General features: G+C 59.6%; 89 protein-coding genes, 20 pseudogenes and 1 other annotated feature (1 of these 110 running past the window's edge). Of the genes and pseudogenes, 52 read left to right on the forward strand and 57 right to left on the reverse strand.

From position 1 onward, the window contains the following. The 5 genes in view from QCE88_RS38985 to QCE88_RS39005 are tightly spaced (at most 19 nt apart) and all read right to left on the reverse strand, a layout consistent with a single transcriptional unit that may run on beyond the window. Nucleotides 1–95: the start of a hypothetical protein gene (locus QCE88_RS38985; protein WP_309911218.1), read on the reverse strand. The gene continues 1,186 nt to the left of window position 1, outside the view; the window shows 95 of its 1,281 coding nt (coding positions 1–95); it begins with the start codon at nt 93–95; its stop codon lies beyond the left edge, outside the window. A gap of 19 nt (nt 96–114) precedes the next feature. After that, on the reverse strand, nt 115–1,740 hold the full coding sequence (locus QCE88_RS38990) for a type II secretory pathway protein (protein ID WP_309911219.1): 1,626 nt from the start codon (nt 1,738–1,740) through the stop codon (nt 115–117). A 5-nt stretch (nt 1,741–1,745) separates the two neighbouring features. Continuing rightward, nucleotides 1,746–2,402, reverse strand: coding sequence for a toxin co-regulated pilus biosynthesis Q family protein (locus QCE88_RS38995; protein WP_309911220.1), 657 nt, complete (start codon nt 2,400–2,402; stop codon nt 1,746–1,748). Nucleotides 2,403–2,407: 5 nt separating this feature from the next. Then, the gene (locus tag QCE88_RS39000) at nt 2,408–2,830 is read right to left on the reverse strand and encodes a lytic transglycosylase domain-containing protein (RefSeq protein WP_309911221.1); all 423 of its coding nucleotides are present in this window, start codon (nt 2,828–2,830) and stop codon (nt 2,408–2,410) included. Further along, entirely contained in the window at nt 2,827–3,672 is an 846-nt protein-coding gene (locus QCE88_RS39005) for a hypothetical protein (protein WP_309911223.1), read from the reverse strand. Before QCE88_RS39005 ends, QCE88_RS39000 begins: the two co-directional genes overlap by 4 nt. A 204-nt stretch (nt 3,673–3,876) precedes the next feature. Between QCE88_RS39005 and QCE88_RS39010 the strand changes: the two genes are divergently transcribed. Continuing rightward, nucleotides 3,877–4,059, forward strand: a complete 183-nt coding sequence (locus tag QCE88_RS39010) for a hypothetical protein (RefSeq protein ID WP_309911224.1) — start codon at nt 3,877–3,879, stop codon at nt 4,057–4,059. Between the two features lie 14 nt (nt 4,060–4,073). On the opposite strand, the gene QCE88_RS39015 is transcribed toward QCE88_RS39010, so the two are convergent. Genes QCE88_RS39015 through QCE88_RS39030 form a run of 4 tightly spaced genes read right to left on the reverse strand, consistent with a single transcriptional unit; the run spans nt 4,074 to nt 7,711 of the window. Further along, complete coding sequence (locus QCE88_RS39015) at nt 4,074–4,877, reverse strand: transglycosylase SLT domain-containing protein (protein ID WP_309911225.1); 804 nt, start codon at nt 4,875–4,877, stop codon at nt 4,074–4,076. Then, nucleotides 4,870–6,117, reverse strand: a complete 1,248-nt coding sequence (locus QCE88_RS39020; RefSeq protein ID WP_309911226.1) for a TrbI/VirB10 family protein — start codon at nt 6,115–6,117, stop codon at nt 4,870–4,872. The genes QCE88_RS39015 and QCE88_RS39020 overlap by 8 nt, the downstream gene beginning before the upstream one ends. 2 nt (nt 6,118–6,119) lie before the next feature. After that, a complete protein-coding gene (locus tag QCE88_RS39025) occupies nt 6,120–7,004 on the reverse strand; it encodes a TrbG/VirB9 family P-type conjugative transfer protein (protein WP_309911228.1) in 885 nt (294 codons plus the stop codon). A gap of 2 nt (nt 7,005–7,006) precedes the next feature. Beyond that, complete coding sequence (locus QCE88_RS39030) at nt 7,007–7,711, reverse strand: type IV secretion system protein (protein ID WP_309911229.1); 705 nt, start codon at nt 7,709–7,711, stop codon at nt 7,007–7,009. Between the two features lie 1,596 nt (nt 7,712–9,307). Here QCE88_RS39030 and QCE88_RS39035 point away from each other — a divergent pair. Further along, nucleotides 9,308–10,192 carry a hypothetical protein gene (locus tag QCE88_RS39035; protein ID WP_309911231.1) on the forward strand — a complete coding sequence of 295 codons (885 nt, stop codon included), beginning with the start codon at nt 9,308–9,310 and terminating at the stop codon, nt 10,190–10,192. Nucleotides 10,193–10,289: 97 nt separating this feature from the next. Here QCE88_RS39035 and QCE88_RS39040 read toward each other — a convergent pair whose 3' ends face one another. Next, a complete protein-coding gene (locus QCE88_RS39040) occupies nt 10,290–10,427 on the reverse strand; it encodes a hypothetical protein (RefSeq protein ID WP_309911232.1) in 138 nt (45 codons plus the stop codon). Between QCE88_RS39040 and QCE88_RS39045 the strand changes: the two genes are divergently transcribed. Then, nucleotides 10,365–10,556: a hypothetical protein gene (locus QCE88_RS39045; RefSeq protein ID WP_309911337.1), complete on the forward strand. Its 192-nt coding sequence runs from the start codon at nt 10,365–10,367 to the stop codon at nt 10,554–10,556. The genes QCE88_RS39040 and QCE88_RS39045 overlap by 63 nt on opposite strands. On the opposite strand, the gene QCE88_RS39050 is transcribed toward QCE88_RS39045, so the two are convergent. Further along, entirely contained in the window at nt 10,487–10,675 is a 189-nt protein-coding gene (locus QCE88_RS39050) for an ArdC-like ssDNA-binding domain-containing protein (protein ID WP_309911235.1), read from the reverse strand. The two genes, QCE88_RS39045 and QCE88_RS39050, sit on opposite strands and share 70 nt — an antisense overlap. A gap of 916 nt (nt 10,676–11,591) precedes the next feature. On the opposite strand from QCE88_RS39050, the gene QCE88_RS39055 reads away from it, so the two are divergent. From QCE88_RS39055 to QCE88_RS39065, 3 genes are all read left to right on the forward strand, one after another. Continuing rightward, on the forward strand, nt 11,592–12,779 hold the full coding sequence (locus tag QCE88_RS39055; RefSeq protein ID WP_309911237.1) for an AAA family ATPase: 1,188 nt from the start codon (nt 11,592–11,594) through the stop codon (nt 12,777–12,779). Nucleotides 12,780–12,781: 2 nt separating this feature from the next. Next, entirely contained in the window at nt 12,782–13,750 is a 969-nt protein-coding gene (locus QCE88_RS39060) for a ParB/RepB/Spo0J family partition protein (RefSeq protein ID WP_309911238.1), read from the forward strand. A gap of 320 nt (nt 13,751–14,070) precedes the next feature. Next, nucleotides 14,071–15,255: a Replication protein O gene (locus tag QCE88_RS39065; RefSeq protein WP_309911239.1), complete on the forward strand. Its 1,185-nt coding sequence runs from the start codon at nt 14,071–14,073 to the stop codon at nt 15,253–15,255. Nucleotides 15,256–16,926: 1,671 nt separating this feature from the next. On the opposite strand, the pseudogene QCE88_RS39070 reads toward QCE88_RS39065, so the two are convergent. The 3 genes and pseudogenes from QCE88_RS39070 to QCE88_RS39080 all read right to left on the reverse strand — a co-directional run. Further along, nucleotides 16,927–17,235 (reverse strand): annotated as a pseudogene (locus tag QCE88_RS39070) (integrase core domain-containing protein); the annotation flags it as partial. 28 nt (nt 17,236–17,263) lie between these two features. After that, nucleotides 17,264–18,637, reverse strand: coding sequence for an IS30 family transposase (locus tag QCE88_RS39075; protein ID WP_309911240.1), 1,374 nt, complete (start codon nt 18,635–18,637; stop codon nt 17,264–17,266). 48 nt (nt 18,638–18,685) lie between these two features. Then, nucleotides 18,686–18,946 (reverse strand): annotated as a pseudogene (locus QCE88_RS39080) (DDE-type integrase/transposase/recombinase); the annotation flags it as partial. A gap of 195 nt (nt 18,947–19,141) precedes the next feature. On the opposite strand from QCE88_RS39080, the gene istA reads away from it, so the two are divergent. Both istA and istB read left to right on the forward strand, forming a co-directional pair. Next, on the forward strand, nt 19,142–20,599 hold the full coding sequence (istA, locus tag QCE88_RS39085) for an IS21 family transposase (RefSeq protein ID WP_409018321.1): 1,458 nt from the start codon (nt 19,142–19,144) through the stop codon (nt 20,597–20,599). Continuing rightward, nucleotides 20,596–21,411 (forward strand): IS21-like element helper ATPase IstB, encoded by an 816-nt coding sequence (gene istB / locus QCE88_RS39090; protein ID WP_309911243.1) that lies wholly within the window; start codon nt 20,596–20,598, stop codon nt 21,409–21,411. Before istA ends, istB begins: the two co-directional genes overlap by 4 nt. A gap of 69 nt (nt 21,412–21,480) precedes the next feature. On the opposite strand, the pseudogene QCE88_RS39095 reads toward istB, so the two are convergent. Next, nucleotides 21,481–22,169: pseudogene (locus tag QCE88_RS39095) on the reverse strand (IS3 family transposase); the annotation flags it as partial. Continuing rightward, nucleotides 21,772–21,888 (reverse strand) — a sequence feature (AL1L pseudoknot). It overlaps the preceding pseudogene by 117 nt. Nucleotides 22,170–22,834: 665 nt before the next feature. Here QCE88_RS39095 and QCE88_RS39100 point away from each other — a divergent pair. From QCE88_RS39100 to QCE88_RS39120, 5 genes are all read left to right on the forward strand, one after another. Continuing rightward, nucleotides 22,835–23,119, forward strand: coding sequence for a CopG family transcriptional regulator (locus tag QCE88_RS39100; protein ID WP_309911244.1), 285 nt, complete (start codon nt 22,835–22,837; stop codon nt 23,117–23,119). Next, nucleotides 23,107–23,415: a type II toxin-antitoxin system RelE/ParE family toxin gene (locus QCE88_RS39105; protein ID WP_309911246.1), complete on the forward strand. Its 309-nt coding sequence runs from the start codon at nt 23,107–23,109 to the stop codon at nt 23,413–23,415. The genes QCE88_RS39100 and QCE88_RS39105 overlap by 13 nt, the downstream gene beginning before the upstream one ends. 270 nt (nt 23,416–23,685) lie before the next feature. Continuing rightward, complete coding sequence (locus tag QCE88_RS39110; protein ID WP_309911248.1) at nt 23,686–23,922, forward strand: hypothetical protein; 237 nt, start codon at nt 23,686–23,688, stop codon at nt 23,920–23,922. A gap of 653 nt (nt 23,923–24,575) precedes the next feature. Then, nucleotides 24,576–25,109, forward strand: coding sequence for a GNAT family N-acetyltransferase (locus QCE88_RS39115; protein WP_309911249.1), 534 nt, complete (start codon nt 24,576–24,578; stop codon nt 25,107–25,109). 432 nt (nt 25,110–25,541) lie between these two features. Then, on the forward strand, nt 25,542–26,321 hold the full coding sequence (locus QCE88_RS39120; RefSeq protein ID WP_309911250.1) for a hypothetical protein: 780 nt from the start codon (nt 25,542–25,544) through the stop codon (nt 26,319–26,321). Nucleotides 26,322–26,877: 556 nt separating this feature from the next. Here the strand turns inward: QCE88_RS39120 and QCE88_RS39125 are convergent. Then, a pseudogene (locus QCE88_RS39125) lies at nt 26,878–27,102 on the reverse strand (integrase); the annotation flags it as partial. Nucleotides 27,103–27,394: 292 nt separating this feature from the next. Between QCE88_RS39125 and QCE88_RS39130 the strand changes: the two are divergent. Then, a complete protein-coding gene (locus tag QCE88_RS39130; RefSeq protein WP_309911251.1) occupies nt 27,395–29,473 on the forward strand; it encodes a phage integrase family protein in 2,079 nt (692 codons plus the stop codon). A gap of 790 nt (nt 29,474–30,263) precedes the next feature. Next, on the forward strand, nt 30,264–30,638 hold the full coding sequence (locus tag QCE88_RS39135) for a hypothetical protein (protein ID WP_309911252.1): 375 nt from the start codon (nt 30,264–30,266) through the stop codon (nt 30,636–30,638). Here QCE88_RS39135 and QCE88_RS39140 read toward each other — a convergent pair. From QCE88_RS39140 to QCE88_RS39150, 3 genes are all read right to left on the reverse strand, one after another. After that, nucleotides 30,635–30,874 carry a hypothetical protein gene (locus QCE88_RS39140; RefSeq protein WP_309911253.1) on the reverse strand — a complete coding sequence of 80 codons (240 nt, stop codon included), beginning with the start codon at nt 30,872–30,874 and terminating at the stop codon, nt 30,635–30,637. The genes QCE88_RS39135 and QCE88_RS39140 overlap by 4 nt on opposite strands. A gap of 306 nt (nt 30,875–31,180) precedes the next feature. Continuing rightward, nucleotides 31,181–31,384, reverse strand: a complete 204-nt coding sequence (locus tag QCE88_RS39145; protein ID WP_309911340.1) for a hypothetical protein — start codon at nt 31,382–31,384, stop codon at nt 31,181–31,183. 395 nt (nt 31,385–31,779) lie between these two features. Beyond that, nucleotides 31,780–32,025, reverse strand: coding sequence for a hypothetical protein (locus QCE88_RS39150; RefSeq protein ID WP_309911255.1), 246 nt, complete (start codon nt 32,023–32,025; stop codon nt 31,780–31,782). Nucleotides 32,026–32,408: 383 nt separating this feature from the next. Here QCE88_RS39150 and QCE88_RS42150 point away from each other — a divergent pair, with 383 nt between their 5' ends. Then, entirely contained in the window at nt 32,409–32,564 is a 156-nt protein-coding gene (locus QCE88_RS42150; protein WP_409018319.1) for a shikimate kinase, read from the forward strand. Between the two features lie 34 nt (nt 32,565–32,598). Here the strand turns inward: QCE88_RS42150 and tnpC are convergent. Together tnpC and tnpB are read right to left on the reverse strand one after the other, a co-directional pair. Beyond that, nucleotides 32,599–34,157 (reverse strand): annotated as a pseudogene (gene tnpC, locus QCE88_RS39155) (IS66 family transposase). Between the two features lie 33 nt (nt 34,158–34,190). Continuing rightward, entirely contained in the window at nt 34,191–34,541 is a 351-nt protein-coding gene (gene tnpB / locus QCE88_RS39160) for an IS66 family insertion sequence element accessory protein TnpB (RefSeq protein WP_309911256.1), read from the reverse strand. 425 nt (nt 34,542–34,966) lie between these two features. Here tnpB and QCE88_RS39165 point away from each other — a divergent pair, with 425 nt between their 5' ends. The 4 genes from QCE88_RS39165 (at nt 34,967) to QCE88_RS39180 (ending at nt 37,980) form a co-directional block, all read left to right on the forward strand. Beyond that, nucleotides 34,967–35,500 carry a DUF6431 domain-containing protein gene (locus QCE88_RS39165; protein WP_309911257.1) on the forward strand — a complete coding sequence of 178 codons (534 nt, stop codon included), beginning with the start codon at nt 34,967–34,969 and terminating at the stop codon, nt 35,498–35,500. Nucleotides 35,501–35,629: 129 nt separating this feature from the next. After that, complete coding sequence (locus QCE88_RS39170) at nt 35,630–36,949, forward strand: DDE-type integrase/transposase/recombinase (protein WP_309911258.1); 1,320 nt, start codon at nt 35,630–35,632, stop codon at nt 36,947–36,949. A gap of 2 nt (nt 36,950–36,951) precedes the next feature. Next, complete coding sequence (locus QCE88_RS39175) at nt 36,952–37,746, forward strand: ATP-binding protein (RefSeq protein ID WP_309911259.1); 795 nt, start codon at nt 36,952–36,954, stop codon at nt 37,744–37,746. Between the two features lie 42 nt (nt 37,747–37,788). After that, nucleotides 37,789–37,980, forward strand: a complete 192-nt coding sequence (locus QCE88_RS39180) for a hypothetical protein (protein WP_309911260.1) — start codon at nt 37,789–37,791, stop codon at nt 37,978–37,980. A 143-nt stretch (nt 37,981–38,123) separates the two neighbouring features. Here QCE88_RS39180 and QCE88_RS39185 read toward each other — a convergent pair whose 3' ends face one another. Then, nucleotides 38,124–38,300 (reverse strand): transposase, encoded by a 177-nt coding sequence (locus QCE88_RS39185; RefSeq protein ID WP_309911331.1) that lies wholly within the window; start codon nt 38,298–38,300, stop codon nt 38,124–38,126. Between the two features lie 426 nt (nt 38,301–38,726). On the opposite strand from QCE88_RS39185, the pseudogene QCE88_RS39190 reads away from it, so the two are divergent. Next, nucleotides 38,727–39,032 (forward strand): annotated as a pseudogene (locus tag QCE88_RS39190) (SDR family oxidoreductase); the annotation flags it as partial. A 74-nt stretch (nt 39,033–39,106) separates the two neighbouring features. Here QCE88_RS39190 and QCE88_RS39195 read toward each other — a convergent pair. After that, nucleotides 39,107–39,713 (reverse strand): annotated as a pseudogene (locus tag QCE88_RS39195) (SDR family NAD(P)-dependent oxidoreductase); the annotation flags it as partial. A gap of 119 nt (nt 39,714–39,832) precedes the next feature. Beyond that, on the reverse strand, nt 39,833–40,717 hold the full coding sequence (locus tag QCE88_RS39200) for an SMP-30/gluconolactonase/LRE family protein (protein ID WP_309911261.1): 885 nt from the start codon (nt 40,715–40,717) through the stop codon (nt 39,833–39,835). A gap of 129 nt (nt 40,718–40,846) precedes the next feature. Here QCE88_RS39200 and QCE88_RS39205 point away from each other — a divergent pair, with 129 nt between their 5' ends. The 3 genes from QCE88_RS39205 to QCE88_RS39215 are packed head-to-tail and all read left to right on the forward strand — an operon-like array spanning nt 40,847 to nt 42,951. Further along, nucleotides 40,847–42,055 (forward strand): Gfo/Idh/MocA family oxidoreductase, encoded by a 1,209-nt coding sequence (locus QCE88_RS39205; protein ID WP_309911262.1) that lies wholly within the window; start codon nt 40,847–40,849, stop codon nt 42,053–42,055. Next, a complete protein-coding gene (locus QCE88_RS39210; RefSeq protein WP_309911263.1) occupies nt 42,055–42,345 on the forward strand; it encodes a trehalase-like domain-containing protein in 291 nt (96 codons plus the stop codon). The genes QCE88_RS39205 and QCE88_RS39210 overlap by 1 nt, the downstream gene beginning before the upstream one ends. 51 nt (nt 42,346–42,396) lie before the next feature. After that, a complete protein-coding gene (locus QCE88_RS39215) occupies nt 42,397–42,951 on the forward strand; it encodes a hypothetical protein (protein WP_309911341.1) in 555 nt (184 codons plus the stop codon). On the opposite strand, the pseudogene QCE88_RS39220 reads toward QCE88_RS39215, so the two are convergent. The 10 genes and pseudogenes from QCE88_RS39220 to QCE88_RS39265 form a co-directional block, all read right to left on the reverse strand. Next, nucleotides 42,862–43,128: pseudogene (locus QCE88_RS39220) on the reverse strand (hypothetical protein); the annotation flags it as partial. The gene QCE88_RS39215 and the pseudogene QCE88_RS39220 overlap by 90 nt on opposite strands. A gap of 739 nt (nt 43,129–43,867) precedes the next feature. After that, the gene (locus QCE88_RS39225; RefSeq protein ID WP_309911264.1) at nt 43,868–45,118 is read right to left on the reverse strand and encodes a sodium:proton antiporter; all 1,251 of its coding nucleotides are present in this window, start codon (nt 45,116–45,118) and stop codon (nt 43,868–43,870) included. A 73-nt stretch (nt 45,119–45,191) separates the two neighbouring features. Then, nucleotides 45,192–46,334, reverse strand: a complete 1,143-nt coding sequence (locus QCE88_RS39230) for a mechanosensitive ion channel family protein (RefSeq protein WP_309911265.1) — start codon at nt 46,332–46,334, stop codon at nt 45,192–45,194. Between the two features lie 109 nt (nt 46,335–46,443). Then, the gene (locus QCE88_RS39235; protein ID WP_309911266.1) at nt 46,444–48,219 is read right to left on the reverse strand and encodes a glycoside hydrolase family 15 protein; all 1,776 of its coding nucleotides are present in this window, start codon (nt 48,217–48,219) and stop codon (nt 46,444–46,446) included. A gap of 4 nt (nt 48,220–48,223) precedes the next feature. Further along, nucleotides 48,224–49,216, reverse strand: a complete 993-nt coding sequence (locus tag QCE88_RS39240; protein ID WP_309911267.1) for an SDR family oxidoreductase — start codon at nt 49,214–49,216, stop codon at nt 48,224–48,226. A gap of 80 nt (nt 49,217–49,296) precedes the next feature. After that, on the reverse strand, nt 49,297–50,940 hold the full coding sequence (locus tag QCE88_RS39245; protein ID WP_309911268.1) for a GMC family oxidoreductase: 1,644 nt from the start codon (nt 50,938–50,940) through the stop codon (nt 49,297–49,299). Further along, complete coding sequence (locus tag QCE88_RS39250) at nt 50,930–51,562, reverse strand: gluconate 2-dehydrogenase subunit 3 family protein (RefSeq protein ID WP_309911332.1); 633 nt, start codon at nt 51,560–51,562, stop codon at nt 50,930–50,932. Before QCE88_RS39250 ends, QCE88_RS39245 begins: the two co-directional genes overlap by 11 nt. Next, nucleotides 51,559–52,461, reverse strand: coding sequence for a hypothetical protein (locus QCE88_RS39255; protein ID WP_309911269.1), 903 nt, complete (start codon nt 52,459–52,461; stop codon nt 51,559–51,561). Before QCE88_RS39255 ends, QCE88_RS39250 begins: the two co-directional genes overlap by 4 nt. 15 nt (nt 52,462–52,476) lie before the next feature. Next, nucleotides 52,477–53,583, reverse strand: a complete 1,107-nt coding sequence (locus QCE88_RS39260) for an enolase C-terminal domain-like protein (RefSeq protein ID WP_309911270.1) — start codon at nt 53,581–53,583, stop codon at nt 52,477–52,479. Between the two features lie 6 nt (nt 53,584–53,589). After that, nucleotides 53,590–55,386, reverse strand: a complete 1,797-nt coding sequence (locus QCE88_RS39265; RefSeq protein ID WP_309911272.1) for a thiamine pyrophosphate-requiring protein — start codon at nt 55,384–55,386, stop codon at nt 53,590–53,592. A gap of 286 nt (nt 55,387–55,672) precedes the next feature. On the opposite strand from QCE88_RS39265, the gene QCE88_RS39270 reads away from it, so the two are divergent. Beyond that, nucleotides 55,673–56,974: a chloride channel protein gene (locus tag QCE88_RS39270; RefSeq protein ID WP_309911274.1), complete on the forward strand. Its 1,302-nt coding sequence runs from the start codon at nt 55,673–55,675 to the stop codon at nt 56,972–56,974. Nucleotides 56,975–57,018: 44 nt separating this feature from the next. On the opposite strand, the gene QCE88_RS39275 is transcribed toward QCE88_RS39270, so the two are convergent. Further along, nucleotides 57,019–57,435 carry a MarR family winged helix-turn-helix transcriptional regulator gene (locus QCE88_RS39275; protein WP_309911276.1) on the reverse strand — a complete coding sequence of 139 codons (417 nt, stop codon included), beginning with the start codon at nt 57,433–57,435 and terminating at the stop codon, nt 57,019–57,021. 328 nt (nt 57,436–57,763) lie between these two features. On the opposite strand from QCE88_RS39275, the gene QCE88_RS39280 reads away from it, so the two are divergent. From QCE88_RS39280 to QCE88_RS39300, 5 genes are read left to right on the forward strand one after another with little or no spacing between them, the layout of a single operon-like run. After that, complete coding sequence (locus QCE88_RS39280; RefSeq protein WP_309911277.1) at nt 57,764–58,423, forward strand: DUF4396 domain-containing protein; 660 nt, start codon at nt 57,764–57,766, stop codon at nt 58,421–58,423. A gap of 5 nt (nt 58,424–58,428) precedes the next feature. Continuing rightward, nucleotides 58,429–59,484, forward strand: coding sequence for a cytochrome c oxidase subunit II (gene coxB / locus QCE88_RS39285; protein ID WP_309911279.1), 1,056 nt, complete (start codon nt 58,429–58,431; stop codon nt 59,482–59,484). 10 nt (nt 59,485–59,494) lie between these two features. Then, nucleotides 59,495–62,107 carry a cytochrome c oxidase subunit I gene (ctaD, locus tag QCE88_RS39290; protein WP_309911280.1) on the forward strand — a complete coding sequence of 871 codons (2,613 nt, stop codon included), beginning with the start codon at nt 59,495–59,497 and terminating at the stop codon, nt 62,105–62,107. Between the two features lie 32 nt (nt 62,108–62,139). After that, nucleotides 62,140–62,583, forward strand: coding sequence for a hypothetical protein (locus QCE88_RS39295; RefSeq protein WP_309911281.1), 444 nt, complete (start codon nt 62,140–62,142; stop codon nt 62,581–62,583). A 1-nt stretch (nt 62,584) separates the two neighbouring features. Next, on the forward strand, nt 62,585–63,919 hold the full coding sequence (locus QCE88_RS39300; protein WP_309911282.1) for a cytochrome c: 1,335 nt from the start codon (nt 62,585–62,587) through the stop codon (nt 63,917–63,919). Between the two features lie 694 nt (nt 63,920–64,613). Here QCE88_RS39300 and QCE88_RS39310 read toward each other — a convergent pair. Beyond that, a pseudogene (locus tag QCE88_RS39310) lies at nt 64,614–65,213 on the reverse strand (ferritin-like domain-containing protein); the annotation flags it as partial. Nucleotides 65,214–65,337: 124 nt separating this feature from the next. Between QCE88_RS39310 and QCE88_RS39315 the strand changes: the two are divergent. Beyond that, the gene (locus tag QCE88_RS39315; protein WP_309835028.1) at nt 65,338–66,363 is read left to right on the forward strand and encodes an IS110 family transposase; all 1,026 of its coding nucleotides are present in this window, start codon (nt 65,338–65,340) and stop codon (nt 66,361–66,363) included. A 290-nt stretch (nt 66,364–66,653) separates the two neighbouring features. Continuing rightward, a pseudogene (locus tag QCE88_RS39320) lies at nt 66,654–67,471 on the forward strand (IS5 family transposase). A 57-nt stretch (nt 67,472–67,528) separates the two neighbouring features. Here the strand turns inward: QCE88_RS39320 and QCE88_RS39325 are convergent. The 3 genes and pseudogenes from QCE88_RS39325 to QCE88_RS39335 all read right to left on the reverse strand — a co-directional run. Then, nucleotides 67,529–67,864, reverse strand: a pseudogene (locus QCE88_RS39325) (ferritin-like domain-containing protein); the annotation flags it as partial. A 541-nt stretch (nt 67,865–68,405) separates the two neighbouring features. Next, the gene (locus QCE88_RS39330) at nt 68,406–68,903 is read right to left on the reverse strand and encodes a response regulator (RefSeq protein ID WP_309911283.1); all 498 of its coding nucleotides are present in this window, start codon (nt 68,901–68,903) and stop codon (nt 68,406–68,408) included. A 347-nt stretch (nt 68,904–69,250) separates the two neighbouring features. Further along, nucleotides 69,251–69,568, reverse strand: a complete 318-nt coding sequence (locus QCE88_RS39335) for a hypothetical protein (protein ID WP_309911284.1) — start codon at nt 69,566–69,568, stop codon at nt 69,251–69,253. A gap of 56 nt (nt 69,569–69,624) precedes the next feature. Here QCE88_RS39335 and QCE88_RS39340 point away from each other — a divergent pair. The 3 genes and pseudogenes from QCE88_RS39340 to QCE88_RS39350 all read left to right on the forward strand — a co-directional run. Continuing rightward, nucleotides 69,625–70,752 (forward strand): annotated as a pseudogene (locus tag QCE88_RS39340) (SulP family inorganic anion transporter); the annotation flags it as partial. A 100-nt stretch (nt 70,753–70,852) separates the two neighbouring features. Next, on the forward strand, nt 70,853–71,095 hold the full coding sequence (locus QCE88_RS39345) for a hypothetical protein (RefSeq protein WP_309911286.1): 243 nt from the start codon (nt 70,853–70,855) through the stop codon (nt 71,093–71,095). Between the two features lie 140 nt (nt 71,096–71,235). Then, complete coding sequence (locus QCE88_RS39350) at nt 71,236–71,511, forward strand: hypothetical protein (RefSeq protein WP_309911287.1); 276 nt, start codon at nt 71,236–71,238, stop codon at nt 71,509–71,511. 593 nt (nt 71,512–72,104) lie between these two features. Here QCE88_RS39350 and QCE88_RS39355 read toward each other — a convergent pair. After that, nucleotides 72,105–72,200, reverse strand: a complete 96-nt coding sequence (locus tag QCE88_RS39355) for a DUF6496 domain-containing protein (protein WP_309911288.1) — start codon at nt 72,198–72,200, stop codon at nt 72,105–72,107. A gap of 296 nt (nt 72,201–72,496) precedes the next feature. On the opposite strand from QCE88_RS39355, the gene QCE88_RS39360 reads away from it, so the two are divergent. The 5 genes from QCE88_RS39360 to QCE88_RS39380 are packed head-to-tail and all read left to right on the forward strand — an operon-like array spanning nt 72,497 to nt 76,560. Beyond that, nucleotides 72,497–73,135, forward strand: coding sequence for a PfkB family carbohydrate kinase (locus QCE88_RS39360; RefSeq protein ID WP_309911289.1), 639 nt, complete (start codon nt 72,497–72,499; stop codon nt 73,133–73,135). Beyond that, nucleotides 73,050–73,520 carry a PfkB family carbohydrate kinase gene (locus QCE88_RS39365; RefSeq protein WP_309911333.1) on the forward strand — a complete coding sequence of 157 codons (471 nt, stop codon included), beginning with the start codon at nt 73,050–73,052 and terminating at the stop codon, nt 73,518–73,520. The genes QCE88_RS39360 and QCE88_RS39365 overlap by 86 nt, the downstream gene beginning before the upstream one ends. Continuing rightward, nucleotides 73,513–75,387, forward strand: coding sequence for a glycoside hydrolase family 65 protein (locus QCE88_RS39370; RefSeq protein ID WP_309911291.1), 1,875 nt, complete (start codon nt 73,513–73,515; stop codon nt 75,385–75,387). Before QCE88_RS39365 ends, QCE88_RS39370 begins: the two co-directional genes overlap by 8 nt. Continuing rightward, nucleotides 75,384–75,938, forward strand: a complete 555-nt coding sequence (locus QCE88_RS39375) for a hypothetical protein (protein WP_309911293.1) — start codon at nt 75,384–75,386, stop codon at nt 75,936–75,938. The genes QCE88_RS39370 and QCE88_RS39375 overlap by 4 nt, the downstream gene beginning before the upstream one ends. Nucleotides 75,939–75,984: 46 nt before the next feature. Continuing rightward, nucleotides 75,985–76,560 carry a diguanylate cyclase gene (locus QCE88_RS39380; protein ID WP_309911294.1) on the forward strand — a complete coding sequence of 192 codons (576 nt, stop codon included), beginning with the start codon at nt 75,985–75,987 and terminating at the stop codon, nt 76,558–76,560. Nucleotides 76,561–76,717: 157 nt separating this feature from the next. Here QCE88_RS39380 and QCE88_RS39385 read toward each other — a convergent pair whose 3' ends face one another. Further along, nucleotides 76,718–78,160, reverse strand: coding sequence for an ISKra4 family transposase (locus tag QCE88_RS39385; protein WP_309911296.1), 1,443 nt, complete (start codon nt 78,158–78,160; stop codon nt 76,718–76,720). Between the two features lie 115 nt (nt 78,161–78,275). On the opposite strand from QCE88_RS39385, the gene QCE88_RS39390 reads away from it, so the two are divergent. The 3 genes from QCE88_RS39390 (at nt 78,276) to QCE88_RS39400 (ending at nt 80,078) form a co-directional block, all read left to right on the forward strand. Further along, nucleotides 78,276–79,286 (forward strand): hypothetical protein, encoded by a 1,011-nt coding sequence (locus tag QCE88_RS39390; RefSeq protein WP_309911298.1) that lies wholly within the window; start codon nt 78,276–78,278, stop codon nt 79,284–79,286. Nucleotides 79,287–79,324: 38 nt separating this feature from the next. Continuing rightward, nucleotides 79,325–79,774 carry a tyrosine-type recombinase/integrase gene (locus tag QCE88_RS39395; RefSeq protein WP_309911300.1) on the forward strand — a complete coding sequence of 150 codons (450 nt, stop codon included), beginning with the start codon at nt 79,325–79,327 and terminating at the stop codon, nt 79,772–79,774. Nucleotides 79,775–79,952: 178 nt separating this feature from the next. Further along, nucleotides 79,953–80,078 carry a hypothetical protein gene (locus tag QCE88_RS39400; RefSeq protein WP_309911301.1) on the forward strand — a complete coding sequence of 42 codons (126 nt, stop codon included), beginning with the start codon at nt 79,953–79,955 and terminating at the stop codon, nt 80,076–80,078. A 28-nt stretch (nt 80,079–80,106) separates the two neighbouring features. On the opposite strand, the gene QCE88_RS39405 is transcribed toward QCE88_RS39400, so the two are convergent. Further along, nucleotides 80,107–80,490: a response regulator gene (locus QCE88_RS39405; RefSeq protein ID WP_309911302.1), complete on the reverse strand. Its 384-nt coding sequence runs from the start codon at nt 80,488–80,490 to the stop codon at nt 80,107–80,109. A 434-nt stretch (nt 80,491–80,924) separates the two neighbouring features. Here QCE88_RS39405 and QCE88_RS39410 point away from each other — a divergent pair. Then, a pseudogene (locus QCE88_RS39410) lies at nt 80,925–81,098 on the forward strand (CsbD family protein); the annotation flags it as partial. Nucleotides 81,099–81,456: 358 nt separating this feature from the next. Here QCE88_RS39410 and QCE88_RS39415 read toward each other — a convergent pair. Further along, on the reverse strand, nt 81,457–81,732 hold the full coding sequence (locus QCE88_RS39415) for a hypothetical protein (RefSeq protein ID WP_309911303.1): 276 nt from the start codon (nt 81,730–81,732) through the stop codon (nt 81,457–81,459). Nucleotides 81,733–81,755: 23 nt separating this feature from the next. On the opposite strand from QCE88_RS39415, the gene QCE88_RS39420 reads away from it, so the two are divergent. The 3 genes and pseudogenes from QCE88_RS39420 (at nt 81,756) to QCE88_RS39425 (ending at nt 86,464) form a co-directional block, all read left to right on the forward strand. After that, a complete protein-coding gene (locus QCE88_RS39420) occupies nt 81,756–81,917 on the forward strand; it encodes a hypothetical protein (RefSeq protein WP_309911305.1) in 162 nt (53 codons plus the stop codon). Between the two features lie 21 nt (nt 81,918–81,938). Next, a pseudogene (locus QCE88_RS42155) lies at nt 81,939–82,202 on the forward strand (response regulator); the annotation flags it as partial. Between the two features lie 113 nt (nt 82,203–82,315). Then, nucleotides 82,316–86,464 carry a chemotaxis protein CheB gene (locus tag QCE88_RS39425; protein WP_309911306.1) on the forward strand — a complete coding sequence of 1,383 codons (4,149 nt, stop codon included), beginning with the start codon at nt 82,316–82,318 and terminating at the stop codon, nt 86,462–86,464. Between the two features lie 402 nt (nt 86,465–86,866). Here QCE88_RS39425 and QCE88_RS39430 read toward each other — a convergent pair. Then, nucleotides 86,867–87,148, reverse strand: a pseudogene (locus QCE88_RS39430) (integrase core domain-containing protein); the annotation flags it as partial. Between the two features lie 42 nt (nt 87,149–87,190). Here QCE88_RS39430 and QCE88_RS39435 point away from each other — a divergent pair. Beyond that, nucleotides 87,191–88,586, forward strand: a pseudogene (locus QCE88_RS39435) (IS30 family transposase). Between the two features lie 7 nt (nt 88,587–88,593). On the opposite strand, the pseudogene QCE88_RS39440 reads toward QCE88_RS39435, so the two are convergent. The 5 genes and pseudogenes from QCE88_RS39440 to QCE88_RS39460 all read right to left on the reverse strand — a co-directional run. Further along, a pseudogene (locus QCE88_RS39440) lies at nt 88,594–89,184 on the reverse strand (IS3 family transposase); the annotation flags it as partial. Nucleotides 89,185–89,427: 243 nt separating this feature from the next. Continuing rightward, nucleotides 89,428–90,441, reverse strand: a complete 1,014-nt coding sequence (locus QCE88_RS39445) for an IS110 family transposase (RefSeq protein WP_309911307.1) — start codon at nt 90,439–90,441, stop codon at nt 89,428–89,430. Between the two features lie 65 nt (nt 90,442–90,506). Next, nucleotides 90,507–90,835, reverse strand: a pseudogene (locus tag QCE88_RS39450) (transposase); the annotation flags it as partial. Nucleotides 90,836–91,281: 446 nt separating this feature from the next. Further along, the gene (locus tag QCE88_RS39455; RefSeq protein WP_309911308.1) at nt 91,282–95,391 is read right to left on the reverse strand and encodes a chemotaxis protein CheB; all 4,110 of its coding nucleotides are present in this window, start codon (nt 95,389–95,391) and stop codon (nt 91,282–91,284) included. A gap of 109 nt (nt 95,392–95,500) precedes the next feature. Further along, nucleotides 95,501–95,911: a response regulator gene (locus tag QCE88_RS39460; protein WP_309911309.1), complete on the reverse strand. Its 411-nt coding sequence runs from the start codon at nt 95,909–95,911 to the stop codon at nt 95,501–95,503. 181 nt (nt 95,912–96,092) lie between these two features. Here QCE88_RS39460 and QCE88_RS39465 point away from each other — a divergent pair, with 181 nt between their 5' ends. Further along, entirely contained in the window at nt 96,093–97,151 is a 1,059-nt protein-coding gene (locus QCE88_RS39465; RefSeq protein ID WP_309911311.1) for a chemotaxis protein CheB, read from the forward strand. On the opposite strand, the gene QCE88_RS39470 is transcribed toward QCE88_RS39465, so the two are convergent. The 3 genes from QCE88_RS39470 to QCE88_RS39480 form a co-directional block, all read right to left on the reverse strand. Next, nucleotides 97,140–97,478 (reverse strand): hypothetical protein, encoded by a 339-nt coding sequence (locus QCE88_RS39470; RefSeq protein ID WP_309911313.1) that lies wholly within the window; start codon nt 97,476–97,478, stop codon nt 97,140–97,142. The two genes, QCE88_RS39465 and QCE88_RS39470, sit on opposite strands and share 12 nt — an antisense overlap. A gap of 641 nt (nt 97,479–98,119) precedes the next feature. Then, nucleotides 98,120–98,359 (reverse strand): hypothetical protein, encoded by a 240-nt coding sequence (locus QCE88_RS39475; protein ID WP_309911315.1) that lies wholly within the window; start codon nt 98,357–98,359, stop codon nt 98,120–98,122. Between the two features lie 168 nt (nt 98,360–98,527). Then, the gene (locus tag QCE88_RS39480) at nt 98,528–98,701 is read right to left on the reverse strand and encodes a hypothetical protein (RefSeq protein WP_309911316.1); all 174 of its coding nucleotides are present in this window, start codon (nt 98,699–98,701) and stop codon (nt 98,528–98,530) included. Between the two features lie 673 nt (nt 98,702–99,374). On the opposite strand from QCE88_RS39480, the gene QCE88_RS39485 reads away from it, so the two are divergent. Then, entirely contained in the window at nt 99,375–100,583 is a 1,209-nt protein-coding gene (locus tag QCE88_RS39485) for a zinc-dependent alcohol dehydrogenase (RefSeq protein WP_309911317.1), read from the forward strand. A 116-nt stretch (nt 100,584–100,699) separates the two neighbouring features. Continuing rightward, nucleotides 100,700–101,731: a flavodoxin family protein gene (locus tag QCE88_RS39490; protein ID WP_309911335.1), complete on the forward strand. Its 1,032-nt coding sequence runs from the start codon at nt 100,700–100,702 to the stop codon at nt 101,729–101,731. 47 nt (nt 101,732–101,778) lie between these two features. On the opposite strand, the pseudogene QCE88_RS42160 reads toward QCE88_RS39490, so the two are convergent. From QCE88_RS42160 to QCE88_RS39505, 4 genes and pseudogenes are all read right to left on the reverse strand, one after another. Then, a pseudogene (locus QCE88_RS42160) lies at nt 101,779–102,189 on the reverse strand (PQQ-binding-like beta-propeller repeat protein); the annotation flags it as partial. Between the two features lie 105 nt (nt 102,190–102,294). Continuing rightward, nucleotides 102,295–103,413: pseudogene (locus tag QCE88_RS42165) on the reverse strand (hypothetical protein); the annotation flags it as partial. Nucleotides 103,414–103,677: 264 nt separating this feature from the next. Beyond that, entirely contained in the window at nt 103,678–103,761 is an 84-nt protein-coding gene (locus tag QCE88_RS42170; RefSeq protein ID WP_409018322.1) for a hypothetical protein, read from the reverse strand. Nucleotides 103,762–103,874: 113 nt separating this feature from the next. Beyond that, on the reverse strand, nt 103,875–104,456 hold the full coding sequence (locus QCE88_RS39505; protein WP_309911322.1) for a hypothetical protein: 582 nt from the start codon (nt 104,454–104,456) through the stop codon (nt 103,875–103,877). 712 nt (nt 104,457–105,168) lie between these two features. Between QCE88_RS39505 and QCE88_RS39510 the strand changes: the two genes are divergently transcribed. Continuing rightward, the gene (locus QCE88_RS39510; RefSeq protein ID WP_309911323.1) at nt 105,169–105,474 is read left to right on the forward strand and encodes a glycine zipper domain-containing protein; all 306 of its coding nucleotides are present in this window, start codon (nt 105,169–105,171) and stop codon (nt 105,472–105,474) included. Nucleotides 105,475–105,549: 75 nt separating this feature from the next. On the opposite strand, the gene QCE88_RS39515 is transcribed toward QCE88_RS39510, so the two are convergent. Then, the gene (locus QCE88_RS39515) at nt 105,550–105,753 is read right to left on the reverse strand and encodes a CsbD family protein (protein WP_309911324.1); all 204 of its coding nucleotides are present in this window, start codon (nt 105,751–105,753) and stop codon (nt 105,550–105,552) included. Between the last annotated feature and the right edge of the window lie 142 nt (nt 105,754–105,895).

The following is a 105,895-nucleotide window of genomic DNA, read 5'->3' on the forward strand; positions in this document are numbered from 1 at the left end:
CGCTCGGCGCGCGCGCCTTTGGCCGAATACGCTCGCCATTCAAGCCCGAAGACCAGCTTCGCGCCCTTCTCCCCCGGAATCGATTCGAAGTGCATTCTTGTGCTCACCTCGTGCTCACATCGACGGGACGACGGTGGCCGTGAGCATGATCACCTGGAAGGTCCGGCCCTTGTTCCAGTTGCCGGACATACCGGCAATACCGTTGTTGCTGGAGCCGTCATAACGGTTCGTCACCGCGCCGTACAAAACCACGGTCTGCCCGTCCGACAGGGCGATTGTCTGATCATCCTTGCTGCCGAGAATGTCGGGCAACTGGATCTGCTGGAGCGTGGCGCCCGAGCCCGTGCTGATCGTGGTGAACGGCCCATTGAGCTTAGAACTGTCACTCCAGTACGACAGGATGATCTGGTTGTGATCGTTGACCGACGGCAGGATGTTCACGAAGTCACCGACCGTGACCGACCCCGGCTGCAGGCCCGGTACGCCCGCCGTGCCGCCGGTGAGCGACCCGACACTGGGCGTGGTCGCGGCGAGATAGCCCTTGGTCTCGAACGAACCGATCGACACCGGCAAACCATTGAGCGTCAGCTTCGTCTGCGTGTTGTCCTGAACCGTCTTGCCGAAGCTGTTCAAGGCGCTGATGATGGCGTTGGTGCCTTCGAACGGCGAGCCGGGCTTGAGCACCGAAAGACCAACGCTGCCACCCGCTGCGGTCGCAAGCGAGATCGGAGACGTGAACGTGATCGCGTATTTCTTCAGTCCATCGGAGATGCGGTTGAACACAATGTCGGTGCTCACGCCCGCTTGCGAGCCGTTGTTCATGTCGATCTGCAGCGTGCGAACACGCAATGCGACCTGACGGGTCGAGATCGCATTTTCACGGGCGAGCAGCGCGCCCATCCGGTCCACCGCTTCCTTGGTGTCGCGCACCATCACCAGTCGACTCTGCGGATTGACGACCACTTCGCCCAACGGCGATTTCAATTTCTCGAGTTCCGACTGAATGATTGCGATCTGATCGAAGGTGCCGTCACGGCCGGTGGAGGTGACCGACGAGAACGAACCGGTATTGCCCACGGTGCCGCCGGTCGCCCCGCCCGCCTGACCGCCGGTCGAGGTGTCAGTGCCTTTGGACATCGTCGACTTGATCGACACCTTGCCCGGGATCGCTGCGATCGTGAACGTCTTCGTCACCAGACGGCTGATCGAAATGGTCGTTCCATCGAACGACCAGTCGAGGCCGAGATTTTCAGTCACGCCGCGCAGGTACTGGCCGAGCTTGCAGTTGCACGGCTGCGCATAGACCGGCTCAACGTTCGCTTTCGCCAGCGACGAGCTCATCGGACCCGGTTGCGACGGAGCGGCGACATTGGTCCTCGGGATGAACGCGTCACGAGGAATGAACACGTCCGGGCTCAGGTGCACCGGGTAGCCAGCCGCACTGGATACGAGGGTCGCAATCTTCGAGAGCGGCAAATTGCCCGGGAACACCACGGTTTTCTCGCGGAAGATCGCGGGCAGCGTCGCTTCATAGGCGACCGGGACGAGACGATCACCGAGAAAAGCGGTCGGGACATCCTCAACGAGCGCCATCGACTCGGGGCCATTGCCCATCGCCTTTGCGCCCTCCGCGTTCAGCGCATCGTAGGCGTGGTTCACGTCCCATTGCGACACCGCGCAGCCGGTAAGCGAGATCGCCACCAGCACGGCGATTGCAGATTTGATTTTCGTAAGACGCATGGCGATTACTCTTGGCAGTTGGCGGCGCGTGCGACCACGCGGATGACGTTGTTGGTGTGCTTGCACACGCGCGTGGGCGTGCGCATATGATTGGTGGCCTGCATGAGTTGCGTCAGTACCGATTTGAAATCGCCCGAAAAGGTCGCGTTGAATTCAAGCGGCAGATCGTCATCGATCTTCCATGCGAGTTGCCAGCCTTGCTGCTGCAGCCAGCGATCGAGCGCGTTGCGCAAGTTGATGTCCTGCGGCGTGATCGTGAGCGACAGCACCCCGCTCGGCACAACTGATGCACCCGAAGCGTTAGCTGACGGAGCAACGACGGGCGCGACATGGAGCGAGTCGCTCACGGGCGTGGGCGCGCCAGCACCAGGCTGTGTTGTTGGAGCCTGCGTGCCGGGTACGGCACGCGGCGCGGCGGGCCCCGCACCCGTTGCCGCGACCGGCGTTCCTGCCGGAGCCGCCATCGCGACCTGAACCGGTGCAGGTCGCGCCATAGGTGCCGCGAGCATCTGCCATCCGTCGCCCGGTGGCGGTGCGAGGCGTGATTGATCGGGATCGGCTGCAGCCGCGAGCGTCGCCACCGTCGTCAGGGCTAGGCAGGCGAACAACTGGGCGAACAGGCGCGCGGTGCGATGCGTTTGAAGAGAAAGAGTGGGCGTCATGTTGGTCAGTTCGCGCGCTGCAGGCGGCGGTAAATGTTGTTGGCGTAGACGAGTTGCTTGCTCGACGAGACGGCGTTATAGGCACCGACGGCCCGCCACGTCGCGCCGAACTGCTTGATGTTCGATGCAAGAATCCATGTGCCGACGTAGGCATTCACGCAGGCATCAAAAAGGTGCTGGCGCGAGATCCCGAACCGCGAGAGCTTCGGCAGCCAAGACGAGTTGATCTGCATAAGGCCAATGTCCTCGCTGCCATCGCTGTTGCGATTCGTGACGTAGGGGCGCATGCCGGATTCTTGTTGCGCGATCGCGCGTACCAGTTGAACGCTCACGCGGTGATAGCTCGCGGCGTCATCGATGCAATCGGCATGTGCCAACATCGGTCCGGCGGCGGCAAGCAGCATCGAGATCTGGAGCAACCGATTCATGACGCAGGCCGGTCGAAGAACCGCACGTCATGCTTACGAAGCACATTCACGATGTTGCCATCGGCATTGACGATGAATTGATCAGCCGTGCCATTGAACTTATAAAAGCGGCCCTTCTGCTCACCCGAACCCATATGCGCGACATCGGCGACCGTGACCTTGCCGACCGTGTCTGCGAACTTGAAGAAGGTCGAGCCGTTCTGATCGAACACGCTTTGCAGGGCCGCCTTGTTGGCCGAATCGAATTCGTAGACCGTCCCTGCCACCCGCGCGACTTCCACTTTGTCGGCCGCGTTCGAGATGGAGAAGCGTTCGGAGCGATTGAACGTGAGGACATTCGTTGTCTCATCCCATTTGGGACGCAGCGATTTGCCGTCTGCGTCGACGACTTTGAATTCGCTCGAAGGCTTGGTGGAGAACTTGATCTGAATATGGCTGTCGTCGCTGTCGCGGATCGCGACGGCACCCAGTTTCGACGCAAGCACCGAATCGGCGGGCCCAGCGACATTGGCGCCGCTCTGCTTGGCGATCTCGGCGATCGGATCTGCGGCGGGCGAGGCAGACGGTGCTGCTGCCGTCGAGGGTACCGCCGGCGCGACGTAGTTGACAGCGACCGACTGTGGCGCCGAACGACGAAGCGCCACGTGATGCGCGTTGAAGTCGACGTCCGCGTAAAGGTCAGAGGTCGCGACAAGCCGATCGAGCGACTGCATCCAGTTCTCACCGTCTCGCGTGGCGAAGCTCGTCGACGACGTCAGGTCGATATCCTTCTGTGCTGAGCCCGTCCACCCTTGCGGCACGAGCGCCTTCACCAGTTGTGACAGCGGCAGTGTCGCGCTCAACGCGCGCGTGCTTTCGAGGCTCGTGCGCGCGCCAATCAACGCGAGACGCCCCGAGAAACCGGCGAAGGCCGCAGGCGTGTCGGAACGCGCCTTGTCGCCAATAAAGCGATTAGCCTTCTTCCAGTAGGCCGTCGCGGTCGAGCCACCCACTGTGTAATGAATCACCTCCGGCGTGCCCGCGACAACGACGTACGGACCCTGGCTATGACCGCCATCGACGCGCAACACCTGTCCCGCGCGCGGCTGAAAGTAGGTGTCGCTTCCATCGTTAAAAACAAGCGCCGGTCGCTCGAGCACGTTGCCTGCAATCTCATAATCGAAATCGAGCGGGTCCGTGCCTGCAGCGCTCGCATTGAGCGTGAACGCGGCGAGCGCCAGTGTGAGTAGGGAAAGCGTATGCTTCATAGACCGCGTTCGATTTGAGAGAGGTGCTTGACGAAGCGCGCGAGATACTCGCACCCGGGTGCAGGATTGGCGCTGTGGTAGTACGCAACCGCCTTCGCCGCGGAGTGAGTCAGCCGATAGTTCTCGTTGAGAATGTCTTCAGCAACGCGGATGTTCGTCGCCGGCGCGAGCGCGTCCCAGGGGCTGGCGAAACGCTTCGAGTGGTACCCCCAGTTAATTTGCAAGAGCCCTATATCGAAGTCCGATCTGCCATTGCTGATCAGATAGCGAATGGCGCGATAGGCGTCCTCTCGGGTGCGGAAGAAGAAGCCGCGACCGGCCACGTTGAGCGTCCATGGCCAAGGTCGGCCGTTATAAGCCGACTCGTTGAGCGCAATGCCCGCGAGAATCTTTGGATCGACCGACGTATGCATGGCGTCAAACGGCGCTTGCGCCGAAGCGCATGCCCAACCGCCTCGCCGCTCGGTCATGCTGGCCTGCGCGTCATCGGTCAACACAGCCGGACGCAGCCACCCTGCGCGCACGAACAACGTGGCGAGACTGATCGGTGCGCCGTCGATCGCGACAGCAACGGATCCATCGACGGCTGACTCAATCGCCTGCCCCTCAAACCGGCTTGCCCACGACAGGAACGGCTTCAATCCGCACGCGTACACGGGCTCGCCGGGCAATTCGACAATCGCGCGTTTCGCGCCGTCATCGAGCACCACGCGCGTCGGGCTGATGATAGACTCGAGCGTTACCGCGTGAGCGGTCAGTGAGCAAACCGCGGCGCAAGCCGTGACGAGCGCCTTAATCACGGTAGGGCTCCATCACGATGTCCTGCGTGACCTGAACCAGAAACTTCTGCCCAGGGTCGACCGTAATCGTCGGTGGGATGTTCTGATTGCGTTGCAGGACCGTCTGAGCGGTCGCGGCCGCGACCTGCCCCGCCGTGCTGCCGTAAGTTGTCACGCCGTTCGGAGTCGCCGTCGTGGCAGTCTGCGCGCCGTTATCAAAGGCCTTCAGCAAGATGGCGGTAATGAACCCCGCGCCGAAGATCTTGAGGAAGTGGTTGTTCACATCGCCCGAAAACCCCGCGTAGCCGTTTTGATCCGCACCTTGCATGCCGTTGAGCGGCACGTTTTTGCCGTTCGGCAGACGCAGACTGGTCGATGCGACCAACAGGCGTTCCTGTCCGACCTTGACGTCGGCGCTGTACATGCCGTTGATGAACGAACCCTTCGGGATCATGAGACAGTCACCTCGCAAGCTGTCCCACACATCCTCATCGACCATGAGCGCAACGCGGCCCGGCTTGTCCGAGTTCAGTCCCTCGACAGTCTTGACGTGAATGGTGTGCGGCGGCGTCAGCGTGCAACCGGTCGAGCGTCCGTTGAACGTCGTTCGCTCGATGCCACCGCGAGCGGCCGCATCATTCAGGAAAGCGCGGTCGCGATCTTCGGGGGCCTGACCTTGCTTTGCGAGTGCGAGCGCAAGCGCATCCGCACCCGCACTGCCCGCTGCCGCGCGAGCGGCGCGAACCTCTTCCAACGACGGGACACCGGCAGGCAACAACCCGGCGGCTTGCGTCGCATTGCGCGAGGAACCGGCTTGCTTGAAAACCGAGGCAGTATAGATCGCATCCTGAGCGGCACGGCGCGACAGATCTCGTGTATCGCCGCCCTTATCGACCTCATCCTTGAAGTCTGCACCGGTGAGCATCGGCTTGACCGGTGCCTTCTGCGCAGCTGCTGCGTCGGATGCCGCGCGAGCGGCCGCCTCAGCGGCTGCGGCTTCGCGCTGCTGCCGGATCATCTGATCGATGTCGTTGCTGTTCGCAGCAGGCGCTTCGGTACTGCTCTTGAGCGCAGTCGCCTTTTTGAGCCGAGCCTCTTCATCCGCCTTGCTGCTCGCCTGCAGCTCGTAGTAAAAGCCCAAGCCACCGATCACGACTGCGGCAAGAATGCCGATGCTCATGATCGCATTGCGCGGCGTCTTACCTTTGACGAGCGCCTCTTGCTCGGCGCTGGGGGCGGCGGAATCTGGTTTCTTGGCCACGGTCAGAACACTCCGAAGATCCGGCGGCGGCCGCGCGTCACCGTGACTTCATCCTTACCCGAGCGCAACACGATCTCATCAGCCAGATGCTGAAGAACGAGAAAGTCGCCACGGCGGATAAAGTTTGCGACAACACGATCGCCGTGATCGAGGATGAAAGGCACGGGCCATTCTTGTGCCTTCGCGGGCATGCGCATCCAGACCGCGTGACCGTCGTCGAATACGGTCTCCGGCGTGAATTCGGCGCGGCCGTCGACGCTGTAATCCCAGTTAAACTTGTCCGGAGCCACGCTGATGCTGCCGGAATCAACGCCGCCCCGACCGCCATCGCCCGCGCGGCCGCTGGCATCGTCGCGCGCGCCAGCCCGGGCCATCGGTGCGCGCGGATATTGGAAACGCACTGTCTGATAGAACATGCCCCCCGCCGGTGAGGCAATGAGCGTGAAGTCGTATTCGCGCAGGTTCGTCGTCAGATGCAAGGTGTTGACGAGATCCGCCTTGTGCGGCTTGATGAAGACATGGTTCATCTTGTCGTCGTCGATCTCCCACTGAACGCTGTCGCCCATCGCGGGATCGGCAATCAGCTTCTCGCCCTTTTCCAGTTCGATGGTCGTGAGCTTCAACGGCGCCGTGAGGACGCGATAGATCTGGTCGCGGCTATACGGGAACACGCCAATGCGAGCGTCGCCCGGCATCGTCAGCGGATCCGCGCCACCATTGAACGGATTGATCGGGCTCATCGGGTCGCCCGCGATCATCGCTGCGTTCATCACGCTCGCTTCGCTGGATGCTTTTTTCGCCTCGGCTGCCGGCGCAGCAAATAAGGCCCACAGAGCGAGGAGGCACAAGCCGATCACCGGCCCTTTATTGAACTTGGTAGCCGTCATGCTTATGCGGTCCGCTCAAGGCGGAAGAACGGAATGTAAATGCCGAAGGGGTTCGCCGTGAGCGCCTGGTCAGCGGTGGGCACGACGATCTGATAGCGCAAGGTCAACGCGAATTGCTTGACCTCGGGTTTGCCAACGGAGCCTGCCTGTGAGGTGGTCGTGGTGAACTCTACAAGCACCGTCGAGTCCTCTAGCAACGCGATGTTGCGCACGTCCACTTCACGGATCAGCTTCGGGTTTGCTGTAATTGCCTGAAATGGCGCGTCCAGTTTGAGCCAGTCGCGGAACTGGCCCACCGCCGCGCCGATCATCTGCGCTTTCACCGAATTGATGTTCGCGGTCATGCGCGAGGTCTCAAGCCGATCGGTCAGAACAGGCTCAATCGTGAACCAGCGCACTGCCATGTCTTTGACGGTCGTGCGAATTGCCTGTGAGTCGGGCTTGTAGGCCACGAGCTCGGTGACGATGGGATGGCCGCCGACGTCCGCCGAGACTCCAACAACGCGGGTCACCGACGGTGGCGGCTGGCGCGTCCAAACAGCCCCTGCCGCCACGAACGCGAGACCGAACGCGATGAGCATCCAGCGGTTTGCTTCGAGCTTGAGTCGGGTACTCGTCTCGAAGATGACCTTGCTCGGATCCTCCTCCGCGTACATACCCGGAGCCGTAGAAAGCGCGGCGCGACGTTTGTTCTTAAAAAGACGCATGGCAACCCTTATTGAATGGCTACCATTGAAACAGCGCGCACGTCTTTTTTTCCTTCGAAAGACGATGTGTTTTGTGCGCCTTTGCTGAACATGACGCGACGTTGCGCGCACTGCGTCCTCGACACTACGCGAGAGCTACCCGGGTAGCTCTCCCACGGGACAAAGAGGCAGTTTTTTGGGAGCTTTGCCAGACCAGGGCAAATTTCGGCTGTGCTCTAACCATGACTTGTTCTGGAGGGCCACCGTAGTCTGAAAAGAGCGGTCCCGTGTGCCAATCTGGCGTTTTGCGCTAAATGTCACATTTTCCGCGCGCGAATTTGTTGATACAGATCATACAGTTAGTGAGCTTTACACTTTGGCATCCGAGCTACCCAGATAGCTCTATGGTTGTTTGATGCTCATCGGCGCAAGCCACGCTAGCGATTTCTTCAAAGAGCCGAGGACGGACTATGCGTGGTCAACACACGATTGCAAAGTAACGTCGGGGGAAGTTGTACGGCGCGTCGTCGGCCGCGCGCGAGTGATTACCTTACGCAGTTGGCCGCAAAGGTCCGTGAACGATCGCTGCAATGGTCTCGAGCGCTTTGTGGAATGGAACCAGCTTGATCGACCGTCCGGCGCCAATTCCACCAGTTCGAGTTCTTCAACTGGTCCGAACGTCGCCTCAGTCGGATTGGAAGCTTCTTCTTACAACGCTCGAACTTTCTCCACTAACGCGTGTTCCTCTCCGGCTCCATGCACGCGCTCAGTAGCAGCTAGGCTTCCGTCTCACGTTCGCTTTTCAACAACGCGAAAACCGACGGTCCCATGCAACAGCGCACGCAAATAGGCGAACTGGTTGAGCGTCTTTCCCGAGTCAATTGAGGCGATACATGGCCACACCGTCGGAGAGTTTGTGCCTTTTCCCCGGGCCAATGCCATGCGAACAAATTTCGAGTGGAGTGAACAACTCAGCGGTTGCAAGCCAAGCTAATTCGCGCGGAAGGGCGCCTCCTTTGCTCTTTTCGAATAGTCGCAGCGGTTGTGTCTTTGGCGTTCACTGTACACCTATTACCCGGATGCAACGCCCTTCCTTTTTACAGGAGGACTGACCATTCCGCCGCAGTTGTGAATCAAAGGTCAGTCCCAGCGCATCTAGACCCTGGCGCGTGGAAGTGGACATTGAAACTGTCTTGGCCCGCTCGGGCTCGCTCGCAAGGACGTCATCCCACACCTTGTTGGTCCCTTCGGTGGGGTAATTAGCTTCATAGGAACGGCAACGGCCGAAGACTGGCTCTTGAGGGCAGTGCTGAGGTCGGAGTCGTTGTCGGATTTGCCATTCGTCGCCAACCGCTCGAGCAGCGCGCCTGCAACGGCTGTGAGTTCCACTTGAAGAGCTCTCAGAATGTCCTCGCTTCGGCGAATTGTTTCCGTTAGTCGCGAAAAAGCCTAACGAACAGGGGAGCGTACGACAGAACCAAAACGTCTCGGCGTGTATCACCTCCCGTTTTGCACGGTACCGACGGTCGAGAAGCTGAGGAAAAGGCGTTCTTTCGCGGGATTGCCACGCGCCCGGATCTGTGAGAATGAAAACGAACAAAACATGGAGCGTAAGTCTTGCAGACTGTAGAAGGACGTCCAATCGCGCGAAATCCGCTGCTGCTCGCTGAACTCTATTTCTCAGGTCTTGCGAGGGAGAAGTGGACTTCTCAGAAAGAAGCTCTCGCCGCACTAGGCCATCTGACGCCGAGTGTGAGCCGTGAAGAGTTAAACCGGGCAATTGGCGTGTCGAAATTGCCGCCTCCTGTGCTCTCACTATTCCAAGTCGCGGGAATATGGAGTAGCACGGCGCGAGAACTCGTGCGCCTTGCGAGAAAATACGGACCTAATGCGCTTGAGGACCGCGCCCGGCTCATTGATGCTCGCGGCCTGACGTGGCATCAGATCGTCAAGCTGCTAGATGGCCGGGAGCCTGTTGCGCCGAAACGTCGGTCGAAAACCAGCTCCCCTCTTGTGCTGGCGGCTATGTACGAAAACGGAGTCGCCGAAGGCCGTTGGGATTCAATAACCGAAGCGGCCGAAGCGCTGGGCTGGCGTAAATCGCACCTCAAGCGGGCAGTGGCGGTGTCGCAGCTCCCTGCCCAAGTGTTGCAGCTTTTCGACGGAAGAATCCTCATTAATGCAATTGGCGATGTTCTTCTCCACGTCCACGAGGTCATCGGCACGGCCGAGATGGTCCGTCGCGCGGAAGAGTTGCTGCAGAAGCCAAGAAGACGCACCGCGGAGAAGATCGTCGCACATCTCGTAGGGACCAAAGAGGAATCGCAGGTCAGCCTAAAGGTGCGCAAAAGCCGAAGCCAGCGCGGCAGTCGCTTTGTTTTCGAGTTCTCAGTTGAAGCTGCTTACGCCGACGAAATCATTACAGCCGGACAGGATCTTTCGCCTGTCGTCCAACTCGTGCTGTCAATGCTCCGTGTGCGAAACGCACAAACTTCAAAATAAGAATCTTGCGTAAGCCGTGCAGCGCTTTTGCGTAGCTTCTTGCGTGACTAGGCGGATCGCGTTCGCCCATACTGCGGAGGCGAAGACCGAAATCGACTCAATCTAGTGCTCGGCGGCGGCGGTCGGAAGTATCCGGGGCGGTGCCAAGATCGGCACGCATAAAAGAGATCTCATGGTCGATCTCGTCGCCTTTGTCGTCGGTGTCGGTCTTGGTGACTTTTTTGGCGTAGACCACGAGGGTGCCATGCTCGCCTTTACGGACGTTCGCGCCGAGCGCCTATGCTTGCTTGAACGTTATCCAACGGTTGGATTGGAAGCCTTTCTCAGCGGCTCGCCCCAGAGAAGCAGAATGTCGGTGCCTTGATACGGGATTCCGTTGTGACGCACGGGAAGCGTGATCCGGCCGCCGGCGTTGCCGCCTTTCCAGGGCTTGACCCATGGCCTGACGCCTTGCTCGAGGTCGGCAATGATCTTGTCCGTCACGCGGCTGTAGACGTCGGGGAGCGGGTCTTCGTTTGGGCTTCCATGGTCTCTCCTTTAGGTCTCGGGGTGGACGTGCTGGGGTTGCGCACATGCACCTGACGACCGTCGGGCGACGACCGGGCAGGCAAGCCGCAAGGGCTGGACGCGTCGAGGGGATCACCCGGGATTTTGTCAGCGCGTCACCGGAAAATTCTGGGGATACCTTGCGGCCAGGGGCGAAGCCATCTCCCTTCCAGTGCGCTAGGGTCAGAGCCCCTTAGCGGGTTCTTCTGGATGAGTCTTTTATGTGGGTGCTGCAAAAGGATTACCGAATGGTCGGGACTACAGGCCCGGGGAGCGAAGCGCGTAGAGCCTGGTTCGTCCGCGGATTCGCCCATTGCCTCGAGGTCAACGACCTACGGTGAACGGCGACTTGGCAAACATTCGCATGGTTACGCTGATTTCGGCAGGCACTGTGGTGGACATCGTGAACGTTACGATGATCTGAAGGTGGTGTCCAAGCTAGCCATCAGCGGATCCCTCAACTCTTGGCCGTAGTTGAACGCTGGCGAGCGGCAAGGCTCCGGACGTGAGGCAATGGACCGCCCCTATTTGAGACACACATGAGTGCTAAAACGCAAATTCAAGCTATCTCAAACGCTTAATAAGTTACTCGCCAGGATCGAATGGCATGCACTGGGTTGCAGCCCGTCTAGCGGCGCCTTACTACCCTTCTTGAGTTCCGCATAGAAGTCGCCCCATAACTTCAACTTCTTTCGAGATATTCCCGCAAAAGCTCCGCGGACAGGACGCTACGACGCGTCAGAACGTGCAAAGTTAACTTGCGTTTACTTTTCACAACGACTAATCTTCGAACGATTCGACCGGTTTGGTCGAATTATTCTGGATCGGTCCACTGGACGCTACGGGTAGAACGATGGACACCATTAAAAAGCTCAAGGCAGGGAAAACGACGGGCGCTGATCTCATGCACCTGGCGAAACTGTCGGACGGCATGCTGCAGAAAATCCGCGATGAGATGCTCGAGCCCTTCCCGCGGAAAGTGCCACCGATAATCTCGTCTGCTCGACTGCAGGAGATGTGTGGTATCGATAAGCAGCGCATGGGCTACGTACTTAAGAAAGGCGAGCTTCCCGCAGGCACGCAAGCCAAGCCCGGCTCCCCGCGCCAGTTCACGGTCGAAGAGACGATTGCGTGGATCCGCTCTGAGCGCGATCCCCTCCCTCGCAACGGTCCGGCAAAGGTTATCGTTGTGGCGAACTTCAAGGGTGGCGTGACAAAAACCACAACCTCGACCCTTCTCGCCCAAGGTCTTTCGATGCGCCGAGGTCGCCGCGTCTTGCATATAGATCTTGACCCACAGGGAAGCGCAAGCACGCTGTATGGCATCAATCCGCATGCTGAGGTCGATTCATCTCAAACTGTCATGCCCTTGATCGAGGCTTATCTCGAGGGCAGGCCGTTCGACATGACTGCCCTCCCCGTCCCGACTTACTGGCCCAACGTAGATATTATCCCGTCGTCTACCGAGCTGTTCAATGCGGAATTTATGCTGCCCGCACGAGCAGCCAGCGACGGAGAGGTTCGCTTTGAACAGGTCTTGCATGACGGATTGGCGCAACTAAAGGATACCTACGATTACATCATCGTCGATACCGCGCCGACCCTTAGCTACCTGACAATCAATGCGATCTTCGCGGCCGACGGAGTTATTGTGCCGGTCGTGCCAGATATGTTGAGCTTTGCGTCGATGGTGCAGTTTTGGCACCTGTTCGGCGATCTGATCAACGGGATGCAAGCGTTCGACGATGGTCGGGCCAAAGAATTTGACTTCGTCGACGTCCTTGTTACCCGGATGACGTCAAAGCCCGCCGCCCAAATCCTGCAAGGGTGGATTACCCAGATCTATGGATCGCGCGTCGTGCCTATCGAAATTCCTGAATCGGACTTGGCGCGCAATACAAATATGCGCTTCTCGACCTTCTACGATCTCGGGCCAAATGATGTTGGAGCTGAAACGCTTCGCCGAATTCGCACTCCGGTAGATCAGTTGGTCGATCGCGTAGATGACAAGGTGTGCGCCATTTGGGCACAGGAGGAGTAACAATGGCTTCATGGATGAAGGAACAGGCTGCTCGGGCGAAGAACATTCAGGTGACGGCCGAGGACAAGGAAAAAGCCCTGGACGTCCAACCCGTACCTGCTCGCACAGCGCCGGGCCAATTGATGCAGTTGCAAGCGACCGCAGAACGGCAACGCAAAGAGATTGCCAATCTCAAGATGCAGTTGGACAAGGGTGCACGTGCTAAGCGCCCTATCTCGAAGCTCCACGAGGTTCCTGGGCGCCGTCGTAAGCTTACCGTCGAGCAATACGCCGAACTTAAAGCAAACTTGGCTCAGCATCCGCTTGTGCACCCCGTAATCTTGGAGGCACGCGAAGACGGGGAATGGAATATCAACGCTGGCAACAACCGCGTTGCGATCTATCGAGACTTGGGTATCGACGAGATCGACTCAATAGTCTCCGAAATGGATCCCGGTCAGGCCGAACGACTGGCCTTCTTTTCCAATCTTTTCGCTCCCTCGCTTTCCGACTACGAGAAATACTGGCACTTTCAGCGCCTTCAAGAAGCTGCAAACGCCCTGACCCAGCAGGAATTGGCCACCGCGGTTGGATTGTCGGAATCCCACGTCAGCAAGATCTTTGCATTTGACGGATTGCCGGCCGACGCAAAAGCCGCCCTCGAAGAGCGTCCTGAAAGACTGGGTGCCGACGCCGCCGCTCAGCTTTCGCGCGCGCATTCGGAGGGGCGAACGAGCGAAGTCGTCAAGGCCGTTGAGCGCTTGGTTAAGGAAGAGCGGTACACGCAGAAGGAGGCAGTTTCGAGCGTGCAGGCTAAGCTTGCAAGGACTCCCCCTCTCGCCGAGACGCTAATCGTTAAGCAAGGCAAGAAGAACTACTGCGAGATCACCACGCGCGGCGGCGTGATTGGTGTGCGACTGAAGGTGGAGGCAGAGCGTGCAAACGAATGGGCCAAGGAAATTCAAGCCCTAATCGAGTCGAAATTGAAGTAATGACTTTCGGCACGAAACTCGTGTGCAAGCAGTTACTTAGAGTTTCCGCCAAGCTTTTCTAGTTGCAACTCAATTTTCTAAGTCTCTGTTTTTATTGACCTTTCGTGACGAAACTAAGACCGATGCAAACCTAAAGCCTGAAAGACAAAGGCCCCCAGCTGGAAACTGAGGGCCTTTGCGTAAGTGGGCTTGGCTGGAAATCCTAGCACCACACTCCCCGGCTGGAAACCGGAAAGGGTACAACGCTCAACCCGGAGTGTAGCGCAACAAGATCGACAGTCAAGCGAAAACCATCCATTCACTGAAATGGACCGCTAGACATGTCTATCGCGCAACGCTTCGTTGCTAGCGAGGGTGAAGTACACCCCGAAGATTCGGCCGCCCTCACCGCTTTTCGCTGCGACTCGACCAACCTGCCCTGGATTATCTTCCGGGCGGCGTTTCGCGCCGCGCACATCGAACAAATTCCGCCGCGGGCTCGCGCGGTGCTCTCTGCCCTCGCTCGTACGGTCGACGCCGCGAAACCGTTCGCCGCCATCTTCGCGCGCCGTGAGCTGCTCACTGGCCGCGCGCTGCAATCCATGCGCACCTTCTATCGCAGTCTCGACGATCTCGAGGTCGCCGGACTCGTCGAGCGTCGCCCGCAGGGCCGCTATGTCGAAGCCGGATTGTTTGGTCGCGCCTACCTTCATCTCACAGAACGTGCCGCGAGCCTCCTCGGCCTCATTGAGCCTTCGCGGACGCACGAGAACAAACCCGCCCAGACGCCCTCATCAATCGCACCCGCCTTGGCCAAGCCTTCTTTGACTGCACCGTCTGCCAATGTGGCAGACGGTGGAATATATAAGGATCTAAGCCCTTCTGTATTTCAAAAGAGACAACCGGCCCAACTGCCTGCGGATCTTCAGCGCCTGCGCACCCTGGGGTTTTTTGATTTCTTGATTTTCAAACTTATGCGCGAGGCGCGTGAACAAGGCAAGCGCCTCTCCGATGTCGTCGAAGCCACCTGGGACCACCTGAAGCTTGCCAAGGCACCGATCAACTACCTCCGCGCCCTGCTCCGCAATCCGGTCGATTTCGCCCGCTTGGTGTGCCGTCGGACCGCCGACCACCATGCCGAGCAAGCGCGCGCGCAGCAGCATGTCGACGCCCGGGCCCTTGCCCTCCAACATGCCGGCCGCACGTTCATCGACGCGGACCACACCCGCCAGTTTGTGATCGGGGCCGGGGGTGACTCGCTGACGATCTTCAGCCTCACGGAGCGCATCGGCCGCCAGGCCGCCGGATGGATGCCGTCGTTTGCGACGGCGCTCGCGTCCGGGAAACTTCGTCCCGCCACTGCGCTGGATCTCGAACGCTTTGCCCATGCGCAACGGGAAGCATTGGGCAAATCCCAGCCTTGCACGGCATCGATGCCACACGAGAAGCCTCCGGTGGCGGGTGCAGTGCGGGAGCACATCGCTGGCCTGCGTCAGCTCCTAAAGGTGCGGGCAGCGGGCGCGTGACGCAGCGCATACGGCCGCCCTCTGAGGTCCACATGAATCGCCCGGCGTCGCGCGACATCAACGAACCCAGTGACGAGCACGACACGTGGACCGAGCCAGCTCGATTGCCTCAATCGAAATGAAACTACCGACGTGTCCACAAACTCCGCACATTGCCGGCATGCGCTGGTACGACGGGTCACTCCCAAGATGGCGATCGAGGCGCCGGGACGCAACGATCTGAGTGAGACGACGGCGACCGAACGGGGCCCCAACGGCGAGCGCATGCGCAAGAGAAGCGAAGCAAGTCGCCGACGCGGAGCACCAGGTTGGGCGGCGAACGAGGCCAAAGACCAAAAGCGGATGCTCATCGATGACCGCTGAGCGAGTACGCATGTTGGTCTCAATATGTCGGCCGTCCCTGCGCCGATCATTCGCGCCGCGTGGTCACACGCTAGAGTCGGCAGGCAGACGATGAATTGACTAGCGTCGCACGAGCGAAATGGCGAGCGAATCTGACGTTGCTCCTCGTCTTGGCCCGCCAGTGTGGCAGACGGTGCTAATACGCCCTGGCTTTTTGGATTTCCTGATTTTCAAACTCATGCGCGAAGTTCGTGAAGCTGGCAAGCGTCTGATCGGTGTCGTGGAAGTTTGCTGGGCCCACCTGAACCAAGCGAGCACCCGATCAGCTATCTGCGGGCTTTGCTGGCGAGTCCCACGGACTTCGGGAACCAGTTCCGAGGCCGCCGTCATACTCCAGCAGAGCCAAGCCCTCACCGCACGTCAGGACGCTGAGCAGCGTCTACGGGCACTCGATGACAAGACGTTCATGAACGCAGCCGGTACGACTCGCTCTACGGTGGTAGAGGAGGGCGCAACCCTCATGGTCTACAACGTCTCAGAGCGCGTGACACGCCGTTCTGCCGAGCAGCGGGCCCAAGGATTCATGACTGCAATAAAACGGGGTCAGATTATCGAGAGAATTAGCCTGACGTCTTCTTGTACTGACCCAACCCCGCGCGATTCAAGCCACTGTATCGAATCTTCAGCGGCTTCCACTCCTCGCAAACTCACTGCCTCGGTTGCGGACCACTTAAGCCAGATAAAGACGGCTATGCCGAAAGCCGTGAAACATTCGAAACAAAGATCTCGTGGTCGTCTAAGCCTTACTGAGCGTGGCTTACGGGCGAAAACTGCGTAGTGTTTCACGGTCTCTTAAAGTGGTTTCTGAAGTAATACATGCTAAGCATGCGGAAGAGCGGCGTTAGACGTCCCCTTCGACATAGTTCGAGGTTTTTCGTAATATTCACTATGCAATCTGTATCAAACGTTACCCTCACGAGTTGATGTGTACGCAAGGCAACAGATTGGTCGGCACACCGGCAGCACGGGACTCAGCCAGCCAACGCGGTGAATATTGATCAGTCGATGACTTGTTGCAGTGGGCAAATCAATCGCGATGACCCGCACTGCTGAATCCTTAACTTGAGTGCGTGTCTCGGCGACAAACGTTGATTGCGCGGGGTTAAGCCGGAGCCATCCCTCGAGATCACGCGCGGCTCGCGAAATCGCCACCACGTTTTCCAATCGGTTCGGTGCGATTGAGTTGAGTCCTACAGGCATCGTACCCGTCAACTGTCGTCGACCACGCTAGTGCTTGAACCGCCCCGAGAATCGTGGAGGCTGGTTGGTTTAAGTTAATGCCGGTTCAGCGGCAGCTGTTTCAAGCTGCCGATAGTAGTTTGCCTCAGCTTCGGCGGGCGGGATATAGCCGAGGGGTTTCATCAATCGATGATGATTGAACCAGGCCACCCACTCCAGCGTTGCCAGTTCAACGGATTCCCGCGTTTTCCAGGTACGGCGATGAATCAGTTCAGCCTTGTACAAGCCGTTGATCGTTTCAGCCAAGGCGTTGTCATAGCTGTCTCCCCGGCTGCCGACCGACGGTTCAATGCCCGCTTCGGCCAGCCGTTCGCTGTAGCGAATGCTGACGTATTGGGCGGATTCAACCGGTCGTCGCAACACTAGATTATTGAACAGATTTTAGGTATTCGTCCAAAGCCTCCGCAGGCGTCTTCCAGCCGAGTGTTTTCCGGGGCCTGGTATTCAATGTATTGGCAACGGCCTGAATCTCGCGAGCGCTCCACCGGGACAGGTCTGTGCCCTTTGGAAAGTATTGTCGTAGAAGGCCATTGGTGTTTTCGTTCGTACCACGCTGCCATGGGCTGTGCGGGTCAGCGAAGAACACCTTCACGCCAGACTCGATCGTGAAGCGGGCGTGATCGGACAGCTCTTTGCCGCGATCCCAGGTCAATGATCGCCACAACTGAGCCGGCAAGTCCGCCACGGTCTTCTTGAGTGCGTTGGCCATCGTCACAGCTCCATAGCCGGCGAGCGCAGGCCCGTTTTTCGTGCGCGGAATTAGCCCATAGCCTTTCTCGCGAGGTAAGTGCACGAGCATCGTAAATCGGCTTGATCTTTCCACCAACGTCCCGATGGCTGATCGGTTTAAGCCGATAATCAAATCACCCTCCCAATGGCCTGGCACCGCACGATCTTGCACCTCTGCAGGCCGACTGGAAATCATTACCTCCTCGCTGACGTGCGCCCATGCCTTGGCGCGCGCTCTCGCTCGTGGAACCCGCAACGCACGGCCGGTGCGAAGGCAACCCACCAGCTCACGCTTGAGCGCGCCGCGCCCCTGAATATAGAGCGCTTGATAAATGGCTTCGTGAGAGATGCGCATAGATTCATCATCCGGGAAATCAGCCTGCAACCGGTTAGCAATTTGTTCAGGTGACCAGCCGTTAACCCACTTTCGGTCACCGCGATGCGGCTTATTTCGCCCCTTGAACGGTGCCTGTCTGGGCCCGGCAATTTCACGACCATTGGCGTCACGTACTTTGCCCTCCAGGCGGTCCTGAACGTATTGACGCAGACGTGCATTAGTTGCCAGCTTCGCTGGTTTTGGCCGTTTGGCGAACCGTTCCGCCTTCCACTGCGCGACCGAAGCACGATACTCGAGACACCCATTACGTGTCGCCGCGTTGCGCGTGAGCTCTCGCGAAACGGTTGATGGACTGCGTCCAATATGTCGGGCGATCTCGCGCACCCCGAGGCCTTGGACAGAAAGCAATGCTATCTCTTCTCGCTCAGCGAACGACAGGTATCGACCGGCGACAGGCTTCGACATGAATAGTGGCATGCCGCCACGATAGCGGAACCAGCGCGAGCCTACCGCTTGAGATACGCCTATCGCCTCCGCTGCTTTCTCGCTCGTAATGCCGGTTGCGATCTGCTGCCAGAACCGACGCTCGATCTCATGTCCCAGTGATGGCGCACCCGGCGAGTACATCGCCTCTCGCCCTGTCAGCCGATACACCTGCTTTGCACTTCGTGCCATGCAACACCTCCTCGATCAAAGGTGTTGCGACGACCGGTTGAATCCGCCTTGCGACCCTCTGTCCGAATGATGTATCAAGGTTCCTTCGTCCCCTGGGCGCCGCGCGTAAAGCGCCTGTTCAAGTGCATCCAGAACGAAGTCCGTGGTCATCGAGGAGCTGACGCGCCAGCCGACGATACGGCGAGCGAACACGTCGATCACGAAGGCCACATACAGCCAGCCCTGCCACGTCGAAACGTAGGTGAAATCCGAGACCCAGAGCTGGTTCGGCCGTGCCGCCTTGAACTGGCGATTGACCCGATTGGGGGGCGACAATGATTTCGTCCGGTGTACCGACATTCATCTTGGCCGGTAGTGAGGAGTCGGAGGCGGCGTAGCCGCTGCAGACGACGAGCTGCCGGCGGCGCCGGATCGGCGAGGTCTAGGATGGCTGACTGAATCTTAAAAAGAGGCGGTCAGCCCATGTCTGGAACCCGCATCACCGACCAACAGGTCCGCCTCTATATGAACCAGCGCAAACTTCATTCGCAGAAGGTCGCCGCAGCGAAGGCGGGCATGAGCGAGCGAACGGCGAGACGCGTCGAACGTGAAGCTGGGCTTCCCTCTCAGCAGCCCCGGCGCTACTGGCGATCGCGTCCTGATCCGTTTGCCGAGGTATGGGAAACCGGAGTCGTTCCATTGCTGCGCAGTGCGCCAAAGCTGAAGGCGATCACGCTGCTGCGCAAATTGCAGGAAGACTATCCCGAACGCTTTCCCGACAGTATGCGTCGTACGTTTGAGCGGCACGTCAGCCAGTGGCGCGCGCTTGAAGGACCGAACCGGGAAGTGTTCTTCCCTCAAACGTATGAGCCGGGCGGGCGAGGCCTGTCGGACTTTACGCATATGGACAGGCTGTGCGTGACGATCGGCGGCATCCCGTTCGACCACCTGCTGTATCACTTCGTGCTGGCCTTCTCGCGCTGGGAATACGCCAGTGTGGTCGATGGCGGGGAGAGCTTTCAGGCGCTCGCGACGGGTTTGCAGAACGCGCTGTGGCAGGCCGGCGGCTGCCCACGCGAACACCGCTCCGACAGTCTGTCGGCGGCTTTTAGGAACCTGCAGGAAGAAGAAGACTTCACCGCGCGCTACGCGGCGCTACTCGAACACTACGGGATGGAAGGCACGCGCAACAACCGTGGCATGGGCCATGAGAACGGCAGTGTGGAATCCTCACATCGCTATCTGAAGGATCAGATCGACCAGGCCCTGGAACTGCGAGGTCACCGTGACTTTGCGGACCGAGCCGCTTACGACGAGTTCGTGCGCGTGGTAGTGATGCGCCGCAATCGACGCAATGCTGCAGCGTTCCAGATCGAACGCGAACACCTGCTCGATCTGCCTGAACACCGCACCACCGACTTCGACGAAGAAGAGGCGCGCGTGACACGCTGTGGCACGTTCACCGTGCGTTGCGTCCTGTACAGCGCCCCGTCGCGCCTGATCGGTCATCGCCTGAAGGTACGCCTGTACAGTGACCGGCTCGATTGCTATCTGTCCGGCGCGCTCGTGCACAGCACGGCGAGAGCCACGCACACGAGCAAACGGCGCGGTCGCGGCATCGACTACCGGCACTTCATTGATTCTCTCAAACGCAAGCCGCAGGCCTTCAGGGGTCTTGCGTTCCGTGACGATCTGTTTCCGCGCGAAGCCTACCGTCGAATCTGGGAGCGGCTGGAACAGGCGCTGACGCCGCGCAGCGCATGCAAGACCATGGTGGGTCTGCTCGATCTAGCAGGAAACCACGGCGTCGAGGCGCAACTGGCCGAGAGGCTGGATGCCTTGCTTGAACTCGGTGAACTGCCCGATCTGAAGGCGCTGTTCGATGAGTTCGCACCGCGCCAAACCGCGTGTCCGGTGGTTGTCGTTGAGATGCCGTGCGCCGCGCTTTACGACGCCTTGCTCGCTGAGGAGGTGCTCGCATGAACACCGCCTACGATGCTGGACGTATCGCGCTGATGCTCAACGAATTGCGGCTGCCGACGATCGGCCGGCTGTGGCCGGACTTCGCTGAACGCTCGGACAAAGAAAGTTGGCAGGCGTCCCGGTTACTCGGCGCATTGCTCGAACACGAACTCGCCGAGCGGGCCAAACGAAGAATCGAGCGTCATCGCACCGAGTCACATCTGGATCTGACCAAGACGCTCGCCACCTTCGACTTCGGCGTGGTGCCGATGATCTCGAAGGCGCATGTGATGGCGCTGGCCACCGGAGACTCGTGGCTTGAGAAAGGCGCCACGATCCTAATGTTCGGTCCACCCGGCAGCGGGAAAAGTCACTTGGGGTCCGCCATCGGCCATGCACTAATCGACGCTGGCTATCGCGTGTTGTTCACGCGCACCGGCGAGATCGTGCAGAAGCTCCAGGTCGCGCGGCAGAGTCTACAGCTACCTTCGGCGCTCGCGAAGCTCGACCGGTTCGACCTGATCATCCTGGATGATCTCTCGTATGTGAGGAAAGACCAGGCCGAAACCAGTGTGCTGTTCGAGTTGATAGCCGAGAGGTATGAGCGGAAAAGTCTTCTTATAACGGCCAACCAACCGTTCTCTGGCTGGAACGACGTCTTCCCGGACCCCGGCATGACCGTGGCGGCCATCGACCGGCTCGTGCATCACTCGACGATCTTCGAATTAAATGTTGAGAGCTATCGGCGCCGCACAGCCAGCGACAAACAGAAAGAGCGCCGCCGTCAATTACCCGCTGACACCTCCACTGGAGCGACAACCATAATTCCCTGACGCAGCGACAATCACCTCGGCCGACCGGCCAAGATGAATGTCGGTAAACCGGACTTCCTGCTTGACGCTATCCACCCGATCCAGCGGGCGCGGGGCTATAGCATCAGGAATCGTCGTGCGAACACGCTTGCCTCGCATCACGCCGCGCAAACCCAGTTGCTTCATCAACCGTTCGACCGTGCAGCGCGCCACCGCGATACGCTCCCGATTCATCTGCTTCCAGACTTTATCCGCGCCGTAGACCTGCATGTTGGCCTGCCACACACGCTCGATCTCAGGCCGCAGACGTTCATCACGGATTGCGCGAACAGAGCGCCGCGCCGGATCACGAAGCTGCGCGGCATGGCGTCGGTAGCCCGACGGGGCAATCCGCAAAACCTTGCAGATCGGCTCGACCCCGAAGGTGTCGCGATGCTGATCGATGAAGGCCTTCAGGACTTGAAACGGCGGTCGAGCTCCGCCTGGGCGAAAAACGCGCTCGCGACCTTGAGAATCTCGTTGGCACGACGCAACTCCTTGACTTCGCGCTCCAAGGCCTTGAGGCGCTCGCGCTCGTCTGTGGTCACGCCATCGCGCTCACCGTGCTCGACCTGGTCGCGCTTGACCCACTCGTGCAGTGTCTGCGGTGTGCAGCCGATCATCGGCGCAATCGATTCGACCGCCGCCCACATCGACGGATGTTCGCCACGCTGCTCGCGCACCAGACGCACCGCGCGCTCTCGCACTTCCGGGGAAAACTTGGTTACCTTCTTGTTCATGGCTCCATTCTCTCAAGAGTCGGAGCCTCCACAAAATCCGGGGCGGTTCAGCTAGCCAAATCAGCATGGACCGAGCGAGCGTTGTCGCGCAACCGGCTCGAGCAGGCGCAGACGTCGTGGATCAAAAAAATGTAAGACCGTTGCAGGGATGGTCAGTTGCTGCGGGAGCGGTGGAGTTGCATCAACCCGATTGCGACCTCGTAGACGAAGACCAGCCACGAACTAATCCCCATCGCAGCCACCGATCTGGTCAGCTCGCCAAGGTGTGCTCGGCGAGCGCGTGTCTGAACGGTTTTGGTGACCGTTGCCGACCAGGGATCCTCCAGGACCAAGTTGCAGATACATCGCAGAATCGTCTTTTGATCGAAACAAAGGACACCGCATTCCAGTAGGTCTTCTAGATCAACGTGAGATCAATAGTTCTGTCGGCTTGGCGGACCAGCAAAGGCGTGCCGATCGAAGAGGGTGATTGCTTGGCGTGAAAGGCTCGGGCGAGTTCAATCGGGCGTTTTAAACGATCGTGAAAGCCATCTGCTCGACGTTACAGCCCCTATGTCAAATGTGATGCGGCACGGGAAGCAGGGAAGGGCGCAGAGGTCGGCGTCGCTTGCCTTCCACTGAGATGCGCGTAAAATGTAGCACACCTGTGACACATGAGGTCCACTATGTCCACCACCACCCTTCGCCTGCCGCCTGAGCTGCGTGATCGGGTCTCCCGACTCGCGCAGCAAGGCGGCACCACCGCGCACAGTTTTATGTTGGACGCGATCGCCGAGCGAGTTGCTCACGAGGAACTGCGGCACGCATTTCTGGAAGAGGGCAACGCACGCTTCGCGCGCATGTTGGAAACCGGGGAGGGGCTCGATTGGAATGATGTCCGGACCCACCTTCGTGATCGGGCGGCCGGGGAGGCGTCCTCAGCGCCCCAGGTTAAGCGATGGCGCGAATAATCCTCGCCCCGGAGATACAAGACGACTTCGATCGGATTTTCGAATTCCTTTTCGAACACACGCCCGAGCACGCCGCTCAGCGTATCGATGACATCATCCTAGCGATAGACATACTGCAGTCGAGCCCGATGATCGGGCGCCCCGTTGAGACGCCAAGCGGTCTGCGAGAGTTAGTGATTTCAAACGGGGCGCATGGCTATCTCGCGTTATACCGCTACCTGCCGGAGTTCGATGCGGTGTTCGTTTTGGCCGTGCGCAGTCAGCGCGAACTGCGCTATCGAAGCGAGCGGTCCTGACCTTCGAAGTGTCGTCGCAACTTGCAACAACGATGCGATGAAAGATGATGGAGGAGCAGGGAGATCAATATGTTGGCGAGCCAACGCCCGAGATGGGTCAGAAGTCGAGGTTTGCAAGATTGTCGGCTCGGAAAATGGAATCCCCTCAACGTTGAGTGCGCAACATGGCACATCGATCTTGCGGCCTGCCACGCCTTGTTTGATCTGTCGACGTGCTATCCGGTGACCCCGCGGGCTCGCGTGTGCCGCATATACGATTGAGGTGACAACGTGGCAACGTTACTCGAATGTCTTTACTCGCTCCCAGACAGCCTGGTAATGCGGGATCTCGCAGCGACTCATGATGAGGTGGTCACCGTCGCCGAGCACATCGCTCGCCTGCACCATGATGAGGACGGCTACGAAGTGCGCAAAGAATCCCGCTACGACAAGCAACGCGAGATCACGGCGGTCGGCCAAATCGGCGGGCCTGCGATGTACAAGCAAGTCCGAATTCAAGCCGATTGAGATGTTCTGCGAGCGCGAAAAATCGCACACTCTGATAAGACGTTGCGGCGCCGGTGAGCCAAGCGGAGGGTCACCCGACCCGACGTGCGAGCAGATTGATTGCGGCTTTATGAAGTGCCGTTACGATGCTGGCTGTGCGAGGGACCAACGGAGCCAAGTGACCAGATCCGAAGAAGGTGGTGTGGTTCAGCGACCCGCACCGACGCGAACGAGGCGGTTTGGGAATGCTGCGCTCCGCGAAGGTTACCCGTTGGAACCGCACTGAAGCGGCGATATCGGAAGCTATTTAGGAATTCATAATTGTGGCGATCGACAAAAAAAAGTCTTGAACGGAACGTACACCGCAACGTGCAAGGAGCGCAACGCGCTCGCCGCAGCAATGAACGGTCACGGATCCGTTTATCCTCAGGCGGCGTGCACCATCGCACGCGGCGTCGCGATTTTCCACCGTGACGGGAACGAAGTGTGGAGTTGCAATGCCGCTTATGCCGAAGCGAATTTCAAGCTTGAACGTGGCTCGCAGTAGGTGGAAACGCGATCGCCCCATGCATGACGGCGCCCTTTGCAGTCACCCAGGCAGCTACGACGAATGAGATCGCAGCTTCGCCGAATCTCCATACCGACGTCATCCGCTCACGTTATCACTTAGTTTTATGCTGATCCGCCCATTGTCTTCAGGCGACGCCGCAGCCTTTTGCTTTCTCCAGCGTTCGGCTTCGCAACAACCGCCATCGTCCGACGAGCCCATCATGAGCGACATGTATGTTCGCGATGCCGATGAATCGTGTGAAACGTTGCGGTCGACAGCTATCCGAAGTACCTTTGGTGCCTTCAACAAGACTGAACTCATTGGGGTCGCGAGTGTGCAATGTCACGCGATCTTTGAACAACGCTATGTTGCCCACATCTGGGGTGTCTTTGTCGCACGCCATCATCGAAATACCGGCGTGGCAAAGCTATTGCTCGCAGCAGCGATCGCCTATGCTAAAAGCATGCAGGACGTAACCTGCATCAGCTTGAGTGTGGCCGCAGATAACGTCGCTGCGATCAACCTTTATCGATCTCTCGGATTCCGCGAAACCGGCTCGATCTTTGACGATCCTCTGCACGAGGACGTCTTGCAGATGGGTTTGTTCCGCGAGGCCACCGACGCGTTCGATTCGGCGACATCACTACCCGCGCGATAAGGCTGAGAAATTGAACTGCCCCGAAGCAGACGAATTCGGTTCGACGAAGCCGAGGTTAAAGAATCCGTCACGCGAAAAACCATCAGCAACATCTGGCGGGACGAAGACGTTCTCGCGTCTCTTCTTGCGCACAGATCGGGGTCTCAGTCGCCTACCGTCTTCGTCCTCGTGACACTTCAAAAAGGCAGTCGGCGACCTGCCATAACAACGGAGCGCGCCGACGGAGAGTTTCGTCGAACTTGATTAGGAAACGTTTGATGTCGCGCCGAATGCTGTCAGAACGTTATTGCGATAATCGGGCATCAACCGTTCTCTCGCGCGGTCTCTGCTGTTTGAGTCGTTAAGTTTGTCCGTGTGAAGGAGAAGTCACGAAAGCAGGGTGAAGCGGAGGCGTTCACGACAAGATCCATCCGCAGCAAGCGAGATTTTCTCGTGCACTTCAAAATTGCAGACGACTCGGAAGGACGACTCGTGGTGCTGAGTGAACGTAGAGGGCTGATTAAGACGTCTGGGAACGGCATCTACGTGTCACTTCCCGATGAAGCAGGACCAGCCGGACGGAGTGTCAGTGACGTCGTGCTGCACGGCCGGATAGAGATCGACGAATTGCCCGAAAACATCATGTGCGACTGGAGCGGCGCATATGAATCAGGGGAGCCTGGCTTCATTGAACATGGCGGGCCATCCGTCGGGCTGGGGGTGGACCCGCTTTTCGCAGACATCGAGCAAGCAACCCTCAAATGGGCGAGCGCTTACGGGATGGCTGACGCCATGCGCTTAAGCCGCCATACACCCGTGGTGTGTCAGGGGGCGAGCTTTCACTCAGATGCAGAGAACTTTGCTCAATACGGATTCTGTGTCGTGTGGCTGTCGCAGAGGGACGGTCTGGATCTGCTCTTTCCCAATGTCGACGTGCGTATTCCGCTGGAATTTGGCTCTATTGTCTTTTTCGACGCTGCGCAGCCTCATGGAACAGTCTTCGAGGGCTACGACAGTTGGTGCGCCCAACAGTATCAACGTAGAGCGGTCGACTTCCGGACGCGGCACTTCTTGTCATTCGACTTTCCAATAGCGCATCCCTCGGTCGTCTGCGGTCTGAAACTAAATCTGTTCAGCGCCGAAGCTGGCAAGCACCGTCATGAACGACTGACAGTGCAAGGGCAGCACAGAACGGTTGATAGTGTGACTGGCTTATGGCGCAAATCGCCGTGAATGTTCTCCGACCGCGTGGGGACGAGCTAGTCATTCACCCATGGCCCCCTTAAAACTCTCGCTTCAACAGCCTCTAGCAGTTTGAGCCTGTGGCCAGTCGCCGAAACATCGAGCCAATAATTCAAGGTGAACGAGCCTTCTCATCACGACCGTTGCTACCAATTCGAGACGCGTCGCGTCTCGTTCCCGGAATTGGTTCCGAAGCTATTGCTCGAAGCCTGGCCTTCGGCAAGAAGTTGCGCAGGTGGAAATTGGCCTGGTCGATAAATGAAGCGTGCGGTTATCTTGAACGGCGCCGCAGTCGCAATACGTTGGGTGACGAGCGCAAGGCTGACCCGTGTGCTGCAGCATAAGCCGCGCTTTAATACATCGGTGCACTAACACGCCTGCACACTTCAGCGAGCCGCTGCGACATTGCAAACAGCGTCATAGGAAGAGTCGTCGGAGCCGTGCGTGACTCTTCGCGCGTCGAAAATACGCAACTAATGGTCTATACCCTATTAACCCTTTTTCGCGTCGCCAAAAGAACTTCGCCGCCAGTCGTCGTCGATCACATGGACAGGGCACCGCGGAACTGGCGGCAATCTGACGAATGGCGTGGGCGCAACGGCCCCGCCCACGGCGCCTGCATGGTTGGCCGGCGCGGAACCGCGCAGTACGTTACCGCATCCTCGATTGTTAGCGACGATAACGCGCGACCGCGCTCTACGATCGCCCATAGGATCGCGCATTCAGCTTATTTCCGACCGGTGCGCTGGGTCGCTGGCGACTCGTGCAGCGAGAATCAAGCGTGAATCTCGTCGCGGTCAAAATTCAAACACGGCCCCTCTAGTTTGATTGGCAATCCTGATAATGCTTATTAGCAGTGAATGGTTTAATGGGTTTTATGGGGTATAATGCGTTTTACGCCTCTCGCCAAGCCAATAGGGGAGGGCGTTCCAGCCGATCCAGCCTCATGTGACCCACGGCGAGAGTTCAGCGAAGTCGTCGCCGATCCGCGTCTGGCGCTCGAAGGTTGGCGAGTCGAACGCGGCGACGCCTAGCGCCGACACCCGATCTCACCTCACACTCCGATGGCGAACCAGCCCCAGCAACTGACCCTGCCACCACCGCGCACCTACACGCGCACGGACTTCACGGCGCTCCGCGCATTCGTGCAGCGGGTGCCATCGGCCACCATCGCGCGGCTGTACTACGATGCGGAGCGCGCGCCGCACGCCGCGACCCCGGAAGCGGCCGAACGCTACCTGCGCCAGATGCGCGACGACCTGGTCAGCCTAGCGTTGCTGCATGGCTCGCCGGTGCTGGCCGATCACCTCAAGGCGTCCATCAAGCAACACGGCAGCGCGCGACTCACCGCCGTCACGCTACGCATGGTCGAACAGGCCGCGGGCCTCGCGGCCGCGACGCCGACGCTCACGCATCCGGTCGAGCTGTGGTTCCGCCCGCTGATCGCGCGGCGCCTGATCGGTGAGGGCATCGCGACCTTGGGTACGCTCGTCGACTACTGCAATGCGCGGGGCGGCAGTTGGTGGCGCGCGGTGCCCCGCATCGGTCCCTTACGCGCGGCGACGCTCGTCGCGTGGCTGCGTCGTCACGAGAAAAGTCTGGGCGCGCGCGTCGCTGACGATGTCGACGCGCGCCCGCTTGAACTCGCGGTGCGTTCAGCGTGTCAGCCAGAGCCGATCGTGGCCGGCGGGGATTCAAGCGCGCCGCGACTCGCGCCGTTCGAAGCCTTGGCGGTACCGGCCGAGCTATCGGGTGGGGAGGGCGCACACGGCGCGCGTCGCGGCGTGAACCGCGCGGGCAGCTTCGCGTTCATTCGGGCCGAACACGATCTGGCAGCGGTGCACGCGTACCTGCATCGCTATCGCGATCGACCGGTGACGTTGCGGGCGTACACGCGGGAACTTGAGCGGCTGATCTTGTGGAGCGTGGTGGTGCGACAGAAAGCGCTGTCCTCGCTGATGGTCGAGGATTGCGAAGCGTACAAGGATTTTTTAGGGGCGCCGTCGGCGGCGTTCACAGGACCCAAGCGCCCGCGCAGCAGCGGACGCTGGCGACCGTTCGCACCGGACGGGCTGTCCATCGACAGCCAGGCCTATGCGGTGCGCGTGATTCGCGCCGCGTTCGCGTGGCTGGTCGAGGTGCGCTATCTGGCCGGCAATCCATGGAGTGCCGTGCAGGATCCCGCCACCGTGATTCGCGAGTCGTCGGTCCAGGTCGACCGGGCGTTACCGGCCGAGTTGTGGGCCAAGGTGCGGCGGCTGCTCGATGCGCAGTGCGACAAGCTACTCGACTTCACGGCGCCGCTCCGATCGCCTTCGACCACGAGAGAGGCGAGGTGGGCAAATGGGCGAGCAGTAATCGGGCCGCCAACAAACGGGCGGGCAGCAATCGCGCGGGCATCGCAAGAGGCGGGTTGTCAATGGCGTGCGGCGCGCGCGGCGATTTTGTTAATGGGGGACTCGGGCCTGCGACGCGCCGAGGCGGCGCAGGCCCGACGCGAAGATCTGCGGCCGTCGGACATCGCGAGCGAGTCCAAGCCAGCGCGCAAGTCGAAAGGGAGTGACGTGGCAAGCGCCGCGCCGGTTCCGCGCGCACGAACGGTCTGGACACTGAGCATTGTGGGCAAGCGGCGAAAACAACGGACGGTGCCGGTCAGCGGTCCGACGGTCGATGCGCTGCGGGCGCACTGGGCTGATCGTGGACTCGATTTCGAGACGGATGCCGCGGGCCCGCTGATCGCGCCGATCTGGATTCCGGGCACCGACGCGGCGCAGCTCCGACACGAGCGCGCAGAAGCAGGGGACGGCGACGCGGTGGGCGTATCGACGGGCGTTCCTTACACAGCTGACGCACTCGGGCGACTGGTGCGCATGGCGGTCAAGCGTCTGGTGATCGCGCTGCGCGCGGATCCGGCATCGCTCGCGGAGCTGACCACGGAGCACCTCGTGCAATTGGTGAACACCTCCGCGCACGCGTTTCGCCATACCTTCGGCACGCGTGCCGTGGCGCGCGAGATGCCGACCGACGTCGTGCAGTCGATCCTCGGTCACGCGTCGCTGCAAACCACCTCCATCTACGTCAAGGCGGAGAAGCGCCGCATGCTGGAAGCGGCCGCCCGCTATTACGCTGACGGGGACGCATAACGCCGTGCGGCATGTCTTGCGGGCGCGAGGGACCGTCGACGGCCGACGAAGATCGAAAATTTTACGGCTGGCGATGCATCCGCCTGCGGGCGAGCTACTTTTACGTACCTGCGTAACGGGTGCCGACCAGGCGTCGTAGTCGCTCGGCTCGGCGCTGGCGATGGCTCGCATCAGCGCACCCAGCGCGGTGTGCTTACCGAGTTCGCGCCCGAGGACTCGCGCCGTGCGCAACGTCACCTGTTGGGACCGTGATACGTCACCGCCGTCAACCTGAAACGTAAATAGGTGCGACTCCGGGGCGTCAGTGGCAGCTGTTTGATGGGCGATCATGATCGTGTTCATGACGAAAATGAGAAGCTTTTCGTCATTTACAGCTTCGCGCGGACCCGAAACAGTGCCCGCGTGCCTCGCCTCGCAGACGGCTCACGCCTGACGAGGCGCATCGGTGAAATCCCCTTTTTGACGCTACGCTACCTTCTACTAGAATGAATGTAACGCTCATCTCGCCTGCAACTGCAAAGGAGGACATCGAGTGCTGACGCCAGAGGGCGCTGACGACGCCGAAATCATCGTTCGACCCTGCACAAGCGGCGGCTGGCAGATTGAAGTACCGGGACCGGACGGAGTGCGCGTTACCACCGTCTCGACGGAACAAGAAGCACTGACGCGCGCGCGCTTGCTTGGACCGAACGTTGAGGTCCGTATCCTGCCGGCCGTTGATTGCGCTCAACTGCGGAAGAGCTCGAATCCTGACTAAATACAAATTTGGCCGGTCCGGTCGTTAAGCGATATGACGATTTTCGTTCTTATTCGCGACGAAGACGATGTTCGTCGCGAATGCGCCGAGCGTAACCTGGCCTCCCTCAATCTTGAAGTGCGTGACGAGAATGTGTATGTCGGTGCGGTCCGTTCGCCGATGCCGGCGTCGGAAAGACACCTCTTACAGCACCTCATCAACCGGCTATGGCCGCAGGACGTGCTCGTCGTATTTGACTTGGCGTGGCTTGGCAACAGTTGCGCCGACGTGCTTCGAACACTGCAGGCGATCGAAGTGAAGAGGGCGGCAGTTGGATGCCTTAGCGGGGCGGAGGGAAAGACAACGGTAGATCCATTTCCACTTCGGGTGTCATTGAGACCACCATCAGCGGGGGCTGCTGTTATCTAATCTCTTTGAAGACGCTCGATCTCGTGAATTATCGCAGTACGGTGAAGCCGCATCGCCTCCACTGTGCCGAGAAACGTTTCGAGAAGCTTAGCTGCGTCCACCATATCGTGCCCCCTTATCTCCAACATACGTAGGATGGTGCGCTGTTGCTCAACGCGCAGGCACGCTTGCTCAATGTCCGCGTCGGCCTTCTCTAGTGTCGAGCGTTCTTTTTGTAGCGCGACGTTGTCTTTCATCGAGCCACTCTATCAGTTAAGCGAAGTCGGTACGTTGCGGCCGTAGAAGCAGCCGACCATCCTTCGTAGAACGGTTGAAAGCCGAAGGGGTGCGGATTGAGAAGGGTGCTTGTCCAAATGCGCCATTCGTGCGCCGGAACTCTCCCATGGCAGTAAACGTGAACGGGACTCGCTATCCTTCGACTGCGGAACCCGGCGAGTAGCCTCACACGGACGAACCTGCAGGTTGGGATTGATGGAACAAAGGGCCGGCGCACAGCCCCTTTCATCGCAACGAGCACATCTGCGTCGACCGGCAAGGCGCAGTCAACCACCGCCAACGCCTTGTATGATCTTTCCTGTGCCGCCGCAGGTTTCGCACTTCGCACCGTCGAGCTGGCCTGAACCGTCACATGCCGGACAAATATCCTCGCCGGCGCCTGGTGTGCCCGGATCTGCTTCGTCGCCGGGATTCAGAGGAGGTTTGGGTTCCATGACATGCTCCGCAAGGATGGTGAACTGATCAAGCAATCGACATTCCGACACGGAATGACAGCGTACCGCAGGCGGACACGCACCTGTCCGACGCTTCAACGGTGATGCTTTGCAACTGTCGAGCGAGTCGGACACAGTATGGCCGTGCGCTCATCTCGATGAGCGCCCAAATCGCTCAATGACGCTTAGGAAGGCGCCATTTCTCTTCTGCGCTCGCGAAGAACTTCATCGTATTGATTCGCTCCGAACCACCTGACCTTGCGCTCAGCCAGTTTCCCTTAGAAAGAGAAGGGCAAGCGTACGGTGAGCTTCACCAAGCCGATCGGTGCGTCTGTGAAGTGGTCGTAAGGACCATCGCAGGCGGCGGCTGAATTTGTTGCCCGACGCGAGAACCAACGATTTAACGCGATGGCCACCTTCGGAAAGCTGAATCAGAATTTTCTACTATTTTTCCAAACTTTTTCGGCCGCCTCTTTCGCTTCATCGAGCGTTGCAGACATGCCGAAGCTGCTCTGGCCAGCATCGTTGCCGTCCATCCGACGCACCACCCACAGCCAACGCCCTGGTCCCGGTTCTTCACTGTCGGCAATGACCAATAACTCGATCTCTGCGGAGGCTTGCCGCCACCATTCAAGGCCGTCGAAGCTCGAGGGGAGCCAGTCACATTTATCGTCCATGGCGTTGTCAACGCGAGGCTGTCGCGCACTCACCTGCGTAATGTGACCGTATTGCACCGTACCGCGTCGGACGTGTTCTCGATATCAGCGTTTTCCTAACAAGGGAGGAGGATTGCTAGGCGGGTTCATCTGGAAATAGGAGGGCGCCGACGAACGTGTCGAGCGACTTTAGGCTCGTGAAGAAACTGGAGTTGCAAGAGGCTCACGCAAAAACGAACCCATACCTCGTTGGACTGATGAGTGCCGGAAAAACCACGGTGGGCCGCGCGCTCGCGCGCTGTCTGTGGCGGCCGTTGCACAAACCGGCGTGGCGTTTCTTCGATCTTCGATCTTCGAACTCGAAGGCGAGGAGGCCCTCCGTCGGCGGGAGGCGCATGTCGTAAATGCACAGTCGCGGCCGAGGAATTGTGTTGGCGACTGGCGGTGCGGCAACGCTGCGACATGACAACCGTCAAGATTTCAAGCGTCGAGGCGTCGTCATCTACTTGCAGCCCGACCCACACGAAAAACGGGGCCGCATAATAGTAAGCGCGCATTAGACGACGTCCCTTGTGCGGTGCCACGCGATATGCGTCAGGCCGCGTGTGGATTCAATCGCCAGGGTAGCAGAGCCTCGTAGTCGTCGGCGGTGTGCGCATGCGGCAGACCTTTGAACAGCGCGATGAGGTATTGGTAGGGATCGATGCTGTTCGCTTTGCAGGTCTGCACGAGCGAATACAGGTTGGCGGCGGCGTTTGCGCCGGCGACGGTATCGCTGAAGAGCCAGTTGCGGCGGCCGACAGTGAACGGTCTGATCGCGTTCTCACACGGGTTGTTCGAGATGGGCCACGCTCCGTTGCCGACGTAGCGAACGAGCTTCGGCCACTGGCCTCGCAGATATTGAAGCGCTTTGCCGAACCCGCTTTGCGGCAACACGGTGTTCAGATGACGCGAGAGCAGCGCCTCGATCTGATCGAGAACTGGCTGACTCCTGGCCTGTCTGAGTTGCTGCCGCTGCTCCGGCGCCATGTCTTCGGAGCGTGCCTCAACCGCAAACAACTGACCGATCAGCCGGATGAATTCACTCACCGGATGATCGCCGCCGCGCTGCTCCTTCGGCAGGTCCTCTTCGGCCTCAATCAGGTAGCGTCGCGCGTGCGCCCAGCATCCGAGGTGCACCAGCTGGTTTGTTCGCGCGATTTCGTTGTACGGCTCATAACCGTCGCTCATCAACACCGCGCCGGGTTTGATGCCAGCATAGAGCACGGCGGCCTGCGCCGCGCTGCGCGTCGGACTATAGCTGAACAGGCGTACCGGTGGGCCGGTACCATTCATCTGTGCCCACATGTAGCTCTTGCGTTGCGCCGCCCGGCCAGGCTCCTTGAGCACCTGCACGGTCGTTTCGTCGCCGTACACGATGTCAGCGTCCAGAAGCTGATCGCGCAGAAGGTTGATCAGAGGCTGCACCGCAAGACCTACACGGACCACGCTGGCGGCCAGCGTTGCGCGTGACAGGTCGCCTCCGAAGCGGTGCAGCAGCGCAGCGATACGGTACAGCGGCAGTGCATCGACGAACTTGCTGACGACTACCCACGCCAATGCTGACTCGGTTAGCAGTCCCTTCGGGATGATGCGCGCGGGTGCCGGCGTGACCTTGATACCGAGATCGCAGCATGGGCAGGCGTACTTGATGCGCTGGTGCTGGATCACGCGAACCTGTTGCGGCACGATATCGAGCTGCTCGCTGATCTCGGCACCGATCTCCATCAGTGCCGTGCCGTCATGAGCGCAGACGCGTTCGGTTTCGGGCAACTCATGGCGCACGACCTCGCGAGGCAACATCGGATCCAGGGGCTTGCGCCCGCGCTTCTTGCGCTTGTGCGCGCCAATTTTTCAACGTCGTCTTCTGGCGCGCTCTCCTGTGCCGCTTCGGACCCAGCCGCCAGTGCTTCGGCTTCGTTCAGGAACAGGTCGCGCTGGTCGCCGTCGCGTGCTTCGCTCTTCGCGCCAAACAGCTGCCGCTGGAACGCCTTCAGCTTCTCGCGCAACAGGTCGCGCTCGACCGTCACCACGCGTAACTCGCCCTTGAGGGAAGCGAGTTCGGCGCGCAGGGCCTGCAGTTCGTCGGTGGGCGGCGAGAAAGGAGAAGACATCGCTGGATTAGACCAGCGATGCAGGTACGCGTTTCAGCTCACGCGATCATAATAACGTGCTGGATGGCTGCGCATCGCTTCGATATCGATACCGTCGAGCAACCAGTGCAGCTGCTCGGAGCGCAACTGCAGGACCACTTCCTTGCGCGGCCATACGAAACGGTCCTGCTCGAGCCGTTTCGTCAATAACCAGAAGCCGTTGCGGTCCCAGACAAGCAGCTTCACGCGGTCTCGCCGTTGATTGCTGAATGCGTAGACCGCACGTGCGAACGGATCGAGCATCATTGACTGCTCGACCAGCGCCGCAAGCCCGTTGATGCTCTTGCGGAAATCGACCGCATCACGATGAAGGTAGACTTTCAGCCCCTGGTCGAAACGGAACATGGCAGCATGCATAGCATTTGCAGAATTGACGATACCTCGTCGGTGGTCGCCTCGCCCAGGTCCAGCTCGACGCCGTTGGGTAACCTTGCCTGCAGGCGCAATGCCGGCCCGCGCGGCGGTGCATTGAGCGTGGCGACAGGGACAAATGCTGACGTCTCGACTGGTGCCGGGAGCGCGGCCGTGCTGGCGCCGTCCCGCTCCTGCTGGTAGCGCATGATCCATTTGCGGAGCAGGTTTGCGTTGACTGTTATGGCGCGCGCAATATGAGATGGAACAGGGGATGTTTGTCGCGCGGACAGCGAGAACGATGTTGTGAACTTTTCCGCGCGTAGCGCGCGACGCTGCAGGCGTAAAGAAGGCCGATGCACCTCTGGTATCGTGCGACGTTGTCCAGACCCCGCACGTTTTCCAGAACTGACCGGCCTATGCATCGTATCGTACACGCCCATCGCGCGCTGGAGCAACACCAGCGCGCCATCCTCTTCACGCTCGAAGCCTACCGTCCCCCGCGTTGTCCGCACTGCGGCGTCGCCAGCCTTTGGGGGCATGGCTTTTACGACCGCAAGGCTGATCGCAGCACAGCCGGCGCCCTGAATCCCGTTCTGGTGCCGCGCTTTCGCTGCACGGCGTGTTGCCGTACCTGTTCGCGCCTGCCGCTGTGCTTCTGCCCGCGCCGCTGGTACGGCTGGGCATTGCAGCAGCTGGTGCTCTCCCTGTGCATGTCCGGCATGTCGCTGCGCCGCATCGCCGCGGTTGTCGGCGTTGACCGGCGAACGGTAGGCCGCTGGTGGCGCTGGCTGTGTGGGCATGGTGCCGGTTTCGCATTTGCGCTGCGCGGCCGTTTCCCGGAGCTTGGCAGCACCGATGGCGACACGGCATTCTGGCGCGCGTGCTTTGCCAGCATGTCGCTCGCCCGCGCGATGGCGTGGCTCGATTCTGACGGTCTTGATGTCCCGTGATGTGATGGTGGCAGCGTCGTGCGCGACGGGGTTCACTCGACTCGTAATGGATACCCACACACTCTGCTCCTCACGCTGACCCTCAATCTCGCCTTTTATGGAGTCTCCCTTATTTAAAACGGAGATTTCGTGAACGACATCGATCCCAAAGCCCTGTTTCGCCTGTCGGTACTGGGGCCGCTCGTCAGCCGCGAGCGCCTCGGCCGCGGCGAACTGCAGCTGATCGTACGCCAGCTAGCCCGTCAGGAGTACGCAATACCTGGTTCACGACGGCGCTATATCAGCGAGAAGACGCTGCAGGCGTGGTACTACGCTTGGCGGCGTCATGGGCTCGCCGGCCTTTCTGACCGGCCGCGCACCACCGCCGGCCAGTCGAAGTTGCCCGCCGCGATACAGAGTGCCGTGCTGGCCGCCAAGCGGGAGAATCCGCGCCGTTCAATCCGTCAGATCCGATTGCTGCTTGAGGCCGCCGGGCTCGTGCCGCACGACACGCTCTCTCGCTGCGCCGTGCACCGCCTGCTCAAGGCTCACGGGCTCTCGCGCATTGCCTCTCCCGAAGTCGTACCGGAGGAGAAGCGCAGCTTTGAGGCCGAGCACGCCGGCTCGATCTGGTACGGCGACGTGATGCACGGTCCCACACTGTCGTTCGGTGGGCGTCGAACGAAGACGTATCTCGTGTCGCTGATGGACGACGCTTCGCGGTTAATCGCGCACTGCGCGTTCTGTCCGGCCGAGACTGCGCTCGAGGTCGAGGGCGTCCTCAAACAGGCGCTGCTTCGTCGAGGCATTCCAGTTCGCCTGGTGGTCGATAATGGCGCCGCTTATCGTGCTTCTACCCTCCAGGGCATCTGCGCGCGCCTGTCCATCCGTCTTGTCTACTGTCGCCCGTATGCGCCCGAAGGGAAGGGGAAACTGGAACGGTGGCACAGAACGCTACGCGAGCAGTTTCTCGCTGAGCTGGACGGGTCCCACATTCGCGATCTCGCCGATCTCAACGCCCGGCTGTGGGCGTGGGTCGAGGAGATTTACCATCGTCGACCCCATACCTCGCTCGCTGGTCAAACTCCGCTCGCTCGGTATCAGCAGGACCTGCCACGCATCCGCCTTCTTGGACCACTCGCCGCCCAGCTCGATGAACTGTTCCTGCATCGTATTTCCCGACTGGTGCGTCGTAACGGCACCGTCTCGTGGGCCGGCCGTTACTTCGAAGTCCCGTACGAACTCAGCGGCCAGCGCGTCGTGCTCGTCGTCTCCCCGCACACCGCTACCGTAGTACGCGTCGAGAGCGACACCGGTCAGCTGCTTGGCGCGGCCACACCTCTTGATCTCGTCGCGAACACTCACCGTCGCCGGCAGCGACCCGCTGTCGCGCCGGCCACGGCGGCTATCAGCGCCGGGCCGAACCTCATCGAGCTCACGCATCAACGTCATTACCGGCTGGAGGACTGACTATGTACCGTCAACACTTCGGTCTGCGGCATGCGCCGCTGGACAAGGACTGCACCGAACTCTGGGACGACGGCGCACTCGCACGCCTGGCCGAACGCTTCCAGTGGCTGCTGACCAGTCCCGGCATCGGCCTGCTGACCGGTGAGCCCGGCGTGGGCAAGACCGCTGCGCTGCGCCATCTCACGCACGGCCTGAATCCGCATCGCTACCAGACGATCTACCTGGCGGAGACCGAGTTCGGCCGCATCGACCTGTACCGCTCGCTTGCGCGCTCGCTCGGCCTGGAGCCCAGCTACCGGCGCGCCGATCTGTGGCGCGAACTGAAACTGCGTATCACCGAGCTCTCCACCGGCAAACAGGTCCTGCCTTTATGGATTATCGATGAAGCTCAGAACCTCCCGCCCGAGTTCTTCCGTGACTTTCCCAGCTTTTTAAATTTCGCCTTTGATGCCCGCGACCTCATCACCGTGTGGCTGGTCGGTCATCCGCCGCTGGCCAGCATGCTCGAACGCACACCTTACGCCGCGCTCTACAGCCGCATCCAGACGCGCGTGCAGTTGCAGCCTGTGATCGAGCGCGAACGCTTTGCGCAGCTCATCACGCACGCGCTCAAGACCGCCGGCTGTACCCATACGCTGTTGGCCGATTCCGGGCTCGAACTGCTGCGTCAGGCCTCGCGCGGGCTACCGCGCCAGGCCGGGCGCATCTTGCGTACTGCCATGCAGCTCGCAGTCCCCCGCGGACTCAACCATCTCCCCGACGAGCTGTTGCAGCAGGCCATCGAGGAAATGCGTTAAACGCGATCTCTAAACCGTCATTCTTCAATCGCGAGGTACACCATGTTTATTTTTACCGGAAACACGACGCCCTGCCGTCCCGAGCTCACCGATGAAGCGGCCTACCTGATCCGGATCATGCTTGCCGACCTCTACCACTGGTTCGACTGGGAATACGGAAAGCAGGCACGCCGCTATCGTCCGCCCGACGGCGTTCCGCCGCTCGACGAGGATCCACTGGACGATCCGTTCTGACCTTCGGCCCCGGCGTTCATCGCGCCGGGGCCGTTTCACATGGGCGTCCGTACGCGCGATGCTTCCCCGTCTGGCTGCCCGTTCCGTCGCGCACGGCTCAAGACAACATACTTCTCGTCGGGCGCGCGACGAACTTCATCGTCTCACCTCGAATAGCACGCGACGCCGAACCTATTCCAGCGCGCGCCATAACAGTTGACTCCGTGCTCAAGTGCCAGGGCGGCCACCGATACACCCGGCTGCAGGCATTGCTCGACCAAGGCGCGTTTTGCCTTGGCATCGAAACGCCGTCGCCCGTCCCGATGACGCTTGACGACCATACTGCTCAATAGCTCTGAGTTGTGCTCTGTCACAGGTGTCCACCTCCAAATAGGTGGACACCATCTTGGCGACGTCACTTGCTCAGAGCAAGGATGTCCATGATTGAGCGCTTACGCATAATAAATGGCGAGAGCCTGCCGCTCCTACAAACCGACGGATTTCATCCAGACATGCAAAGCGGTATTCAACTCGCGCTACGTACTGTCCGGAGAGGTCGCTTAATTTCGTCCTAGAAGCTCGACAGCCAACGGTCAATGCGTTGTGTACGCCATCCTCACAAAGCTCGAAATAGCCGGTGCAACCATACCAGGATGACTTTACCGTGCACACAGAAACAACGAGGAGCCAAAGCAGCCGCTCATGGCAACGTCGAAACGACCGGTCTGCTGTCTCACTCAATGCCTTGGCAGAAGCGCTACGGATTTGCAGCCCTTTTGGACTACGCACCGACGAAAGCCGCCATTACCGCTTTCACGCATGCACTGGCCAAACAGGTCGCGCCTAAGGGTGTACGGGTCAACGCGGTAGCGCCCGGTCCGATCTGGACGCCGCTGCAACCTAGCGGTGGGCAGCCGCAGGAAAAGATTGAAGGGTTTGGGTCTGAAGTGCCCCTGAAACGACCCGGTCAGCCGGCGGAGTTGGCACCGGTGTACGTCCTACTGGCGTCGCAGGAGTCAAGCTACGTGACTGGCGAAGTCTACGGCGTCACAGGCGGCAATCCAATCTCTTAATACACACGATGCCTGTTCGTTTGTTTTAAGCGGCCGCACTCGTTCCACAGTCCTCCGGAGCAAAGGGAACGCGCAAGGAAAGCGCTGGGCTGATAACTTTGGATCGAGGTCGTATTGATAATCGCTGCACCAGCCGGCATGTGCGGCAACGCCGCCTTGCACAGCCAGAACATCGCGAAGACATTGGTGCGAAATGTCGCCTCGAATTGTTTCGGTGCTCAGATCGGCGATCGAATCGACTGACGTTTGTTTGCCGGCGACATTCACCAGGATGTCGATGCCACCCAGTTCGCCGACAGTCTTCTGAACGAGTTCACGGCAGAACGCTTCCTCGCTAATGTCGCCTGCTATTGCTGTGACCTTGACGCCGGCATCGCTGACGAGCCTGCGCACTTCTCGCGCGTCGGCTTCTTCGCTCGGCAGATAGTTCATGACGATATCCGCGCCTTCCCGGGCGTAAGCGATCGCCACCGCACGTCCGATTCCGCTGTCGGCTCCGGTAATCAAAGCGCGACGTCCTTTGAGCCGTCCGAAGCCTTGGTAACTTTCCTCACCGTGATCGGGTCGGGGACGCATCTCTTTGGCCAGACCCGGCGCAGATTGCGGCTGCCGGTCGAAGTCAGGACCGGGATACTGCTTCAACGGATCTTGCATGGCGTATTGGTTCTTCGTGGCAGTCATCGAAACTCCTTATCTAAATTTGGAAGCGGAAAAAACGGGCGCGATATGAAGACAGTTTCCTGCACGCGCAGACAAGCTGGATGAAAGGCTGCGTCATCGCTGCCGCACGGGTGTCGCGCTTATGCCTGTCCGATCACGGCGCGCGGCTCGACGAGACCTGGCACTCGCACGCGCATTGAAAAGATGCCGCCCGACTCCGGATATTGTTCAAGCTCCTCGGCGCTCCTACCCTGCCGCGCAGTGGTCACATACAACGTCCGTAGATCGGCGCCGCCGAACGCACACATGGTCGGACAGCGCGCGGGCAGCGGATATTCCTCAACCACCTCACCCGCGGGCGAAATGCGTACAATCCGCCCGCCTTCGTACAGGGCAGACCAGTAAAAGCCTTCACTGTCCACCGACGCGCCGTCCGGTCGCCCGCGTTCGCTCTCACTGTGACTTAACGATACCCAGTCTTCGCGTGGGCCGACTTCGCCGCTCTCACCATCGTAGGTATGTCGATAGATCTTGAACTTGGGCGTATCCGAGTGATAACAGTAGCGCCCATCCTGGCTGAACGTCATGCCGTTCGATGTCGTTAGTCCAGCGTCGATTTTCATTAACGCACCGTTCGTGAAACGATAGAGCGCCGCGCCACCTTGCTTCGACTCATCCTGCGTGCCCAGCCAGAAGCGGCCGTGTGCGTCGCAGCGACCATCGTTAAAGCGGCTCGAGGCAGGATTCTCCGGATTGGCGCAGAGTTGCCGAACGACCCGTCCGTGAGTGTCGAGCAAATAGATGCCGGTGCGCATACCTGCCACGAAGCCTCCGCGGTCCATCAGTGAAAAGCATCCGATATTCTCCGGCAATTCAATGGCGGCATCCGCACCAGTCTCAGGGTTGAAACAGTGCAGCGCGGGCGCCTCGATATCGATCCACCACAGCAAGCCTCTCCGCTCATCCCATCGCGGGCATTCACCGAGCGTCGCGCGAGCGGGTAGAACACAATCTAACGCATGCATCTGGCAAGTCCTCTCCTTTGAAATCACACCGTCACTGTGTAGCGAGCAATCGGTGACGGGTGTGCAATCGCTGTTCCTCGCCGCCTTGGTCATTGTTTCCCGAAACTCTCCAACTGGAACAAACGTTGCGTGGGCTTTGGACATGGCCTTCAGGCCACAACCACTCAAGAGGAACGAGCAATGAGCATTGCTTCAGCGCTGGGCTTAAGCACGGGCAAGAGAGTTCGCTACGCGATCGTAGGACTTGGCGATATCTCGCAGGAGGCCATGATGCCGGGCGTCGATCACACGGGAAATTCCGAGATCACCGCGCTGGTGACTGGCAACCTCGACAAGGCGCGCAAGGTTGCCGAGCAGTACAACATCGCAGACATTTTCACGTACGAGCAATTCGACGAACTGCTCGCGTCAGGGAAGGTCGATGCAATCTACTTAGCCACGCCGAACTGGCGGCATGCCGAATTCGTCATTCCTGCATTAAAGGCAGGCATTCATGTCCTGGTTGAGAAGCCTTTGGAAGTCTCAACGGAGAAGTGCAAGGCGATTGCCGCAGCCGCGGAAGCATCGACCGCAAAGCTGATGGTTGCATATCGCCTGCATTTCGAGCCGGGCACGCTGTCGACGATCGAGCGCCTCCGCTCAGGCGATCTGGGCGACGTGCGACTGTTTTCGTCCACTTTCGTGCAGAAGGTTGATCCGGCGAATCATCGCGCTAAAAGCGGCGTCGAAGCAGGCCCGATCTTCGACATGGGCCCGTATCCCGTGAACGCCGCGCGCTATGTGTTTGAAGCTGAGCCCGTCGAAGTTGTATCCGCCGTTGGCGTGCGTCACCCCGAAGCGGGCCTTGGCGATTTCGATGACACGGTGGCGGTCACGCTGCGCTTTCCAGGCGACCGGCTCGCGCAGTTCGTGGTGTCGTACACACTGAACACACTCGATTCGTTTTTTGCGCTCGGCACCAAGGGGAACATCGCAATGCAGCCCTGCTACATGTACGGCAAGCCGACGCAGCAAACGGTCACGATCGGGCAGGACGAAGCGACGCACTCATTCAAGAACACCGACCACTTCGGCGGCGAGATGAAGTATTTTTCCGACTGCATCCTGAATGACACGCACCCCGAGCCTGATGTCGAAGAAGGTTATGCCGACGTGCGCGTGCTCGAAGGCATCCTCAAGGCGCTGGAGCGGGGTGGTCCCGTGAAGCTCGAAGCGTTCGAACGCGCTCGCAGGATCGACACGAAAGCTCAACTCGAAACGCTGCGTGCGGTGAAGTCGCCGGAGCTGATCGACACCAGTAATCCTGGCGCGGGAGTCGACAAGGTGCCGAAAAACTAATGGAGTGCCCCCGGATTATCGAACGTGATGCAGACGGCTTTCTCCCGCTTGACGCTTATGGCGCGCTCGGCGATGGCCGGTCCGTCGCGCTGAGCGGCGCGGATGGCTCCATCGACTGGTGGTGCGTCCCGAGCATCGATTCACCGCTGTTGTTCGACCGATTGCTGGACGTACGCAACGGCGGCTATTTTTCCATCACGCCGACTCAGCCCTTCGAAGTCGAACGGCAATATCGCGAACACAGTAATGTGCTCGAGACGGTGTTCACGACGCCCACGGGTCGCGCCTAACTTGTCGAGTCGCATAACAGTGGTAGTGCAGGGCGGCTGCCGTGGGCAGAGATGACGCGGCGTATCGAAGGCCTCGAAGGCACGGTGCGCTTCGAGGTGCGCATCGTTTTCAGTCGACGTGATAACTCGATCAGCCCGTATTGTTCGATCATCGGCGGACGGGACGTTTTCCATGCAGGGCGCGTGCTGGGGTTGTTTCTGCACGGTGCGAATGTTGTCATCGACGAACGTGTCAATGAAGGTATCCGTGCGCACGTTGCCGTGCAGGACGGACAGCGCGAAGCGCTCGCTATCGTTGCGGGTGACGATGAGCCGCTCGTCGTGCCGCCGATCGAAGACATTGATGCGCGCATCGAGACATCGGACCGTGCGTGGCGCGAATGGACGACGAACCTTCGATACGACGGTCCGTACCGTCCCCTGTTGATTCGAAGCGCGCTGGCGCTCAAATTCCTGTTGTATTCGCCAAGCGGTGCAATCGCCGCCGCCGCGACGACCTCTTTGCCCGAGAGCATCTTCGCGTTCCTCACCCACCAACAGACGTTCGAGCCGCGGAAATCGAACACATGCCCGTTCAAGGGCGCGATGGATAAGCACGATGGTTAGCGAAGCTGCCGCGGTTGCAACTGCAGGTGACGCACCCAAGATGACGCGACTCAAGGTAGCTCCGAGCAAAATCGCAACGACATAGTCGAAGGGCGAGCGTTGACCGAAGGCGCGTCTTTCCCCGTTACGAATTAGAGCCAGTGACCCGAAGAACACGGCGATGGCTCGGGCCGTCATCTATAGTGAATCCAGATCTTTCCCTTCTCCAAACACCGCGAGCAGTATGCTCATGATTCGTCTCCTTCCTCTCCATTCCGATTCAGCCGACGAAGCCTGGCAAACCCATTGCAGCTTCGCTTTTGCAAGCGTGACAGCCTTCTTGACGAGCTCTTCGTAATCTGGATCGGCGCAAGGTTTAGGGTCGAATATAAGAGGTTGAGAATTTAGCGCGTTGCGCGTTATCAATAGCATAATTCGCGCAGCATTATTAAAAAAAAGTGACGCCAAGCATGGAGCTGAGCAAGTTCACGCAAGCCCGAGTGCAAATGTCCACAGCGCCTAATGGAAAAATGACATATATTGATACCCCACCCGCAAGATTCGTATTCCGAGGTCAACCCGATATTGAATCGCTTAAGAATAATCCCAGGAAAGTTAAGGATACCCACCCGCTGGCAATGATGGCGATCCCACGCCAGTTGGATGTCGGTCGTAAGCCGACAAGCTTGCAAAGGGAGCCCCAGAAAAGGCCAATTGCAAAAACTACCTTCAGCCTTGTATTGGGGTAGTAGCCCAGCAGCGCGCATCCACCGAGCAAACATAAGAGAAGGAGCGAACAACCGGCCACCGTCAACGAGAAGTCCATAAAAGATGGCTTTTTGAGATCTGCAAAGATCGACTTCATGGCGGTCTATATGTACGTCCAAATCGCATTAACGGAAACGGTCGCGGCATTTGAAGTTACAGATCACGCTGCCTAATCTCTGGATCTGACAGCAACGCGAGCAAGCGGGCCGATCGTCAGTCCCTGACCGAGAATCGAAATCACCACAACAATGTAGGTCATAGCGAGTAAGGTGTTACGCGCGTTATCCGATGGGATTGAAAGGGCGAGCGCAACTGAAATGCCACCTCGTAGTCCACCGAGCGTGAGAATCTTCCAGGCGCCGCTTGGCAATTCCGCTCTTCGCCCAGCGAGTGCCACGGGTAAGCCTACGGTTAAGAGTCTAGAGAGCAACGTGACGATCGCTGCCGTCACGCCCGCGAAAATCAGCTTTTGAGAAAAAGCGATCGACAGAACTTCCATGCCGATCAATACGAACAGCAAGGCATTCAAGATCTCATCGACGATCTCCCAGAACATGTCAACGTAGCGACGCGTCGTGTCCGACATGGCGTGTCGGCGGCTGCGATTTCCGGTCATGACGCCGGCAACGACCATGGCGAGCGGGCCAGACACATCAAGATGAATGGCTAAGGCGTACCCGCCAATCACTGCGGCCAAGGTCAACAGTACTTCAACATGGTACTGATCGATGGAAGCCAGGAGACGATAGAGCGTGTAGCCGATCACCCAGCCAAAGGCGAGTCCGCCAAGCCCTTCACGAACAAGCAAGGTCACGCCCGTATTCACACTTGGCGCATCGCCGCTTGCCGCGAACGAGAGCAACAAGGAAAACAGGACGACACCCACGCCATCGTTGAAAAGCGATTCGCCTGTGATCACAGTCTCAAGGCTGCGCGGCGTCTTGGCCGACCGCAAAATTCCCATGACAGCGATCGGGTCCGTTGGTGAAATCAATGCACCGAATAGCAAACAATACGCAAACGGTACGGTGATTCCTAACCACGGAAGCAACCAATGCATTGTCACGCCGATGATACCGGTTGAAGCGACGGTACTCGCAACCGCCAGAGCCAGAACAGGCGCTTTGTGTCGCGCAAGTTCACTGAAATCGACATGCATCGCCCCCGCAAAAAGCAGCAGCGACAACATCCCTTGAAGCAGCAGATCACTGAAGTCGAGGGAGCCTATCAAATTGGTTTGTGCCAAACGAACGCGATGAGCGAACTCAACGGGCGCGAACACATCGAGGCCCAATAGAAGCAGCGACAGCCCTAACGACGCTGCCATTACGCCAATCGTTGTGGGCAAGCCGACGTACCGGTGGTTGAGGTAAGCGAAAATCGCTGTAAAAGTCAGGCAGACGGCAACAAGGTCAAGCAAAGGTTTTCTCCCAAGTTAAAGCTTGCACGTCGGTGCCTGAACAATCGATCTGGAAGAGGAACAGTGGCTAGGCTCACTGCGTCGCTTGGCCGGTTTGCGTCGTACCTAGGGAGCGGATGCGTGGGCGAACCGAATTGTTTTGCGGGACATTGTCCTCGCTGGCCGTATTGGCCACCACGTACAGAGTGCGTGTCGGGAAAGCAAACTCGATGTTCTTTTCGGCGAGCGCGGACATGAGCTCAAGGTTGATACTTTGCTGAATATCCATGTATAGGTTGAAGCTCGCTTCGGTGACGTAGTAGACCACTTCGAAATCGAGCGAGCTCTCCCCGAATTGCTTGAAGTGGGCACGATCGAAGCGCGTATTGCCCGCGGCAACCACGGCGTCTTTCACGATCTGGGGCACGGCCCGCCGTTGCTCGGGTGTGCAATCGTAGGTGACGCCGAAACCAAAGACGATCCGTCGCTCCGACATTCTCTTGTAGTTGTGGATCGTGCTCTTTAGCAGCTCAGTGTTGCTACAGATTATTTCTTCGCCACTGAGGCTGCGAATTCGGGTAGTTTTCAAACCGATCTGTTCGATACTGCCCGCCACATCGTTGAACACGATGAAGTCGCCAATTTCAAATGGCTTGTCAAGCCCAATGGCGAGAGAGGCAAAAAGGTCACTCAGAATACTCTGTACTGCGAGGGCAATGGCAACGCCGCCCACACCCAGGCTCGCTACAAAGGCTGTGATGTTGACGCCCATGTTGGCTAACACGGCAAGCAATAGCACCGACCACAGAAGGGCGCGCAACATCCAGGACATCATCGTGGTGATAACAGGATTATGAGCAGTCGCCGCTGCGCTTTGCAGACGATGAGCGCTCCATACCGATACACCATGGTTGACCCATAACGCGAGTTGGAAGCCTATGACCAGAAACCAAAGATGGCTGATTCGACTATCCCATTTGGCGGAAAGGTCGAGAAACTCGCTGCCGATGAGTACGGCGGCCATAAAAATGGTGAAGCGATGCGTGCGTCGAAGCACATCGACGACAATGTCGTCGAGATGGGTTGTCGTCCGCGCAGCGACCGCATCCAGGCGCGCAACAGCCAAACGGAGTACCGTCGAGATGACGAGGTAGCTCACTAATGCGGCCACGAGCGCATAGATCCACTCGATGGCGGGGATGCCGAAGAGCACATACGAATCAAGCCAATTGACCATGCGGGGGAGACCTCCAAGCGTAGGAAATTCATGTTTCGGTTACCGACACTTACAGTCTGTCGGGTGAAACGCAAAAGAGTTCCGCTTGATTTGCGTCCGCACAACGAGTTCAGCCCCCGCCACGCTGAAGGGTCGGTCCGCAAAGCCCTAATGCAGTGTTGACCACGGCAAGATGCGTGAGCGCCTGTGGGAAGTTCCCAGCAAGCGCGCTGCGCGAAACGTTGTACTGCTCGGAGAACAGGCCGAGATCATTAGCAACAGCAAGCACTCGCTCAAACTGCAAACGTGCCTCGGCTGTGCGGCCTTGCATGTGCAAACAGTCGGCCATCCAGCATGAGCAGGCGAGGAAGGCGCCTTCGTTCGGACCGCGCTTGGTTCTTTTATGCCGGCGGATGAGCCCATTTTCGTTGAGCTCTCGACCGATAGTCTCGATGGTTGCCGCCATGCGTGGGTCGTCAGCGGGCAGGAAGCCGACAAGCGTGAGCAAGAGAAGACTCGCATCTGGCTCGTCACCCCCGTAGTATTGCGTGAAAGTGCCGAGTCCCTCGTTCCACGCTTGCTCGTACACCTCGTTGTGAATCCTCGTCTTCAAGGCGACAAGCTTATCCATTAGAGCAAGGTCAGCGTCGCGGGACGCGCGACGACGAATATAGCGGTCCAGCGCGACCCACGCCATCACACGGGAGTAGGTATAGTGCCTCGGCTTCGCACGCGACTCCCAGATGCCGGATCCTGCGGTGTTCCACACCTTTTCCAGGTGTTCGACGATCCGGCTCTCGATCAAATTTTCGTGCTGACTCGATCTCAGACCACCGCGTCGCGCAACATCGAGACAGTCGATCACTTCGCCCAAGACGTCGACCTGCTTTTGTCCAGAGGCTGCATTGCCGATTCTGACGGGTGTTGCATACTGATAACCCTGCAGCCAGTCGACGGTCCACTCACGCAAATGGCGTCCACCATCGATCCGGTACATGATGAGAATATGGTCGGGTGAGCCCGCGATCGTACGCAAGAGCCAATCGCGCCACGCACATGCTTCATCTTTGAAGCCGGCGTTGAGCAAAGCGACAAGGGCGAAACAGCTATCGCGAAGCCAGCAATATCGGTAGTCCCAGTTTAAGGTGCCCCCGGGTGCTTCCGGTAGCGAAGTCGTGGGCGCCGCGATCATCGCTCCCGTGTCGCGATGAATGAGCGCCTTCAATGTCAGTAAAGATCGACGAACGACATGAGGCCACTGCGTCCTGGTGTCGTCAAACTGATTGATCCAACTGCGCCAATGCTGCTGCGTCTTTGATAACGCTTGCTCTACATCGAAAGGGGGTAGTGCGCCTCGATGAGACATGCCATACGCTAAAAGAAAGGTTTTCGTCTGTCCCTCGCTGACCTCGAATTCAGTCGCGACATCTCCATCCTGCACACACAGCGGTACATCAGCACGCAAGACCACAAAGTCTGGCCCGACGCACGCTTCGACGGTATTGGCTTTCTGTGTGGTCCAAGGCGCCAACTCGCCATAGTTAAAGCGCAGGCATAGCTTTGTGCTCAAACGCACGGTGCCGCTCACGCCCACGACCATACGCACGATGGCGTTCGTGGCGTCGCCAACTGGCATGAAGTCGATGAGGCGCACCATGCCTTCGGAGGCTTCGATTTCAGTCTCGAGCACTAGTGTGTCATCCTGATAGCGTCGGTCTCGCCTGACGAAGGGTGCAGTCGGTGATATCGACCAGAAGCCGTTTTCTGGACCACCAAGCAAAGCGGCCATGCACGCATCACCGTCGTAACGAGGCCAACATAGCCAGTCGATTGATCCATCACAGCCTAGAAGTGCTGCCGTTTCGCCATTCCCGAGCATGGCATAGTCTTCGATCCACCGGTTCATGGTGCTAGTCCCTTCGGCGAGTCAGTAGTGCAAATACGCTTGCGATTCCGACGCTGGCCACCGTCCACAGTAGCGTGCGGTGACGATCGGTGAACATCTCCCAGCTCGTGTCTCTTGCTTGTTCATCGAAGCGGCCATGTGCGCCGAAATCGCCTGCGACGGGCTCATAAAGATTGTGAGGCGCGTTCGGCGGTAGACGCTCTTCGGTGAGTTGACCGCTGTAGCCTGATCGCGAGAGGTAACGGTCGATTAGCCCGGGTGCAACGCGGTTCGCGAGGATGGCTTTAACGGTCGAGAAGCCCACCCAGACCTGACGACGCCGGTGCGTTGCTGCAAAATAGATCGCGCGTGCCGCCACTTCCGGCTGATATATCGGCGCGACAGGCTGCGCGCGTTTGCCCATCTTATTCATGGACCAGTCGAACTGCGGTGTATTAATCGCGGGAAGGTCAACCATGGTCAGGTGAATGTTGAGCCGATCATGAATTATTTCGGAGCGCAACGCGTCCGTGAATCCGCGAATCGCGAATTTGGCCCCGCAGTAAATCGATTGCAACGGTACTGACCGATATCCAAGTGCGGACCCGACGTTGACAATCGTGCCTCGGTTGCGTCGGCGCATGCGCGCAAGCGCCGCTCTCATGCCGTGCACCTGTCCGAGATAGGTGACCTTAGTTCCGCGCTCAATCTCTTCAGGGGTAAGGGCGGAAACGGGTGCGAAGACGGTAGCCATTGCAACGTTAATCCACACGTCGATGGGGCCGAGCATGTCTTCGACGTGCGTTGCTGCAGCTTCAACCGCTTGCGCATCGGCAACATCGGTAGGAAGTGGGAGCACGCGCACGCCGTATGCATCCTCTAGCTCACTTGCTGCGCGACGCAAGCGTTCGGGCTCACGTGCAAGGAGCGCCACGTCAAACCCTTGTCTTGCGAACTCCTCGGCCGTCGCACGGCCCACGCCCGCTCCCCCACCAGTCACGACCGCAACCTTACTCATTTTTCTCTGCCCCATTTTTCTGCACTTCGCGAAAGCCCACCTATCGAAGACGTCCTCGGCAAACTGTTTCAATGGCGGCGTTATAGTTCGCCGCGAGCTGCTAGCACTTCGATGCGATCAGCCGTGCGCAATGCGACCGCCTGAATGGTTAATGACGGATTCACGCCTCCGACGGTGGGAAACACGGACCCATCGCAGATCCAAAGATTGTGGATGTCCCAACTTCGGCAATCCGCGTTGACGACGCTCGTCGATGGATTGTCGCCCATGCGCGCCGTGCCGTTCAGATGGCACGTGTCGTCGGTTTCGCGCCAAACGTCTCGTGCGCCGGCGGCATCGAGCGCGACGTTCATGAAGTCGAGCGAATGCTTGACGAGGCGCTTGTCGTTATCGCACAACGAGTAGGTGACGCGTGGAATGGGCAGACCATACTGATCCTTCTCGTCACTCAAGGTCACGCGGTTGCGCTCCTGCGGCATGGTCTCGCCGACGATCTTCAAGCCTGCCATGTGGTTGTACTTTTGCATCTCGTCGAGTAAAGCCTGTCCCCACAGGCCGCGTCCGGTCAGCGTATTTGCCCACGCGACCGGCAACGGTCCCTGACTCATGTAGCAATAACCGCCGAAGAAATCCTTGCCCTTGTCCTCGTAATTCCAGTGCTCGGTCATCGCAAGCGAGGGTGGCCCTTTGTACCAGCGGATTTCCTCGTCCATCGTGCCCCACACGGCCTGATTCGTCTGCACCATCAGATTCTTGCCGACGCGACCGGCGCCAGTGGCGAGGCCATCGGGATAACGGTCCGTCGCGGACATCAGCAGCAAGCGCGGCGTTTCGATGGCATAACCTGCGACGACAACATTGCGCGCGCGCTGAAACTGCCACTTCCCCTCGCGATAGTATTCGACGCCGGTTGCGCGTCCGTCGTCGCCCATGTCAATGCGGGCGGCCATCGACAGGTCGCGTATTTCAGCGCCTGCGCGAACGGCGCGCGGAATCCATGTGACGAGCGCGCTTTGCTTGGCATTGGTCGCGCAGCCTGACACGCAGAAGCCGCGATACACACACGGATGCGCGTCGCCCCGCGGCGCTGACACGGTCGCGAGCGGTGTCGGCGTCCAATCAATGCCGAGCGCCTCGCAACCGCGCGCGAGCACCAGCGCCGCCGCATTCAATTCGTGCGGCCGATACGGATAACGCGGCCGCTTCGGTCCCCACGGATACGTGACCGGCCCCGCTATCTTCAGCGCTTGTTCGACCTCGGCGTAATAGCGCCACATTTCCTGCCAATCGAGTGGCCAGTCCGCGCCGTAGCCGAGCACGCTGCGCGCCTTGAACCACTCCGGGCGGAAGCGCAGCGAGACCATCGCGAAGTGCACCGTGCTGCCGCCGATAGCCTTGCCGCTATTGTTATTGCCGAGCTTGAGTGGCGTTTCGCCATCACAGATGCGATCGTCGGTCCAAAACAGCTTCGACTGATGCGCCTCATCCGAGGCGAACTCTTCCAGCGGGCGCCACCATGCGCCTGCATCGAGCGCGACGACTTTGAAGCCTTTCTCCGCGAGACGGCATGCGAGCGTGCCGCCGCCCGCACCCGTTCCGACGATCACGAAATCCACCGCTTCGTCTTGGGGGTATTCGCGCATCGGCAGCCAGGCGCCCTCGTGGAAGACATCGGGTGCGCGTCCGTTCTTGCCGCGCGGAGTGTGCATGGCGTCATCGGACATGGCGATTCTCCTTCTGTGCTTGCGCTTCGTGGCCTGGCTTCGCTTCGGCTGCTTCCCACGGATCACGCCGATCGAAATACATGCGCACGTAGCCGCGCGGATTCGCCGGACCGCCGAAGCCAATCTCGCTCCATGCATGAGGATGCGAATAGTAAGAGCCGCAGATATCGTGCAGCACGCGCTTCGAGAAGAACAAAGCGCTGGACATGCCTTGCCATGCATCTGAACTTAGTTTGCCATCTTGCATTTGCTTGATCAGCACGTTTTGCGCTTCCTTGTCGATGCTTCCAAACGGTAGTTCGTGACGCACACGGCTTTCTGCGTCGAGCGCGGCGAGGCCGATGCGCCATGCATCGGGCATGGGCGGAAGGCGTGCATCGCGGTAGCCGTCGCCGATGCCGGTGACGAGCTTTTCATCGACTAAAGCGGCAAGCGGAACCACATCTTGAGGCACGATGCACGCACACAAAGCCCGTAGGCATTTCCACTGCACAGCATCGAAGAAGCGCGGCTCGTTGGGCGGGTTCAGACGTTGATCGATGACCTCGCGCGTCTTGTCGTCCCACGATGGCGTATCGCGTTTCGACATGACGTCATAGCCGGGATAGCGGGGCAGGTTCATCGTTCCGTCTCCCTCAAACGAAGCGCGGCGAGGCCCGCCAACGCGAGCGCGGAAAAACTCGGGGGCGCAGGCAAAGGCGGACCGTTGAACAGGTTCTGGCTCCAGTTGCGCCATCCACCCCGGTTACGCGCGATGCCTCGCGCATGAAAGCCCACGCCGATGAAACCCAGCGCCGTCGTCATGCGCAGCCAGAGGCGCGTGAACCATCGCGGTTGCGGCGCGCCGAGGGCGGTTTGCAGCAGTAACGCAGCAGCGACGGGCGGCACCACGACCGGCGCATACATCGCGGGATTCTGAAAAGCGCCGCGAAAATGCAGCAATGCAACTTCTCCAACAGTGCCGATGATTCCCGCGCTCGTCAGCGACGCGAGCGCTTGTCCCGCAGGCATGCCGAACAAACGCGGCTCGTGCGCGGGTTCATCGCGCAATCGCTCCGCGACCGCGCCCAAAGCGCCGGACAGAAGCAGCGCCATGGGCGCACCGACGGGCGCGGCATAAAAGAAGTTATGCCAGCTCAAACGGCCTGGCCGCTTGGTGATGTTGTACAGATGAAAGCCCGTGCCCGCGACGCCTGCAAGCGCCGCGCTGACATAGACCGAGTTGCGCACGGGATGCCGTTCCGGTTCAACGTCGCGCCCGCCATGCATCCCGGCAATCAGCGAAGCAACGGAGACGATCAGCGGCGTGTACATGGCCGGATTGTCGAACGAGCCGCGATAGTGTTCCATCGCGCTGTCCGCCAGCACGGAAAGCGCGAGCAGCGCGGAGCTTCGGTTGAGCGTGCGCGCCGCATCAATGTGCGTTTGCTTCGTGCTGCATGTAGCGGGTCTGCCTTTGCCGAGCAACGCAACGCCCGCCGCGACACCACATGCAATGGCGATGGTACTTGTCTTGTTCACCGTGACATCGTGTGATCAGACGGCGAAACGCTGCGCGTCCGTATGTTTGAAATCCAGCCCGCAGCCGGGGCGCGACAGGTCGGGTGCGATGGCGCCGTCGACCGCGTGCGGCGCACCATCGAACAACATCTGTTCGATGCGAACGTGATCGTGGAACCATTCCTGATGCCGCAAACGCGGCGCGGCGCAGGCTACGTGCAGGTGCATGGATGGTGCGCAGTGCGCGGATAGGGGGACGTGGAACGCATCGCACAGAGCGGCGACGCGCAGGAAGCCGGTGATGCCGCCGCATCGCGTGACGTCGGCTTGCAGTACGTCGACTGCGTTGTTCTGCAACAAGCCTCTGAAGTCGTCGAACGTATAGCCGTACTCGCCCGCCGCAAGCTCGATACGCGCGGGCAGCGCGTTACGCAGGAAAGCGAGGCCTTCCAAATCGTCCGATGAAACCGGCTCTTCGAACCACGACACATCCTGCGCTTCGAAAACATACGCGTAGTGCAGCGCCTGCTTGGGATCCAGTGCGCCGTTTGCATCGACGAAAAGACCTGCCTCTTTGCCGATTGCCGCACGCGCCACGCGCACCCGATGCGGATCGCGCTCCGGCTCGCTGCCTATCTTGATCTTCACCCAGCGGCAGCCGTCTTCGTGGACCCAGTGCGCAAGTTGCTCGCGCATGTCGTCATCGGTATAAGTGGTGAAGCCGCCGCTGCCATAGAGCGGCACGCTCTCGCGCATCAAGCCGAGCAAGCGTGCGAGCGGTATATCGAGCAGACGCGCCTTCACGTCCCATAACGCGCAATCCAGCGCAGAAATAGCAGTCTCGGCCATGCCCGAGCGGCCGAGATTGCGCACGCGCTGTTGCATGCGCAGCCATAACGCATCGATGTTCCATGCGTCTTGGCCAATGAGCGACGGAGCAAGCGTCGCTTCGATCAGCTTCGCCACGCTTGCATCGCTATAGGTATATCCGATGCCCGTCTTGCCCGCCGCGACAATCTCGACCGTGACGAGCGTCGTCGATTCCCACGCGAACGTGCCGTCGGCTTCGGGCTTGTCGGTGGGAATTGTGTACGCGCGGGTTCGGATGGCTTCTATAGGAGCTTCGCGCCTGGTCAGATGCATCGTGCGTTACTTGTTGTGATGACCGGGAAGCACCGCGCCGAGCACTTGCTTTGCCGTGTCGACGATCACGTTGCCTTGATTCGGATCGCCCTTCATGAGCGTCGTCGCAAAGGCCTTTGCCTGTTGCAGCGTGATATGCGGCGGCAGCGGCGGCACGTTCGGATCGGCCTTCACTTCGATGACGACTGGACGGTCCGATGCGAGCGCTTCGTCCCATACTGCGGCCATGCGTTCGGCGTCATCGACAAAGAAACCCTTGAGGCCGATCAGCTCCGCGAACTTGTGATACGGCACGGACGGAATGTCCTGCGATGCCTCGAACTTGGGATCGCCTTCCATCACGCGCTGTTCCCAGGTCACCTGATTCAGGTCGCTGTTGTTCAGCACGAGGCAAATCCAGCGCGGATCGGACCACTGTTTCCAGTACTTCGACACGGTGATGAGTTCGGCCATGTTGTTCATCTGCATGGCGCCATCGCCGACGAGCGCGATCACGGGCCGTTCGGGATGCGCGAACTTCGCCGCAATGGCGTAGGGCACGGCTGCGCCCATCGAAGCGAGTCCGCCCGACAACGAGCACTTCATGCCGCGCTTCACTTTCAGATCGCGTGCATACCAGTTCGCGCACGATCCCGAGTCGCTGGTGACGATGGCATTCGCCGGCACGCGCGGCGACAGTTCCCAGACTGTGCGTTGCGGATTCACCCCTTGTTTTGCAGACTCCAGCGCGCGCTTCTCCAGCTTCTTCCACCAGTCGTCGAGCCAGCTTGCGATTTCCTTGCGCCATGCGTGGTCGGCCTTCTGCTGCAAGAGCGGCAGGAGCGCGCGCAAGGTCTCGGCGCTATCGCCGACGAGATTGACTTCCATCGGATAGCGGATCGAGAGCATGTCCGCCTTGATGTCGATCTGCACGCCGCGCGCTTGCCCTTCCTTCGGCAGGAATTCGGCGTACGGAAAGCCCGAGCCGATCATCAGGAGTGTGTCGCATTCATTCATCAGCTTATAACTTGGCTCGGTGCCGAGCAGGCCAATTGAACCTGTCACGTACGGCAGATCGTCGGGCATGGCGGCTTTGCCGAGCAGCGCCTTTGCGACGCCTGCGCCGAGTTTGTCTGCGATGGCGATGACTTCATCGGTGGCTTCAAGTGCGCCTGCGCCAACCAGAATTGCAACCTTCTTACCTGCGTTGAGCACGTCGGCGGCACGTTGAAGGTCATCGTTATACGGGACCATCTTCGGCGCGTTGTAGCCCACGCCCGAATGCAGCGTGCCATGCTTGCGCGCGGGCGGTTCGTACTCGAGGTCTTGCAGATCGTTCGGCAAGACCAGCGCCGTGACCTTGCGTTCGGACAGCGCAATGCGTACCGCACGATCGATCAGATGCCGAATTTGCGAAGGCACCGAGGCCTGTTGTACGAAGGCGCCCGCCACGTCCTTGAACATCGCCGGAAGATCGACCTCTTGCTGATAGTGACCGCCCAGAGCTGCGCGCGCCTGCTGTCCAGCAATGGCGAGCACGGGCATGTGATCGAGGCGGGCATCGTAGAGGCCGGTGAGGAGGTGGGCCGCGCCCGGTCCCGATGTGGCGATGCACACGCCCAGCTCCCCCGTGAACTTCGCATGAGCTGAGGCCATGAACGCAGCCATTTCCTCGTGGCGCGCCTGGACGAATTCGATCTTGCCATTGGCGCGATTCATTGCACCGAATACGCCGTTGATGCCATCGCCGGGATAGCCGAAAATGCGGCGCACGCCCCAGGCATGAAGGCGATCAATTAGGAAATCTCCGACAGTTGTGGCCATTGCATTTCTCCAGGGGGCGCTTAATTCGTCAACGAGTGAATGCAGCGTGTATAAGCCGCCGCAGCCACCCCCCAGCGCAATAGCCATGCCCTTAATCCTTTCGAAAGACTACGTATCGCACAGTGACGTCGCCTTGAGCAAGATCAGCTTTGTGCGGCTTGCCGAGACCCCGGGCTTATCAGGGCGATGCCAAGTTCGCCTGAGCTCGGCACCGGAATGTCGCGGCCACGCCATCGCTTCAACAAAATATGGCATGATGTGCCATAAAATGTAACTTCTCCCTGTCATGCGATCCCCTCGATGGATGAACCGACGTACCGTTCTCAAAGGACGCCGCCTGTGGTTGCACTACGGGGTGTTTTGGCTTGGCGCAATCGCAACTGGGCTGATCGCCGTCTTCTACGCTCGGTTAATCGACTTTGGGTACGCTACGTTTTTGCGGATCACCGAGATGTACTGGTGGCTGCCGCTTGTGCTCACTCCGGCAGTTGCAGCGGCAGGGGTCTATTTGACCCAGCGCTGGTTTCGCGGCGCGGAAGGCAGTGGCATCCCACAGGTCATTGCGATGCTCGAAGCCGACCGTGAGATCGGTCCGCGGCTGCTCAACGTTCGAATTCTTGTCGGCAAAATCGCTATCTCTTTCCTGTCCATTCTTGGCGGTCTTACGATTGGTCGAGAGGGCCCGACGATCCATGTTGGCGCAGCGTTGATGTTTAGCCTCCGTCGTTTCTACCCGACTCGATTGCAGCGCATGGGCGGGACAAGCCTTGAGCGGCGACTTGCGCTCGCGGGTGCGGCAGCGGGACTATCGGCTGCGTTCAACGCGCCATTGGCGGGCGTGGTCTTTGCCATCGAGGAGCTAACACGTAGTTTCGAGCAGCGAACGAGTGGCGTGCTGATCACAGCGATCATTTTTGCCGGCGTGGTGTCCTTGGGGCTTCAGGGAAACTATGTGTACTTCGGATCGATCGACGTAGGTAGCCATTTGCCCAATCTTCTCGCGGCGTCGGTGGTAGTGATTGGCCTGCTGGCGGGGATCCTGGGCGGAGTCTTCTGCTGGTTATTACTGAATACACGGCGATGGATGCCTGATCGGCTCCTTGCCTGGCGCGGCCATCATCCAGTGCTTTTCGGTGCTGTTTGCGGGCTGATCATTGCCGTCATAGGCGTAGTCACGGCCAACCACACATTTGGCAGCGGTTACGCTGAGGCGCGAGGGATGCTGGAGGGGCGGGTAGCGCTGGGGCCGGAGTATCCGTTGCTCAAAATGGTGTCCATGATCGGATCCTATCTGCCCGGGGCGCCCGGAGGTCTATTTGCACCATCGCTTGCCATTGGAGCCGGCATTGGGAACGCGGTGCATCTCGTCTTCGGACAAATGCAGCTTCCAATGCTGGTCGCCTTAGGTATGGTCGGCTATCTAGCGGCCGTGACGCAGAGCCCGATCACGGCTTTCATCATTGTGATCGAAATGATCAATGGGCACGCCCTGGTTATTTCGCTGATGGCAACGGCACTCATCTCCAGCCGCGTTTCGAGATTCTTTGCGCCGCCGCTTTACGAAGCCCTTGCTCATCGATATCGCTGAGTGGGCCACGAAACCGCAAAATAGCCTGCGTGAGGCTAATGGCTTCAAACGCTGCCCACAAGCCATCCGAAAGCCTGCATCTCCGCAAGGTGCATGGACGCGAGTTTTAACAGGCAGCGCTCGCCTTGTGGCGTCAGATGGACTTCCACTTGGCGCCGGTCATGCGCCCCGGGTTTTCTTACGACCAGCCCGGCGCTTTCGCAGCGGTTCACCAACGCAGCAGTTCCATTCGGTGCCGCTTGAAGCCGTTCGGCCAATTCGCCAACGGTAGCCCATGTTCGCCCCTGCATTCCCCTGACGTGCAGAAGCAACTGATATTGAAGCGGCGTGACGCCAGCGGCCTGCGTGATTTCTTCAGAGTAGCGCAGAAACTTCCGCAGCTGATATCGGAAGTTCGACATGGACTCCAAGTCGTCTTTGGTCGGTAGGCCTTTTTTCGTGCGGGCCTTCGCTTGCTTCATGAGATCGTGCGAGTGGTTGTTGAGTGTCGGAAGAGGGCGGCGTCAATGCCCCTCATGAGTCGATATCGTAGCAGAGTGGTCAGGTTCACTCTTGGGGGCTAAAGCGGAGATCAGCATTGTAAAAAGGGCACGGCGTGACCTAATTGTGGATTTGGTGGGTGGGCTGTTCGGCGCTGACTTGGCGTTCCTCCACGATCACCTGTGCGATAGTGTCATCGCTCGATGGAATGAAGCTTGCTCGGGCGGTACTCACGGCGCGCTGGCTGAGCCACAGATCCCGGCACGATCCGTCGTCTATTACTAAACCTCCTGTTGCGGAGCTGTCGCGATGCAAGCGCACTGGTCGACCGTCTTGCCCGCGATATGGCTAACGGCATCCGTTCTGTCAGCTGTCGTCATCATTTCCGACATTTTTCTGGCGGGCCATCCTCAACGAATGGCGATCATGTCAGTGGTCTGGCCGTTGACGATGTTGTATTGGGGACCTGTGGGGCTGATCTTCTATTATTGGTTTGGTCGGGCGACACCTGGCGTCAAGAAAAGCGAAGCACCGATGTGGCAGGCCAGCTTTCTCGGTGCCACGCACTGCGGTGCCGGATGCGCGCTAGGTGATTTTATCGGCGAATGGCTAGCGTTCAGGATGGCGCTGACGGTCGTGGGCTCCGAATTAGGGGGGCGCTTGCTTGCGGCATTTGTTCTCGCTTATCTCATTGGCATCGCCTTTCAATACTTCTCGATCGCGCCCATGCGCGGGCTGGGGCTGCGAGATGGCGTTATCGCGGCCGTCAAGGCCGACACGCTATCGCTCCTCGCATATGAGGTTGGCATGTTTGGCATCATGATCGCCTTCGCCAAACTTGCCTCGCCGCTCGAGCCCACTGACCTCGCCTACTGGGTGAGGATGCAGGTGGCGATGGTCGCAGGCTTCGTCACCACGTATCCCGTGAACTACTGGCTTATCCGGCGCGGCGTCAAGGAGAAGATGTGATTGGAATGTGCCGGATCTTAATATGGAACTGCCGGCTCGGCCTGGCATGCACGCTGGCGCTCTACGCCTCGCGTGCGTGGGCCCAGGCGCAGGGTTCGAATGGTCAAGATGCGCTCAACAAAGGTCACACGCCGCTTGCATATTTCCTGCGTAGTGGCGGGCCTGCCGCCCACCCCGTGCTGCGCCTGGACTGGGTTTTGACGGCAATTTGCTGTCTGGTGTGCTTGGTTACCGCTGCGATGTTGTTGGTCGCCATGTTTCGGCGGCGCCAGCACGCCGAGCCTCGCGCGCTCGAATCGAAGGGCGGCCTCGGGTTCGTGTACATCGGCGGCGCACTCTCGACGCTCGCGCTACTTGGCATCGCGGTCTACATGCTTGTTGTACTGGCCGAGGTGGCCGATCCGCCGCGCGAGCCCGCGCTCACTGTAACGGTGACCGCTTACGATTGGTGGTGGAAAATCGACTATGGCGATGGCGCTTACCACTTCGCCACGGCCAACGAAATCCATATTCCGGTCGGCGTGCCCGTGTTGGTTCGGCTCAAAAGCGCAGACGTGATCCACGCGTTTTGGGTCCCCGAACTTTCCGGTAAAACGCAAGCTATCCCAGGCGTCGAAAATCGGCAATGGATTCAAGCAGACCATCCCGGCATCTTTCGCGGTCAATGCACACAGTATTGCGGCGTGCAGCATGCGCACATGGCCTTTGAAGTCCAGGCGCAGACTAAAGCCGACTTCGAACGCTGGATGGCCGCACAGCGCGCGCCTTCGCCAGTACCCGCCACGGCCCAGACCGCGCGTGGAGCGAAGCTCTTCGAAGAACGTTGCGCGGGCTGCCATACGGTGCGTGGAAGCAGCGCCACAGGAGTGCAGGCGCCCGATCTTACGCATGTACTGTCACGCCGTCTGATTGCGGCAGGCACAGTAGTCAATACACCGCACAACCTGATGGACTGGGTTCAGCACGTGCAGGAAATCAAGCCTGGCGCGCTCATGCCCGATATGAAGTTTTCCGCTGCAGACGCCAGCGACATGTCGGCGTATCTGGCCACCCTAAAGTAAGGAACTGAGGATGTCCGCGACGCGTGACCATAACATTGAGCCGCCTGCGCGCGTTGCTTTTCACCGTGAGCCTGAGTTTGGCCGCGTGCCGGAGGGCTCGGAGGCAGAGCGGCGTCTGCACGAGATCTGGGAGGGCGAGTCAGGCTGGCGCGGCTTTATCACGACGGTCGATCACAAAAAGATCGGCCTGCGCTATATCGTTACCGCTTTTATCTTTTTGATGATCGGCGGCGCTGAAGCACTGCTGATGCGTTTGCAGCTTGCGCGCCCCAACGAAACACTGCTGACTCCTGAGCAATACGCTCAGCTGTTCACGATGCACGGCGTAACGATGATTTTTCTGTATGCCTTGCCAGTGCTCAGCGGCTTTGCCAACTTTCTATGGCCGCTCATGCTCGGCTCGCGAGACATGGCGTTCCCACGACTGAACGCGCTGTCCTACTGGCTATTTCTTTTCGCAGGACTCTTTCTCTATTGCAGTTTTCCCTTTGGCGAGGCGCCCAATGCGGGTTGGTTCAACTACGTGCCGTTCTCGTCACTTGAGTATAACCGCGGGCCCAATATTGATGTCTATTCGCTCGGTATGGTTTTGCTCGGCATCTCGACCTCGGTTGGTGCAGTGAATTTCGTAGTCACGCTTTTCCGCATGCGTGCAGTCGGCATGTCGGTTGACCGTCTACCGGTCATCGTATGGGGTACGCTTACTATCTCTTTTGCCAATCTGTTGGCTCTACCAGCCGTCAGTCTCGCTTTTCTTCTGCTGTGGATGGATCGCAACATTGGCACGCATTTCTTTGACGTGGCAGCCGATGGCCGGCCGCTGCTCTGGCAACACCTTTTCTGGATGTTCGCGCATCCGTGGGTGTATGTCGTTGTGCTGCCGGCGATGGGAATCGTGTCGGACGCTTTGCCCACTTTTAGTCGGCGACCGCTCGTCGCCTACGCAGCGGTCGCCATGTCGACCGTCGCCACGATGATCATCGGATTTGAGGTATGGATCCACCACATGTTCGCAACTGGCATTGCGCCGCTCGCGCTGGCGTTCTTCGGCGCGGCCAGCGTACTCATCTCGATTCCAAGCGCGGTCGCCGTATTTGCCTGGATCGCGACGATCTGGACAGGACGCCCTATATTCACCGTGCCGTTTCTCTATTTTGCCAGTTTTGTACTGATGTTCGTGGTAGGGGGCGTGTCCGGTGTCATGACCGCCGCAGTGCCGCTGGACTGGCAACTCAACGAAACCTATTTTGTCGTGGCGCACCTTCACTACGTGCTGCTCGGAATCAATGTTTTTCCGGTGTTGGGCGGCATCACTTACTGGTTTCCTAAATTCACCGGCCGTCTGATGAACGAACGACTGGGAAAGGTGGCATTCTGGATCGTCTTCATTGGCTTCAATCTCGGCTTCTTTCCGATGCATATTTCCGGCTTGCTCGGCATGCCGCGACGCATCTACACATACCCGGAAGGAATGGGATGGGATACGTCGAACCTCATCACGACGATCGGCTCGTTCCTTCTGGGCTTCGGCGTGCTGGTCTTTGCCATCAATGCACTTGTGTCGGCTCGTCGCGGTGCGAAGGCGCCGCCCAATCCATGGGACGCACCAGGGCTTGAGTGGTCGGTCGCGTCACCGCCCCCGCCCTATAACTTTGCCGTTCTGCCTGTTGTCGAGTCCCGCCATCCCATGTGGGAAGATCGGCTGCAGCCGTCAGGACGGCGTTCGAGCCTTGAGGAAGGGTATCTACTGCATCACGGTCGTGAATCCCTCGGTGTGCACCCATTTACCGGTAAGCCGGACGTCATACTGAAGATGCCGGATGATGCCTGGTCGCCCTTTTTTCTGGGTCTTTTCTCGGCAATGTTGTTTCTCAGCATGCTGCTGCGCTCACCTGCATCTACAGTGACATCACTTGTCGCTTGCGCAGCGACATTGATTGCGTGGATGTGGCCGCGTCGATCGCTCGCGCAACGTGAGCCGCCGAATTCTGAACAGGTGATGCCCGCGCAGGAGGCCGTCGAAGCAACCGCGCATCAGGATGTGCTGCCGGTGGGGAGTGCCGGAGAACATTCGGGCGGATGGTGGGGCGTGCTCGCGTTGGTTGTGACTGAAGCGAGCCTGTTCGGCTACCTCATCTTCAGTTACTTCTACTCGCAATCGCAGACACAGATGGTGTGGCCGCCAGAAGGAATGCCTAAGATCGGTGTGGGTGGTCTGAGCACAGGCGTGCTCATATTGAGTAGCGTATTTGCCTGGCTCTCTGAACGTACGCTCAGGAAAAGCCGGAAATGGATGGCGTTTACCTGGATGCTGTTTGCTATCGCGCTTGGCTGTCTTTTTGTCGGCATACAGCTAAAGGAATGGCACGATCATCCGTACGGCATCACCGCACATCTATACGGCTCACTGTATTACACGATCACTGGCTTTCATCTGGCTCACGTCATGGTCGGACTGGTCATTCTCTGCTTACTGGCGCTCTGGATCGCGTTGGGCTATTTCGACGCGGAGCGCAACGCGCCAATGCGCATTGGCGGTCTTTACTGGCACTTTGTAGACGTGGTGTGGCTGTTTATCTTCACTTCACTCTACGTGACGCCCTTCTGGCTGAGGGGCCATTGACCATGCGGAGCACAGGCACCCGGGACGAACGATTGACCGAGGCAGAGAGGCGCCGCCTCGGCGTCTGCGCCGGTGTGGGATTCTTCTTGTCACCCGGCGCCTGGCTGTTGCAGGTGATCGTCTCGGAGACCGTATCCGCACAAACCTGCGACGCCACGACGCCACTTAACTCGCCAGGCGTCTCGCATCTGTATGGATGGCTTTACGGAACCTCAATCGCGGCGTTGGCAATTGCGGTGGTGTGTGCCGCGCTGTCGCTTTATGGGTTCCTATTCCTTCAAAACCGGCACGCTCGCATCAAGGCACGAAATGGGGACGATAAATCCCGTGAGGCACCGCCACGCGAGGAGGAGGAAATCAGCCGCAAGCGCTTCATTGCACTGTGCAGCACGCTGGTAGGTTGCGGATTTGTAGTTGCCATCCTTTTCACGATTCTCGCAGAAGTCTTTCTCGTCTCCTGTAGTCAATGGCACTGATATGAATGCGCCGAGAAGCCCGCAAACCGTCGCTTTTTCCATGTTATTCGCCGTGGTGCTTGCCCTCGGCGGATGCAGTGGAAGGGCCGATGATCACCTACCGGCAGATATCGACGCGCGTTCGCCAATAACGAGTGACCCAAAGCTCGTGGCGCGAGGCGAGTATCTAGCAAAGGCTGGCGACTGCGCGGCCTGTCACGATGCCGGGGACCATACGCCACTTGGTGGCGGCATGCCGATCAATTCGCCCTTCGGACCGATATATGGCAGTAACATCACGCCGGACCCAGTGTTCGGCATCGGCGCCTACACGCTTAAGCAGTTCTCGGACGCGATTCGTTATGGGAAACGCCGCGACGGCAAGCGTCTGTATCCGGCTATGCCTTATCCGTCACTTGCCAATATGACCGATGACGACGTGACCGCGCTTTATGCTTACCTCATGCACGGAGTCAAGCCTGCGTCAAAGCGAGCACCGGAAACGCATCTCCCATTTCCGTTTAATCAGCGCTGGGGAATGGTATTTTGGTCGCTTGCGTTCGGAAATCGGGAGCAGTTTGAGCCAGATCCAAAGCGCAGTGCCGAATGGAACCGTGGCGCCTACCTTGTGCAAGGGCTTGGTCATTGTGGCGCTTGTCATACGCCGCGCGGTCCGGCTTATAACGAGTTAGGCTATAGCGAGAAGTCGCCCCGATATTTGACGGGTGGCGTCAACGACAATTGGTTCGCACCCAACCTCACGGGCGATCCCGGAAGCGGACTTGGCCGCTGGTCGCAGCAGGACATTTCGAATTTCCTGCGAACCGGTCATGGTGCAGGCGCGATCGCATTCGGCGCAATGGCTCCAGTCGTGGAAGACAGCACGCAATACATGACCCAAGCGGACCTGCGCTCTATTGCGACCTATCTCAAATCGCTTCCGGCAGAAAAGCCTTATGGTAGCTACAACAACAATGCGCACGCACGAGTCCAGACTGCGCGCAGCCTTGACACTGGTGAGGTTGAGCGCCAAGGTGCGGGTATTTTTCTTTCCTTCTGCGCGAGGTGCCATGAGGTCGATGGACGTGGGCAGCCAGGCAAAATCGCGGCGTTAGCGGCCAACCCGATGGTCATGTCGGAGGACCCAACGTCGGTCATGCGAATCGTCATTGAAGGAAGCAGAAGCCCGATGACCGAGAGCGGCCCTGCACCGAAAAAAATGTCGGGCTTTGACACTCAACTCACTTCAACGCAGATCGCGCAGGTCGTGAGCTTCATCCGCGGCGCGTGGGGCAATCATGCGAGTCCCGTATCTGACAGGCAGGTTGAACGGTTGCGTTCGAAGATTCATAAATAAAAGGTACGGACCTCACCCTGAGTACTTGGAACAGGTCAAAGAACGCGTACGGAAATCGGTTTGGCGGCGGGCACCTTACTGCCTTAACATAATGTCACAGTGGTAATAGCACATCACATTCAGGATATGTTTGTCGCCAAAGCGATCGAGCGCGTTGTGGACCACGCCACCAATATCGCCGAGTTTGTTATCGATGTGGTAGGCGGTGCAAATATCCGGCAGGCGGCCAGTGCCCGCCAAAGTCAGTCTAGCTCCATTTAATAGCGCGGCTCATTATGGTAGCTTGTTCGCGTTACTCAGACTTCGGCGGCCTCGACGCTCAGGCCGCCAACGCATCAATCGGCTCGCGTAGTGGTCGGCCACGGCTGCTTTGGGCTTGTTTCAAAAAAATCTCCGCGATTCCCTTGGTCGGGATGCTCGCCTCAACCTTCCGATCAAGAACGCACACAGGCCGATGAAAATACGACGATTAGGATACCAGATCATACCGGCTTAGCGATTGAATGAAAGAGCGATTGTGTGATGCAAATCCATTGCAACACCTGCGAGCAAAATAAAAACAACCATCGCGAGACGCATCCTGAGCCGTAGCTTCCCTGCCGAGATTTGATTCATCACGGTTCCCCGTCCTGAATAAACGCGGGAACACCACCTCGTGTCCCCGCTCGTGCTCACGTTTCGCGTGGGAGCGTTCTTACGCGAACGCGCTACTCATATGAAGCGTGCCATTCACACCGGCTGGGAAGAATCCTCCCTTGGCGACCGCGCCTTTGTTGAGATACACAATGTTGAGGACGTCGTCGTAGCTTCGGCTGAAAGCAATGCCGTTGTTGTCAAGCGGAACGATGTTGGAGATCTGGTTGTTTGCACCTGCAATCCCCTGATCGACATCCGTGGAAGCGTCCAATGAATCACGCGCATCGGAGATGGCTTGAGCTGAGCTGATGAGGCTCGGCGTCTGCATCCCCTTCGAGTAGAGTACGGTCCGGATGAGCCCTGCGTGATAAGCCTCGGCCGCCAAAATGCCGGCTGCGGCCTCGAGATAGGTCTTGTTGGTGATGAGTGGCGAAGCGCCCTTGTAGGCGGTTACGCCCACGTCTTCGAAGATGAAGGCCCCGAGCAGAAAGGTGGTGTCGTTGAGATAGGGGTTAAACGGTGTGCCCGCAGGCACCAACCCTGCGGCTTGCGCAGCAAGGGAGAACGCGCCGTTTGGATCCGTTCCACCCACGTCGAGCGCGGGCATCGCAACTGCCGAACCGCCAAGTGCCGATCTGAGAAACGCAACATGTTCTAAGAGGTGGTTTCAAAAAGACGTTGAAGGGGCTGTTAACTCCATGGGCATCCTGTAATGGGATGGTCACCCCCACCCGTCGCTACTGGGGTAGGCTGCTTGGTACTTTCCACGGGAGGCCATTGTCATGCAAAGCGTCACGATGATCGGGATTGATCTGGGCAAACATACTTTTCATGTTCACGGCCAAGACCGCGCTGGCAAAGCGGTGTTTCGCAAGAAGTTTTCACGCAAGCAACTGCTCGAGTTCTTTGCCACGTTTCACCCTTGTACCGTCGTGATGGAGGCCTGCGCCGGCGCGCATTGGATGGCGCGCAAGATCGGCGGGTTCGGACATATCGTCAAGCTGATTTCACCGCACTTCGTGCGTCCCTTCGTCAAGAGTAACAAGAACGACTTCGTTGATGCCGAGGCGATTTGCGAAGCTGCGTCGCGACCTTCAATGCGATTCGTAACGCCGAAGACGGAATCGCAGCAAACTCTTCTGGCACTCCACCGGGTTCGCCAGGCTTTCGTCCGCGATAGAGTGTGTACCACCAACCAGATGCACGGATTCCTTCTCGAATTCGGAATTAGCCTGCCGGTGGGTCATGCTGTTGTAAAACGCCTTCCTTCAGTACTGGCCGAGCATCCACTGCCGCCCCGTCTTGTCTCGATACTCGAACGGCTGCATGCACACTTTAAATACCTTGCCGAGCAAATACGCGATATCGAGAAAGAAATCGAGCGCCAACTCGCCGATGATCCGATCGGTCAGCGCCTGCTGACGATCCCGGGCGTCGGACCAGTTACGGCAAGTCTGCTCGCCTCGGAACTCGGTGACGGCAAGCAATATCGGTGCAGCCGCGACTTCTCTGCGTCGGTCGGACTGGTGCCAAGGCAATACAGCACAGGCGGAAGGTCAAACCTGCTCGGAATATCCAAACGCGGCGACAAGAATATCCGTCACTTGTTGGTCCAGTGTGCGCGGGCATTCATGCTACGCCTTGACAAACAAAATGGTCGGATCGCCGACTGGACTCGCGCAATGCTGGCTCGACGTCATTCGAGTGTGGTTGCTTGCGCGCTCGCCAGCAAGCTTGCGCGAGTTGCGTGGGCGATGGTGAGCCATGACACGGTATTCGAGCGACAAGCATCCGTTTCCGCCGCGTGACGGACGTATTGTCGCAAGTTTAGAGTCAACCCATCAGGTTTTGCGACTGCTGATAATTGATGACGTGAACGGCCAAACGGCCTGACGGACACCCTGGAAGGTTAACCAGCTTTTAGAAGCTGCCCCTGTTATAAGGACTGTCAGGCGCGATTCTCATCGTGGCGCGAGGACTGTTCCTCACATCGACGCCGGATAGATTTGTGCAAGCCATCCACCCATCAAGATCGCTGTTGCAAAAACGGGGGTGACCATAGATTAACCTTGAGCATCGTAGCGATGAGATCGAGGGCATGGATAAGCCAATCATTGACGACGAATTGTGGAAAAGAATCGAGCATTTACTCCCGCAGCCGAAGGCTCGACGCGAGAAGTATCCCGGCCGAAAGCCGGTACCCGATCGCGCGGCATTGAACGGCATTGTGTTCGTGCTACGTACAGGACTGCGCTGGCGCGACCTGCCCGCCGAAATGGGTTGCGGCTCCGGCGTGACGTGTTGGCGTCGGTTACGCGACTGGCAGCAAGCCGGTGTATGGGACCGATTGCACGAACTGCTGCTCGCCGAGCTTCGCGGCGCTGGCCAGATCGATCTTTCGCGAGTCATCGTCGATTCATCCTCTGTTCGCGCGATTGGGGCGGGCCAAAAACTGGGCCAAACCCCGTAGATCGTGCGCGACCAGGATCCAAACACCATGTCGCCACCGATGCGAACGGGGTGCCTCTCTCGATCATCCTCACAGGGGCCAATCGCCACGACATCACTCAACTGTTGCCGCTCATAGACGCGATCCCAGCTATTCGTGGCATCCGCGGGCGACCCTTGCAAAAGCCGCAGGTCGTCTACGCTGACCGTGGATAAGACTCGGAACCACACCGGCAGAAGTTGCGCGATCGCGGCATTAACCCGATTCTCGCGAAGCGGCGCGCCGTTCACGGATCTGGCCTTGGAAAGTACCGCTGGGTAGTCGAACGCACGCATGCATGGTTCCATAACTTCCACCGTCTTCGAATCCGCTACGAACAACTGGCGACAATGCATGAAGCCTTCCTCAAACTCGCTGCCTGCATGATCTGCTGGAATACTCTTCAACGATCTGCTCAGGCATTTTGAAACCACCTCTAACTCATCCTTCGCGATTTCTCTCGCATAAGCGGCCACCACGGGATCCGAAAACGTCACCTGCTGTCCAGGCGTCACCGCGCCAGGAGTGCCGATGCCTGTCATCAGATTCGCCGGCAAGCCGGCATCCGTTGTGGCATACGCATAAAATGTCGCTTCGAGATACTCCAGATTCAACGCGAAATTGAGAATCTCAGGATCAGTCGGCCCGCTCGCTGCGTTCGCGTTGTCACCCGAGCCGCCTCCGCACGCGCCGAGGATCGTTCCGCCGACCAGTCCGAGGCTTAAACCGCCCGCGCTTCGGAAGAACTGTCGGCGCTTCTCTCGCCGATGTGTGCGTCGTTCCAATACCTCTTTCACCGCCGTCTCGTCCCGCATGCCCATCTCCTAATATTCATGAGGTGTACGGCAGCTTCGCTGGATCGCACTCCGGCAAGATGCCGTTCTGTTAAGTCGTATCCGCCGTGGTGAGCAGACCGTACGCACTATCTGGCAACCACAATGGCGATACGCCGCCGGCTCTAGTGAGAGATGCAAGCGGTAACATAAACTTTCACTTCGCGAGCCAATAAGTCATCCATTACCGTGTTCAGCAACCACGGCCGGAAAGAAAGGGTGAGGGTGCGCAAACGTCGGGCTTTGAGAAACAAGTGGGAATGTTCCGGTTGTCTTGGACAAACGACGTTTGCGCGATGCAGAGAAGAAACGGTCGGCTTTATCAGATGGGGAAACGCGGTATAAGCAAATGATTCACTATAGTTGTGCCTGCTGCTGAAGGGAGACCGCGAGATCGATTAGAATCGGAGATTATTGAATACTGACTTAAACTATTTGAGTCTCTAAGAAGGCGACCGTCATAGTCGAAGTACGGACAAGAAATAACGGCGGTCTGATGGATTGTCGGCTCGCACAGTTCCGCTCAAACTCAGCTCGGCAAAAACCCGTTTCCCGGAATCAGAGTTGGGAGTTCGGTTGGCGATGTCGGATCTTTGGTTTCATCGCGTGTAAGCTGCTCTAAGAGACGCGTGAGCGGATCTAGAACCAACCCTTTCTGACAATATGCATCAAACTCTGCAGGCGTTGCGCGCGCTCGAACATGCGCTTCGTCGTGCGCTGTCAACGCGACGATGATCACGGACGATACCTGCAAATCTGCTCGAAGCAGCTTTGCAACGTTGAAGCCATCGAGACCAGGCATCGAAATGTCGAGCAACACTATGTCAGGGCGCCAAATTTTGGCAAGGGCAATGGCTGACCTGCCGTCGTATGCCGCCTGCACAGACATGCTTACCAGTTCAAGGTAAGTGGCAAGCGCGTCTGCTCCGCTTTGATTATCGTCAACCACTAAAATGCGTGGAGCGCGGCCGCGAATGGGCGTTGTGCGGTGGGTCCAGCGCGTGGGCGTGACGGCGAGCCTTACCATTTCTCAGAAATTGTGCAGATTGATACGGTCAGCATACAGCAGGAGCGTATGCAGCGGACTCGTTTCTTAAGTTCTTGGAAGCTCTTGGCAGCAACACGGGCGTTTCGGCAAATAAGGGGTGCCGAAATGCGACAGCAGGAAAAAGTGCCCTAAAGAGAACCGATCTGTTGTGTGCACATGCGATGTGGAGTGGCGCGCGCATTGCGCGATTTTCCGAGCGCACGGAGAGAGGTTCGACGAAGTGTCGATCGATCGAGTTGTCGGGAATAGCGATATTCGACGAGCATCACTCGAATATGGATGTTGCGTCACGAACAGAAGCCATCAGCACGCTGGTGTAAAAGCGATCAAAGGGGATGGGAGCCATGCTCCTTCAATTCGGGCTCGAAGAATATCCATCGAACCGACGGAAAATGAACGCGCATGTCGTTTTCGATCCGGTCGATAGTGCGGACGAGGTCATCGGCGTTCCGATGCGGCACAAGTTCGGCCTGTACGGCAACGAGCAAGTCTTCTGACCACTTTAGGACGATCAGACTAACGACCGCTTTCAAATCCGGGCGTTGCCTGAGCCACGACTCAATCTCCCCGCGAGTCTGCCGATGGGCAGACTCCCCAATGAGAAGCGACTTGATCTCACGCAGGGAAAAGAGTGCAGTGCCCATTAGAACGACGCCAACGCAGATACTCCCTAAAGAATCATAGAACGGATTGCCCGTGAGTGTTCAAACGCTTCTGGCCGAGGATTCCCGGCGTGCTGATCGCGGCGGGCGCGGCGACGGCGCTCGTCAGGTTCATGGACCTGGGCGCGCTTGCTGGCGTCGCGACTGTCGGCAACGTGCCGCGCGGACTGCCATCGTTCGAATTGCCGCTGATTCCGCCCGATCAGTGGTGGCAACTCGCGGGTCCCGCGGCGGCGATCGCGCTGGTGTCGCTCACGGACGTCAGCGTGCTGTCGCGGACCTACGAACTGCGCAATCAGGACAAGGTCGACCGCAATCAGGAATGCGTCGCGCTCGGTTTGTCGAACATCGCGGCGGGCCTCATGCAAGGCTTCGCGGTGAGCGCGAGCGGCTCGCGCACGCCGGTCGCGGAAGCGGCAGGCGCGAAGACGCAGGTCACGGGCGTCATCGCGGCGGGCGTGGTCGCGTTGTTGCTCGTGTTCGCGCCGCACGCGCTTTCGCATACGCCGCAGTCGGCGCTTGCGGCGGTCGTGATTGCCGCGTGTCTGGGCATGCTGGAGATTCGCGGCGTCGTGCGGCTCTACCGGCTGCGCAAGAGCGAATTCGTTCAGGCGCTCGTGTGCTTCGTGGGCGTGGTGGTGCTCGGCGTGGTCGATGGCATCGCACTGGCGCTCGCGCTGACGGTGCTTTCGTTCCTGTGGCGCGCATGGCGGCCTTACGACGCGGTGCTCGGGCGCATCGACGGGCGCAAGGGCTATCACGATGTTTCGCGGCACCCGGAAGCGCGACAGGTGCCCGGCCTCGTGCTGTGCCGCTGGGATGCGCCGCTGTTCTTCGCCAATGCGGAGATCTTCCGCGAGCATGTGCTGCGCGCGGCCGATGCGCCCGGTGAATCCGCGCGCTGGATGGTCATTGCGGCGGAGCCCGTCACGGATATCGATCTCACGGCTCTCGAAGTGCTGGAGCGATTGCACGAGGAACTCGCGGGGCGGGACATCGCGCTGTGCTTCGCCGAGCTGAAAGGGCCGGTGAAGGACAACCTGCGGCGCTATGGCGTGCTGCCGGTGATCGGCGAAGAGCATCTCTTTCCGACCGTCGGCGAAGCGGTCAGCGGCTATTTGGCGGCGCACGATGACATCGAGTGGCGGGACTGGGAGGATGAATAGCGGGTAGACATGTAAAGAAGGAGGTCAGAAGCAAATAGATACGAGATCTGGTATTTTCAGTGAATGCTTATTTCTTGACCGTGCGCTGGGAGGTTGCAAATTGAAGGTACCCAACATCGAGCTCTTGAATGACGACGTAGACAACCTCCATCCAAATGATGAGAACATCGTCGCTCAGGGAAAAATTTTTGTCGACGGAGCTGAAAGAGGATGCTGGAAGGTCCGCATCAAGAGTCAGTGGAGCGCCAACCTCTTCCAGATTGATGCGTCAATCACCGCCGACAGTCGGGACAAATTGAAGCAAGCGATTGCCGAGAAATTTTCAAGCAATCACCGTTTTTGATTGCAGTCCCGCCGAGAAAGCGCACAGGCGCCATGTCATCGTGATATACGCAATAAGCATGGTTAGCCCGGAGCGACGACGACTGAGCGGATCAAGTCATACATGCTTTCGCGTCGATGGTTCGATGAGGTTGAGGATACATGTATTCATTCAAACATCGAGGATATCTGTTTTCTGGCTCTTTTAAAAATGCAGTGGGTAACGGGCTCATGAGGCATGGGGTTGGAGGCGGACAAGTCGAGCTTGCCAGCAACGACAAAGAGGACCGTGCGCATCGTCGTGAAGCGCGTGTTTCTGCGGGCCGTCACGCAGATGGCCGTAGTCTTGACCGACAGACGGATGCCAACCTCGAGCATGCACATTCGTTGCTGAATGTTATTGCCGATGCACTCGATCCAACGGGAGAATCATCGTGACCCAGTACCAGAAGGAAACGGCTGCGCTCGACCGCTGCGCAGCAGCATGTGCGAGCTGCGCGTCCGCGTGCATCGCGGAAGGGCGCTTTCCCGACATGGAAAAATGCGTGCGGCTAGACCTCGATTGCGCCGCGCTTTGTCGGTTCACTTCGGAAGCGATTGCGCGCGATACACAGTTCATGCGGGACTTTTGCGATCTGTGCGCACGAATTTGTGATGCGTGTGCAGACGAATGTGGGCGGCATCCAGCCCAACACTGCCGCATATGTAGCGATGCCTGCCGCGTCTACGCGGAAGCATGCAGGGCTACGTGACGTCCGGGAATCCCCGCATATCCTTAGCCGGTTTTCTCCGGGCCGGTGGCGGGCACGCCTTGGAAGACGGATCGCCGCAGACGATGAACTGCACGGCGCTCACAGGCGTTAGCGAAGAGAAGGCTGCTAAAGGAGGGGCCGTGGACGGCGGTTCCGCTCATCCCGTTCCACCCGCTGCGTCCCGTTGAGGCGCCGGCGGATTCACAGCGCGGGGACCGTCGCGGCGGTCGCAAACGCCCGGCGTGCTCCGAACCGGAGTACGGCGCAGTAGTTCCGGCGCTATTTCTCGTGCTTCTTCGGTATTTTCGCGCCGGACTTTCGCGCCTGATTGAGCGAGATGGCCACCGCCTGTTTCTGTGATTTGCCATCCTTCATCTCGGTCTTCACATCTTCGATACGGCTTCACGGGACTTGCCTTTGCTGAGCGGCATGTGAGTTCTCCTGGTGTAATCAAGTGGTGCGGAAATTGCGATTGGAAGCTGTGACGGCATTTGCGGCGGCTTCGGTCAGACCGGCGGAGCGGTTACGTAGTCGTTCGGTTGTTGCAGTGTTTCCGGTTCGGCCGGCATGTTCGGGCCGTCGGTGCCGTCTTTTCGCATCGGCGTACTTATCGTGGAGAGGGAGCTAGGCGTGATCTGCTCCTCACGGTTGACAAGGAAAGTCTCCCACATTTGAGCAAGCGCGAGGCCAGCTTTTCCACACGCAAGCCTCGGGTGTCCCTCTTCGCTGGAGTGAACATGGGTCCGACGATTATCAGCATCGGAAGCATCAACGCCGACTTTCAGATGAGAGTTGGCGATAGCGGCGATGAAGAGACGAGCCGAGCACAGCGGTTTTCCCGCCTGTCGGGCGGCAAGGCTGCAAACCGCGCATTCCTGGCTCGAAAACTCGGGCACGACGCGCGGCTCATCGGTCTGGTCGGCGACGATGATCTTGCCGAACAGGCGCTCGTGCCGCTACGCCGGCACGGCGTAGATGTGGACGCGGTGATGCACGCGCACGAATGCGCGACCGCCGTATCGATCATCATGGTGCCGGAAACCGGGAAAAAGCGAATCGTGCTCGCGCCAAATGCCAACGAGGGCTGGCAGCCCGGACACATTCACGCAGCGGTCCTTGCGATCGAAGCGGCGTCGCCGGACAGTGTGCTGGCGATGGATTGCGAAATTCCGGCGCCGCGTCGCCGCGCTGCTCAAAGCGGCGACGCGGCGCCGCTTGCGCATCGTGCTCGATCTCGCACCGCCGCAGCACGCTGGCGACGCGGCGGTGCGGCGTTGCTGGCCGCAGGTGCACGCATGCTCGCCGAATGAGGAAGAGGCGTCCGCGCTCACGGGCATCGACATCGGCGGGAAGGACGACGCGTTGAGCGCCGCGCGCAAACTGCACGAGAGCGGCTTTGAACTTGCGTGCGTGAAACTGGGAGACGGCGGCTGCGTTGCGTTTTCTAATGAAGGGCCGCGATCCGTGAGCGTCGGACCCATTAACCCCGTGGACACGACCGGCGCCGGCGATGCATTTAGTGGTGCGCTCGCCGTCGCACTCGCGGAAAGTCGTCCGCGCGACGACGCGCTGCGCTTCGCAACGGCTGCCGCCAATCTCGCGGTGATGCGCTCGGGCTCACAGGAATCGTATGCGTCGCGCGACGAAACCGACCGCTGGGCGGCAGCTCTGGGAATCGAGGCACCGAATGCCTGAAACGGACGCGAAATACGCTTACGGACGCGACGATCATCTCGAGTTCGACGCTTTCCGCCCGGAAGACGAATTGCGTCGCGAGTCGATATTCGGCTTGGGTAATGGCGTGTTGTTCGTGCGCGGGAGCGCACCTGAGGCGCGGCTCTCGGACCCTTGGCGGGTCAGCGGCGATGGCGTCGCATCGCTTCACTATCCGGGTCTTTATCGCGCCGGACTTTATGACCTGGCCGCAGTAAAGGCGGGCGGCCACTTCGTGCGCATGACGAGCGCGCCGCGGCTGCCGAATGCGACCGTGCTGGCGGTCAGACGCCCGGAGGGGCCTTGGCTCGGGTGCAGCCGTGCAGAGCTTCTCGAATACCGCCATGCCGTCGATTCACGCTCGGGTCTTGCATCGCGCAGGCTGGTGCTGCGCGACCCGTACGGAACCACGCAGATCGAGGAAACGCGCTTCGTTAGCCACGCCAATCCGTGGCTGATCGGGTTGCGCTGGACGGTCACCGCGTGCGATTGGGACGGTGCGCTCGAAATCGGCACGGGCATCGATGCGGGCGTGCGCAACGGCATCGTGGAAAGCCAGCGCCCCCTCGAACCCCGCCACCTCATGGACCTGTCGCATATCGACGCGCGCGACGGCATTTCATGTACGGTCTTTCGTCTCGCGGCCACCGCGAGCACTGTGGCGATAGCCGCACGCATCGACCTGAACGGGCAACGAACGACCGCGGCGGACTGGACTGCGTGGAATGAACCCGACGCCCGCTTCATGCTGAGGCGTCTGCGGGTTGCGAAGGGCGTGCCGCTCGGGATCGACCGTATCGTGGCCGTCAGAACCTCGCGTGATGCGACGGCCGCCGAACCGGTCGAGGCAGCTTGCGAGGAAGTCCGCCGGGCCGACCGCGCGCAGCGCCTGCAGGAGGCGCATTGCCGGGCTTGGACACCGAGCTGGGACGCGTCGCGCATAAGTAGCGACGACGCATCGCTGACGTCGGCGCTCAACCTGCGAGCATTTCAGGTCAGACAGACCGTTTCCGCGCATTCGGCGCGCGAGGATGTGGGCGTGCCGGCGCGCGGCTGGCAGGAAGGCTACCAGGCTCACGTGTTCTGGGACGATCTTTTCGTGTTGCCCGAAGCCGCACGCAGCGCATCGGCGCTGGCAAAGGGTCCGCTAATGTACCGCTACCGGCGGCTCGACGCCGCCCGGTACGCCGCGCAGTCGAGCGGGTTGCGCGGCGCATTATATCCGTGGCGCAGCGCGACGACGGGTGAAGAGGAAACGCCGGCGTTCCGCTACAACCCGCTCAATGGTCACTGGATGCGCGATAACACGCACCTGGAGCGCCATGTCGGCGCAGCAATCGCATGGAGTGTCGTGCGTTATGTGTTCATGTCCGGCGACGACACGTTCCTGCGTTCCTGTGGCGCGGAGATGATAGTGGAGATCGCGCGCATGTGGTCGAGCCTCGTCGAGTGGAACGCCGCGACCGGGCGCTACGACATAGGCCGCGTCATGGGACCGGACGAATATCACGATGCGTATCCCGGCAGTGCGCAGGCAGGTGTCGTCAACAACGCCTACACGAACGTGATGGCCATGTGGACGCTATGGAGCGCGCGCGACATCCTCGCCGATCTGCCGCCGGACGACCGCGCTGCGCTGACGGCAAAGCTCGATCTGGCGAACGACGAGCCCGAGCGCTGGTGTGCGATAGCGAGTCGCCTGAGCGTACCGTTTCTCGCCGACGGATCGATCGCGCAATTCGAAGGATTCGACCGACTGCGCCAAGTGAGCGACCCCCGCGCGTTCGCGCACGACGGCAACCGGACCGACTGGGCGCTCGAAAAGAAAGGCGATACGACCAATGCATGACACTGATCAAGCAGCCGGATGTGCTGATCCTGTTTTATCTGCTGCGCGAGCAGGGCTTGCGCACGTTGCTGGATCGGGCTGGTTATCGCTTTGGCCGCGCAGCCGCGCAGCGATCGCTCAAGCAGTGTCTTGTCCACATGACGCACGAATCGAGTCTGTCGCGCGTGGTTTGCGCGGGTGCGCTCGCCGAAGCCGATCCGTGGAAGTCAGTCGCATTCTTTTATCAGGCCCTCGAAACGGATCAGACGCCGGCGTCGGGCAGCGCGCAAGAGGGTCTGCATCTGGGCTCGCATGCCGGGCTTTTGGACGTCGTTCTGCACCATTACGCCGGTATGCGATACGAGAAAAAGCTTATCGTAGTCGAGCCTGCGTGGCCGCCTGGCCTCCCCAGCATGCGCATGGGCTTTGAATTTCATGGGCAGCGCTACGTGGTGTGCGGCAGCGCCACGGCGGTCGCACTGCACGCGTCGTGCGGCAACGACGCCGCAGTGAACGTGCGCCTGGCCGGTCGGCTCGTCTTGCTGGCACCCGGCGACAGCGTGAATACATGAGGTAACAGCTCGCAGCATCCCCTATCCTTCTGCTTCGGATCAGATCATGTACAACGACCCGTCCGCCGTCTTGTTGATGTACGTCGTGGTGCCGATCTGGCTTGCGGCGGGCTTCGCTGACTGGCTGTGCCATCGTGCATCTCACATTGCCGTGCACGGCGGATTTCGGGAGTCGCTGATTCATCTGCTGATGTTCGCGGAGGTGGGCGTACCGCTTCTTGCGGCAATCTTCCTCGAGGTGAATGCGGGAACGACGCTGCTGATGATCGTCGCGTTTTTCGTACACGAAGCTACTGCGTTATGGGATGTCAGTTACGCGGTCCGGCATCGTCGCGTGTCGCCGCTCGAGCAGCACGTGCACAGTTTTCTGGAGATGGTGCCGCTGATGGCGATCCTGCTCGTGGTGAGCCGTCACTGGCCCCAGGCGGCGGCGCTCGCCGGTGTCGGCAACGAACCGGCGCGCTTCGCGCTCGTATGGAAGCGGTCGCCGCTACCGAGACCGTATGTGGCAGTGCTGCTGACGGCGATCGTTTTCGCCGAGGCGCTGCCTTACCTGGAGGAAACGTTGCGTGGCTGGCGCGCCCGGCGTACCGTCCGGGCGTTTGACAGTGGAGAACCCTGACCGCCTCGGGCGACGGGTAAAAGCGCAGCCGTTGTTTGAAACCATTGCCAGGTGTGCCGTATTCGCTGGCCGAAAAAGAGATAGTCGACCTACTTGCTCGCTCGCGCCGACTTGGGCCTTCGCCGGCGCTCTGCGACGCCGTTGTTGAGGGAAGCCGTTAAAAACCCTGGGATGTTCTCTGCCAGGGCCACGTAACGCGTCGCTGTCCAATCCACGGAAACTGTCGCCGTGCGAGTTCGTGGAATTCTTGGTTCAACAGCGCGACGCGCAGCTGTACGACACTGTGTGCTCCCACGCGACTCCAGCGCATATGCTGGCTCTTGCACATTCGACAGCCAACCATTCGGTTGATCGACGACTCGACGAAGCCGGTAGAGATTCGCCATCCTACACGTTGCCACGTGCGATAGTCGATCAGCGACTCAGGGTTGCTCTCGAGATACGTGACCACATTGGAGAGGCTGTAACTTGCTTTCTTGATCTGGCTGCTCGCTGCCGGATCTTGCTTCTCACGCAGGTCAAGCAAGTGAGCGAGCTTAGCTGCGAACTGCTGCCAAGCCACTGAGTCTCCGGTCCAGACGTAATGGCGGAAGCGCACGAACATATCCCACAGTTCGAACGCTGATCCACTGTCCATGAGTCGCCCATATGCCAGAGGCGCGATAGCTTGATCGACGCGTCGCAACATCCGCCCGATATGCGCCCAGTCGAGAATCCATTCACTATCGTAGGGAAGGTCGCGCGCGACGCCGACCAAGTCCCGCGCGCCATCGGTCAGGACGACGACTTCACTAGGGTCCCCGTATCCGCTGACCTCCAGGAATCGTGTCATTTCTTGATTCAGCCGCTTGGTGCGCGGCATGGCGGAAGCCCACACTCGCGGTTGCTCACCAACTTGGCCTACAGCAGCAACGACGACTGCGATCGACGATGACTGGTTTCCGGCTTCTGCGCGATTGTACTTGCCCGAACCCTTGTAGTTGCAACGTGCGCGACGGACATAACCGACGTCAATGCCGAGTTCCGCATTCGGCTTTGTCTCCTCGCACCACTGGCGCACAGGCCGTGCGTGCTGAATCGATTTGCCGACGGTCACAGTGTGATTGCGGATGGTTACATGATTGTCGCGGCCCGAGCTGGGTAGCAGAAGGTCCATAACGCGCCTGGCTTGCCGATAGGGCATCGTGGCGCCAAGCTCTGCGTGCAGCCATCTCAGTTCACCGGTGCTTGCCTCCGTCAGGTAGTTCTTGAGCGGAGAAACATATCTCGAGCCGTCAGCGCCACAATTGCAGGCCTTCCATCGTTCGCGGCAATAGAAAACCTTTCCCAGTGCGGTCTTCAGCTCCGAGCAATGACTATCGTGCAGGCGCCGTTGTACGCCACAGTCCACACAGGATCTACGCGACGTGCAAAAACGTTCGATCTGTTCGACAACGAACTCCTGCTGCACACAATTGAGCAATGACTTGCCTTCGGCGAGTGACAGTCCGACGTCTCCGGGTGTCTGGTCTTCGACGGGCCTGTGAAACCCCATGACCTCAACCCGCTTCACCACACTCCCATCGCCGTTGTCGAACTCAAGAACGATCGTGCATCGCATGGCGGCTCCTCGTCGAGTTGCTAGGGGAAACGATACCCTTCCATGCGCCCAACTCCCAGCCTTTTTAACGGCTTCCCTCAACAGCAATGCGCGCGGCGGCAACTGGTGGCGCGCAGTGCCGCGCATCGGCGCGTTGCGCGCGCGGACGATCGTCGCGTGGCTGCGGCGGCATGAAGCGACGCTTGGCGTCAAAGTCGCCGCCGACGTCCACACCGCGTCCTTGGTGCCAACGGGCGTCGCGGGAGCGGAGGGCGGCGACAGCGTCATTGTGATCGGTGGCGATCCGGCTGAGCCGCGGCTCGCGCCCTTCGAGCACCTCGCTGTGACAGCCGAGTTGTCGGGCGGGAATGTGGACAACCGCGGTCTGAATCGGGCGACGAGTTTTGCGTTCATTCGCGCCGAGCACGATCTCGCCGCGGTGCACGCCTACCTGCACCGCTATCGCGATCGGCCGACGACCTTGCGGGCCTATACGCGCGAGCTCGAACGGCTGATTCTATGGAGTGTGGTCGTTCGGCAAAGAGCGCTGTCGTCGCTCACGGTCGAGGACTGCGAGGCCTACAAAGACTTCTTGAAGGCGCCGTTGGCGTCGTTCACTGGACCGAAGCGCCCGCGCACGAGTGGTCGCTGGCGGCCGTTCTCTCCTGACGGCCTGTCCGCCGACAGTCAGGCGTATGCGGTGCGCGTGCTGCGGGCCGCCTTTGCGTGGCTGGTCGAGGTGCGTTACCTGGCGGGCAACCCGTGGAGCGCGGTGCACGAACCAGCGACCGTCACGCGTGAGTCGGCGGTGCAGGTTCAGCGGGCACTGCCGGCGAAACTGTGGGCGCAGGTGCGTGCCGCACTCGACGAGCGCTGCAAAGCGTCCGGTTCTGGCGCCCTGGGCACCGACGAGGACGCTCGCCAGTGGCGCGCGGCACGCGCGGCGATTTTGCTGATGGGCGATTCGGGACTACGCCGCGCCGAGCCGCCCTCGCCCGGCGCGAAGAGTTGCGCCCCGCGGAGCTGCGCGACGACGCCAAACTGGCCCGTGACGGATCGCCCGGCTCGTCACAAAACACCTCACCTGGCGCCGCCCGCCCGACGCCTGCGCGTACGACACCTGCAATTCGGACCGTCTGGACCCTGACCGTCATAGGCAAGCGCCGCAAGCAACGCACGGTGCCGGTGAGCGCGGCCACCATCGCTGCGCTGCGGGCTCACTGGGACGATCGCGGCCAAGATTTCGACGCCGCACGAGCGCAGGGACCGCTGATCGCGCCGCAGTGGATTCCGGCAACCCGCGCCGCGCTCAAGCGACATGACACCGCTCCGGAAGTGCCTTATACCGCCGATGCATTGGGTCGGCTCGCGCGCATGCCGATGCAACGCTTGAGCGCTCAGACCGCCGCGCTGGCCGAATTCACGGCCGAAGAGTTGCTGCAACTCGCCAACACGTCGGCGCACGCTTTTCGGCACACGTTTGGAACGCGCGCGGTCGCGCGCGAGATGCCGACCGATGTGGTGCAGGCGATTCTCGGTCATGCCTCGTTGCAGACCACCTCGATCTACGTCCGGGCGGAGCGGCGGCGCATGCTGGAGGCTGCGGCGCGTTACTACGCAGAGGATGAGGGATAGCGCCAGCATTGCCGCCGAGAACACGCCGGGAGTGAGTCGCTTTTTGGCGAGCGGATGGACAGGCTACGACTTGCTGCGTCCCTGTGCTGAGAGTGCTTGCGCCTGCTTGCCTTGTTCCGCGCATAATCACGGCATGACGGGCGTGAGCTCATTGCGTGAAGGTGCCGAAATGATAGCAATGACCGTGGTCTTATTGCTCCTCGGCGCAGCGCCCGTCGTTTATCTCAACGGGCAAAACGGCGAGGACAGTCGCCTGCGGAAAAAACGGGAGCGCGAACTGAGCGACACCCGCAAAGATGCGTGAAGGACAGGCGAGCGTCAACGAACCAGCCTTAGAGCGCTTTAGCTTGCCCCGGCATCATCGACGGAGCGACGTGCTCGATGAGCGCGAGGAGCGCGAGGAGTGAATACCCTTTCCGGCAGAAGGCGTCGATCTGCGCTTCTTTACCCCGCGTGATGACCGCCGCCTCGTCCAGCGACGTGTACGCGATGATTGGTATGGTCGCGAAGCGGCCTGAGCCGCGCATCGCCAACGCCACAGCAAAACCGTCGTTGTGCGGCATCTCGATGTCGAGGATCACGACGTGCGGCGTCCACGCCGGCTCCATTCGGAAGGCGACACCTCCGCCATCCACGACAATTGCGCGAAAGCCTTCAGTGACAAGCACAGCGGCCAAGGCCTCGGCGCCTGTGCTGTCATCGTCGACAATGAGCACGGCAACTGGGGGCGTAACGCGTTCGAATGAACGAGGGCTCCACATCCCGGGAGGCGGAGTGATGATGGGCGACATGGGTGTGAAAGCGGAGCTCATGCCTTCCTTTTAGCAACCCCTATGCCTTACATTTCTCCGGCCGGCGCAGTGAGATCCGCACAAAGTTGCTGGGTCGCCCCTGCTGGCATCGCAGCGCGCTGCGTCCTCGGTCGGAAACGCTTCGCGGGATTGGCCGAGTAAGAACGGTACGCCATCCCTCGCGCCGGGCAATATTACCGCTCAGATCCAGCCCCCGGATTGGTGTTCGAGCCTGATCACCGGTAGTGCCGTCATTTTCTGACCTCCCGGATCCAATAGAGACGACCGTCATTTGGCCGGCACCATCCTTGCCGGTACCCAGATGCCCGCAACCCGGGGGCGAATTTGGGAGAAAGGCAATGAATGAAGATCAGATGAAAGGAGTCGGGGAAAAGGTCAAAGGCAAGATCAATGAGGGGGTCGGGAAGATGACCGATGATCCGGTTCAGGAAGCCAAGGGCGACGCGCAACAGGCCAAAGGAGAAGTGCGCAAGGAACTGGGCGATACGAAGGAGGATGTGAAGGACGCCGCCAGCGACGCGGCGGATCGCGCCGGTGACGGAGCGGCACCTGCTCCTGAAGTGACAGCGTACCCACTCTCTGAGGGGCGGGCATGACTTGCTGCACTGGGCCAGCCGCCCCGGAGGGCTTGTCGGTCGACAGTCAGGCGTGCGCGGTGGGGGTATTGCGGGCCGCCTTTGCGCGGCTGGTCGAGGTGCGCTATCTGGCGGGCACTATCTGGCGGGCAACCCGTGGAGCACAGTCCATGAACCGGCCACCATCACGCGCGAACTGGCCGTTCCGGTTCAGCGAGCGTTGCCGGCGCTTTGATGCGCAGTGCAACCGCTTCGCGTCGGTCGATTTGAAAGAGATCGAACCGGGAAGACCAGCTCAACTCAATCGGGCGACGAGGAGGGACACCAGTAGCGCACTGCGCGCGCGGCGATCTTGCTGATGGGCGATTCCGGACTGCGCCGCGCGAAGCGTGCCTGGCAAGGCGTGAAGATCTTCGACCAGCGAAAAACCTCGACGAGCGTCAACCATCGGACGGCGGTCATCGACGCCCAGTAGCTCGGCGGGCAACTTTCCGAAGCGCCCGTTGATCGACGAGCAACCCATCGGCGGCGACACAAGAACCGTCACCTGATCCTTCGTGCGGACCGCCACGGGCGACACGCGCCGTGTGGACGTTGACCATCATTGGCGTGCGTCGCAAGCAACGCACGGTGCCGATGCGTCGCGCGACCGTCAATGCGTTGCGCGCGCACTGGCAGGAGCAGGGGCTCGACTTTGGAGATGGTGATGCGATCGGCGCCGAGGCGCTCGCCCTCACTCGCTTATGCCGGTCATGAGACTCATTCGCCTCAAACGGCAACGACGCGATGGAGCGCGTCGCGATATGGGCGCCTCAGCTCGCCGTCCTAGACATCAATATGCCTTCACCGGACGGCTTCGAGCTTGCTGCGCTCCTGCGAGCGCACGACAATGTATCTGCGGCGCTTTTAATTGCGCACACTTCGATGGAGGAAAGCGCCGTTCGCCCGCGCGGACTAACCGCAGGCTTCGACGCCTTCTGTCAAAAGGGCGGTGGTGTCCGCCCGCTGCAAGATATCATTGCGTGGACCGCTTCGCGCTGAGGGAGTCTTCCTTCAACTTCGGCTCTCTCGAAGGACCGTCATCACGTCCTTAACGCGATTTAATCAGCGACCTGGTACCGGCAGTTGAAGGATTGGCGACGAACGGAGAGCGCATGCTTATCAGTGTTGATGCAAAGCGTCCTGAGAAGTCCACCGGACCTGACTTTCCGGTGGTCGGAATTGGCGCGTCCGCCGGTGGGGTCCAGGCGCTTTTACGCTTGTTTGAAACGGCACCCGCATCCACCGGCGCGGCTTTCGTCGTGGTATTGCATCTTTCGCCGAACCATACGAGTCACGCGCAGGAAGTGATTCAAAGTGTTACCCGGCTAAAAGTCCGCCAAGTCAGCAGTCCGGTGCCGCTCGAGAAGGACACAATTTTCGTGATTCCACCGGGCAAACTGATATCAATGGTGGACGGTTATCTGCGCCTGAGCGAAGCGCAACCGCCGCGTTTGCCGCCAACCTCCATTGACGTGTTTTTTCGAAGCCTCGCTGACGCACATGGCTCGCGCTCATTTGCAGTCGTTCTTTCCGGCACGGGTGCGGACGGCTCAGTGGGCATCTCACGCGTGCGCGAACGAGGCGGTGTCACGATCGCCCAGCGTCCGGATGAGGCGGAGTATGGCGATATGCCGCGCAGCGCAATCGAGACCGGAGACGTTGACCTGATATTGCCGGTCGACCAGATCATCCGCACCGTCTTGGCGATAGCGAAAAATGCAGCCGGGATTCAGTTGCCGGCACCGTCGGATACGGAGCGGTCCGAGGAGTCGGGCGGCGGCACGCCGTTGCCGGCGTCAGACGCCCACGCCATCGACGAAGTGCTCGAAACCTTACGCGCGCGAACCCGCCACGATTTTTCGAACTACAAACGGGGCACCGTCATGCGGCGCATCGAGCGTCGTATGCAGGTCAACGCGATGCCCACTGCTGTCGCGTACCGTGATTTTCTCGATGGCAATGTGGATGAGACACCGAAGCTGTTGGCGGACATGCTGATCGGGGTGACCAATTTCTTCCGCGATCCCGATGCCTTTGCTGCCCTTGAGCGCACCGCGCTACCGCAATTGCTGGCTGATCTTCAGGGACGCGACGAACTGCGTGCCTGGGTGCCTGCATGTGCAACCGGTGAGGAAGCGTTTTCGATTGCCATCCTGCTCGACGAAGCCGTCCGACGGTTGCCGAACCGGCCTCGCGTGAGCGTGTACGCCAGCGACATCGATGCACGGGCTATTTCCATCGCCCGTACAGCGAGCTATCCACAAGCCATCGAGAATGATATTTCGCCGGAGCGTCTGAGCCAGTATTTCAGCAAGGACGGTAACCGCTACCGGCTGACCAAGTCACTCCGCGATACCGTCATCTTCGCCGCGCATAATCTACTTCGAGATCCGCCTTTTTCCCGGATCGATCTTGTCTCCTGTCGAAATGTACTGATCTATCTGGATCGTCGTGCACAGACGCGCGTGCTTCAGACCTTTCACTTCTCGCTGGCACCCCGGGAAGGATTTCTTTTCCTGGGAACGGCAGAGTCAGCGGATTTCGCCAACGAACTTTTTTCTCCCGTTCAAAAGCAGCAGAGAATCTACCGCGCGCGACCGAACGCGATTGCCCACAGCCTGGCTTCGCAAGGGAATATGATCCTGCCTGTCGGTATCGGTGGTGAGACGTTCTTCAACACACTGCCCGAAAGACCTTCGGACGCGAAACTGCCTAGTCAGGCGCGCTCGCATGATCTATTCGGACCGCCTATCATCGTCGTCCGCGCGGATGGTGCCATCGTGCACCGCTCCGCTAACGCCAATAGGCTTACCGAGGACGCTCGCCACACGCGGGTGTCCAACCTCTTGGACATCGTACGCAGCGACGCACACGCAGGGGTGCGGCGCGCGTTACAGCGCTGCCTGACAACAGCGCGCCGTGAAGATGAGGCCTCCGTGCCCTTCATGACCGCGTCGGGCGAAATTGCGGTTGATTTATCTTTTAGACCCTACCGCGATCGTGCGCATCAAACGGATTTGGTGTCGGTAACCTGCGATCTGCTCACAGCACTTTCTGACGACCCCTTCGTGGAGGGGGTGCCGTCAACCCCGGAGCAGGCGCAGCAGGAACAAACGGTGGATTCGCTTAGGCAAGCACTGGAGGGCAGCGAGGACCTGTTGCGCGATTCCATGCAGCATCAGCAGTCGTCCAATGAAGCGCTCCGGGCATCCAACGAAGAGCTCCAGGCAATGAACGAGGAACTGCGCTCGGCCACTGAAGAGTTGGAAGCCAGTCGCGAGGAACTGCAGTCGCTCAACGAAGAGTTAGTGACAGTCAATTCCGAACTGCTGTCCAAGGTTCAGGAATCCGCGCGTGTCAGCGATGATCTGAAGAACCTGATTTCGTCGGTGGGTGTTGCTACCGTATTCGTCGACCGAACGCTCAATATCAAGCGGTACACCGCCCCGGCCGAGACGCTTTTTAACATCCGGCCGGGTGATGAGGGACGACCCCTTCAGCACTTGACGCATAATCTTGACTATCCTGAGATGTTCAGCGACTTGCGCGACGCGTTCGAGTCATTGCGGCGCTCAGAGAAGGAGGTGCGAACCGGGGACGGACGCACTTTCCTGGCTCGCGTGCTGCCGTACCGCACGGACGACGACCGCATTGATGGCGCGGTGCTTGCGCTGATTGACATCTCGGAACAAAAAACCGCACAGGATCAAGCAGAGGCGAGCGAAGAGAAGCTGCGCCTTGCAGCCCGCGAGACGCACGACTTTGCGATCATCGTGCTGGACGATGATGGCACGATCGTCAGCTGGAACGTGGGCGCTACGCATATCTTCGGGTTCACTGCCGACGAAGCGTTGAGCAAGCCACTCGATCTCATCTTTATCCCGGAAGACATTGCTGACGGCGTGCTGGCTCATGAGTGCAAGCAAGCGGCGGCACAGGGGCGCGCGGAAGACGAGCGCTGGCATAGGACAAAAGATGGCCGTCTCATTTTCTGCAGCGGATTTCTGAGTCGTATCGAGGTGCCTGGTTTTTCAGGATTCGCCAAGATTGTCCACGATGCAACCACTCGGCGGCTCGCCGAAAGCAAAAAGGAACAAGTGCTTGAGCGCGAGCGTGCGGACAACAGCCAAATCCGAAAGCTGAGCCGCTTGAAGGACGAGTTCATCGCGGTGCTCTCGCATGAACTGAAAAATCCTCTCAACCTCATCCACGTGAAAGCCGAGATCCTTGCTCGCCTGCCGGAGGCCAGGACGAGCGGACGGATCCAGCAAGTCGCCGACGCCATCCAGAAGTCTGTGCTCACTCAAGCGCAGATCATCGATGATCTGCTCGACTTCTCGCGGATTCAGACCGGCAAGTTGTCGTTGCGGCTGGCTCCGACTGATATCGCAAGCATCGTTCGCTCGATCAGCAGCGCGATGCAGGACGACTTCCAGAAGAGCGAAATTCGGTTGGAACTGGACGTTCCGTCGACCCCCTTGATCATTCGCGGCGATGCGGTGCGCGTGGAGCAGATTATCTGGAATCTGCTGAGCAACGCGCTTAAATTTACGCCGAATGGCGGGCAGATCATGGTGCGGCTCCAGCAAGAAGCCGAGACAGTGAAAGTGGAGGTGGCTGACACGGGATGCGGCATCGCGCCCGAGGCACTGGCATCAGTTTTTGAGATGTTCGAGCAGACGCCGAACATACCGTTTCGTGCGCGACCCGGTGGGCTTGGCATTGGACTGTCCCTGGTGCGCCAGCTCGCTCAACTGCATGGCGGAATGGCAGAAGCGTTTTCCGATGGCGCAGGCCGTGGCGCACGCTTCCTAGTCACCTTTCCTGCCGATGCATCGTTTGCTAATCGAGAAGCGGGTGACAAGCCCGCCGGCCTGGCTGTCTTCGCCGGCGCACGTGTGCTGCTCGTTGAAGACTCAGAAGAGTCGCTGCAGGCGATGGCCGAACTCTTCTCGCTATATGACGCACACGTATCGACTGCGAGGAATGCAGCGGACGCCCTCACCATCGCCGAAAAGAACCCATTCGACATGGTCATTACCGATGTCAATCTGCCCGACATGGACGGTTACCATCTCGTCGCACAGTTGAGAAAACTGAACAGCTTTTCTAACATTCCCATCGTCGCCGTGACGGGACGGCCGGTGAATCATGAAGAAGCGCGTGCCCGCGAAGCAGGCTGCGACGCCTGCTTGCCCAAGCCGTTCAGTCTGCAGGCGCTCGCTGACGTGGTGCGGCATTACCGGCCGCATACTTCATGAGGCCTTGCATCATGCACTGTGCAACGAGTCATTTTTTCGTTTTCCGGGTTCGGCCGAGGCCGTGTCGAAACGCTAGTTCCCATGGTTTGTGCGTCTCGCTTTACCCTTGCCGAGGCGTCACGAAACCGCTGCGTGCGATCTATAAGGGGTGATTGTCCAGCGCGCTGATCTCGACGCGCCTTTCAAGATAACCTGGGTCGTCAAGCGTCAGTCGCGCCGTACGTCGAACACAGTCGCGCTGGGAGCAAATTTATCCACGGATTCCGTTGAAAAGCTTGTGAGTAACTCTCACGGTGACTTGCTAAGCACCTGAAGTAGATATGGTTTGTCACCCTGCACGAAAGCATCGACGATTGTGAGGCAGTGCTCGACTGATCCTGCCTCGTTTCCACGTACAGCAAGTCATGCAGCGATCATCCTAGCCTCGTAATCGACGGGAGTGGAGAAATCGATAGAGGTGTGCAGGCGTTGTCGATTGTAGTAGCCCTCGATCCAGTCGACGATATCCAGACGAGCCTGAGCGGGCGTTTCGTAGCGAACTTGATAGATTCGCTCGACTTTCAGGGTTTTGAAGAAGCTTTCCATTGGCGCGTTGTCCCATGCATTAGCGCGACGGCTCATCGAAACGTTCATCTTGAAGTCAGCGGCCAGTTTTCGGTACGCCCGGCTTGCATATTGGGCGGATTCAACCGGTCGTCGCAACACCTTTGATCGAGGAGGTGTTGCATGGTGCGAAGTGCAAAGCAGGTGTATCGGTTGACCGGTCGAGCAGCGATGTACTCGCCGGGCGCGCCATCGCTTGGAAACGAGATCGAGCGTCGCTTTTGGCAACAGATCGCGACTGGCATTACAAGCGAGAAGGCAGCGCAGGCGGTAGGCGCATCTCAAGCAGTGGGCTCGCGCTGGTTCCGCTATCGTGGCGGCATGCCACTATTCATGTCCGAACCTATCGCTGGTCGATACTTGTCGTTCTCTGAGCGAGAAGAGATAGCATTGCTCTGTGTCCAAGGCCTCGGAGTGCGCGAAATCGCTCGGCGTATCGGACGCAGTCCATCAACCGTTTCGCGAGAACTTACGCGCAATGCTGCAACCCGCAGTGGGTATCTCGAGTATCGTGCCTCTGTCGCGCAGTGGAAGGCGGATCGATTCGCTAAACGACCGAAGCCAGCGAAGCTGGCGACTAATGAACGACTGCGTCATTATGTACATGAGCGCTTGGAAGGCAAAGTTCATGACACTGATGGCCGTGCAGTTGTTGGGCCTAGGCAGGCACCGTTTAAGGGGCGAAACAAGCCTCGCCGCGGTGATCGAACGTGGGTCAAAGGCTGGTCACCCGAACAAATCGCCAATCGGTTGCAAGTGGATTTCCCGGATGATAAATCGATGCGCATTTCCCACGAAGCCATTTATCAAGCGCTTTATATTCAAGGGCGAGGCGCGCTTAAGCGCGAGCTGTTGGGCTGCTTGCGCACCGGTCGCGCGTTGCGCGTTCCTCGAGCGAGAGCGCGTGCCAAAGCGTGGGCGCACGTCAGTGAACAGGTGATGATTTCCAGTCGGCCCGCAGAGGCGGAAGATCGTGCGGTGCCGGGCCATTGGGAAGGCGACCTCCTCATTGGCCTGAACCGATCCGCCATCGGTACGCTAGTAGAAAGATCAAGCCGTTTCACAATGCTCGTGCATTTACCTCGAGAAAAAGGCTACGGGTTGATTCCGCGCACGAAGAACGGACCTGCGCTAGCCGGCTACGGGGCTGTCACGATGGCCAACGCACTCAAGAAGACTGTGACTGACTTGCCTGCGGAGTTATGGCGGTCATTAACATGGGATCGTGGCAAGGAGCTTTCCGATCATGCCCGCTTCACTATAGAGTCTGGCGTGAAGTATTCTTCGCCGACCCGCAAAGCCCGTGGCAGCGTGGTACGAATGAAAACACCAACGGCCTTCTACGACAATACTTTCCAAAAGGCACAGACCTATCCCGGTGGAGTGCTCGCGAGATCCAAGCCGTGCTAATACGTTGAACTCAAGACCGCGAAAAGCTCTTGGATGGAAGACGCCCGCGGAAGCTCTCGACGAGTACCTAAAATCTGTTCAACAATCCAGTGTTGCGACGACCGGTTGAATCCGCCTTGACTTCCGCGATCGGAATGTAATAACAACCCCAGCGCGGGCTTACGGTGCCAGCACGCGCTGCGCAGTGCCTGGCAGACCAGTTCCGCGTTGATGCGCTCTGACATTGACCAACCTACGATGCGTCGGCTTGCCAGATCCAGAATGGCAGCTAGGTATAGCCAACCTTCGCCGGTCCTGATGAACGTGATGTCGCTGACCCAAGCCTGATCGGGCTGCCAGCCGTCAAATCGACGATCAAGCAGGTTGGGGGCAACCGGTAAGCGGTGTGTCGAATCCGTCGTCACCCGATACGGGCGTTTATAGACCGGCCGCAGCCCTAGGCGTTGCAGACTACGGCGTACGCGTTCGGCGCTCGCCGGCTGCCCCTGGATCCTTAATTGCCTTACGATCCGAGGACGGCCGTAGCTGCCGCGACTGGCCCGGTGAATCGCTGCCACCTCCCGATCAAGCGCGGCGTTGGCCTGCGCTCGCTGACTTGGCACGCGCTTACGCCACTGGCAATATCCGCTGCGCGACACCGTCAAGACGTGACACAGCCGAGTAACACTGTACTGGTCGCGGTGCTCGTCGATCCATGCGTATATATGGACTCTCCCGTTTTGCAAGCGATGGTTTCCTGTCGCGGTGCCAATGGGTAAGTTTGCACGTATATATCCGGCCTGTTTTCGCGGCTAAGCCGCTGGCCATGATGCAAATCGCCTGCTTCGGTCTCAATACTTCAGCGGCCTTGAGAAGCCACTACGCATGTCGGATTTCCGAAGCCGGGTCCAACCCGGTGCGCATCAGCCAATCATCGTTCGCAAACTGGTGAAGAATAAAACCGTTACGATTTAACGCCAATGGAAAGACTCGTTCTTTGCGAGGATCGACCAGGCAATGCGCGACAGTTTGTTCGTTAGGGCCACGGCCGCGATATTCGCGCCACGGCGAATCGCCAACGCATTTGCCCAGCGCGAAATGGCGTCTTCACGTCGACTCGCGAAGCGTAAAATCGAGCGCGCGCCTTGGATCAACAACCATCGCAAATAGCCGTCCCCTCGCTTGCTGATCCCCAGCAATTTCTGCTTACCGCCGCTGCTATGTTCGTGGGGCGTCAGCCCAAAGCTCGCTGCCATGCAGCGACTGTTTCGGAAACGTCGCGCGTTGTCGACCGCTGCGACTAGAGCGGTGGCAATGACCGGCCCAACGCCAGGAACTTCGAGCAGGCGAGCGCAGCGTTCGTCCTCGGCGGCGATGCGTTTAATCTTGTTGTCCACTTCCGCGATACGTGCCTCCACATGCCCGAGTTCCTGCCACATTGCTTCCGTGAGCTCGCGTGCGAGGGCTGGCAGCGAGCCGATTCCGGCCGCAATACAATTTCGCATGCCGTCTTTGAATGCCGCCACTCGCGCAGGGAACACAATGCCATACTCACCTAGTAGCCCTCGCATCTGATTAATGAGCGCCGTGCGGGTCGTCATCAGACGCTGTCGTATGCGGTGGACCATCTGTATGGCTTGCTGCTCTGGCGTGTTGATCGCCACGGTTGGCATGTCGGGACGTAATACAGCGTCGCAAATTGCAGCGGCGTCGTTCGCGTCCGTCTTTGAGCGCCGTACAAACGGCTTGACATACTGCGCTGGGATAAGCTTTACCTCGTGCCCAAGCTTCTGCAGTTCGCGCGCCCAATAATGGGAACTGGCGCACGCTTCAATGGCAACAAGACAAGGCGGCAATTTGTAGAAAAACGCTAAAACTTGGTTGCGCTTGAGTTGGCGTGCGACAGCGGTTCGTCCTTCAGCAGTCACGCCGTGCACTTGAAATACATTCTTCGCAATATCGAGTCCGACGGTCTTAACTATCATGGCGGCTCTCCGGTAAAGAAAGGACATTGTGCGCTTCCAGGAAAGGTGGGAGAGTCCATGCATTACTTCACCGCGACCCCTTCACGAAGTACGCCGTCGCTTTTCGAAGGATCTCGATATCGAGTCTCGCACCGGCGAGCTCTTTCCGAAGTCGGCTGTTCTCCGCCTCAAGTTCGTTGATCGGGCGCGTCGATCGCGTGCTCTTCACTCCGTGACTGTCGACTTCGCCGATACTTTTAGCACTGTGACTCCGTCGACTCCAATTGCCCAAGGTTGCCACGGGCACTCCGAGCCGACGCGCGGCTTCGTGCTGCCCGACTGATTCGGCAAGTCTAATGGCCTCGACCTTGAACTCGTCCGTATATTGCCGCTTTGGCACTAGCTTCTCTGACATTCGAACCTCCGTACAAACAGAAATTAGCAAATTTCTGCTGTACGTGAAACCGAGGCACGGTCACTGGCTGCTTGCACGGGAGGGTCGAACGGCAAGCGTGGAGAGCATCCGTAAGGGTCTCGCTGAGTGGCCGGGTGGTGAATCGGCCGGACGACGCAAGCACCGGCTATTCGACGAACGCGCAATTCAAATCGGCCTTACCCGGCTGGCCGAAATGGAACACGCGTAGGATTACTATCCAGGACATAAGGCAACGCCGATCGCTCGCGCAAGCCCCTGTCGGGTTTAACACTGATGAAGAGCGTTATTGCCGCTTCAACCGGCGTGCTCCGAACACTTCCCGGCGTCACTTAGCTTCCGCCATTTCGTGGCGGGTGGTACTGTCCGCTTGACATAACGCCGTCGTGTCGTTCGGCGCGCGCATCACGCGTCGTCCGGAGCAACTCCTATCGGTTCTGTTGGAGCCTTAGGACCTCAGCAAGCGCGTGTATGTTGAATGGCTTGGCAAGGCACGCGTCGCAGCCGGCCTCACGTGCGACGCCTTCTTCCTCGCCTATTGGTCGACCAGTGACCGCCACAATCGCAACGCTTGAACCCGTTTCCAGTTGCCGGACCCGGCGCGCGAGCTCGTATCCGTCCAACTCGGGCAAGTTCACGTCGGTGATGATCAGCTCGAATTCGGAGGCCGCCAACAAATCCAAAGCTTGTTTTGCACTTGCCGATGTATGGACCTTTGCTTTGTAGAGAGAAAGAAGGTCGGCCATCGCGGTCAACGACTCCGCAGAGTCATCAACCACGAGTACGCGAACGCCTTCGAAGATCGACAGGTCTGCGGGCGATGCTCCGACTCGACGGTGCGCGGAAGCAGCGTCCGCAGGTAGCCAAACCAGGAAGCGAGCACCTCGGCCTTCACCTTCGGAAAACGCTTCGGCGGTCCCGCCGTGGAGTTGGGCTAACTGGCGTACAAGCGAGAGCCCAATCCCGAGTCCGCTTGATCGCACGCGCGACCGCACGTTGGGCGCCTGCTGAAAAATCTCGAAGATCGATTCCAGCAGAGGCGGGGCAACGCCAATGCCCGTGTCGGCCACTTCCAGACGCACCTTGTTGGCTTCCTGCCGAAGTCGAACACTCACGTGCCCGCCGCTTGGCGTGAATTTCAACGCATTGCTCACGAGATTCCAGACGATCTGTTCAATTCTGACCGCGTCGGCGCGAATGATGAGAGGCTCTGCGGGGACCTCCACTTCCAGGTGTATCTCGCGAGCGGCAGCATCGTCGCGCACGGCTTCAGTGATTGACCGTGCGATCTTGGTAACGTCAGTCGGCGCGAAATGCAGCGCAAGCTTCCCGGTCTGGATGCGGGAGGAATCAAGCAAGTCGTCGATTATCTGCGCCTGGGTCAGCACGGACTTCTGAATCGCGTCGGCGATTTCCTGGATACGGCCGACATGCTGCGCCTCCGGCATCCGAGCGAGAATCTCGGCTTTTACGTGAATCAAGTTGAGTGGATTCTTGAGTTCATGCGACAGCACCGCAATGAATTCATCTTTCAAGCGGTTGAGCTTTCTGATCTCGTCATGGTCCGCGCGCTCCCGAGCAAGCGCCATATCCTTCTTGCCCTCGACAAGCTTCCTGTTCGTCGCGTCATGAACAATCTTCGCGAAACCTGAAAATCCCGGCACATCGATGCGGCTCAAAAAGCCACTGCAAAAAACCTTCATGCCACCTTTTTTCAGATGCCAGCGCTCGTCTTCGGCGCGTCCAGTGCTGCGGGCCTTGTTGCATTCTTCTCGGGGGACGCCGGCGGCAACGTCTTCGTTCGCGAAAATTGCGTCAAGCGGGCGACCCAGCATTTCGTCGGACTGGTAGCCGAAGATTCGACTTGCGCCGACGTTCCAGCTGACGACCAGGCCGTCATCGCCGAGAACAATGATGGCGAAATCATGCGTTTCCTGAGCAGCAAGCCGGAGTTTTTCTTCGCTCGCTCGCGCCTGCATTTGGGCGGCCTTCTGTTCGGAGATGTCGATTAGTGCGAGTACTGCACCGTCGATCCGGTCATCATCGGTGCGGTATGGGATAACCCGGGCGAGGAAGCTCCGTGCATCATTGCTCTGCACTTCTTTTTCGACGGTTCTGAGCGACTGGAAAGCGGCGCGCAGATCGTCGATCATTTCTGGATAGTCGAGCTTGTGCGTGAGGTGCTCCAGCGGCCGACCCGTGTCAGCTGGCAGGATATTGAAAAGCGTTTCCGCGGGCGAAGTGTAACGCTTGATGCTCAGCGTCCGATCGACAAATATAGTCGCAACACCGACCAGAGCAATCAGATTCTTCAAGTCGTCGCCAACCCGCGCGGCTTCCTGAACTTTCACTAGAAGTTCGGTATTGACCGTGACAAGCTCCTCGTTAAGCGACTGCAATTCTTCGCGGCTTGCCTCCAGTTCCTCGGACGCCGAACGCAACTCCTCATTCATCGCCTGCAATTCTTCGTTAGAGGCCCTGAGTTCTTCGCCTGAATTGCGTGCGTCCTCCAAAGTATTTCGCAAACGGTCTTCGCTTCCGGCGAGCGCTTGCTTTAGAGAATCGACCGTTTCCTCGCCGGGTTCGCTTCTCAGTGCGGCGTCAGTTGTCGTCGGAAACGGTGCCAGCAAATCACATGTAAGCGAGATCAGGTCCTCGTCTCGCCCGAGGTCACGGAAGGGTCGCAACGACAGGGTCACCGCGATGTCGCCGGATGCGGTCTCGAACGGAACGGCTTCTTCATCCCCACGCCGTCCCATCGAGACGCAGCGCTCAATGGCCTGGCGCACACGAGCGTGCACGTCATCGCGAACGACATCGAAGAGGTTCACTGCCCGAGTCCGCCTCAGATCTTCAGTCAGCCTGTTTGCGTTCGCTGAACGATAAACGATCTCACCGTCTGTGCGTATCACCATGACGGGTGGCCCGAACAAGTCAAGGGACTGCGTCTGGCTCGGAATCTTCACTTGAACTGGCTTATCGTTGACGGGCAGGCTGAAGAACGCTTGTCCGCCGCCGATGTAAGGCTGAACCTGAAAGTTGGGGTAGGTGGGCAGACCGTTGGACGCAGTTCTTGGCATCGAACGATAGATCTTCTTTTGCTTATTGATAGGCTCGAAGAATTCTTGTGCGAAGTCGGCCGATTCGGCGGTGCCGAGGAACAACAGCCCTGCCGGGCGTAACGCAAAATGAAACGCTTCGACGACCCGCGATTGCGCCCGCCGATCAAGGTAGATAAGCAGGTTTCGACACGAGATCAGGTTGATGCGGGAGAAGGGAGGGTCGCTCAGCAAGTTGTGCGCGGCAAAGATCACCGTATCGCGTAACGATTTCGTCAGGCGATAGCGGTTGCCCTCTTTGTGAAAGTACTGGGCCAGGCGCGCAGGGGAGACATCGTTGGCGATCGCTGCCGGGTAACTCCCGGCTCGCGCGATTGCGATCGCCCGTTGGTCGATGTCGCTCGCGAAAACAGCCACCCGCGGTCGATGAGGGAGTCGGCGGGAGATTTCGTCAAGAAGGATCGCGATGGAAAACGCTTCTTCGCCTGTCGCGCAGGCTGGAACCCACGCCCGCAGTTCCTCCTGCCCATACTTTCCGTTGGCAAACTCGGTATGCAACCGTTCTTCGAGCGCGCCAAAGGCTGAGGGATCGCGAAAGAAATTCGTCACGCCGATCAGCATGTCAGCCAGAAGTCTCGGCGTCTCGTCGGAGTTTGCGGTCAGGAAGGCATTGTAGGCAGCGGCAGTTGTGAGACCGTTCACTTGCATGCGGCGCTCGATGCGACGCACAATCGTGCCCCGTTTGTAATTGGAAAAGTCGTGCTGGGTCCGAGTCCGCAACGTTTCCAACACTTCGTCGATCGCGCCGGCGTCCGGGATCAGCGAGTCGGTGCCCCCGGGCGGCTCGTCCGGGTCGGACGGCGCCGGAAGTTCAATTTGTGCGGCGCTCCTCACGAGCTCCAAAAGCCTCGGAATGATCTCGGCCACGGGAAGGACCAGGTCGACGTCCCCGGTCGCAATGGCGTTTCGCGGCATCTCGCCATACTGCGCTTCCTCCGGACGCTGGGCGATCGTAATGCCGCCTTGTTCGCGAACGCGCGCAATGCCGACTGACCCGTCGGTTCCCGCGCCCGACAGCACGACGGCGACCGCGCGAGCGCCGTGGGCGTCGGCCAGGCTCCGGAAGAAAACGTCGATGCTGGTTGGCGGCAGGCGCGGTGGTTCTGGGTCGCTCAGACGCAAATACCCGTCTACCATCGCGAGGTGTTTGCCGGGCGGAATGACGTAGACGTGGTTCTTTTCGAGCGGCACCGGACCATGAACTTGCTGCACGCGCAGGCTGGCAACGCTCTGAATGACGTCGTGCGCGTGGCTGGCATGGTCGGGCGACAAATGCAGTACGACAACAAAGGCAACATCCGGCGAAGGGGGCGCAGACTCGAATAGCCGCAAAAGCGCCTGGACGCCGCCCGCGGAAGCGCCCACACCGACGACTGCGAAGTCAGGCCCGGTCGACTTGCTCTGTTCCTTTTTGCTCATTCCTGTATTTCCTCGACTCATTGACGCAGTACGTCGGCGCCGACCACGCTCGCTGGCCCGGAAAACACTCGTAGGAAGGTAGGAGCGTCGGTGCCTCGGGTGCTTTCTGCTAGAGGGGCGCAAACAACGCGATCATATCGAGTAGAGGCGCAGTGCCCATACCTTTTTGGCAGAAACCGTCGAATCCCGCTTCGATGCCCTTCGACTTCACAGCGAGTTCGTCCATCGAGGTATAGGCTATAAGAACCAGGTCGCGAAGAAGCTCCATTGCGCGTAGGAGCGCTGCAAGCTGAAAACCATCCGGCGACGGCATGTTGATGTCCAGCACGGCGACGTCGGGCGTCCATAAAGCGATTTGCTCGAGGGCCGAACGTCCGCTGACGGCGAAGCGGGCTTCGTGACCAGCAGATGAAAGGGCCAGGGCCACGGCTTCGGCTCCAAGCGCGTGGTCGTCGACGACGAGGATGCGCAGCGGACGGCGCGGGCGCGCCCTCCTTTCCGTCCAAATGAGCGGTTTCATACTCGTCCCGTGGGGATAAGGCTGTTTTGCTCGCGCGGCGCAACTGCCGTTCCCGTAGCCTGAGATGAGCCGTTCGACCGGGGGGCAAGACAGGCGCCGGCCGCAAGCAGCCTCCCGCTTAGCTCTCCGGGTAATCATGGAAATTAAGCCGGCAAGCCGGACGACACAATCGGAGGTGTCTGTGACTGATGGTCTTGAAAAGAAAAACCGGATCGTGGCGGTTGGGACGTCGCTGGGCGGTCTCGAGGCGCTCCGAACCGTCCTGTCATCGCTGCCGGAGAATCTCGCCGCGCCGATGCTGATTGTCATGCACATCGGTGCGTTCCGCAGCGTTCTGCCCCAGCTGCTCAGCCCCGTCTGTACATTGCCGGTGACGCATGCGATAGATGGCACCGTCTTAGAACCGTCCAAGATCTACATCGCGCCTCCCGACAGACATCTGGTTGTTCAGGACGGGCGGGTGCGCTTAACTACCGCGTCGAAAGAGAACTTCACGCGTCCCGCGATCGATCCTTTATTTCGTTCGGTCGCGGTCGAATACGGCCCACGTGCCATCGCTGTTGTCCTGACCGGTGATCTCGACGACGGCGCCGCGGGTGCTGCGGCCGTCGACGCATGCGGTGGCAGAATAATCGTAGAAGCACCGAACGAAAGCGTGGCGGCCTCGATGCCCGCTGCGGCGCTGCGCGCTGTTCCGAGCGCTACGGTGGTGCCACTGGACGGTGTTGGGCAGGCTATTGTCGATGCGCTTCGCCAGCCCATCAAAGGAGTTTCCATGAGCCCCCAAAAGCAACGTATAGAGGCCGAGGCAAGAATGACGCTGACTGGATTTTCCTCGCCCGAGGAGCTCGACCGTCTGGGCACGCGCAGCACGCTCACGTGTCCGGACTGCGGCGGCGTCGTGTGGGAAATCAGCGATGCTCCGCCCTTGCGATATCGGTGCCATACCGGACACGCGTTTTCCGAAGCCTCGTTGGACGCTGCCCAGAAGGCCGATGCCGAAGATGCCCTGTGGACGTCGGTGCGTCACGTTGAAGAGCGCGCGATGCTGGCAGCGCGTCGCGCTCGTATGGCCGAAACGCTCGGTGATGATGCCCGCGCGAAGAGCGAGCGCGATTTGTCGCAGCGGCTTCTCCGACTCGGTGGGGCTCTCCGAGATTTCGTGCTGGATAGTGCAGGGAATGATGACGACCCGTCGTCAGGTCCGTCCGACAATGAATCGCCAATTTCAGCGTCCTAATGGCCGCTTTCTAACCACGCGACTGTCCGGTTTAAATAGCGATTTTCCGATCGCCACCTGCGGCGAGAAACGCAGCAGCGCGACCGCCACCTCGCGCTGCATCTCGTATTCACGTACAGCGCTGCGATCGAGCATCAGCGCTTGAGGCGCGAGCGCCGTGCCCTGCCGCGCTTTATCCCCACTCGCGCATCCCGCGTCCTTTGCCAACGCGTCGAGCACGATGACTTTGTCGCGCTCGAGCACCGCGCACCCATGCTCAAACGGAGGCGACCACCTCAGTGTGAACACCTCCAGCGAAAGCCGGGGCAAGTGAATGGCGACGAACACAGCCGTAGGGACTCGGCAAGATCGGCGACGGTTGTAGGGTGACGGTCAAATCGCTCAGTTCGGATGGAACCGCGTCGCCTTGGCGTGCCGCTGGACAAACTGATGTGGCTGCGTGCCTCGAAAACGGCGGACGCCTTGTGGTGCGCGGAGCGCGTTCTGCAGGCCGGAAGTTGCGGTACGCAGCTGTTCTGGCAACAGCACACCGCTCCCAGGCTTGCCGACGCTTGCACCTGGCCGCTCAGGCGACCGATACGTTGCTGATTCTGGTACGTCCGCTTGCCGGCGCCCTGGAAGCGTAGCCGGCGACCTTACGCCTTGGCGTGAGACCCGCAGAGGGCGGCATCGCAATCGACATGATTAAACGTACGAGAACGCCAGCGCATTCGGCCCATGCGGCGCCCGCAGCAGCACGCGACTTGGCCGCCGAGCGTGTTGAGCCTGCTGACTCACGCGCGCGAGCGCCGGGCGCAACGGACGCATTTCACCGACGACAGGCTGCTGAACGAGCAATTCCACGAGCGCCGCAAGCGGCCAGCCGCCGCCGTTACCGCTCGCAGGTCGGGCGACTATGCTGCTTGGTGACTGCGGAGGAAGTGGAACAGCGTTGGCAGGGCAGGTCGGTAACAAGTCCTCGGGCGTCACTAACGCCGGACGCCGAAGACGAAGTCAGGTTGGATTTCGGCGCGCCGGCGCTCACAATAAAATTCAGCCAGGGCATTAAGCGCCCGGCGGTAGACTCCAGTCGGTTCTTGCCGACCGCGCAGCGGCCCAACTTGTTGCTGTGCGATATCGTCCTCGGTGGCGAGCAGGACGGCTATGACGTTCCATGGCTCATCCGCGAGGAAACAGGCGAGCCGCGCCGCGACGCTGACGGAGCGCATGCCCGCGGTTGCGGGGTTATGCGCAGGCGGACGCGCGCTCACGCGCGTCGGCGTCCGGCTTCCAGGCGCATCCGACGAAACCGGTGCTCGCGCCGAAGCTCATCGCGACGATCGGCGGTGTAACGCTGCGCCCTGCGCAGAAATGCAGAACAACTTCGCGGATGAGCATCAAGACTTGGAATCGCCCTCGGCCGGCTTCGTCTCCGACAGGTCGTCCGTCTTCACTTCTGCCTGATGGACCGACGTGCCTTCGTCATCAGTTTCGGAGATGTCGGTTTCGAAGGTTTCATCGCCCGATACGGACTGATCTTGCGTGCCGGGGTTTTTGGGTGAGGTGCTCATGTCGATACTCCTTTAAGGAAAGGCCGGAACACGTTATGCCGCTGAGTTTTGGCGTCGGCACTGACGGGTATTTGCAACCGTCGTTCCCGCAAAGCAAATTTTTTGGCGTCGAAATCTTGAGTTCCAGGCCGGTGCTTCACTGGAAGCGGCCGAATTGACTGCCGCGGTGAAGCGAAGTTCGTCGCCGCCGACACGCTTACTATCCCGAAGGCGCTTGTACGGCGTCTTTGTACAGCGACGTTTCGAGGCAAGGGCACACTGGGGCATGATGTTATAGCCTCATCCCCAGTTACGGTAAAACCACTGGATTCATAGAAAGCAATTTCATTGTGGTTCTGGAGTCTGCGTCAGCCGCGGTGAGCGGTACCCTATCCGACGGGCTTTTTGTTCGAGCGCCGAAAGAATGGCGAACTCCATACCTTCGAACTCCGGGCGCGCATACAGGTGTCTGAGCTGGGCGACTTGATAGCTATGTCGACTGGTACCCCGCATTCCAGGAGTTCTCCATCAGCGGAGCGTGCCACCAGGAACCGCGAAGACTCGAGCGGATACGAGGCTAGCCTTTTGGACAGCTATCCACGCGGCTCCGATTAAAACGGCACCGAGCCATGCCCTCGCGGGTGCGACGCTTGCTCCCTCTCGCTCTATTCAGAAACCAGCGAAGGAGCACAGCATGAAAGCCGTCGTCTTCCACGGAGTCGGAAACATATCCCTCGACAACGTTCCCGACCCTTCGATTCAGCACGATCAGGACGCCATCGTTCGCCTGACTGCGAGCGCCGTTTGCGGGACCGACTTGCATATGGTTCGCGGCACGCTCGGCGGCATGAAGCCGGGAACGATTCTCGGCCATGAAGGCGTCGGCGTGATCGAGGAAATTGGCAAGGGTGTGCGTAACTTCAAGCGCGGCGACCGCGTACTGATCCCATCGACGATTTCCTGCGGCTTCTGCTCGTATTGTCGGAAGGGCTATACGGCTCAGTGCGACGAGGCCAACCCGAATGGCCCGGCCGCAGGCACGGCGTTCTTCGGTGGCCCGCAATCGACGGGACCCTTCAACGGCCTGCAAGCCCAGTTCGCGCGCACGCCGCTCGCGAACGCGAGCCTTATCAGGCTGCCGGAGAATATCGACGACGAACGTGCCATTCTGATGTCGGATATCTTTCCGACCGGATTCTTCGGCGCGCAACTCGCCGAAGTCACCCGAGGCGATACGGTCGCGGTGTTCGGCGCCGGGCCGGTCGGTCAGTTCGCCGTGGCAAGCGCGTTCATGCTCGGAGCAGGACGCGTGATCGTCGTGGACCGTCTGCAAGATCGCCTGGACATGGCGCGTGCGCAAGGCGCGGAAGCGGTCAACTTCGATGAAGAGGACCCGGTGCAGGCCATCCTTGAATTGACCGGCGGCATCGGCGTGGATCGCGCGATCGATGCGGTAGGCGTGGATTCCGTCCACGCACAGGCGGGCCCGGCATCATCCGAGGACAGTGCGAAGCAGGGCGAATCAGAAAGCGAAACCGTAACTCCCGAGCGCAACATGTCGGACGGCAACTGGATTCCCGGCGATGCGCCCACCCAGGCGCTCGACTGGAGCATCGCCGCGGTGGCCAAGGCCGGGACGCTCGGCATCATCGGGGTTTATCCGCCGAATGATCGATTCTTTCCTATCGGCGTCGCAATGAACAAGAACCTGACGATCAAGATGGGCAACTGCAATCACCGCGCGGTGACGCCGCCGCTGGTGGAGCGCGTACGCAGCGGATCATTCGACCCGCTGCGGGTGTTGACTACACGGGAGCCGTTGATGAACGTCATCGATGCCTATAAGGCGTTCGACAAGCGACAACCCGGCTGGATCAAGGTCGCGCTCGAACCGGTGGCCTGATTGCGCATCGGAAAAGGTAGATTCTCATGGCGATCCATAAAGCCGGCAACCGCTCCGTCACTCACACCGTGGCCCTCGACCAGATCGACGTTCGGAAGGGGCAGGTAACGGAAAAAATTGAGCGCGATGTTTTTCGTCAGCGATTCACGGCGCGCTTTTACGATCCGGCGTTTCGCGTAGAGGACGAGGCGATCGACCGGCTTGAAGCGATCGCGTGGGACGCGTATCTCGAAGGCAGAAAATCGCCGATAACCGAAAAGGCAGGACCGCGTTTCGCAGACCCCGAATACGAGCTATCGGTGGAATGGCGCGAGGCGAGCGACCGAATTGCCACGGCGCAGGCGCGGCAGCGCGATCCAGAAGCGCCGTCGCGTGTCGTCATCGTCGTGGGTTCGTCGCGCAACGACTTCACGTGTCCGGGCGAAATGTCGAAGTCGTTCCGGCTGGCCAAGCGAGCGGAAGCCATCCTCCAGAGCGCGTCGATCATAGTCGACGTGCTCGATCTATCACGGCTCAACTCTGAGCACGACCTCCATATCCATCCTTGCAAAGGCTGTGTTTCGACGGCGATGCCGCTTTGTCACTGGCCGTGCAGTTGCTATCCGAACCATTCCCTAGGCCTCGTCAATGACTGGATGAACGAGATCTATGAAAAGCTCGCCGCCTGCCACGGCTTGCTGATCGTCACGCCTGTCTACTGGTATCAGGTCAGCAGCCCGATCAAGTTGATGATGGATCGCCTGGTCTGCGCGGATGGCGGCAATCCCGATCCGTCATCCACGCACGGCAAAAACCCTGCTGAAGCCAAACAAATCGAACTGGATGGATGGGATTATCCAAAGCATCTGGCAGGGCGTGCATACGGGCTCGTCGTCCATGGCGATGTAGCCGGAATCGAGGGTTCGCGCCGCGCGTTGACCGATTGGCTCGACTGGATGGGTTTCGTGGAGTCGGGTGCAAAGTCTCGGCTCGACCGATTCATCGGCTACTACGAGCCGTATGCCACGAGTCATCAGACGCTCGATCGTGACTTGCCGGTTCAGCAGGAAGTCGAGAACGTCGCGCGTGCGCTCGCGGCCAAGGTGGCACAAGTGCGTGAAAAATTCACCGAGCCGGATTCGAACCTTCAGCAACCGCGCGCGAAATAGCCTCTTAAACGCAGAGGCGTCGCGCGGGAGCCGTTACGGCGGGTGGCCTAGTGATTGTCGGGCAAGGCGTAGGCGATCACGTAATCGCCGAGCTTGGTCAGGAACGAACCATGTCCGCCCGCCGCGATGAGCACGTATTGCTTGCCGTTGGCCTCATAGGTCATCGGCGTTGCCTGGCCGCCTGCGGGCAGCCGCGCTTCCCATAGCTTCGCGCCGGTGTCCGTGCTGAACGCGCGCAGATAGTCGTCAGCGGTGGCGGCGATGAAGAAGACATGTCCTGCTGTCGTCATCGGTCCGCCGAGCATCGGCATGCCCATCTTGAATGGAATGGGAATCGGAGACGAGTCGCGGGTCGTGCCGATGCGTTTCTTCCAGATCACTTGGTTGGTGTCGAGATCGAGCGCGGCGACATAGCCCCATGCGGGTTGCTTGCAAGGCAAACGCACGGGCGAGAGGAACGACATCGGCAGATTCGATGGATTGCCGGTGTCGCGCGCCTGTGCGGCGGCCGGCGTTTCATAGTAGGACACGCCGCGGCAGGTCACATGCTGGAAGCTGGGATCGGGCTTCAGTTGCGGGTCGAAGCGCCATTTCTGCTTGCCGCTCGCGCCGTCCAGTGCGACCGCCTGCTGATGCGGCGTGCAGAAGTACAGCGTGCCATCGACAGCGAGCGGGGTGACTTCATCGGTGATCTCGAGCGGGTCGTTCGGGCCTTTCATGTCGCCCGTGCGAAAACGCCATGCTTCGCGCAGGTTCGAGACATTGCGATCGTTGATCTGCGCGAGCGGTGAATACCGGGTGCCGGCCTGTGAGTTGCCATAGGCGAGCCAGTTGCCCGCGTGCTTGCCCGGTGTTTCCGCGGCCGCCGACGTCGCCGCGCTCACGGTGCCGTCTATCTGCTGCGGATCGTTGAACGCGGCATAACCCAGCGCGACGCCCGACAGCACGAGCGCAACGCCCAGCGCCGCCGGGCCTGACGCGCGTGGCGCGACATAGATGCGCAGCACGAACGGCAGCACCATCCAGATGCCGACGAGCACGAGCACATCGAGGCGCGACGCGAGCGCCCAGAAATCGAAGCCGGACTCGGCGATCGCCCATATCAGCGTGCCGAGCAGCAGTAACGCATAAAGCCAGAGCGCCTTGGGACTTGCGCGCAGAACGAGCCATGCGATGACGAGCGTGACGATGCCCGCGATCAAATAGTAAGGCGACCCGCCGATGGCAACGAGCCAGCCACCACCTATGATCAAGTAGAGGCCCGACAGCGCGAGGAATACCAGCGTAATCCATTTGACCACTGCCGAAGGCGCGCGCGGCCGCGCAAGAGGTGGGGAGGAGGGAGCATTCATTTGACAACTCTCGAGGGTGGGGCCCGCATGCGATGCAGCGTCGAAGGCAGTTGGTTCACTCAGCAGTCGTTGTGCCCGTCGATGACGCTTTATCTGCGCGCAGCGGCTTGCGCGTACGCTCCTCACAGTGCTAACTGCTGGGGCGCTAACTTGTTGAGTTATCCAGGGCGGCAGTCTGAGGAGCGTGTGGCTTCGCGGCGAGGCCAGAGGCCGGGTCATGGAAGCTTGCATTATTCGCGACTGCATGCTTCTCAATTCGGCCTTCAGGCCAAGCGTGTTATTGAGGAGTCGGCAGTGAAGGACGAATACCTCCTTAATCATGCTTTGCATTGGACAAGCGTGACGACCGTTCACCGGAACGCCCTTTGATACGGATGTCGTCGCCGCATGCGGTCCGCACTAGGCGCGCCACCGGCGCGGTACATATAACTTGCCTAAACGCTCTTTCGCCAGAAGGATTCCATGAATACCCACGTTGCCAACGCGGAGGACTTCCGGATAGAAGATTTACGTAATGGCAGCGAATGGTGGCAGTACGGCCTGCAACCTGGAGATTGCGGTCGCGGCGCGCATAGATATGCGCGCCGCCGCGCTTCAGCCTTCTTCCTGCCCGACCGCCTTCGACACATCGGCCGGTGCCTGAAACTGCTGTTCCGGCAGCGCATCGAGCGCGGACATCACATCGTCGCTTGCCTTGCTTGCGCGCTGTATCGACGATGGTCTGCTTGTCCGCGGGATAGTGAATGCCTCTCAACGCCTCCTGAATTTTGATGAACACGGTATTGGAACCGCTAGCGGACGTGCCCTTGCTCATGGCTTTGAACTCCTTCGTTCGTGTGCGGAGTTACTGGCTGGCGCCCGATGGCGTATCGCTTGCCGCCGTCGCGGGGAAGCTGGCCGCTGCCGGCGCGGACGTGGCCGACGTGGGCGCGGCAGCCGCACTGTCGCTGGCTGCGCTGCCCGCGCTCGTGCTGTTGCGGTTGCATCCAGCGATGACGCAAAGACTTGCCGACAATGCGGCGATCGCCGCGGCTTTCAACGTGATGGATAATTTCATGGTGCGCTCCTTGTCTTGCCCCGGTCGATAAAACTGATGAGCCCATTGACTGATCCGCTTGCGTTGCCGCCGATGGCTTCGGTTTGGGATCGGGCTCGGCCTCCGTGTCGGTGCCGGTCTTGCCGGTGCTGCGATGGACGGTTGCGCCGGTTTCATCGAGCAGATCGTCGAGGTCGTCGCTTTCGTCGTAGGCGGAAGGCGTGGGCGGCATCGAGATCAGGAGGAAGTGCACCGACACGGCGGGAAGTTCGTGGATGTCGAAATGACTGGTCATGGCGGTTAGAGCGTTGAATGAATCGTTCGTAAAATTCAGCAAGCGGCATTCCGCTGTTCCGCGCGCGCCTTAGGTCCTCGACTTGCTAAATGGGTGCAAACAGCAGGAGGAAGAATGGCTCTTCATCCAGTGCGATCCGTGCAACGGGAAGACGGCTTCGATTGACGGGCGAATCCTGCTCGATGAACTAAGCGCCAATCTCGCGTTCTTCTCGAGCGATGGCGGCCAGTCGAGATTCGATGTCCCCGAGTTTCGCTCGGCAAGTGGCATGTTCTACGTGGCGCGCACGGCCCTCGGAAAGCCCGTCGGGTGCGGCGCATTAAGGCATCGACGCATCGACGGCCGAGATCAAAAGGGTCTATAGCCGTCAATCTGCATCGGGCATCGGGCATCGGGCGTCGGGCATCGGGCACCGGCACGGCCGTCGTCCGGCATCTGGAGGCCGACGCTGCCGGTTGTGGCTACAGGAGGCTCTTCCTGGAAACGCGGGCGGTCACAAGCGTGCGATGCGGTTCTACCAGGGTAATGGATTCAGTCCGATCGAACGATATGACGGTTATGTCTGCCAGATGGATGCGCGCTGGCTTGAAAAAATGCTGGTCGATGTATGACGTCCGCCCCCACAGCGCCGCATCAGCGTCGACTATTTCACGTCGATAAGCGTTTGACGGCATGCAAATTGCACCAGCTGCGTCGACGCCCGGCGGACCGACTTCCGCTGGCTCGATACCGCCGAACACCCAAGGAGACGTTCATGGCTAACAGGGTTCAAGGTTCCGACCCGGTCGATTCCCTCATAACGGAAAAGGCTGAGGCTGCATATGAATTCCCGACCAGCGCAGACCGGCCTTCTTCGAATGAGAACGGGGAGTCATCCGCGTCCGGCAATGATATGCGTTCGGTCGTCAAAGACAGGCTCTCCGATGTGCGGGACGGAATGGCGACGAGATATCGGGCGGCATCCGAAACCACCGACGACTTCGTGCACGACAATCCGTGGAAGGCTATCGCGCTGGCCGCAGTCGGCGGCTTGGTGATCGGGATGCTTGCTTCGCGTTGAACCAGATTGAGCGGCGATCGGGCGACCACCTTTTCAGTATCGCCGATCGTCGCGTTTAATTGAATCCATTGCGAATCACTCGTTCGTCGGATCGCCCGGGTCTTCGACACCCTTCTCGATGTTGTCCTTCTGATCGCCGTAATCCTTGCGATTGGCGCCGTTGGTGATCTCCACGTCGCCCTTGAGCTTGCGGTCCTCGTCGCCCGTCACCTTGCCGATCGCGGTGTCGGTCCAGCCCTTGACCTGTTCCTTGATGCCTTCCTTCTGATCCTTGTTCAAGATTTTCTCCGTCGGTCAGGCGTGCTTCGCCGCACGCGCTGTGTTGAAGCGTGTCAGACCTCGATCTATGCAGCATGTCGTGTGCCGCCGCTATCATCGACGCGCGAGGCACGCGCAATGCTTGAGCCCATGCATTCCTTAC

Source organism: Caballeronia sp. LZ035 (assembly GCF_031451175.1).
In the GTDB taxonomy this organism is placed as follows: Bacteria; Pseudomonadota; Gammaproteobacteria; order Burkholderiales; family Burkholderiaceae; genus Caballeronia.

Excerpts from the sequence above, each read along its gene's own strand:
- QCE88_RS38990 (WP_309911219.1), bottom strand. The coding sequence starts at position 1,740 with ATGCGTCTTACGAAAATCAAATCTGCAATCGCCGTGCTGGTGGCGATC.
- QCE88_RS38995 (WP_309911220.1), bottom strand. The coding sequence starts at position 2,402 with ATGACGCCCACTCTTTCTCTTCAAACGCATCGCACCGCGCGCCTGTTC.
- QCE88_RS39000 (WP_309911221.1), bottom strand. The coding sequence starts at position 2,830 with ATGAATCGGTTGCTCCAGATCTCGATGCTGCTTGCCGCCGCCGGACCG.
- QCE88_RS39010 (WP_309911224.1), top strand. The coding sequence starts at position 3,877 with ATGACCGCCATCGACGCGCAACACCTGTCCCGCGCGCGGCTGAAAGTA.
- QCE88_RS39025 (WP_309911228.1), bottom strand. The coding sequence starts at position 7,004 with ATGACGGCTACCAAGTTCAATAAAGGGCCGGTGATCGGCTTGTGCCTC.
- QCE88_RS39030 (WP_309911229.1), bottom strand. The coding sequence starts at position 7,711 with ATGCGTCTTTTTAAGAACAAACGTCGCGCCGCGCTTTCTACGGCTCCG.
- QCE88_RS39045 (WP_309911337.1), top strand. The coding sequence starts at position 10,365 with ATGGTCGATCTCGTCGCCTTTGTCGTCGGTGTCGGTCTTGGTGACTTT.
- QCE88_RS39055 (WP_309911237.1), top strand. The coding sequence starts at position 11,592 with ATGGACACCATTAAAAAGCTCAAGGCAGGGAAAACGACGGGCGCTGAT.
- QCE88_RS39060 (WP_309911238.1), top strand. The coding sequence starts at position 12,782 with ATGGCTTCATGGATGAAGGAACAGGCTGCTCGGGCGAAGAACATTCAG.
- QCE88_RS39065 (WP_309911239.1), top strand. The coding sequence starts at position 14,071 with ATGTCTATCGCGCAACGCTTCGTTGCTAGCGAGGGTGAAGTACACCCC.
- QCE88_RS39075 (WP_309911240.1), bottom strand. The coding sequence starts at position 18,637 with ATGGCACGAAGTGCAAAGCAGGTGTATCGGCTGACAGGGCGAGAGGCG.
- istA (WP_409018321.1), top strand. The coding sequence starts at position 19,142 with ATGAACCAGCGCAAACTTCATTCGCAGAAGGTCGCCGCAGCGAAGGCG.
- istB (WP_309911243.1), top strand. The coding sequence starts at position 20,596 with ATGAACACCGCCTACGATGCTGGACGTATCGCGCTGATGCTCAACGAA.
- QCE88_RS39100 (WP_309911244.1), top strand. The coding sequence starts at position 22,835 with ATGTCCACCACCACCCTTCGCCTGCCGCCTGAGCTGCGTGATCGGGTC.
- QCE88_RS39105 (WP_309911246.1), top strand. The coding sequence starts at position 23,107 with ATGGCGCGAATAATCCTCGCCCCGGAGATACAAGACGACTTCGATCGG.
- QCE88_RS39115 (WP_309911249.1), top strand. The coding sequence starts at position 24,576 with ATGCTGATCCGCCCATTGTCTTCAGGCGACGCCGCAGCCTTTTGCTTT.
- QCE88_RS39130 (WP_309911251.1), top strand. The coding sequence starts at position 27,395 with ATGGCGAACCAGCCCCAGCAACTGACCCTGCCACCACCGCGCACCTAC.
- QCE88_RS39135 (WP_309911252.1), top strand. The coding sequence starts at position 30,264 with ATGACGATTTTCGTTCTTATTCGCGACGAAGACGATGTTCGTCGCGAA.
- QCE88_RS39140 (WP_309911253.1), bottom strand. The coding sequence starts at position 30,874 with ATGAAAGACAACGTCGCGCTACAAAAAGAACGCTCGACACTAGAGAAG.
- QCE88_RS39150 (WP_309911255.1), bottom strand. The coding sequence starts at position 32,025 with ATGGACGATAAATGTGACTGGCTCCCCTCGAGCTTCGACGGCCTTGAA.
- QCE88_RS42150 (WP_409018319.1), top strand. The coding sequence starts at position 32,409 with ATGCACAGTCGCGGCCGAGGAATTGTGTTGGCGACTGGCGGTGCGGCA.
- tnpB (WP_309911256.1), bottom strand. The coding sequence starts at position 34,541 with ATGTTCCGTTTCGACCAGGGGCTGAAAGTCTACCTTCATCGTGATGCG.
- QCE88_RS39165 (WP_309911257.1), top strand. The coding sequence starts at position 34,967 with ATGCATCGTATCGTACACGCCCATCGCGCGCTGGAGCAACACCAGCGC.
- QCE88_RS39175 (WP_309911259.1), top strand. The coding sequence starts at position 36,952 with ATGTACCGTCAACACTTCGGTCTGCGGCATGCGCCGCTGGACAAGGAC.
- QCE88_RS39180 (WP_309911260.1), top strand. The coding sequence starts at position 37,789 with ATGTTTATTTTTACCGGAAACACGACGCCCTGCCGTCCCGAGCTCACC.
- QCE88_RS39185 (WP_309911331.1), bottom strand. The coding sequence starts at position 38,300 with ATGGTCGTCAAGCGTCATCGGGACGGGCGACGGCGTTTCGATGCCAAG.
- QCE88_RS39200 (WP_309911261.1), bottom strand. The coding sequence starts at position 40,717 with ATGCATGCGTTAGATTGTGTTCTACCCGCTCGCGCGACGCTCGGTGAA.
- QCE88_RS39210 (WP_309911263.1), top strand. The coding sequence starts at position 42,055 with ATGGAGTGCCCCCGGATTATCGAACGTGATGCAGACGGCTTTCTCCCG.
- QCE88_RS39215 (WP_309911341.1), top strand. The coding sequence starts at position 42,397 with ATGACGCGGCGTATCGAAGGCCTCGAAGGCACGGTGCGCTTCGAGGTG.
- QCE88_RS39230 (WP_309911265.1), bottom strand. The coding sequence starts at position 46,334 with ATGGTCAATTGGCTTGATTCGTATGTGCTCTTCGGCATCCCCGCCATC.
- QCE88_RS39235 (WP_309911266.1), bottom strand. The coding sequence starts at position 48,219 with ATGAACCGGTGGATCGAAGACTATGCCATGCTCGGGAATGGCGAAACG.
- QCE88_RS39240 (WP_309911267.1), bottom strand. The coding sequence starts at position 49,216 with ATGAGTAAGGTTGCGGTCGTGACTGGTGGGGGAGCGGGCGTGGGCCGT.
- QCE88_RS39245 (WP_309911268.1), bottom strand. The coding sequence starts at position 50,940 with ATGTCCGATGACGCCATGCACACTCCGCGCGGCAAGAACGGACGCGCA.
- QCE88_RS39250 (WP_309911332.1), bottom strand. The coding sequence starts at position 51,562 with ATGAACCTGCCCCGCTATCCCGGCTATGACGTCATGTCGAAACGCGAT.
- QCE88_RS39260 (WP_309911270.1), bottom strand. The coding sequence starts at position 53,583 with ATGCATCTGACCAGGCGCGAAGCTCCTATAGAAGCCATCCGAACCCGC.
- QCE88_RS39265 (WP_309911272.1), bottom strand. The coding sequence starts at position 55,386 with ATGGCCACAACTGTCGGAGATTTCCTAATTGATCGCCTTCATGCCTGG.
- QCE88_RS39270 (WP_309911274.1), top strand. The coding sequence starts at position 55,673 with ATGCGATCCCCTCGATGGATGAACCGACGTACCGTTCTCAAAGGACGC.
- QCE88_RS39275 (WP_309911276.1), bottom strand. The coding sequence starts at position 57,435 with ATGAAGCAAGCGAAGGCCCGCACGAAAAAAGGCCTACCGACCAAAGAC.
- QCE88_RS39280 (WP_309911277.1), top strand. The coding sequence starts at position 57,764 with ATGCAAGCGCACTGGTCGACCGTCTTGCCCGCGATATGGCTAACGGCA.
- coxB (WP_309911279.1), top strand. The coding sequence starts at position 58,429 with ATGTGCCGGATCTTAATATGGAACTGCCGGCTCGGCCTGGCATGCACG.
- ctaD (WP_309911280.1), top strand. The coding sequence starts at position 59,495 with ATGTCCGCGACGCGTGACCATAACATTGAGCCGCCTGCGCGCGTTGCT.
- QCE88_RS39300 (WP_309911282.1), top strand. The coding sequence starts at position 62,585 with ATGAATGCGCCGAGAAGCCCGCAAACCGTCGCTTTTTCCATGTTATTC.
- QCE88_RS39315 (WP_309835028.1), top strand. The coding sequence starts at position 65,338 with ATGCAAAGCGTCACGATGATCGGGATTGATCTGGGCAAACATACTTTT.
- QCE88_RS39330 (WP_309911283.1), bottom strand. The coding sequence starts at position 68,903 with ATGGTAAGGCTCGCCGTCACGCCCACGCGCTGGACCCACCGCACAACG.
- QCE88_RS39335 (WP_309911284.1), bottom strand. The coding sequence starts at position 69,568 with ATGGGCACTGCACTCTTTTCCCTGCGTGAGATCAAGTCGCTTCTCATT.
- QCE88_RS39350 (WP_309911287.1), top strand. The coding sequence starts at position 71,236 with ATGTATTCATTCAAACATCGAGGATATCTGTTTTCTGGCTCTTTTAAA.
- QCE88_RS39355 (WP_309911288.1), bottom strand. The coding sequence starts at position 72,200 with ATGAAGGATGGCAAATCACAGAAACAGGCGGTGGCCATCTCGCTCAAT.
- QCE88_RS39370 (WP_309911291.1), top strand. The coding sequence starts at position 73,513 with ATGCCTGAAACGGACGCGAAATACGCTTACGGACGCGACGATCATCTC.
- QCE88_RS39375 (WP_309911293.1), top strand. The coding sequence starts at position 75,384 with ATGACACTGATCAAGCAGCCGGATGTGCTGATCCTGTTTTATCTGCTG.
- QCE88_RS39380 (WP_309911294.1), top strand. The coding sequence starts at position 75,985 with ATGTACAACGACCCGTCCGCCGTCTTGTTGATGTACGTCGTGGTGCCG.
- QCE88_RS39385 (WP_309911296.1), bottom strand. The coding sequence starts at position 78,160 with ATGCGATGCACGATCGTTCTTGAGTTCGACAACGGCGATGGGAGTGTG.
- QCE88_RS39400 (WP_309911301.1), top strand. The coding sequence starts at position 79,953 with ATGACCGTGGTCTTATTGCTCCTCGGCGCAGCGCCCGTCGTTTATCTC.
- QCE88_RS39425 (WP_309911306.1), top strand. The coding sequence starts at position 82,316 with ATGCTTATCAGTGTTGATGCAAAGCGTCCTGAGAAGTCCACCGGACCT.
- QCE88_RS39445 (WP_309911307.1), bottom strand. The coding sequence starts at position 90,441 with ATGATAGTTAAGACCGTCGGACTCGATATTGCGAAGAATGTATTTCAA.
- QCE88_RS39455 (WP_309911308.1), bottom strand. The coding sequence starts at position 95,391 with ATGAGCAAAAAGGAACAGAGCAAGTCGACCGGGCCTGACTTCGCAGTC.
- QCE88_RS39460 (WP_309911309.1), bottom strand. The coding sequence starts at position 95,911 with ATGAAACCGCTCATTTGGACGGAAAGGAGGGCGCGCCCGCGCCGTCCG.
- QCE88_RS39475 (WP_309911315.1), bottom strand. The coding sequence starts at position 98,359 with ATGCGCTCCGTCAGCGTCGCGGCGCGGCTCGCCTGTTTCCTCGCGGAT.
- QCE88_RS39480 (WP_309911316.1), bottom strand. The coding sequence starts at position 98,701 with ATGAGCACCTCACCCAAAAACCCCGGCACGCAAGATCAGTCCGTATCG.
- QCE88_RS39485 (WP_309911317.1), top strand. The coding sequence starts at position 99,375 with ATGAAAGCCGTCGTCTTCCACGGAGTCGGAAACATATCCCTCGACAAC.
- QCE88_RS42170 (WP_409018322.1), bottom strand. The coding sequence starts at position 103,761 with ATGTCCGCGCTCGATGCGCTGCCGGAACAGCAGTTTCAGGCACCGGCC.
- QCE88_RS39510 (WP_309911323.1), top strand. The coding sequence starts at position 105,169 with ATGGCTAACAGGGTTCAAGGTTCCGACCCGGTCGATTCCCTCATAACG.